This window comes from Streptomyces sp. NPDC059850, assembly GCF_042731515.1.
Lineage (GTDB): Bacteria > Actinomycetota > Actinomycetes > Streptomycetales > Streptomycetaceae > Streptomyces.
Map to the genome: position 1 here is coordinate 1 of NZ_JBHWJI010000004.1, position 111,658 is coordinate 111,658.

General features: G+C 71.4%; 102 protein-coding genes and 8 pseudogenes (1 of these 110 cut by a window edge). 49 read left to right on the plus strand and 61 right to left on the minus strand.

Annotation, left to right across the window (positions count from 1 at the left end; all coding sequences use genetic code 11):
• The 5 genes and pseudogenes from ACFV9T_RS04265 to ACFV9T_RS04285 all read right to left on the minus strand — a co-directional run.
• Positions 1-332: pseudogene (locus tag ACFV9T_RS04265) on the minus strand (electron transfer flavoprotein subunit alpha/FixB family protein); the annotation flags it as partial.
• An 82-nt stretch (positions 333-414) separates the two neighbouring features.
• On the minus strand, positions 415-1,200 hold the full coding sequence (locus ACFV9T_RS04270; protein ID WP_385436555.1) for an electron transfer flavoprotein subunit beta/FixA family protein: 786 nt from the start codon (positions 1,198-1,200) through the stop codon (positions 415-417).
• A gap of 199 nt (positions 1,201-1,399) precedes the next feature.
• A complete protein-coding gene (locus ACFV9T_RS04275) occupies positions 1,400-1,906 on the minus strand; it encodes a flavin reductase family protein (protein WP_385436556.1) in 507 nt (168 codons plus the stop codon).
• 56 nt (positions 1,907-1,962) lie between these two features.
• Positions 1,963-2,103 carry a putative leader peptide gene (locus ACFV9T_RS04280; protein ID WP_385436557.1) on the minus strand — a complete coding sequence of 47 codons (141 nt, stop codon included), beginning with the start codon at positions 2,101-2,103 and terminating at the stop codon, positions 1,963-1,965.
• Positions 2,104-2,140: 37 nt separating this feature from the next.
• Entirely contained in the window at positions 2,141-2,512 is a 372-nt protein-coding gene (locus tag ACFV9T_RS04285; protein WP_385436558.1) for a TlpA family protein disulfide reductase, read from the minus strand.
• A 190-nt stretch (positions 2,513-2,702) separates the two neighbouring features.
• Here ACFV9T_RS04285 and ACFV9T_RS04290 point away from each other — a divergent pair, with 190 nt between their 5' ends.
• Positions 2,703-3,434, plus strand: coding sequence for a lysophospholipid acyltransferase family protein (locus tag ACFV9T_RS04290; RefSeq protein WP_385436559.1), 732 nt, complete (start codon positions 2,703-2,705; stop codon positions 3,432-3,434).
• A 56-nt stretch (positions 3,435-3,490) separates the two neighbouring features.
• Here ACFV9T_RS04290 and ACFV9T_RS04295 read toward each other — a convergent pair whose 3' ends face one another.
• Genes ACFV9T_RS04295 through ACFV9T_RS04305 form a run of 3 tightly spaced genes read right to left on the minus strand, consistent with a single transcriptional unit; the run spans position 3,491 to position 6,779 of the window.
• Positions 3,491-4,552 carry a threonine aldolase family protein gene (locus ACFV9T_RS04295; protein WP_385436560.1) on the minus strand — a complete coding sequence of 354 codons (1,062 nt, stop codon included), beginning with the start codon at positions 4,550-4,552 and terminating at the stop codon, positions 3,491-3,493.
• Positions 4,549-5,334: an SDR family NAD(P)-dependent oxidoreductase gene (locus ACFV9T_RS04300; protein ID WP_385436561.1), complete on the minus strand. Its 786-nt coding sequence runs from the start codon at positions 5,332-5,334 to the stop codon at positions 4,549-4,551. The genes ACFV9T_RS04295 and ACFV9T_RS04300 overlap by 4 nt, the downstream gene beginning before the upstream one ends.
• A 44-nt stretch (positions 5,335-5,378) precedes the next feature.
• Positions 5,379-6,779, minus strand: coding sequence for a DUF6421 family protein (locus tag ACFV9T_RS04305; RefSeq protein ID WP_385436562.1), 1,401 nt, complete (start codon positions 6,777-6,779; stop codon positions 5,379-5,381).
• 264 nt (positions 6,780-7,043) lie between these two features.
• On the opposite strand from ACFV9T_RS04305, the gene ACFV9T_RS04310 reads away from it, so the two are divergent.
• Positions 7,044-7,727, plus strand: a complete 684-nt coding sequence (locus ACFV9T_RS04310; protein ID WP_385436563.1) for a glycerophosphodiester phosphodiesterase — start codon at positions 7,044-7,046, stop codon at positions 7,725-7,727.
• On the opposite strand, the gene ACFV9T_RS04315 is transcribed toward ACFV9T_RS04310, so the two are convergent.
• Entirely contained in the window at positions 7,715-8,272 is a 558-nt protein-coding gene (locus ACFV9T_RS04315) for a GNAT family N-acetyltransferase (protein ID WP_385436804.1), read from the minus strand. The two genes, ACFV9T_RS04310 and ACFV9T_RS04315, sit on opposite strands and share 13 nt — an antisense overlap.
• A gap of 314 nt (positions 8,273-8,586) precedes the next feature.
• Between ACFV9T_RS04315 and ACFV9T_RS04320 the strand changes: the two genes are divergently transcribed.
• Positions 8,587-8,979 carry a VOC family protein gene (locus tag ACFV9T_RS04320; protein ID WP_385436564.1) on the plus strand — a complete coding sequence of 131 codons (393 nt, stop codon included), beginning with the start codon at positions 8,587-8,589 and terminating at the stop codon, positions 8,977-8,979.
• Between the two features lie 8 nt (positions 8,980-8,987).
• On the opposite strand, the gene ACFV9T_RS04325 is transcribed toward ACFV9T_RS04320, so the two are convergent.
• Both ACFV9T_RS04325 and ACFV9T_RS04330 read right to left on the minus strand, forming a co-directional pair.
• Complete coding sequence (locus ACFV9T_RS04325) at positions 8,988-9,311, minus strand: AzlD domain-containing protein (RefSeq protein ID WP_385436565.1); 324 nt, start codon at positions 9,309-9,311, stop codon at positions 8,988-8,990.
• Complete coding sequence (locus ACFV9T_RS04330) at positions 9,296-10,033, minus strand: AzlC family ABC transporter permease (RefSeq protein WP_385436566.1); 738 nt, start codon at positions 10,031-10,033, stop codon at positions 9,296-9,298. The genes ACFV9T_RS04325 and ACFV9T_RS04330 overlap by 16 nt, the downstream gene beginning before the upstream one ends.
• A 66-nt stretch (positions 10,034-10,099) precedes the next feature.
• Between ACFV9T_RS04330 and ACFV9T_RS04335 the strand changes: the two genes are divergently transcribed.
• From ACFV9T_RS04335 to ACFV9T_RS04375, 9 genes and pseudogenes are all read left to right on the plus strand, one after another.
• The gene (locus tag ACFV9T_RS04335; RefSeq protein ID WP_385436567.1) at positions 10,100-10,678 is read left to right on the plus strand and encodes a helix-turn-helix domain-containing protein; all 579 of its coding nucleotides are present in this window, start codon (positions 10,100-10,102) and stop codon (positions 10,676-10,678) included.
• A gap of 120 nt (positions 10,679-10,798) precedes the next feature.
• A complete protein-coding gene (locus ACFV9T_RS04340) occupies positions 10,799-11,335 on the plus strand; it encodes a DUF5134 domain-containing protein (RefSeq protein WP_385436568.1) in 537 nt (178 codons plus the stop codon).
• Between the two features lie 107 nt (positions 11,336-11,442).
• Entirely contained in the window at positions 11,443-12,378 is a 936-nt protein-coding gene (locus tag ACFV9T_RS04345; RefSeq protein WP_385436569.1) for a M56 family metallopeptidase, read from the plus strand.
• Positions 12,379-12,461: 83 nt separating this feature from the next.
• Complete coding sequence (locus tag ACFV9T_RS04350; RefSeq protein ID WP_385436570.1) at positions 12,462-13,151, plus strand: phosphatase PAP2 family protein; 690 nt, start codon at positions 12,462-12,464, stop codon at positions 13,149-13,151.
• 85 nt (positions 13,152-13,236) lie between these two features.
• Positions 13,237-13,419: pseudogene (locus ACFV9T_RS04355) on the plus strand (GNAT family N-acetyltransferase); the annotation flags it as partial.
• 140 nt (positions 13,420-13,559) lie between these two features.
• Positions 13,560-14,237, plus strand: a pseudogene (locus tag ACFV9T_RS04360) (SpoIIE family protein phosphatase); the annotation flags it as partial.
• Positions 14,238-14,357: 120 nt separating this feature from the next.
• Positions 14,358-14,912 carry a GNAT family N-acetyltransferase gene (locus tag ACFV9T_RS04365; protein WP_385436571.1) on the plus strand — a complete coding sequence of 185 codons (555 nt, stop codon included), beginning with the start codon at positions 14,358-14,360 and terminating at the stop codon, positions 14,910-14,912.
• 360 nt (positions 14,913-15,272) lie between these two features.
• A pseudogene (locus ACFV9T_RS04370) lies at positions 15,273-15,577 on the plus strand (zinc-binding dehydrogenase); the annotation flags it as partial.
• Between the two features lie 646 nt (positions 15,578-16,223).
• Positions 16,224-16,958: a hypothetical protein gene (locus ACFV9T_RS04375; protein ID WP_385436572.1), complete on the plus strand. Its 735-nt coding sequence runs from the start codon at positions 16,224-16,226 to the stop codon at positions 16,956-16,958.
• Between the two features lie 708 nt (positions 16,959-17,666).
• On the opposite strand, the gene ACFV9T_RS04380 is transcribed toward ACFV9T_RS04375, so the two are convergent.
• Positions 17,667-18,962: a hypothetical protein gene (locus ACFV9T_RS04380; RefSeq protein WP_385436573.1), complete on the minus strand. Its 1,296-nt coding sequence runs from the start codon at positions 18,960-18,962 to the stop codon at positions 17,667-17,669.
• A 187-nt stretch (positions 18,963-19,149) separates the two neighbouring features.
• Here ACFV9T_RS04380 and ACFV9T_RS04385 point away from each other — a divergent pair.
• The 3 genes and pseudogenes from ACFV9T_RS04385 to ACFV9T_RS04395 form a co-directional block, all read left to right on the plus strand.
• A pseudogene (locus tag ACFV9T_RS04385) lies at positions 19,150-19,308 on the plus strand (pirin family protein); the annotation flags it as partial.
• Between the two features lie 325 nt (positions 19,309-19,633).
• A complete protein-coding gene (locus tag ACFV9T_RS04390; protein WP_385436574.1) occupies positions 19,634-20,440 on the plus strand; it encodes an SDR family oxidoreductase in 807 nt (268 codons plus the stop codon).
• Between the two features lie 27 nt (positions 20,441-20,467).
• On the plus strand, positions 20,468-21,361 hold the full coding sequence (locus ACFV9T_RS04395; protein ID WP_385436575.1) for a helix-turn-helix transcriptional regulator: 894 nt from the start codon (positions 20,468-20,470) through the stop codon (positions 21,359-21,361).
• Between the two features lie 577 nt (positions 21,362-21,938).
• On the opposite strand, the gene ACFV9T_RS04400 is transcribed toward ACFV9T_RS04395, so the two are convergent.
• From ACFV9T_RS04400 to ACFV9T_RS04415, 4 genes are all read right to left on the minus strand, one after another.
• Positions 21,939-22,196 (minus strand): FAD-dependent oxidoreductase, encoded by a 258-nt coding sequence (locus tag ACFV9T_RS04400; RefSeq protein WP_385436576.1) that lies wholly within the window; start codon positions 22,194-22,196, stop codon positions 21,939-21,941.
• The gene (locus tag ACFV9T_RS04405; RefSeq protein ID WP_385436577.1) at positions 22,144-22,476 is read right to left on the minus strand and encodes an FAD-dependent oxidoreductase; all 333 of its coding nucleotides are present in this window, start codon (positions 22,474-22,476) and stop codon (positions 22,144-22,146) included. The genes ACFV9T_RS04400 and ACFV9T_RS04405 overlap by 53 nt, the downstream gene beginning before the upstream one ends.
• Before the next feature lie 75 nt (positions 22,477-22,551).
• A complete protein-coding gene (gene dctA, locus ACFV9T_RS04410; RefSeq protein ID WP_385436578.1) occupies positions 22,552-23,958 on the minus strand; it encodes a C4-dicarboxylate transporter DctA in 1,407 nt (468 codons plus the stop codon).
• Positions 23,955-25,073 (minus strand): PrpF domain-containing protein, encoded by a 1,119-nt coding sequence (locus ACFV9T_RS04415; protein WP_385436579.1) that lies wholly within the window; start codon positions 25,071-25,073, stop codon positions 23,955-23,957. Before ACFV9T_RS04415 ends, dctA begins: the two co-directional genes overlap by 4 nt.
• A 132-nt stretch (positions 25,074-25,205) precedes the next feature.
• Between ACFV9T_RS04415 and ACFV9T_RS04420 the strand changes: the two genes are divergently transcribed.
• The gene (locus ACFV9T_RS04420) at positions 25,206-26,114 is read left to right on the plus strand and encodes a LysR family transcriptional regulator (RefSeq protein WP_385436580.1); all 909 of its coding nucleotides are present in this window, start codon (positions 25,206-25,208) and stop codon (positions 26,112-26,114) included.
• A gap of 260 nt (positions 26,115-26,374) precedes the next feature.
• Positions 26,375-26,947 carry a hypothetical protein gene (locus ACFV9T_RS04425; RefSeq protein ID WP_385436581.1) on the plus strand — a complete coding sequence of 191 codons (573 nt, stop codon included), beginning with the start codon at positions 26,375-26,377 and terminating at the stop codon, positions 26,945-26,947.
• Between the two features lie 323 nt (positions 26,948-27,270).
• Here the strand turns inward: ACFV9T_RS04425 and ACFV9T_RS04430 are convergent, their stop codons facing one another.
• The gene (locus ACFV9T_RS04430; RefSeq protein ID WP_385436582.1) at positions 27,271-27,915 is read right to left on the minus strand and encodes a hypothetical protein; all 645 of its coding nucleotides are present in this window, start codon (positions 27,913-27,915) and stop codon (positions 27,271-27,273) included.
• Between the two features lie 269 nt (positions 27,916-28,184).
• Between ACFV9T_RS04430 and ACFV9T_RS04435 the strand changes: the two genes are divergently transcribed.
• The gene (locus ACFV9T_RS04435) at positions 28,185-28,574 is read left to right on the plus strand and encodes a low affinity iron permease family protein (RefSeq protein ID WP_385436583.1); all 390 of its coding nucleotides are present in this window, start codon (positions 28,185-28,187) and stop codon (positions 28,572-28,574) included.
• A 91-nt stretch (positions 28,575-28,665) separates the two neighbouring features.
• Here the strand turns inward: ACFV9T_RS04435 and ACFV9T_RS04440 are convergent, their stop codons facing one another.
• Entirely contained in the window at positions 28,666-29,814 is a 1,149-nt protein-coding gene (locus ACFV9T_RS04440; RefSeq protein ID WP_385436584.1) for a DUF475 domain-containing protein, read from the minus strand.
• A gap of 226 nt (positions 29,815-30,040) precedes the next feature.
• Between ACFV9T_RS04440 and ACFV9T_RS04445 the strand changes: the two genes are divergently transcribed.
• Positions 30,041-30,340, plus strand: coding sequence for a hypothetical protein (locus ACFV9T_RS04445; RefSeq protein ID WP_385436585.1), 300 nt, complete (start codon positions 30,041-30,043; stop codon positions 30,338-30,340).
• Here ACFV9T_RS04445 and ACFV9T_RS04450 read toward each other — a convergent pair.
• Complete coding sequence (locus tag ACFV9T_RS04450) at positions 30,330-30,743, minus strand: nuclear transport factor 2 family protein (RefSeq protein WP_385436586.1); 414 nt, start codon at positions 30,741-30,743, stop codon at positions 30,330-30,332. The genes ACFV9T_RS04445 and ACFV9T_RS04450 overlap by 11 nt on opposite strands.
• Before the next feature lie 322 nt (positions 30,744-31,065).
• On the opposite strand from ACFV9T_RS04450, the gene ACFV9T_RS04455 reads away from it, so the two are divergent.
• Entirely contained in the window at positions 31,066-31,857 is a 792-nt protein-coding gene (locus tag ACFV9T_RS04455; protein WP_385436587.1) for a hypothetical protein, read from the plus strand.
• Positions 31,858-32,029: 172 nt separating this feature from the next.
• Entirely contained in the window at positions 32,030-32,650 is a 621-nt protein-coding gene (locus tag ACFV9T_RS04460; protein WP_385436588.1) for a LysE family translocator, read from the plus strand.
• Positions 32,651-32,657: 7 nt separating this feature from the next.
• Here the strand turns inward: ACFV9T_RS04460 and ACFV9T_RS04465 are convergent, their stop codons facing one another.
• The 5 genes from ACFV9T_RS04465 to ACFV9T_RS04485 form a co-directional block, all read right to left on the minus strand.
• Positions 32,658-33,344: a response regulator gene (locus ACFV9T_RS04465; RefSeq protein WP_385436589.1), complete on the minus strand. Its 687-nt coding sequence runs from the start codon at positions 33,342-33,344 to the stop codon at positions 32,658-32,660.
• The gene (locus ACFV9T_RS04470; RefSeq protein ID WP_385436590.1) at positions 33,341-34,624 is read right to left on the minus strand and encodes a sensor histidine kinase; all 1,284 of its coding nucleotides are present in this window, start codon (positions 34,622-34,624) and stop codon (positions 33,341-33,343) included. The genes ACFV9T_RS04465 and ACFV9T_RS04470 overlap by 4 nt, the downstream gene beginning before the upstream one ends.
• 119 nt (positions 34,625-34,743) lie before the next feature.
• Entirely contained in the window at positions 34,744-36,993 is a 2,250-nt protein-coding gene (locus ACFV9T_RS04475; protein ID WP_385436591.1) for an MMPL family transporter, read from the minus strand.
• A gap of 169 nt (positions 36,994-37,162) precedes the next feature.
• Positions 37,163-38,272 (minus strand): ABC transporter substrate-binding protein, encoded by a 1,110-nt coding sequence (locus ACFV9T_RS04480; RefSeq protein ID WP_385436592.1) that lies wholly within the window; start codon positions 38,270-38,272, stop codon positions 37,163-37,165.
• On the minus strand, positions 38,269-39,552 hold the full coding sequence (locus ACFV9T_RS04485; RefSeq protein ID WP_385436593.1) for an MFS transporter: 1,284 nt from the start codon (positions 39,550-39,552) through the stop codon (positions 38,269-38,271). Before ACFV9T_RS04485 ends, ACFV9T_RS04480 begins: the two co-directional genes overlap by 4 nt.
• Positions 39,553-39,683: 131 nt before the next feature.
• Here ACFV9T_RS04485 and ACFV9T_RS04490 point away from each other — a divergent pair, with 131 nt between their 5' ends.
• Positions 39,684-40,625, plus strand: coding sequence for a LysR family transcriptional regulator (locus tag ACFV9T_RS04490; RefSeq protein WP_385436594.1), 942 nt, complete (start codon positions 39,684-39,686; stop codon positions 40,623-40,625).
• A 10-nt stretch (positions 40,626-40,635) separates the two neighbouring features.
• Here ACFV9T_RS04490 and ACFV9T_RS04495 read toward each other — a convergent pair whose 3' ends face one another.
• The 4 genes from ACFV9T_RS04495 to ACFV9T_RS04510 form a co-directional block, all read right to left on the minus strand.
• Entirely contained in the window at positions 40,636-41,337 is a 702-nt protein-coding gene (locus ACFV9T_RS04495) for a cation transporter (protein WP_385436595.1), read from the minus strand.
• Between the two features lies 1 nt (position 41,338).
• The gene (locus ACFV9T_RS04500; protein WP_385436596.1) at positions 41,339-41,674 is read right to left on the minus strand and encodes an ArsR/SmtB family transcription factor; all 336 of its coding nucleotides are present in this window, start codon (positions 41,672-41,674) and stop codon (positions 41,339-41,341) included.
• Between the two features lie 91 nt (positions 41,675-41,765).
• On the minus strand, positions 41,766-43,646 hold the full coding sequence (locus ACFV9T_RS04505; RefSeq protein WP_385436597.1) for an APC family permease: 1,881 nt from the start codon (positions 43,644-43,646) through the stop codon (positions 41,766-41,768).
• Positions 43,647-44,087: 441 nt separating this feature from the next.
• The gene (locus tag ACFV9T_RS04510) at positions 44,088-44,846 is read right to left on the minus strand and encodes an IclR family transcriptional regulator (protein ID WP_385436598.1); all 759 of its coding nucleotides are present in this window, start codon (positions 44,844-44,846) and stop codon (positions 44,088-44,090) included.
• A gap of 239 nt (positions 44,847-45,085) precedes the next feature.
• Between ACFV9T_RS04510 and ispH the strand changes: the two genes are divergently transcribed.
• The 4 genes from ispH (at position 45,086) to ACFV9T_RS04530 (ending at position 49,969) form a co-directional block, all read left to right on the plus strand.
• Positions 45,086-46,087, plus strand: a complete 1,002-nt coding sequence (ispH, locus tag ACFV9T_RS04515; protein ID WP_385436599.1) for a 4-hydroxy-3-methylbut-2-enyl diphosphate reductase — start codon at positions 45,086-45,088, stop codon at positions 46,085-46,087.
• A gap of 11 nt (positions 46,088-46,098) precedes the next feature.
• A complete protein-coding gene (locus ACFV9T_RS04520) occupies positions 46,099-47,928 on the plus strand; it encodes a 1-deoxy-D-xylulose-5-phosphate synthase (protein ID WP_385436600.1) in 1,830 nt (609 codons plus the stop codon).
• Complete coding sequence (gene ispG / locus ACFV9T_RS04525; RefSeq protein WP_385436601.1) at positions 47,925-49,100, plus strand: flavodoxin-dependent (E)-4-hydroxy-3-methylbut-2-enyl-diphosphate synthase; 1,176 nt, start codon at positions 47,925-47,927, stop codon at positions 49,098-49,100. The genes ACFV9T_RS04520 and ispG overlap by 4 nt, the downstream gene beginning before the upstream one ends.
• A 425-nt stretch (positions 49,101-49,525) precedes the next feature.
• Entirely contained in the window at positions 49,526-49,969 is a 444-nt protein-coding gene (locus tag ACFV9T_RS04530; RefSeq protein ID WP_385436602.1) for a response regulator transcription factor, read from the plus strand.
• Here the strand turns inward: ACFV9T_RS04530 and ACFV9T_RS04535 are convergent.
• The 11 genes and pseudogenes from ACFV9T_RS04535 to ACFV9T_RS04585 all read right to left on the minus strand — a co-directional run bounded on the left by ACFV9T_RS04535 (position 49,949) and on the right by ACFV9T_RS04585 (position 61,275).
• Entirely contained in the window at positions 49,949-50,677 is a 729-nt protein-coding gene (locus tag ACFV9T_RS04535; protein WP_385436603.1) for a hypothetical protein, read from the minus strand. The genes ACFV9T_RS04530 and ACFV9T_RS04535 overlap by 21 nt on opposite strands.
• 44 nt (positions 50,678-50,721) lie before the next feature.
• On the minus strand, positions 50,722-51,915 hold the full coding sequence (locus ACFV9T_RS04540; protein WP_385436604.1) for a hypothetical protein: 1,194 nt from the start codon (positions 51,913-51,915) through the stop codon (positions 50,722-50,724).
• 2 nt (positions 51,916-51,917) lie between these two features.
• Positions 51,918-52,307, minus strand: a complete 390-nt coding sequence (locus tag ACFV9T_RS04545; RefSeq protein ID WP_385436605.1) for a limonene-1,2-epoxide hydrolase family protein — start codon at positions 52,305-52,307, stop codon at positions 51,918-51,920.
• On the minus strand, positions 52,294-54,102 hold the full coding sequence (locus ACFV9T_RS04550) for an FAD-dependent monooxygenase (protein ID WP_385436606.1): 1,809 nt from the start codon (positions 54,100-54,102) through the stop codon (positions 52,294-52,296). Before ACFV9T_RS04550 ends, ACFV9T_RS04545 begins: the two co-directional genes overlap by 14 nt.
• Positions 54,103-54,145: 43 nt before the next feature.
• Entirely contained in the window at positions 54,146-54,361 is a 216-nt protein-coding gene (locus ACFV9T_RS04555; RefSeq protein ID WP_385436607.1) for a ferredoxin, read from the minus strand.
• A 26-nt stretch (positions 54,362-54,387) separates the two neighbouring features.
• Positions 54,388-55,587 carry a cytochrome P450 gene (locus tag ACFV9T_RS04560; RefSeq protein WP_385436608.1) on the minus strand — a complete coding sequence of 400 codons (1,200 nt, stop codon included), beginning with the start codon at positions 55,585-55,587 and terminating at the stop codon, positions 54,388-54,390.
• Positions 55,588-55,603: 16 nt separating this feature from the next.
• Positions 55,604-57,055: an MFS transporter gene (locus ACFV9T_RS04565; protein ID WP_385436609.1), complete on the minus strand. Its 1,452-nt coding sequence runs from the start codon at positions 57,053-57,055 to the stop codon at positions 55,604-55,606.
• On the minus strand, positions 57,055-58,104 hold the full coding sequence (locus tag ACFV9T_RS04570; protein WP_385436610.1) for a polyprenyl synthetase family protein: 1,050 nt from the start codon (positions 58,102-58,104) through the stop codon (positions 57,055-57,057). The genes ACFV9T_RS04565 and ACFV9T_RS04570 overlap by 1 nt, the downstream gene beginning before the upstream one ends.
• Before the next feature lie 126 nt (positions 58,105-58,230).
• The gene (locus tag ACFV9T_RS04575) at positions 58,231-59,604 is read right to left on the minus strand and encodes an FAD-dependent oxidoreductase (protein WP_385436611.1); all 1,374 of its coding nucleotides are present in this window, start codon (positions 59,602-59,604) and stop codon (positions 58,231-58,233) included.
• A 17-nt stretch (positions 59,605-59,621) separates the two neighbouring features.
• Positions 59,622-60,254, minus strand: a pseudogene (locus tag ACFV9T_RS04580) (tryptophan 2,3-dioxygenase family protein); the annotation flags it as partial.
• Between the two features lie 10 nt (positions 60,255-60,264).
• The gene (locus ACFV9T_RS04585) at positions 60,265-61,275 is read right to left on the minus strand and encodes a polyprenyl synthetase family protein (protein ID WP_385436612.1); all 1,011 of its coding nucleotides are present in this window, start codon (positions 61,273-61,275) and stop codon (positions 60,265-60,267) included.
• 259 nt (positions 61,276-61,534) lie between these two features.
• On the opposite strand from ACFV9T_RS04585, the gene ACFV9T_RS04590 reads away from it, so the two are divergent.
• On the plus strand, positions 61,535-62,878 hold the full coding sequence (locus ACFV9T_RS04590) for a phosphatase PAP2 family protein (RefSeq protein ID WP_385436806.1): 1,344 nt from the start codon (positions 61,535-61,537) through the stop codon (positions 62,876-62,878).
• A gap of 27 nt (positions 62,879-62,905) precedes the next feature.
• Here ACFV9T_RS04590 and ACFV9T_RS04595 read toward each other — a convergent pair whose 3' ends face one another.
• Positions 62,906-63,274 (minus strand): winged helix-turn-helix transcriptional regulator, encoded by a 369-nt coding sequence (locus ACFV9T_RS04595; RefSeq protein WP_385436613.1) that lies wholly within the window; start codon positions 63,272-63,274, stop codon positions 62,906-62,908.
• Between the two features lie 87 nt (positions 63,275-63,361).
• Here ACFV9T_RS04595 and ACFV9T_RS04600 point away from each other — a divergent pair, with 87 nt between their 5' ends.
• A complete protein-coding gene (locus tag ACFV9T_RS04600) occupies positions 63,362-64,270 on the plus strand; it encodes an NAD(P)-dependent oxidoreductase (RefSeq protein ID WP_385436614.1) in 909 nt (302 codons plus the stop codon).
• 22 nt (positions 64,271-64,292) lie between these two features.
• Here ACFV9T_RS04600 and ACFV9T_RS04605 read toward each other — a convergent pair whose 3' ends face one another.
• Positions 64,293-65,258: a DMT family transporter gene (locus ACFV9T_RS04605; RefSeq protein WP_385436615.1), complete on the minus strand. Its 966-nt coding sequence runs from the start codon at positions 65,256-65,258 to the stop codon at positions 64,293-64,295.
• 37 nt (positions 65,259-65,295) lie between these two features.
• Here ACFV9T_RS04605 and ACFV9T_RS04610 point away from each other — a divergent pair.
• Positions 65,296-66,200: pseudogene (locus tag ACFV9T_RS04610) on the plus strand (LysR family transcriptional regulator).
• Here ACFV9T_RS04610 and ACFV9T_RS04615 read toward each other — a convergent pair.
• Complete coding sequence (locus ACFV9T_RS04615) at positions 66,169-67,011, minus strand: VOC family protein (RefSeq protein ID WP_385436616.1); 843 nt, start codon at positions 67,009-67,011, stop codon at positions 66,169-66,171. The pseudogene ACFV9T_RS04610 and the gene ACFV9T_RS04615 sit on opposite strands and share 32 nt — an antisense overlap.
• Here ACFV9T_RS04615 and ACFV9T_RS04620 point away from each other — a divergent pair.
• Both ACFV9T_RS04620 and ACFV9T_RS04625 read left to right on the plus strand, forming a co-directional pair.
• Complete coding sequence (locus ACFV9T_RS04620) at positions 67,010-67,627, plus strand: hypothetical protein (RefSeq protein WP_385436617.1); 618 nt, start codon at positions 67,010-67,012, stop codon at positions 67,625-67,627. The genes ACFV9T_RS04615 and ACFV9T_RS04620 overlap by 2 nt on opposite strands.
• A 168-nt stretch (positions 67,628-67,795) precedes the next feature.
• On the plus strand, positions 67,796-68,431 hold the full coding sequence (locus tag ACFV9T_RS04625; protein ID WP_385436618.1) for a TetR/AcrR family transcriptional regulator: 636 nt from the start codon (positions 67,796-67,798) through the stop codon (positions 68,429-68,431).
• Between the two features lie 16 nt (positions 68,432-68,447).
• Here ACFV9T_RS04625 and ACFV9T_RS04630 read toward each other — a convergent pair whose 3' ends face one another.
• Positions 68,448-69,929: an LVIVD repeat-containing protein gene (locus tag ACFV9T_RS04630; protein WP_385436619.1), complete on the minus strand. Its 1,482-nt coding sequence runs from the start codon at positions 69,927-69,929 to the stop codon at positions 68,448-68,450.
• Between the two features lie 137 nt (positions 69,930-70,066).
• Between ACFV9T_RS04630 and ACFV9T_RS04635 the strand changes: the two genes are divergently transcribed.
• Both ACFV9T_RS04635 and ACFV9T_RS04640 read left to right on the plus strand, forming a co-directional pair.
• Positions 70,067-70,738, plus strand: coding sequence for a DUF305 domain-containing protein (locus tag ACFV9T_RS04635; protein WP_385436620.1), 672 nt, complete (start codon positions 70,067-70,069; stop codon positions 70,736-70,738).
• A 121-nt stretch (positions 70,739-70,859) separates the two neighbouring features.
• On the plus strand, positions 70,860-72,203 hold the full coding sequence (locus tag ACFV9T_RS04640) for an FAD-dependent oxidoreductase (protein WP_385436621.1): 1,344 nt from the start codon (positions 70,860-70,862) through the stop codon (positions 72,201-72,203).
• A gap of 29 nt (positions 72,204-72,232) precedes the next feature.
• Here the strand turns inward: ACFV9T_RS04640 and ACFV9T_RS04645 are convergent, their stop codons facing one another.
• Entirely contained in the window at positions 72,233-72,604 is a 372-nt protein-coding gene (locus tag ACFV9T_RS04645) for an ArsR/SmtB family transcription factor (protein WP_385436622.1), read from the minus strand.
• A gap of 71 nt (positions 72,605-72,675) precedes the next feature.
• Here ACFV9T_RS04645 and ACFV9T_RS04650 point away from each other — a divergent pair.
• From ACFV9T_RS04650 to ACFV9T_RS04675, 6 genes and pseudogenes are all read left to right on the plus strand, one after another.
• Positions 72,676-72,978: pseudogene (locus ACFV9T_RS04650) on the plus strand (MMPL family transporter); the annotation flags it as partial.
• A gap of 175 nt (positions 72,979-73,153) precedes the next feature.
• Complete coding sequence (locus ACFV9T_RS04655) at positions 73,154-74,245, plus strand: WD40/YVTN/BNR-like repeat-containing protein (protein WP_385436623.1); 1,092 nt, start codon at positions 73,154-73,156, stop codon at positions 74,243-74,245.
• A 58-nt stretch (positions 74,246-74,303) separates the two neighbouring features.
• Complete coding sequence (locus tag ACFV9T_RS04660) at positions 74,304-74,981, plus strand: uracil-DNA glycosylase (protein ID WP_385436624.1); 678 nt, start codon at positions 74,304-74,306, stop codon at positions 74,979-74,981.
• A 39-nt stretch (positions 74,982-75,020) separates the two neighbouring features.
• A complete protein-coding gene (locus ACFV9T_RS04665) occupies positions 75,021-75,884 on the plus strand; it encodes a phospholipid scramblase-related protein (RefSeq protein ID WP_385436625.1) in 864 nt (287 codons plus the stop codon).
• Between the two features lie 22 nt (positions 75,885-75,906).
• Entirely contained in the window at positions 75,907-76,935 is a 1,029-nt protein-coding gene (locus ACFV9T_RS04670; protein ID WP_385436808.1) for an N-acetylglucosamine kinase, read from the plus strand.
• Between the two features lie 185 nt (positions 76,936-77,120).
• Positions 77,121-78,122 (plus strand): hypothetical protein, encoded by a 1,002-nt coding sequence (locus tag ACFV9T_RS04675; protein ID WP_385436626.1) that lies wholly within the window; start codon positions 77,121-77,123, stop codon positions 78,120-78,122.
• A 139-nt stretch (positions 78,123-78,261) separates the two neighbouring features.
• On the opposite strand, the gene ACFV9T_RS04680 is transcribed toward ACFV9T_RS04675, so the two are convergent.
• Both ACFV9T_RS04680 and ACFV9T_RS04685 read right to left on the minus strand, forming a co-directional pair.
• Complete coding sequence (locus ACFV9T_RS04680) at positions 78,262-79,302, minus strand: lactonase family protein (RefSeq protein WP_385436627.1); 1,041 nt, start codon at positions 79,300-79,302, stop codon at positions 78,262-78,264.
• A gap of 321 nt (positions 79,303-79,623) precedes the next feature.
• On the minus strand, positions 79,624-81,108 hold the full coding sequence (locus tag ACFV9T_RS04685; RefSeq protein ID WP_385436628.1) for an FUSC family protein: 1,485 nt from the start codon (positions 81,106-81,108) through the stop codon (positions 79,624-79,626).
• Positions 81,109-81,360: 252 nt separating this feature from the next.
• Between ACFV9T_RS04685 and ACFV9T_RS04690 the strand changes: the two genes are divergently transcribed.
• Together ACFV9T_RS04690 and ACFV9T_RS04695 are read left to right on the plus strand one after the other, a co-directional pair.
• Positions 81,361-81,864 (plus strand): Lrp/AsnC family transcriptional regulator, encoded by a 504-nt coding sequence (locus tag ACFV9T_RS04690; RefSeq protein WP_385436629.1) that lies wholly within the window; start codon positions 81,361-81,363, stop codon positions 81,862-81,864.
• 24 nt (positions 81,865-81,888) lie between these two features.
• Positions 81,889-82,578, plus strand: coding sequence for an HAD family hydrolase (locus tag ACFV9T_RS04695; RefSeq protein WP_385436630.1), 690 nt, complete (start codon positions 81,889-81,891; stop codon positions 82,576-82,578).
• A gap of 59 nt (positions 82,579-82,637) precedes the next feature.
• Here the strand turns inward: ACFV9T_RS04695 and ACFV9T_RS04700 are convergent, their stop codons facing one another.
• The 6 genes from ACFV9T_RS04700 to ACFV9T_RS04725 all read right to left on the minus strand — a co-directional run bounded on the left by ACFV9T_RS04700 (position 82,638) and on the right by ACFV9T_RS04725 (position 91,916).
• On the minus strand, positions 82,638-84,854 hold the full coding sequence (locus ACFV9T_RS04700; protein ID WP_385436631.1) for a hydantoinase B/oxoprolinase family protein: 2,217 nt from the start codon (positions 84,852-84,854) through the stop codon (positions 82,638-82,640).
• 24 nt (positions 84,855-84,878) lie between these two features.
• The gene (locus ACFV9T_RS04705; RefSeq protein WP_385436632.1) at positions 84,879-86,987 is read right to left on the minus strand and encodes a hydantoinase/oxoprolinase family protein; all 2,109 of its coding nucleotides are present in this window, start codon (positions 86,985-86,987) and stop codon (positions 84,879-84,881) included.
• 76 nt (positions 86,988-87,063) lie between these two features.
• On the minus strand, positions 87,064-88,203 hold the full coding sequence (locus tag ACFV9T_RS04710; RefSeq protein ID WP_385436633.1) for an XdhC family protein: 1,140 nt from the start codon (positions 88,201-88,203) through the stop codon (positions 87,064-87,066).
• Positions 88,196-90,334 carry a xanthine dehydrogenase family protein molybdopterin-binding subunit gene (locus ACFV9T_RS04715; protein ID WP_385436634.1) on the minus strand — a complete coding sequence of 713 codons (2,139 nt, stop codon included), beginning with the start codon at positions 90,332-90,334 and terminating at the stop codon, positions 88,196-88,198. The genes ACFV9T_RS04710 and ACFV9T_RS04715 overlap by 8 nt, the downstream gene beginning before the upstream one ends.
• Positions 90,331-91,323 (minus strand): FAD binding domain-containing protein, encoded by a 993-nt coding sequence (locus tag ACFV9T_RS04720; RefSeq protein WP_385436635.1) that lies wholly within the window; start codon positions 91,321-91,323, stop codon positions 90,331-90,333. Before ACFV9T_RS04720 ends, ACFV9T_RS04715 begins: the two co-directional genes overlap by 4 nt.
• Positions 91,320-91,916, minus strand: coding sequence for a (2Fe-2S)-binding protein (locus ACFV9T_RS04725; RefSeq protein WP_385436636.1), 597 nt, complete (start codon positions 91,914-91,916; stop codon positions 91,320-91,322). The genes ACFV9T_RS04720 and ACFV9T_RS04725 overlap by 4 nt, the downstream gene beginning before the upstream one ends.
• 270 nt (positions 91,917-92,186) lie before the next feature.
• On the opposite strand from ACFV9T_RS04725, the gene ACFV9T_RS04730 reads away from it, so the two are divergent.
• The gene (locus ACFV9T_RS04730) at positions 92,187-92,771 is read left to right on the plus strand and encodes a TetR/AcrR family transcriptional regulator (protein WP_385436637.1); all 585 of its coding nucleotides are present in this window, start codon (positions 92,187-92,189) and stop codon (positions 92,769-92,771) included.
• Here the strand turns inward: ACFV9T_RS04730 and ACFV9T_RS04735 are convergent.
• A complete protein-coding gene (locus ACFV9T_RS04735; RefSeq protein ID WP_385436638.1) occupies positions 92,768-93,547 on the minus strand; it encodes a LysR substrate-binding domain-containing protein in 780 nt (259 codons plus the stop codon). The two genes, ACFV9T_RS04730 and ACFV9T_RS04735, sit on opposite strands and share 4 nt — an antisense overlap.
• Positions 93,548-93,620: 73 nt before the next feature.
• Between ACFV9T_RS04735 and ACFV9T_RS04740 the strand changes: the two genes are divergently transcribed.
• Positions 93,621-94,034, plus strand: coding sequence for a DUF5997 family protein (locus ACFV9T_RS04740; protein ID WP_385436639.1), 414 nt, complete (start codon positions 93,621-93,623; stop codon positions 94,032-94,034).
• Between the two features lie 21 nt (positions 94,035-94,055).
• On the opposite strand, the gene ACFV9T_RS04745 is transcribed toward ACFV9T_RS04740, so the two are convergent.
• Both ACFV9T_RS04745 and ACFV9T_RS04750 read right to left on the minus strand, forming a co-directional pair.
• Positions 94,056-94,850, minus strand: coding sequence for a class II aldolase/adducin family protein (locus ACFV9T_RS04745; RefSeq protein ID WP_385436640.1), 795 nt, complete (start codon positions 94,848-94,850; stop codon positions 94,056-94,058).
• A 46-nt stretch (positions 94,851-94,896) separates the two neighbouring features.
• Positions 94,897-96,369: a sodium:solute symporter gene (locus tag ACFV9T_RS04750; protein WP_385436641.1), complete on the minus strand. Its 1,473-nt coding sequence runs from the start codon at positions 96,367-96,369 to the stop codon at positions 94,897-94,899.
• A gap of 158 nt (positions 96,370-96,527) precedes the next feature.
• Between ACFV9T_RS04750 and ACFV9T_RS04755 the strand changes: the two genes are divergently transcribed.
• Positions 96,528-98,096, plus strand: coding sequence for a PucR family transcriptional regulator (locus tag ACFV9T_RS04755; protein ID WP_385436642.1), 1,569 nt, complete (start codon positions 96,528-96,530; stop codon positions 98,094-98,096).
• Here ACFV9T_RS04755 and ACFV9T_RS04760 read toward each other — a convergent pair.
• Together ACFV9T_RS04760 and ACFV9T_RS04765 are read right to left on the minus strand one after the other, a co-directional pair.
• Positions 98,093-100,429, minus strand: a complete 2,337-nt coding sequence (locus ACFV9T_RS04760; RefSeq protein WP_385436643.1) for a glycoside hydrolase family 95-like protein — start codon at positions 100,427-100,429, stop codon at positions 98,093-98,095. The two genes, ACFV9T_RS04755 and ACFV9T_RS04760, sit on opposite strands and share 4 nt — an antisense overlap.
• Positions 100,430-100,615: 186 nt before the next feature.
• On the minus strand, positions 100,616-100,924 hold the full coding sequence (locus tag ACFV9T_RS04765; protein WP_385436644.1) for a hypothetical protein: 309 nt from the start codon (positions 100,922-100,924) through the stop codon (positions 100,616-100,618).
• 132 nt (positions 100,925-101,056) lie between these two features.
• Between ACFV9T_RS04765 and ACFV9T_RS04770 the strand changes: the two genes are divergently transcribed.
• Both ACFV9T_RS04770 and ACFV9T_RS04775 read left to right on the plus strand, forming a co-directional pair.
• Positions 101,057-102,364 carry an SGNH/GDSL hydrolase family protein gene (locus ACFV9T_RS04770; RefSeq protein ID WP_385436645.1) on the plus strand — a complete coding sequence of 436 codons (1,308 nt, stop codon included), beginning with the start codon at positions 101,057-101,059 and terminating at the stop codon, positions 102,362-102,364.
• Between the two features lie 53 nt (positions 102,365-102,417).
• Positions 102,418-103,680, plus strand: a complete 1,263-nt coding sequence (locus ACFV9T_RS04775) for a hypothetical protein (protein ID WP_385436646.1) — start codon at positions 102,418-102,420, stop codon at positions 103,678-103,680.
• A 7-nt stretch (positions 103,681-103,687) separates the two neighbouring features.
• On the opposite strand, the gene ACFV9T_RS04780 is transcribed toward ACFV9T_RS04775, so the two are convergent.
• The gene (locus tag ACFV9T_RS04780; protein ID WP_385436647.1) at positions 103,688-104,347 is read right to left on the minus strand and encodes a response regulator; all 660 of its coding nucleotides are present in this window, start codon (positions 104,345-104,347) and stop codon (positions 103,688-103,690) included.
• Positions 104,320-105,609 carry a sensor histidine kinase gene (locus ACFV9T_RS04785; RefSeq protein WP_385436648.1) on the minus strand — a complete coding sequence of 430 codons (1,290 nt, stop codon included), beginning with the start codon at positions 105,607-105,609 and terminating at the stop codon, positions 104,320-104,322. Before ACFV9T_RS04785 ends, ACFV9T_RS04780 begins: the two co-directional genes overlap by 28 nt.
• Before the next feature lie 156 nt (positions 105,610-105,765).
• On the opposite strand from ACFV9T_RS04785, the gene ACFV9T_RS04790 reads away from it, so the two are divergent.
• Both ACFV9T_RS04790 and ACFV9T_RS04795 read left to right on the plus strand, forming a co-directional pair.
• The gene (locus ACFV9T_RS04790) at positions 105,766-106,503 is read left to right on the plus strand and encodes an ABC transporter ATP-binding protein (RefSeq protein WP_385436649.1); all 738 of its coding nucleotides are present in this window, start codon (positions 105,766-105,768) and stop codon (positions 106,501-106,503) included.
• Positions 106,497-109,022 (plus strand): FtsX-like permease family protein, encoded by a 2,526-nt coding sequence (locus tag ACFV9T_RS04795; RefSeq protein WP_385436650.1) that lies wholly within the window; start codon positions 106,497-106,499, stop codon positions 109,020-109,022. Before ACFV9T_RS04790 ends, ACFV9T_RS04795 begins: the two co-directional genes overlap by 7 nt.
• On the opposite strand, the gene ACFV9T_RS04800 is transcribed toward ACFV9T_RS04795, so the two are convergent.
• Entirely contained in the window at positions 108,936-109,538 is a 603-nt protein-coding gene (locus ACFV9T_RS04800) for a TetR/AcrR family transcriptional regulator (protein ID WP_385436810.1), read from the minus strand. The genes ACFV9T_RS04795 and ACFV9T_RS04800 overlap by 87 nt on opposite strands.
• 214 nt (positions 109,539-109,752) lie before the next feature.
• Here ACFV9T_RS04800 and ACFV9T_RS04805 point away from each other — a divergent pair, with 214 nt between their 5' ends.
• Positions 109,753-111,261 (plus strand): MFS transporter, encoded by a 1,509-nt coding sequence (locus tag ACFV9T_RS04805; RefSeq protein ID WP_385436651.1) that lies wholly within the window; start codon positions 109,753-109,755, stop codon positions 111,259-111,261.
• A gap of 5 nt (positions 111,262-111,266) precedes the next feature.
• On the opposite strand, the gene ACFV9T_RS04810 is transcribed toward ACFV9T_RS04805, so the two are convergent.
• Positions 111,267-111,658 carry the end of a sensor histidine kinase gene (locus ACFV9T_RS04810; RefSeq protein ID WP_385436652.1) on the minus strand. The gene runs 1,186 nt beyond the window's last position, so only the last 392 of its 1,578 coding nucleotides appear in the window; the start codon falls outside the window, past its right edge — the gene reads right to left on this strand; its stop codon occupies positions 111,267-111,269.

A 111,658-nucleotide genomic window follows, 5' to 3' on the forward strand; every position in this document is an offset into this window, starting at 1 on the left:
ATGCCCGAGCCGATACGGACCGCGAGGCGGGCCGCGATCTCCTTGCCCTCCGCGGAGGACGGGAGCAGCACGGCGGCCGGACTCACGGCCTGGTACGCGGCCTGGAGCGCGTCCACCTTCGGTACGACGAGGTAGTCGGCGAACTCCGGGGCATCGGCGGTCAGCACCCGCACCGCGCCGTACTCGGCGACGGTGGCGGCGGTGTCCGCGGCACCGGCGCCCAGGGCGACGGCGACGGGCTCGCCGACGCGGCGGGCCAGCGTCAGCAGCTCCAGGGTGGGCTTGCGGACGGCGCCGTCCACGTGGTCGACATAGACGAGGACTTCAGCCATGGGACTTCTTCTCTCCTGCGAGTGCGGGGTGACTAGGGGGCGGCGCGGCTCAGATGAACTTCTGACCGGCCAGGAAGCTCTTTTAGACGAACTTCCGCTCCGCGAGAAAGGCGGCGAGCTGCTTGCCGCCCTCACCCTCGTCCTTGACGATCGTGCCCGCCGTGCGGGCCGGGCGCTCCTCGGCGCCGTCGACCTTCGTCCAGGCACCCTCCAGGCCGACCTCCTCGGCCTCGATGTCGAGGTCGGACAGGTCCCAGGAGGTCACCGGCTTCTTCTTGGCCGCCATGATGCCCTTGAAGGACGGGTAGCGGGCCTCACCGGACTGGTCGGTCACCGACACGACCGCCGGAAGCGACGCCTCCAGGTGCTCGGTCGCGGTGTCGCCGTCGCGGCGGCCCTTGACGGTGCCGTCCTCGACCGAGACCTCCGACAGCAGCGTGACCTGCGGGACGCCCAGGCGCTCGGCGAGGATCGCCGGCAGCACGCCCATCGTGCCGTCCGTGGAGGCCATGCCGCAGACGACCAGGTCATAGCCGGTCTTCTCGACCGCCTTGGCCAGCACCAGCGAGGTGCCCAGCGCATCGGTGCCGTGCAGATCGTCGTCCTCGACGTGCACGGCCTTGTCGGCACCCATCGACAGCGCCTTGCGCAGCGCGTCCTTGGCGTCCTCGGGGCCCACGGTCAGGACCGTGATCTCCGCGTCGTCCGCCTCGTCCGCGATCTGGAGGGCCTGCTCGACCGCGTACTCGTCCAGCTCCGAGAGCAGGCCGTCCACATCGTCACGGTCGAGCGTCAGGTCCTCGGCGAAGTGCCGGTCGCCGGTGGCGTCGGGCACGTACTTCACACAGACAACGATCCTCAAGCTCACGCCGGCTCTCCTACTGCATCGTCTCTTCCGGGCTGCCTTGTGCTGGCAGCATAGGCGCCCTCGGGGGCTCTTCCCGGTCGGTTGGCGGCCGGGGACGGCCCATGCACCGAACGAAATATTACTCGCCAGTACACCCAGGGTGTTACCCGTACGCAACCCGGTTGAACTGTGACCTTGCCAACGGACGATCAGCGGCGGCTCAGTCGCGCAGCGCGTTGAAGCGCCCCTGGTGGTACAGGAGCGGACGGCCCGCTCCCGCCGGGTCGCCCGCGACGACCTCGCCGATCACCACGCGGTGGTCCCCGGCGGGTATCCGGGCCACCACCCGGCACACCAGCCACGCCAGCACCCCGTCCAGCACCGGCACCCCCTCGGGTCCGGTGTGCCAGCCGGTGTCCGGGCCGAAGCGGTCCGCTCCGCTGCGCGCGAACGTCGCGGCCAGCTCCCGCTGGTGCTCGCCCAGGACGTGCACACCGACGTGCTCGGCCTCGGCGATCACCGGCCAGCTGGAGGAGTTCTTGCCGACGCCGAACGACAGCAGCGGCGGCTCGGCGGCGACGGACGCGAGGGACGTCGCGGTGAAGCCGACGGGGTGATCCCCGTGCGCGGTGACCACCGCGACACCGGCGGCGTGCCTGCGGAAGACGGAACGGAAGAGTTCGGGGGCGCTGAGCCGGGGCGTGCCGAGGTCGGGCGAGGCAGTCATGAACCTGTCCTTCTGCGGTGGGATACGAGCGGGGGGAGCCGTGCTGTCGTCGTCGCTCACCCGCCCGGACACCGCGCACTCGCGGTCCGCACGAGATCCACGTGTACGCGTCCGTAGAGAAGAAGAAGTCCAGGCCGCATGACGTCACCCTGACGATTCCCGCAGCGCACCGTCAAGTACGGACCGGTGGAGGGCATTCCGCGACTAGGGCATCCACCGGGATCTCACACCGGATCAGACCGCCTCGCCGAGCGCCGCGATGACGTCCGCCGTCCGCGGCTGTCCGGCCGCGCGGCGCACGATCCGGCCCCGCGCGTCGAGCACCAGCACGGTGGGCGTCCGCACGATGTCCAGCATCCGTACGAGGTCCAGATGCGCCTCGGCGTCGATTTCGAGATGAGCCACGCCATCGACCATGTCGGCCACCTCGGCCAGGACCCGCCGGGTGGCCCGGCAGGGCTGGCAGAAGGCGCTGGAGAACTGGACGAAGGTGGCCCGGGCACCCAGTTCCGCTCCGAGCTGGGCGGCCCCGAGCCGTTCGCCCCCGTCTGCCTCGCTCTGCCCCTGCACGTGTCGCACGCTGTCCTCCGGATTCGACGCCGTCATAGGGTGCAGCGATACGGGCCTTTAGGGGATTCCCCAGAGCCTGACGTGATGAGGATCTCGCGGACTGGCGGGGGCCCGCGCTAGCACAGAGAGATGACATAGGGCACCATCTGCCAGAAGCCGGGAAACCTACGGCTGCGTAACTTCCGCCGGGAGAGCCCTCCCAGGGAAAACGATGAAGGGTCCCTCTATGGCAGAGCTCGTCTACCCGCCGGTGATCGGCGCGGCCCGCACCATGTTCAAGGCGCTGGACCTGCGTATCGACATGAAGGGCATCGAGAATGTCCCTGAGCGGGGTGGCGCGGTTCTGGTGAGCAACCACATCGGCTATCTCGACTTCGTGTTCGCCGGGCTCACCGCACGCCCGGCGAAGCGGCTGGTGCGGTTCATGGCGAAGGAGGCGGTCTTCCGGCACAAGGTGTCCGGGCCGCTGATGCGGGCCATGAAGCACATCCCGGTGGACCGGGCGGCGGGCATGGACGCCTACAAGCACGCCCTCAAGGCCCTGCGCTCCGGCGAGATCATCGGCGTCTTCCCGGAGGCGACGATCTCGCGCTCGTTCACCCTCAAGAACTTCAAGTCGGGCGCGGCCCGGCTGGCCCAGGAGGCGGGCGTCCCCGTGCTGCCGATGGCCCTGTGGGGGACGCAGCGGCTGTGGACCAAGGGCCAGAAGCGCTCGCTGGGCCGCAACCACTTCCCGATCACGATGCGGGTCGGCGAGCCGATGGAGGCCGACCCGACGGAGCCGTCCGACACACTCACCGACCGGGTGCGGGGGCGGGTGCAGGAGCTGCTGGAGGCGGCGCAGCGGGCGTATCCGGTGCGGCCGAAGGACCCGGACGACACCTGGTGGGTCCCGGCCCACCTGGGCGGTACGGCCCCCACCCCGGCGGAGGCCATCGCCCTGGACCGCGGGCGGTAATAGCCGGTGCCCGGCGGCCGTCCCCCGGAGGGAACGGCCACCGGGCAGGGAAACCGCTAGCGCTTCATCTCCTCCTGAAGGGCCGCCACGAAGCCGTCGACGTCCTCTTCCCGGGTATCGAACGAGCACATCCAGCGCACGTCGCCCGCCGCCTCGTCCCAGAAGTAGAAGCGGAACCGCTTCTGGAGGCGTTCGCTCACGTCGTGCGGCAGCCGGGCGAAGACCGCGTTGGCCTGGACGGGGTGCAGGATCGTGACACCGTCGACCGCGCGCACCCCCTCGGCGAGCCGCTGGGCCATCGCGTTGGCGTGGCGCGCGTTGCGCAGCCACAGATCGCGGGCGAGCAGCGCCTCCAGCTGGACGGAGACGAACCGCATCTTGGACGCCAGCTGCATGGACAGCTTGCGCAGATGCTTCATGGCGCGCACCGCGTCCGGGTCGAGGACGACCACGGCCTCGCCGAAGAGCATGCCGTTCTTCGTACCGCCGAAGGACAGCACGTCCACGCCCGGCACATTGGTGAACGAGCGCATCGGCACATCCAGCGCCGCGGCCGCGTTGGCTATCCGGGCCCCGTCGAGGTGGACCTTCATGCCGCGCTCATGGGCGTGCTCGCAGATCGCGCGGATCTCGTCCACCGTGTAGAGGGTGCCCAGCTCGGTGTTCTGCGCGATCGAGACGACCTGCGGCATCGCCCGGTGCTCGTCGTCCCAGCCGTACGCCTCGCGGTCGATCAGCTCGGGGGTGAGCTTGCCGTCCTCGGTGGGCACGGTGAGCAGCTTCAGCCCGCCGACCCGCTCGGGCGCACCGCACTCGTCGACGTTGATGTGCGCGGTGTCGGCGCAGATGACCGCGCCCCAGCGGTCGGTGAGCGCCTGGAGCGCGACGACGTTGGCGCCGGTGCCGTTGAAGACCGGGAACGCCTGCGCGTAGGGGCCGAAGTGGCTGCGCATGACGTGCTGCAGATGCGCGGTGTAGTCGTCCTCGCCGTAGGCCACCTGATGGCCGCCGTTGGCGAGGGCGAGCGCGGCGAGGATCTCCGGGTGGCCGCCCGCGTAGTTGTCGCTGGCGAAGCCGCGTACCTCGGGGTCGTGATGACGGCGCGCGTCGGTGCTCACGGCTTGGGGGTCAGCCACTGGCGGGTTCCGTTCACTTCCCGGGCGGGCCGCTCCCAGACTCCGGTGATGGCCTCGGCCAGCTCCGTGACGTCGGTGAAGCCCGCGAACTTCGCGTTGGGGCGCTCCGCGCGCATGGCGTCGTGCACCAGCGCCTTGACCACCAGGATGACAGCCGCGGCCGCCGGGCCGCCCTCGCCCCCCAGCTTGCGGAAGGAGTCGCCGAGCGCGAGCGTCCACGCCTCGGCGGCGGCCTTGGCGGCGGCGTACGCGGCGTTTCCGGCGGTGGGCTGGGACGCACCCGCCGCGCTGATCATCACGTAGCGGCCGTTGCCGGTGCGCCGCAGGGCGTCGTGGAAGGCGAGCGAGGTGTGCTGGGCGGTGCGGATCAGCAGATTGTGCAGGGTGTCCCAGTCGGCGAGGGGGGCGTCGGCGAAGGTCTTGCTGCCGCGCCAGCCGCCGACGAGGTGGACCAGGCCGTCGACGCGGCCGAACTCCTTCTCGGTCCGGTCGGCCCAGGCGCGGGTGGCGTTCAGGTCGAGCAGGTCGACCGTCTCCCCCGTGACGCGGGCGCCGCCGTGGGCGTAGCGCGCCGCGTCGACGGCCTCGGCCAGCCGCGCGGGGTCGGAGTCGGAGGCGACGACGGTGGCACCGGCCTCGGCGAGGCGGAGCAGCGTGGCGCGGCCCGCCGGGCCCGCCGCACCGGCCACCGCCACCACGGCGCCGTCCAGCGGCGTCCTGCCGCCCGGCTCGTTCGGGCTCGGGCTCGACGTCGGTGTGGTCATGCTCGCTGTCTCCTCTGCTGTGGGACGGTTCGCCGTGTTACGGCTCACGCGGCCGCTCGTATGTCGTCGTCGCCCGCCGTGATGCCCTTGGTCGAGGCGACCACGTCCCGCAGCTTCTTGGCGAGCGCCTCGTAGAACATGCTCAGCGGAAACTCGTCGGGGAGCACGTCGTCCACGAGCTTGCGCGGCGGCTGGGTCAGGTCCAGCGCGTCGGGGCCCTTGGCCCAGACGGAGCCGGGGTGCGGGGCGAGATACGTCGACACCAGCTCGTACGCCTTGAACCAGTGGACGAGCTTGGGCCGGTCGATGCCGTCCCGGTACAGCTTCTCGATCTCACCGCACAGCTGGTTGGTGACCTGCGCGGCGCACGACCAGTCGATGTGCAGGGTGTTGTCCGTCCAGCGTACGACGTCGTGCTGGTGGAGATAGGCGAACAGCAACTGGCCGCCGAGTCCGTCGTAGTTGCGGACCCGCTCACCGGTGACGGGGAACCGGAACATCCGGTCGAAGATCACGGCGTACTGGACGTCCCGGGCCTGGGCCAGCCCCTCCGCGTCGAGCTTCACGGCCTCCTTGAAGGCGGTGAGGTCGCAGCGCAGCTCCTCCAGGCCGTACATCCAGAACGGCTGGCGCTGCTTGATCATGAAGGGGTCGAACGGCAGGTCGCCATGGCTGTGGGTGCGGTCGTGGACCATGTCCCACAGGGCGAACGCCTCCTGGCAGCGCCGCTGGTCGGCGAGCATGTCCCGGATGTCGTCGGGGAGTTCGATGCCCAGCGCCCGGACGGCGGCCTCGCTGACCCGGCGGAAGCGGGCGGCCTCGCGGTCGCAGAAGATGCCGCCCCAGGTGAAGCGCTCGGGGGCCTCGCGCACGGCGATGGTCTCCGGGAAGAGCACCGCCGAGTTGGTGTCGTAGCCGGAGGTGAAGTCCTCGAAGGCGAGACCGAGGTAGAGCGGGTTGTCGAAGCGGGTGCGCTCCAGCTCGGCCAGCCAGTCGGGCCAGACCATGCGCAGGACGACCGCCTCCAGATTGCGGTTCGGGTTGCCGTTCTGCGTGTACATGGGGAAGACGACGAGGTGCTGGAGGCCGTCGGCGCGCGTCTTGGCGGGCTGGAAGGCGAGCAGCGAGTCGAGGAAGTCGGGGACGCCGAAGCCGTCGTCGGCCCAGCGGCGCAGATCGGCGACGAGCGCGCGGTGGTACGCGGCGTCGTGCGGGAGCAGCGGGGCCAGCTCCTCGATGGCCGCGATCACCCTTTCGAGGGTGTCGCGGGCGCGGTGGGCCGGTGGTGCCCCCTCGGCGTCGAAGTCGATGGAACCGTCCTTGGACTGCCAGGGGCGAATCGTTTCTACAGCACCTTTGAGGGATGGCCAGGCCTGGTGTTCGATCACACGCTCCGCAGGCAGAATGCCACCGTCCGCTATGGCGGACGAAAGAATTTCCGTCATGACGACTCCTTCACCGGAGAACCTTCCGTGTAGACACCGTATCCGTGGATGACCTCGCCACTCAAGGGCGGGCAACGGAAATCGTCCTGCGTCACCTCCGTCCCGCCGCTGTTTTTCCTGCCCCATCCGCCCCGGACCATGCCACGGCCGTGCTTGAGCGGCCCTGCCGGAGTCGGCCGTTAGGCTGAGCGCCGGTCCGGACAGCCCGTGACTCCACACACAACCGAAAACCGACACAAAGCCCGACAGAAGAGCGAGATCACGTTGACCTTTCTCACCATCGGACACCGCGGAGTGATGGGCGTCGAGCCGGAGAACACCCTGCGCTCATTCGTCCGGGCCGAGCACGAGGGCCTGGACGTCATCGAACTGGACCTGCACCTCAGCAAGGACGGCGCACTGGTCGTCATGCACGACGCCCACGTCGACCGCACCACCGACGGCAAGGGCCCCATCAGCGACTTCACCCTCGCCGAGCTGCGCGAACTCGACGCCGGGGACGGTGAGCGGATCCCGGTCTTCGAGGAGGTCGTGGACGCGGTGCAGGCGCCGATCCAGGCCGAGATCAAGGACGTGGCCGCCGCCCGGGCCCTGGCCGAGGTGCTGACCAGCCGCGATCTGCTCGGCCGGGTCGACGTGATCTCCTTCCACGACGAGGCCCTCGCCGAGATCCGCACCCTGCTGCCCAGCGCCCGCACCGCCCTGGTGGCCAGCCGCTACGGACTCGACGCCATCGACCGGGCGCACGCCGTCGGCGCCCGGACGCTGGTGCTCAACATCCGCCGGCTGACCCTGGAGCTGGTGGAGCGCGCCCACGCCGCCGACCTCAAGGTCATCGGCTGGACGGTCAACACCCCGGACCATCTGAAGCTGGCCCGCGGCCTCGGCCTCGACGGCGGCACCACCGACTTCCCGGAGATCCGCCGGGCGGTGCGCTACACGGCGTGAGGTTCTAGGGACCAGACCAGCGGCTTGACCAGCAGCTCGAACGCGAGGTCCGGGCGGCGCGGCAGGCCGAAGCGCTCATCGCCGTACGGGAACGGGGTCGTCCGTCCCGTACGGGCGTAGCCGCGCCGCTCGTACCAGGCGATCAACTCCTCGCGGGCGGTGATCACGGTCATATGCATCTCACGGGCGGCCCACTCGGCGGCCGCGAACCGCTCGGCCTCGGCGAGGACCGCCTTCCCGAGGCCGCCGCCCTGCAGGCCGGGGCGGACCGCGAACATGCCGAAGTAGGCGTGCCCGCCGCGGCGCTCCAGCTGGCAGCAGGCGATCAGCTCGCCGTCCCGCTCGACGACCGTCATCCGGCTGTCCGCGCCCCGTACGACGGCCGCCACGCCCTCGGGGTCGGTGCGCTGCCCGCCCAGGATGTCCGCCTCCGTCGTCCAACCGGCCCGGCTGGCGTCCCCGCGGTACGCCGACTCGATCAGCCCGACCAGCGGCCCGACGTCGGCCTCGGTGGCCCCGCGGAAGGTGAGCGCGGAGGTGTCCACGGCGGAGGCCTTCATGGCAGGGGTCTTCATCGCGTGGGTGCTGGGGGCGTTCATGGCTGTGCGTCCTAGCGGCCGGAGATCCGTCGAAAGGACCTTAGGGGATGGCTTCCGGATCATGCCGGGCTCCCGACGCCGCTGTGACATCAGCCGCTGCCGTGGCGGGCGGCACCTCGCGGCCCCGCGCTCGTCGCACTCCGCGCCTCCCCCAGCTACCGCGGGGAGGTGCCCCCTGACGCCGCTTGCTGATCCGGCCTGATCCGAAAGACACCCCCTAGCGCCGCCCCGCCCGGCGCGGGGTGCGTAGGGTCACGCACATGGTGCACGTACTGAGCGGCCGCACGCTGCTGCGGCCGACGGACCCCGAGCGCTCCCGGACCTTCTACGGCGAGGCGCTGGGACTGGCGATCTACCGTGAGTTCGGGACCGGCCCCGAGCGCGGCACGGTCTACTTCCTGGGCGGCGGCTTCCTGGAGGTCTCCGGCCGCTCCGAGACCCCGCCCGCGCCGGGGCTCCAGCTGTGGCTCCAGGTCGCGGACGCGGAGGCGGCCCACGAGGAGCTGGCGGCCAAGGACGTGGAGATCCTGCGGCCGCCGAAGAAGGAGCCGTGGGGGCTGGTCGAGATGTGGATCGCCGACCCCGACGGCGTGCGCATCGCGGTCGTGGAGATCCCCGAGGACCACCCCTTGCGCTACCGACCGGGCCTTTAAGCCGGGCCTTAAGCCACGCCGAGCAGGCGCAGCCCGGCGGCGGTGGCGGCCGCGGCCAGGACGACCACCAGGAACGGCGCCTTGCGCCAGGCGAGCACTCCGGCGACCGCGACCCCGGCGGGGCGGGCGAACCCGGCGGGCCCGTGGCCCTCGGTGAGCGCCGTCGTCGCCACGACCGCCGCCAGCAGCACGATGGCGGCGGTCTCCATCAGCTTCTCCGCCCGGGGCGGCAGCGTGATCCGGCTGCGCAGCAGCGGCCCGGCGAGCCGGAGGGCGAACGTACCGGCCGCGAGCGCGAGGATCGCGGCGGCCAGGGTCAGGGAGCCGGGCACGGGCGCTCCTCCTTGGGGTCGTTCGTCTCGTTCTCGGGGTCGTTCGTCTCGTTCGCCTTCTTCGGTACGGCGGCCAGCGCCACCCCGGCCAGGGCGAGCAGGACGGGCACTCCGGCGGGCAGGAACGGCGTGGTGGCCAGGGCGATGACGACACCCGCCGGGACCGCCAGGCGCTTGTCGCGGTCGCGCAGCGCGGGCAGGACCAGGGCCAGCAGGATGGCCGGGAACATCGCGTCGAGCCCGAACAGATCGGTGTCGTCGATGGCCGTGCCGATCAGCCCGCCGGTCACCGCGCCCAGCGGCCAGCACAGGAGAACGCCCAGGCCACAGGCCCAGTAGGCGGCGCGCTGCCGCGCGATGCCGTCCTGGGCGAGGGCGAAGACGACGCTCTCGTCGTTCATCAGATGGCTGCCGAGGAGACGCCGCCGGCCGTGTCCGAGGACATCGGGCAGGGCCAGTCCGAACGGCAGATGACGTGCGTTGACCACCAGCCCGGCCAGCACCGCCGCGAGGGGGCTGCCGCCTGCGGCGATCAGCCCGACGAACAGGAACTCCGACGCCCCGGCGAGCACCAGCACGCTCAGTCCCGCCGGAACCCACAGCGGAAACCCCGACGCCACGGCGATCGCCCCGTACGACAGGCTGGTGACGCCGATGGCCAGGCAGACCAGCGCGATGTCCCGCAGCAGCACACGATCGAGCGTTCTCCATATCGAATGCATGACGCTTATAATGAACACCACAGGCGGCGTTCGTCAAACCGAACAGAAGACGCATGGAGCGAACGGATGGCACAGGAAGTACCGGCGGCGGCTTCGGCCAAGGTCCCGATGGACTCGATCGCAGCTGTACTGCGACGCGAACGCGGCCGGGCCGGGCTGTCGCTCACCGAGGTGGCCCGGCGCGCCGGAATCGCGAAGTCCACGCTGTCCCAGCTGGAGTCCGGCAGCGGAAACCCGAGCCTGGAGACGCTGTGGGCGCTGTGCGTCACCCTGGACGTGCCACCCTCGCAGCTCCTCGACCCACCGCGCCCTCGCGTCCAGGTGATCCGGGCGGACGAGGGCGCGTCGCTCGCCTCCGCGCAGGCCGAATACAAGGCCGCCCTGCTGTCCGCCAGCCCGCCCGGGGCGCGCCGGGACATCTACCGCCTCAGCGCCGAACCGGGCGCGGTGCGCGCCTCCGATCCGCATATGCCCGGCGTGGTGGAGCACGTCCTGCTGGCCACGGGCCGGGCCCGGGTCGGCCTCGCCGTCGAACCGGTGGAACTGCGCCCCGGTGACTATGTCGCCTATCCGGGCGACCTGCCGCACATCTTCGAGGCGCTCGAACCGTCGACGCGGGCGGTGCTCATCTCCGAGCACAACTGAGCACAACTGACGCGTCCGCGCGCTCCCCCGCTGCGCCAGTGCGCTCCCGTAGCCCGGTCCGCGCGCGGGCAACCTCCCTGCATACGTACGTCCGAGGCGCTCCGGACTGGGAGGTGTACCGTGCACGGACCTCCGCTGATCGGCTGGCTGCTGGTCGCGCTGAGCGCCGCCACCGGCACGTACTGCCTGCTGCGCGTGCGCGGCGAGCCGCCCGGACCGAGCCGCCGGGGTGCGCGCGCCGAGGCGCTCATGGGGTGGGGAATGGCGGCGATGGCCGTGCCGTCCGCCACCCTGGACCCGCGGCCGTGGGGCCCGCCCGTCTTCGCGGCGGTGTTCGGCGTGGCGGCCGTACGGGCGGTGGGGCATCACCATCCGCACCACGCCATAGGGGCGTTGGCCATGGCGTACATGGCGCTCGCGATGATGGCGCGCCCCACGGGCGGCCACAGCCATGACGCCTCCATGACGGCAGGCGGCATACCTCTGCTCACGGGAGTACTGCTCGCCTACTTCGCGGTCTACGCCGTCCGCTCCGGTCTGCGGCTGCTGCCGATGACGGACGGCACGGTGACGGCCATCGGCCCGCCGCCCGAACTGCGGCACGCCTGCCGCCTCACGATGGCGATAGGGACGATCGCGATGCTGCTGACGCTCTGATCCTGCCGAGACGCACGCCGGGTGATGAGGCCCACAAACCGTGGCGTGCGTCACTTCGCCCGCGCGGACATACCCGGGCCGACCGCCACGACCATAGGCTGACGGCCATGATGGTCCCGCTCGCGCTGATGGGCCTCGGCGCACTGGTGGCGGCAATGGCGCCGCGCCTGATGTCCCGTTCCACCTGGGTCGACCGCGAACCCGTACTCGCACTGTGGGTATGGCAATGCGTCGTCGTCGGAGTGCTGCTGTGCTGCGCCTTCACCATGGCGCTCACCGCGGCGGCGGCCTCGGAGGCCGTCCGGGGGAACGTCTTCGCCCCCGCGCCGAGCGGTGTCGTGGAGGCGTACGCGCTGTCCGCGTACGGCCCCTGGGCGGCGCCCGTCGCCCTCGCCTTGGCCTTCGGCGCCGTATGGTCCGCCGTGATGCTCAGCCGCGAGATCGGCCGGGCCCGCGCCTGGCGCAGGCAGCACCGCGCCGAACTCCTCGTCCGCTCCCCCGTCTTGCCTGGTGAGGAGCCCGCCGGGGAGCGGCTCGTCGTCCTGGAGGGCGACAAGCCGGACGCCTGGTGGCTGCCGGGCACCACGCCCCAGCTCGTCATCACGACGGCGGCCCTGCGCCGCCTCAAGGGGCGTCGGCTGGACGCCGTGATCGCCCATGAGCAGGGCCACGCGCGGGCCCGCCACCACTGGCTGCTGCACTGCTCCGGCGCGCTCGCCGGGGGCTTTCCGCAGGTCCCGGTGTTCGCGGCCTTCCGGGACGAGGTCCACCGGCTGGTCGAGCTGGCCGCCGACGACTCCGCGTCACGGCGGTTCGGGCGGACGACGACCGCGCTGGCCCTCGTCGAACTGAACGAGGACCGGGGGGTGTTCGGCCCCTGCCCCAGCGGACTCGCACAGGTCCCGCAGCGGGTGGACCGGCTCCTGGCCCCCGCGGCGCGCTTCACCCCCGTACGCCGACTGCAACTCACCGCCGCGGCCGCGCTGGTCCCCGTCGTCCCCCTGCTGGTGACCCTGGTCCCGGCGCTGCGGGTGCTGGGCTGAGCCTCCGGGGTACGGCCCACCGCCGGCGTACGGCCCACCTGCGTGTTGGCCCCGTACGCCCGGCGTCGGCGATCATCGACACCATGCAGCCGCAGACCCCCCACCCCCGCCCCCTCCGCGTGGCAGCGGTGCTCAGCATCCTGTTCGCCGTGCTGCTCGCGCTCGTCGCCGCCCGCTGGGGGCCGCTGATGGGCACGGACCGGGACCTCATCGTCCCGCTGCACCGCTCCGCGCTCGACCACCCCGGCTGGACCCAGACCAACAGAGTGCTGACGGACTGGATCTGGGACCCCTGGACGATGCGCGCCCTGACAGCCGTGATCGTCCTGTGGCTGCTGCTCCACCGGGAGCGGACGCCCGCCCTGTGGGTCGCCGTCACGGCCGCCGCCGGTACCGCCCTCCAGCAGGGCATCAAGGCGCTCTTGGACCGCCCCCGCCCACACTGGGCGAACCCGGTGGACTCGGCCCACTACGCCGCCTTCCCCTCCGGCCACGCCCTCACCGCGACCGTCACCTTCGGACTGCTGCTGTGGATGCTGAGGCTGCACGGCGCCCCCGCCCTCTGGCAGCGCCTGGCCACCGCCGTGGCCGCCGTCTCCGTGCTCGGCGTCGGATTCACCCGCACGTACCTGGGCGTCCACTGGCCCACCGACATCCTCGGCGGCTGGCTGCTGGGCGCGGCGCTGGTCGCCTGGGCGGTCGCCATGTACCCGTCCACAGTTATCCACAGGGGCGAGCGGAAATCTCCCTCCGATGGGAAAGTTCGTCCATGAGCAATCTCGATCCGCGGCCCGCGGCGACCGTCTGCGGCGGCCGCGCCGACGTCACCGCGCGGCCGGTTCGCGAACTGCTGGCCTCCACGAGTTCGCCCGTGAGCGCGGTGCAGGGCACATCTGGCTGGAAGTCACCAACATCAACGCCCCGGCGATCCACGCCTACCGGCGCATGGGATTCGCCTTCTGCGGACTGGACACGACGCTCTACGCCAGCACACCCTCGTCAGGCGAACAAGCCCTCTACATGAGCATGTCTTGTCCCTGAGTCGCCAGCAGGCGGCTGACAGCGGGAGCCGATACGTCGCCCAGCGCGACCGCTGTCCCCATGGGGAGACGTGACTGCGAGGTGGGGAACTAACTGACGCCGAACCCACTTGAGGTGGGGAATTCCATGACCGTCGACACCCGGACGGCACAGTCGAATTTCCGGACCTGCCCGTGGGCCCGCCGCTGGGCCTGGGCGGGCTGCCGTTCGAGACGGCCGAGCTGGAGCTGCCCGAGGGCAGCCAACTGGTGCTGTACACGGACGGGCTGATCGAGAAGCGCGACCGGGACATCGAAACGGGCCTGGGAACGCTGCGCGACGCCCTGTCCCACCCCAACCGAACCCCGGAGGAGGCGTGTACGGCGGTGCTGGACGCGCTGCTGCCCGAGCGCCCCAGCGACGACATCGAGCTGATCGTCGCCCGTACGAGGGCACTGGAGCCGGACCGGATCGCCGAGTGGAAGGTGCCTTCCGACCCCGCCCAGGTCGCCAAGATACGGGCGGCGGTTGTCCAGCGGCTTACGGAATGGGGACTGGGCGACCTGGCATACAGAACCGAGCTGATCACCAACGCGATCCGCTACGCCACCGGCCCGATCCGGGTACGACTGCTGTGCGACCGCAGCCTGATCTGCGAGGTCTACGACACGAGCAGCACCTCACCGCGTCTGCGGTACGCGGCAGCGACGGACGAGGGCGGCCGCGGGCTGTTCCTGGTCTCGCAGTTCGCCGACCGGTGGGGCACCCGCTACACCTCCGACGGCAAGGTCATCTGGACCGAGCAGGGCCTACGCGGCGAGAGGTGTGTGCCCCTCTGACGGACCGTGCTGCAAGCGTGGCAGGCCAGCTACCACCTACTAGACCAGCCATCCCGAAGTTTGAATCGCCTTGTGAAAGAGAGCCTGTTCCCACTGGGCAGTCGAATTAGCCTTACCGGCATGACGATGAACGCCATCTCCCTTACGCACCACGACGGTGAGGACGCCACGACGCTGTTGGAGGAGTTGTGTGACACGTACGCGGACGCGTACGGGACGGAGCCGGGCGAGGAGAAGACGACCGCGTTCCGGCACCGGGCGGAGAAGCAGTTCACGCGGCCCGGCTTCACCCTGGTGGCCGCGCGGGATGAGGGCCAGCTTGTCGGGTTCGTCTTCGGCTACACCCTGCCAGCTGGGGATACGCACTGGTGGGGAGGAGTTCAGCCGGAGCCGTCGGTGGAGGTCCTGAAGGAGACGGGATCGCGGACGTGGGTGCTGTCGGAGATCGAGGTGCGGCGCGCGTGGCAGAGCCAGGGGGTAGGCCGGACGCTGCATGACGCAGTGCTCGGCGCCCGGAGCGAGGAGCGGGCGACGCTGGCGACGGGACCGGATGCTCCGGCGCAGAAGGTGTACAGCGCCTGGGGGTGGCAGCGGGTCGGCCGGATTCCCGGAAACGAGGGCGACTACTACTCGGCCTACGACTTGTTCGTACTGGAGCTGCCGGTCAAGCCGTAGTGGGTCAGAAGGTCGTTGAGCTTGCGGACAGCCCGGCTGCGCTGCCAGGGCGTGGGGCTCGTACGGAGAGGTCGGCGATGCGCTGGGTGATCCGCGGGGAGCGGTCCCTGAGCTCGGCATACACGGTCAGCACCCGTGGGCGGAGGGCTTCAGGTGAGCTGGTGATGAGGTCGGCGATCACCTGACACTGGGCCATGGCGGTCTGCAAGGCGATCTGCGGGCCAAGGACGTCGCCCTGGCGGCGGTAGTGCTGCAGAACGCGCTGACCAAGGTGAGTAGCTATCGAGTGGCGCAGGTCGCTGCCGCCGGTGGCGCGTTCGAGATCGTCGAGCGGGAGGTGCCGCGGCTCGGCCCTGCCATGTGGGCCACCTAGGGGTGCGGTACGCGGCCGCGATGGGCTTCGAGACCGTGGCCATCGCCCGCGGAGCCACCAAGGCGACCTCGCCAAGCAGCTCGGCGCGCACCACTACATCGACAGCACGGCCGACACCACCGTCGCGGACGCGCTGCGATCCCTCGGCGGCGCCAAAGCCGTCCTGGCCACCGCATCCAACTCCGACGCCATCACCGCGACCGTGGACGGGCTCGCCCCTCATGGCGAGCTGGTGGTCATCGGCGTGGACCCCACCCCGCTGGAAATCAACCCGGCCCAACTGCTGATGGCCTGATCCCTGGGCCAAATCCTCGATCAGGAGTCCCACGCGCCGCGGCTTCAACTCAGGTTTTCACTCAAGTGAGTGATACCTAACCGCGACGCTTCGCTGGGATACTCCTGTCGCGTTCGTGGGTTTGGGTTGCCGGCGCGATCGCGGCCGAGGGTGAACGGAGACCATGGTGCTTCACCTTTCACGAGGATTGACCCTCATGGCCACCGCAGCTTCGGCGGTCTTGGTTATCGGAACGATGCCTGCAGCCGCGAACACCTCTCCGGAGCCTTCGGCGCCTATGACTCAGAGCCGCCACTGCAAGTTCTATCAAGCAGCCGACAAGGTCCACTATAAGGAACGAGAGAATGCCGTATCCGGCCATGGGTGGTGGGTGAACGTCAATTGCCCAAGGGGGGTTAAGGCTGTCGCCACATTGCAACTTCAAGTGAAATTACAGAACAAGTGGAAGAACCGCGGCGCATCGAGGCAGCGCACCCTGAAGTCTGGGCGCAGCAAGAGCACGAACGTGCGCCTCACGTGCCACAGCCACCGTAGAACGGCATGGCGCGGAAGAGTCGATGTTGATCTTATTGGCATGCCCGACACGCCCAAGAAGGGCTATGGCTACTCAACCAAAATTCCCTGCAGACGGTAATGTGGAACTGTGCCCACGAACAACATCCTGAGGATCGATCTGCACGGTCGTCACACAGGTGATAGAGACCCCGATTGGGAGCCATACGGCGCCTTCTCCACTCGGGCCACCGCCATGGGGTGGCTAGCAACCGCTGAAGGCGGCCTGTGGAACACTAGCGAAGCGGAAGATTCACCAGGAGAAGGAATTATCGCTTCCTACGAGGTTTCTCTCTCTTCTCCACTGCCGTCACACGATCCTCTTCCAGTAATTCCCTTCGTGGCATGCGCAGTCGATGCAACTCATCGACTGGGAGGGATGCGCCTTGACGGCGCAGACATCACACTGCCTTTGCATGCCATGCGCAGGCCCGGCGGGAGAAATTCGCCCCGTGAGGGGGCCATCGCATCACTACTGGCAACAGCACAGTGGTATGAAAATCCCTGCGGTGCCGAGAAAGTGTCCGCGACTTATCGCCTCACCATGTCCAACCCTCCAGACAGGGCCGACATCAATCCATGGTTGTCGGAACTGCGACAAAGGGTTGTGGAATTTTATCCCGACCAGGTGCCGCACCGCGAAGGACGATGCACACAGGAAGTGGTCGGCATGTGCGCCCTAACTGACTGGTCTGCGGAGCCTATTGGGTGGATGGCTGCAATTTTCGCCGAAGCCGCACGCGAGAATAGCGAAAGCAAGTACGCCACTTTCGCCATTTACCGAGCGCCTCGTGAAGGCCAGAGCGCATCTCGAAGTGGTGGCTGAGCAGGGGGATGCGCCCGGCTGCCTATGTGCGGGTCAGACCTGTAACCAACAGTGGGGCGGCAGGGACCTACCTGTCCGGAGGGCCATGGCAACGCATCGCTGCCGCCCGTGCCTCCTCACGAGACGACGCCTCCGTGCTCATCTGCGACGAGCCCACGTCCGCTGTCGACCCTCGCGGTGAGGAGGTCGTGTACGAACCCATCCGCGCCCTGGCCGACGACCGGACCGTACTTCTGCTCCACTAGCCTCAGAAACTGGTCTCAGCCGGGCCAGGGCATCCGACCGCGGCCACCCGCTACTCCGCCGGGCGGCAGCTCAGCTCCCGTCAGGATCGTTCACGGTCTTGCTGCCCTTGTTGCTCCGAGATTGACCAACAGATTCCTCTCATGAAGCCGGGCCTTGTTCATACCGTGCGGGATTCGCGGCGGTCAGTGGCTATTGATCCGCGAGATGCGTCCTCCCGCGGGTTGTGGTGAATCCCGGCTCGGCTGTCCGTCTCCCTGGTCTACTGCGCCAGTTGGTCAAGGCACTGGCGTACCCGCTGGGCGTCGTTCACCCCGCGCGCCGGATGGGAGCCCGAACTGCTGCGCGCCGTGGACCGCGCCACCCGCCTCGCCCCGCTGTAGACCCGTTAGACCCAACGCCTCCAAAGACCGTCCTACGCGTGCGCGCGCAACGGCCTCATGCAGCGGGGTGCCGCCCGCTGGCTCAGCTGGCCGCGTCTGCGCCGATCGCGTCGCGTGCTGCGTCGAGGAACGCGATCCGGGCCTGGATGAGTTTCTCCCCGGCGGTGTCGACATTGGCGTTGGCTTGTCGGATGAAGTCCTCAAAGAGTGGATCCAAGAGGGTTTCCACCTGCGGTATCAGCGTATGGAGCTCAGGGAGCTCTTCCCTGGCTCTGGTGCTCAGGGCCGTGAGCTGGGTTGTCCAGGCGGCCCCGGTGAAAAACGCGATCGCGGGATCGGGAGGCGAGGCGGCCAGTTCGTCCCCCAGAGCCAGGTGCTGCTGTATCTCTTGCATGACCTGGAACGGCTTGTCCCATTCAGGCGTCATTGCCGTGAGGAATCCCAGGAGGCCGCTGAGCTCTTGGGGCAACTGGTCGGGATCTACACCGGCGGGCAGAGGATCTTGCAGAAGGTCTCGCAGGCTGGCCAAGACACCCAGCACCGCCGGTACCGCCGCGGAGATGGTCGCCAGCTCCTGGGCGGTGTCGATGTGTTGGCCTTCTTCCTCAGCCCGGACCATTGCCATCAGCTCGATCACGGGCGAGTACGCGAGAAACGGCTCGATGAACGGTCTGAGCTCCGGGTGCTCCGTGCTAGCCCGGCGCAGGTCGTTGAGGGCTGCCGATGCTGCGGGCGGATCCTCAAGGACTGTGGCGAAACGGATGAGGTGGGTGAGAACGGCACTCGTGCTCAAGGTCGCTTCCGCGTGGGCGCTGAACTCCGGTAAACCGATCGGTGCGGCCAGGCGAGCATAGGCAGTGTCCAGGTCGTCCAAAGCGGTCTGGATGCGCTGTTCGGTCCAGCCATCAGACTGAAGAGCGCTGCCGAATACCGAGCGCTGGACGCACTCGGCGTCCAGATGCAGTACCTCACCGGTCATGTCCATCGCCGCGTCGTAAAGGTTCTGGCCGGCCGCCGTCACCTCCTCCGGGCCGTGCAACGCGACGGCGGCCAAGGCGTTGTGCATCTCGCGCAGCGCGGTCTTCAGCGGCTCATACAAGGCCGGATCGAGGCGCTTGCGGGACTCGATGTCGCGCCGACGGGTGTGCGCGTATTCGGGACGTGCCACCGCTTCCCAGGCATGTGAGGCCGATTCGATGAAGGAGGCGGCCGCGTCGGTGAGGCGGATGGAGGCCCCCTGGCGCTGGGTTCGCAGCCACTGGACGTGCTGATCCTCGGCCTGACGACGGGCGACACCGCGTCCCACGGGGTAGGCAATCGCGGCGGCGGCGATGCTTGTGGGCACGCCCACCAGTGCGGCTATCACTCCAAGGTCCATGCGCGAATGCTTCCCCACGAGAGCGGCCCAACTGCCCGAATCCCGCCAAGTACAGCAGAAAGGGGTTCAACCGGAGCCGGCCTCTGATCTTCCCGCATTCCGAGCTGCTGATCAGCCACAGGTAGGGCCCCACCAGAGTCCGATGCGTTCCTGACCTGCACGAAGATGGATATTATGTGATATGTAGTGGAACTTCATCGGCCGCTCCCACGACGACATCGCCCAGGCCCGCGCCGACTGGACGGCGGGCCGCGACTTCGGCCAGGTCCACGGCTACGACGGCCCGCCCCTCCCCGCCCCCGAACTCCCCCCGGTCCCGCTAAAACCGCGCGGACGCACGCGCTGACGCGGACACGCCATTTGTGACTGCCTCAGCGGGGCGGCGATAAGTCTCAGGTTCGGCCGTCTGTGACAGCCTCTGGCAGACCTTAACCGGGAATCAAGCCGGTGGATCCGGGCTGAGTCAGCACACCAGGCAGGGGGGCTCTCACAGTACCTGTATCACCAGGGTCTCCCAGACGCCCCAAACGCCTGTCAACCTGGTTGAGTCGAAAGCGCCGACAACACCCCATGGACACGCACTGCAGCTTTACCCCCATCAGTTCCATTCAGCTGCCCCGAATACGCGACCGTGTCGGCGCATTCTTCCACGACAGAAGAGACGGAGACCAATGGCGGACCGCCAATTCACCACTCACACAGAGCTTTTCGATTTGAGTGGGAAGTACGCCCTTGTCACTGGTGGCACCAGGGGCATTGGGATGATGATTGCGCGCGGCCTTCTCCAGGCGGGCGCCCGCGTCGTCATCAGCTCACGCAAGGCAGACGCGTGCGCGGAGGCACAGCATCTACTGTCCGAATTCGGCGACGTTCAAGCAATCCCCGCCGACCTTTCCCGGCACGACGAGTGTCAGCGCCTCGCTGATCTTGTCAAGGTCGACTCGGAACGCCTGGACATCCTTGTCAACAACGCGGGAGCGATGTGGCGCGAGCCGCTGGCGACGTTCCCGGACGAGGCCTGGGACACAGTGATCGACCTCAACCTCAAGTCGCCGTTCTGGCTGGTGCAGGCGCTGCTCCCCGCACTCCGCAGGGCGGGCACCGCCGATGATCCCGCGCGGGTCATTAACATCGGCAGTATCGGCGCCATCCACGTCGCCCAGTCGCCCAACTACTCGTACGCCAGCAGCAAAGCGGCACTCCATCAACTCACCAGAGTGCTTGCCAGAGAGCTGGGCCCACAGCACGTCACGGTGAACGCGGTAGCACCGGGAGTGTTCCCGTCGCAGATGATGGCGTCCACGCTCGATGCCATCGGCGACACGATCGCGGCGGCGGCCCCTCTGCGCAGGCTCGGCCGCGACGACGACATGGCGGGTATCGCCGTGTTTCTCGCTAGCCGGGCCGGGTCCTACCTCACGGGCACCATCATCCCGGTAGACGGCGGCATCGCGACGACCGCATCGGGTACCCCTTAGACTGCGGGACGGGCTTACGGTGAGGGGATGGCCACGATGGATCTACGCACCGAGATCCGGGCGTTCCTCAGCTCGCGTCGCGCCCGCATCGCACCCGAGCAGGCGGGCCTGCCCGCTTACGGCGGCAACCGTCGGGTCAAAGGTCTGCGCCGCGAGGAGGTAGCGCTACTGGCGGGGGTATCGGTCGACTACTACGTGCGCATGGAACGCGGCAGCCTCGCCGGTGCCTCCGATGGCGTGCTCGACGCGTTGGCCTCTGCCTTGCAACTCGACGAGGCCGAGCGCGACCACCTGTTCCACCTCGCGCGCCAATCCAAGGCGCCCAGCGGCCCACGCCGGCGTAGGCCTGCTGTGACGGTGCGCTCGACGCTGCGGCAGGTGCTCGACGCGATCTCCGATGCGCCGGCCTGGATCGGTAACGGCCGTTATGACGTACTCGCCATGAATCAACTCGCTCGCGCGCTGTATTCACCGGTGCTGGCCGACCCGCGACGCCCCGCGAACACAGCGCGGTTCGTCTATCTCAACCCCGAGGCGGCCAGAGATTTCTTTGTCGACTACGACCAAATTACCGGTGCCGTGGCCGCGAAGCTACGCATGGAAACCGGCCGCAATCCGCACGACGAGGAGCTGATCGCCCTAGTCGGCGAACTGTCAACGTGCAGTGAGCAATTTCGGCAGCGGTGGGCATCTCAGGACGTGCGGCTGCACCGGTCCGGCCGCAAGCGTGTGCGCCATCCGATCGTGGGCCAGCTCGACTTGGACGTCGAATCCCTGGAACTTCCCGCCGAACCCGGCCTGCACCTCAACGTCTTCACCGCACCCGCAGGCACACCGACCGCTGACAATCTAGCGCTCCTGGCGTCGTGGGCGGCCACCCAACAGACGCTGGCGACCGAGCTCGAAGCACACAACGGATAGGCCAACCGGTCGATGAGCGGCTTCTGGTGCCCGGGGGGCGCGGATGGAGCCGCAGCAGCACGACTTCACCTACCGGCGGACGAAATCTCGGCGGGCGAAGTGAGTCTGCGCTCGCAAGCCGATCTGGAGCGGGCCGAGGACTTGATCCTGCGGAGCGTCGCGGCTTCCTGACCACAGCAGACGAAGGGGCGGTCGCATACCCGTATCGAGGGTGCGACCGCTCCTTCGTGCGTTCTGTCCTCTTCCCCCGTGGCCCGCTGCGGCGTCACTCCTCGGGTCCGGCGAGGCCGAAGTCGTCCTGAGTCAGCTCGCGCTCAACAGGTCGTAGCCCCGGCCCCACGGCCCTACTCGACGGGCACGTCCCGCCGCGGAACACCGGGGCGGAGTAGCTGCCGTCGTACAGCACCTGTTGACATGGCCCTCACCACATCCCCCGTCGGTGAGGGCCACATCTCTCACCGCCAGCGGCACTGCCGGTGTCGGCCTTCGTTTGACAGTTCAGGTGGAGGGCGAACTGCCGGTGCTTGTTCTTCCGACTCGGCCGGATCACTGAGCAACGATTGCCGGTCGTTCTCCGTCAGCATTTCCGTGGAAGACTGGCCAGGCGTGTGCTCCAGGCGGCGGCGAGAACCACGGCGCGGGATTCCAGCACGTCTCCGCCAGCGAGCACCACACCGTGGACGGCGCCGTCGGATGCGGTGACCAGGCGGGTGACGGGGGCGTCGAAGCGTACGTGCACTCCATTGCGTTCGGCGGCCGCCAGATGCTGCTCGATCATTCCCTTACCGCCACCGGGGATCCGCGCGAGGTCGGCGTCGGTGCGCCCACGCGTCACCCTGGCCAGGTCGTCGAGGAAATCGTCGTCGGTGTACGGGGCGAGGTCGGTGAGAGGGGAAGCGGTCCTGAGCGGACGGTTCGACGAGATCCTTGAGGTCGGCGAGTCCGCCGTGGCCGGTGCGCATGGCGCCGGCGGTGAAGTAGGAGTTGCCACCGGCCCACTGCCGTGGCGCCTTCTCCAGTACGAGGACTCGAGCCCCCTCCAGTCGGGCGGACTGCCCTGCGCAGAAGCCGGCGTTTCCGCCGCCGACCACGATGACGTCCCAGGGTGCTGTCATGAACGCGGGTGCTCCTGATCACGGGAAGGGGCCGGTCCGGAGCACGGGCTCCGGACCGGCTATGTGTGGGGTATGTCAGCCGGCGGGCACGGGGTCACGGTCCGTTCCGGCCGTTGCCTTCGGGTCGGCGCCCAGAGGCTTCTCGCCAGGGGTGGGCTCGGCCTCGGGAGCGGAGGTGTACGGGATTTCGCCGCGGAGGACGGCCTTGGCGCGGTCCTCGTCGAGCTGTCCCTCCCATTTGGCCACCGCCAGGGTGGCGACGCCGTTGCCGACCAGGCTGGTCAGGGCGCGGGCCTCGGACATGAAGCGGTCGATGCCGAAGATGAGCGCCAGGGCGGCGACGGGTACGTGCGGAACGGCGCTGAGGGTGGCGGCCAGGGCGATGAAGCCGGAGCCGGTGACCCCGGCGGCGCCTTTGGAGGTCAGGAGCATGACGGCGAGCATCGACAGCTGCTGGGGGAGGCTGAGGTCGATGCCGAGTGCCTGGGCGAGGAAGACCGAGCCCATGGTCAGGTAGATCGCGGTGCCGTCGAGGTTGAAGGAGTACCCGGCGGGCAGCGTGATGCCGACGACCGGCTTGGAGGCACCCACGTGCTGCAGCTTGCCCATCATGCGGGGCAGCACCGGCTCGGTGGACGAGGTGCCCAGGACGATCAGCAGCTCTTCCCTGATGTAGCGGAGGAAGGGCAGCAGGCGCAGGCCGTTGATGCGCATGACCGCGCCCAGCACGACCAGGACGAAGAACAGGGCGGTGAGCCAGAAGGAGCCGACCAGCAGGAAGAGGTGGCGCAGGGTGTCCAGCCCGTAGTTGCCGATGGTGAAGGCCATGGAGCCGAAGGCGCCGAGCGGGGCCAGTCGCATGATCCAGCGGATGAGCGTGAACAGGACCTTGGACAGCTTCTCGATGCCCTGGGCGATCCCCAGACCCGCTTCCCCACTGGCGTGCAGGCCGAAGCCGAACAGCACCGATATCACCAGCACGGGCAGGATCTCGTGGCCGGTCAGCGCGCTGAGCAGGGTGTCCGGAATCATGGCGAGGGCGAAGGCGGAGAAGCTTTCATGACTCGCGGTCGCCTCCGGCGGCAGGCCCTCGGTGGAGAGGGTGGAGGTGTCGACGTGCAGTCCGCCGCCGGGCTGGACGACGTTGACGACGACCAGACCGATCACCATGGCGACGGTGGTCAGCACCTCGAAGTAGACCAGCGCCTTGACGCTGACCCGGCCGACGGCGCGCGCGTTGCCCATGGAAGCGATGCCATGGACGACGGTACAGAAGATGATCGGCGCGATCATCATGCGCACCAGCGCGATGAAGCCGTCTCCGAGGGGCCCCAGATCGGCTCCGAAGGACGGCCACAGCCAGCCGACGGCGGCCCCGGCGAGTACCCCGATCAGGCACTGGACGTAGAGCAGGGACAGCAGCCGGCGGAGGCGGCGCGGTGGAGCGGTGACGGTACCCGGGGCGGCATCGTTGCGGCTCATGCGGGGCGTCCTTCCAGGACGGGAACGAGAAGTTCGGCTCGGGCGATGCGTCGGGCGGCGCGATGCAGCAGCACCGTGGGGGACCCGCCGTCCGGCGCGGGGACGGCTTGGGCGGTGATGACACCCGCCGGGGTGCCAAGCCGCACCGTGCCGTCGGCGGTCTGCCGGGCGACGCGGTGGGCGAGGGTGCCGGGGATGGCGGCAGCGGTGGCCAGCGCGACGGCCGAGGTGAGACCGATCGCCGGGTGGGGCGTGTGCATGGAGACCATGCGCACGGCCAGGTCGTACTCGTCCTGACCGACCAGAGTGCCATGAGTGGTGCGATACGGGGCAGACCTGGCGACGACGCCGACCTTCGGCACGGCGTGGCTGACCGGGTCGCTCCGGTCGGCCACGCCCATGGCCAGGGCGGCCTCACGGCGCAGCACGGTGAGCGCGGGCACCACCGCCGCGAACTCGGTGAGGGACTCGGTGCCGTCGAGGCCGAACGCCTTGGCCTCGAACAGTGCGGCCGGGGCACCGGCGTCGACCAGGGACGCCTCGACCGGACCGGTGGGCCCGGTCAGGGTGTCCAGGGCACGTCCGGTCGGCAGGGCGCGGCCCGTGCTCGTACCGGCGGGGTCCTCGAAGCCGAGCAGGACCGGCACACCGAGCGCCACGGTGCCCGGCACCGCGGCCGTGCCCTCGTCGGGGGCCGTGCTGCCCGGGGTGGGGATGGTGCCGGTGAGACGGGCCCGGGTGTTGATGTTGAGCATCCGCACCGTGGTGGAGTCCGAGGTGATCGGCACCAGGCTGTTGTGGACGGCGTACAGGGCGACGGCGGTGGCACAGTTGCCGCAGTTGCTGGTCCACTCCACGCGCTCGTCACCGATACCGACCTGCGCGAAGGCGTATTCGACGTCGATGCCCGGCTCGACCGACGGCTGGACGATCGCGGCCTTGGAGGTGGTGGAGGAGGCGCCTCCGACGCCGTCGATCTGGCGGGGGTCGGCGGCGTTGTAGGCGGCGAGCAGCACGGTGTCGGCGTCCACACCGGTCGCCACCACATCGCGACGGTCAAAGATCCAGCACTTGCTGGTTCCTCCGCGGATCATCTCGCCCTGCAGACGCAACACAACAGACTCCTCATGGCCACCCCGACGGCACCTCCGTGCGTGGTGTGATCCACGGTGAGCGCGAAGAGCGTGAAGTACAATCTCGGAAATCTGCACGGGTATTAAGTTGGAGTTAACTCTGGAGGTGGCGCGATGCTCGACGTACGGCGCATCCTGCTCTTCACCGAGGTCGCCCGCCGCGGCTCGGTCACCGCCACCGCGCGGGCGCTCAACTACACACCCTCAGCGGTGTCCCAGCAGGTCAGCCGACTGGAGACGGAGGCCGGACAACCGCTGCTGGAGCGCCACGCGCGGGGCGTCACGCTCACCGACGCGGGACGCGCCCTGGCAATACGCGGGGAGCGGATCGAGCGGGAGCTGACAGCCGCGGAGAACGAACTCGCCGACTTCGCGGGGCTGCGCGCGGGCACCCTCCGCATCGGCACCTTCCCCACCGTCGGCGCCTCCCTCCTCCCCCGGGCCGTGATCGCCTTCCGGGAAACACACCCCGACGTACGGCTGACCGTGCGCAGCGCCCGCATCGCTGGCCTGTGGGCGATGCTGGAGAACCGGGAAATCGAGATGTCCCTGATGTGGGACTACGACTGGAACCGCATCGACCGCGAGGACATCGTCGTCACCTCACTCGCCGACGACCCCCCGGCCCTCCTCGTCAGCGAGGACCACCCCCTCGCCGGCCGCGCCCTGGCCGCCCTCGCCGACTTCGCGAACGACCCCTGGATCACCCGCGCCGAGAACCACCCGGTGGCCGAGGCCCTCGCCCGCAGTTGCCACACAGCCGGTTTCGAACCGCAGATCGCCTACGAGGCCCACGACTACCAGGAGGCCCAGGCCATGGTCGCCGCCGGCATCGGCGTCGCCCTCGCCCCCACCCTGGCCCTGGAAGGCATCCGAGACGGCGTCAGCGTCCTGCCGCTGCAACCCCCCGCCCCGGTGCGCCGCATCCTCCTCGTCCGCATGAGCGACCACGCCCTCACCCCCGCCGCCCAGGCCTTCGCGGGCTTCCTGCGCGACAGCGCCACGTCCGGCACACCGTCATGACATAGGCGGAAACCGGCCGGTCAGAACACCCGCGATCCGTCGCGGAGAGACCGCTCCCGTGCCGCACGAACTCACGTGTCTTCTCGCTCAGTGTGATGTCACGTCACCGTACTCATCTGCTACGAGCCCACGTCCGCTCGCGCCCCCTCGATGTGGCGTATCCAAGTGAAAACCTGCGACGCACTCGCCTCATGCGGGACACTGCCCCAAAGCAGCATCAACTTAGACTATTTGCTCCCAACAGTCGCAGGGGAAGCGCCATGTGGCAGACCACCGAGTTCGGCTCGTCTCATGAGGGCAAGCCCTCAGCGGTTCTGGCGGACGGCAGCGAGCCCAAGCCGGTGTACTACGACGTCGGCAGCTCCGGTTCCGTGCCGTCCCTGAGTGAGTGGTGGATTTACGACGGCACGCTGCGCGCGCCCAAGGCGGCGCATCTGCGCGGCTCGTGCGCGTGCGGCTGGCGTGGCGAGAGCCTGTATCCGATCGACTGGGACGAGGTGGTCGATGCCCGGCTCGACCTCGAGGTCTCGGGCCCTCACGACGACTGGAAGCAGCACGTCGAGGAGGTCCGGGCGCGGTCAGTGCCCCTGCCGACAGGGCTGGAAACGCTTCTGACCCAGGTGGAGGAGCAGCTGGACGCGCTGACGGTAGACACCCCGGTGGCCGCGCTGAAGTGTGTGGCGATCCTGGAGCGCATCACCCAGCGCATCGGCCGCGAGGCGGCGTATGGCGCGGAGGCCGACGAGGTGTCCTGGGAGACGATCGGCCAGGCGCTGGGGCTCGACGAGAAGACCGCCCAGTCCCGCCTTCTCCACTACAGCCTCAGAAGCTGATCCCAACCGGGCCAGGGCATCCGACCGCGGCCACCCGCAACTCTGCCGAGCCGTTCGACGCAACACTCAGCCGTCATATCGTGGGCCATGCGACTTCCTCTTCAGCCTGCGGCAGAGTGCGCGGTCGTGCCGCAGCAAGCCCGTGGCCAGCGTACGAACGGCTCGTCCAGACTCGCGAAGGCCCGCTGCGAGGTGCGTACTGATACGCGGGCTAGTGGTGCCTCTCCGGTCAACCGGAGAGGCACCATTCCGTTGGGGCGCTTGGCACACTTTTTCCGCGCCTCGTACGTACAACACCCAACGGTGTCCCCGGACTTGGCTGGTCAGGCGCTGACGGTGCGAAGGAAGTGGTCGGCGTCCTCGGGTTCGGCCAGCCGTCCTACCTCCAGCCAGGAGCCGTCGGCGAAGCGCAGCCGGAACGTGGCGAATCCGCGCGGCTGGCCCGCCTCGCCTTCGACGTGGGCCTGGTCGAGGGGAAACTCCGCGACGGTCCGGAAGTCGTCGGCCTTGGTGGGCGACAGTCGACGGCGAGGAGACGTGGCGATGCAGACGCGATCGCGCCCCAGCATGACCAGGCGTTTGGGGTTGGGCGAATGCCCGTACCAGTGCAGCAGAAGCTGACCTGCGGTCAGGTTCCAGTCTCCATCGAAGACACCGTTGGTCGGGTCCTGTCGGCGATTATCCGGCTCTGCGGCCCGTGGTCGGCGGTCCCGTCGCGACCGGCGCGGCCAGTCGAAGGGGTCGCTCAGCTTGTCGATCAGCATCATCGGGATGACGACGAAGAAGAACACCACGGCCCCGACATACAGCAGCCAGTGGTGGCCGGGCTTGAGCCGTCCCTTGCCCGCGGCGCGGTGCACGTCTTTAGGCGGCGTGGGGATGCGCGTGCGGATCTCGCACCAGACCAGGGCCACGGGCTCCTCACCCAGGATCTTCCGGGCCCGCCGATGTACCGCGCGCTTCGCCATGCGGAAGATCGTAGAACAAGCCCTGCCGTCCCGGTATGTCGGCCGGTTCACACAGGTGCATGCTCGGCGGAAGGCGGGGTAGGCACGGCCATATCAGCTCGAATTCACAGGTTTGGTCGGGTCCCGCATGGGGGCCGACCGTTGGAGGAACGTAGTGCCGACCATGGGGAGAACGTAGTGTCGACGGCCACCGGAGCGGAGGACCCTGCTGATCGCATGGCACGCCTGGAGCGGGCGGGGTCGCAGGCCCCTGCCCACCGGGGGGCGTCGTGAGGACGGCTGGAGACCTCATCGCGCCTCAGCATCCCGCGCACCGTGACGGCGACCGGCCGGGCTGGTTCACGCGCCTGGCGGAACACGCTTCGAACTTCACCAGCTCCCCCGGCTTCTTCGGCGTGTGCCTCGTTCTGGTCGCCGGTGCGATCACCGCGCATGCCCTGAAGCTGCCCACGCCGTGGCTGCTGCTGGTGGGCGAGGCGATGTCCGCCGTGTCGCTGCTGCTTCTGGCACTGCTGAAGAACTCCGAACGGCGCGCAGAACACGCCATCCAGCGCAAGCTCGACGCCATCGCCGCCGCTCTGCTGGAGAACCAGCGGCACGAACCGGGAGCGGCGAGCGAGGAACTCCGCCAGGCCATCAGCTTGGACAAGCAGAGCTGACCACGCGCGGGATGGCCACCGCACCTGGAGTGGCGCCAGGGGCTGGTTCGACGGCCTGGCGCCACTCCTGCCGTCCGCCTGACGGCCCGGCTCAGACGCCGGAGGAGACCTCAGCCTTTTCGCCGGCCCCCGTGTCCTTCCCCTCGGCCGCCGCCAGCCTGCGGTTGCGCTGGACCGAGGAGAAGAAGGACCAGGCGATCAGGACGACGCCGACGAGGCCCGTGATGACCTCGTGGATCTCGTACTGGATGGTGACGAGCAGGATCACGGCGAGGGCGCCGATCGCGTAGTGCGCGCCGTGCTCCAGGTACGCGTAGTCGTCGAGGGTGCCCTGGCGGACCAGGTAGACCGTGAGCGAGCGGACATACATCGCGCCGATGGCGAGGCCGAGTGCCATCAGGACGATGTCGTTGGTGATCGCGAAGGCGCCGATGACGCCGTCGAAGGAGAAGGACGCGTCCAGGACCTCCAGGTAGAGGAACATGAAGAACGCGGCCTTGCCCGCCATCACGACCGCCGGGACCTGCTTGCCGCTCTTCTTGGCCTCTTCCTCGGCCTCGTGCTCGCGCTCCTCCTCTTCCTCGAGCTTGTTCTCGAAGTAGCCGGAGAGGCCGCCGACGATCATGTAGGTGATCAAGCCCGCGATACCGGCGATCAGGACGGTCTCCGCCTTGTCCACATGGATGCCGCCGTGCTGGTGGGCGTTGGTGGCGAAGGTCATCGCGGTGACGAGCAGCACGATGAGCGCGATGCAGGCCGAGAGCATGTCGACCTTGCCGAGCTTGGCGAGCGGACGCTCCAGCCAGCCGAGCCACTTGATCTCCCGGTCCTCGAAGATGAAGTCGAGGAAGATCATCAGCAGGAACATGCCACCGAAGGCGGCGATCGACGGGTGGGCGTCGGTCACCAGCTGCTGGTACTTGTCCTTGTCGTCGAGCGCGAGCCGCACCGCTTCGATCGGACCGATCTGGGCGCTGACGGCGACGATCACGACCGGGAAGACCAGGCGCATGCCGAAGACCGCGATCAGGATGCCGATGGTGAGGAAGATCTTCTGCCAGAAGGCGTTCATCTTCTTCAGGATCCCGGCGTTGACCACGGCGTTGTCGAAGGACACCGAGATCTCGAGGATGGACAGGATCGCCACGATCCCGAAGCCGGTCCACCCCCCGTAGAACACCGCCGCCACCAAGCCGAGCGCGGTGACCGCGAACGACCAGCCGAACGTTTTCAGAAGCACTGGCTACCCAATCGTTTTGTACGGGGCTCCCCCGCGCCGTACCTGGTTTTTACGAAACATTGACCCCGAAGTCTAGCCTCCCCGCACCCCCGTTGGGTTCGTCGGGCCCGCCGTCCACGGGCGGGCGGCTTCCTGGCCGGGGCGACCGCGGCGGTATCGATGAGGACGCGCCCGGCTGATGGCGAGTCATCCCGCAGTTCCCGAACCGTCGCAGGAGGAACGTCATGTGGCACACCACGGAGACGACGGCACGCTGGGCGCGCCGAAGGCGGCGCAGCCGCGCGGCTCGTGTGCCTGCGGCTGGCGAGGCGAGAGCGTGCAGCAGCTGAACGCCTTAGCGTTTGAGGCGCCGTTGGCCGCGCTGAAGGGTGTGGCGGTCCTGGAGCGCGTCACCCGGCGCATCGGGCGCGAGGCGGCGTACGGCGCGGAGGCCGACGAGGTGTCCTGGGAGGAGATCGGGCAGGCACTGGGGCTGGACGAGAAGACCGCCCGTTCCCGTCTGCTCCACTACAGCCTCAGAAGCTGATCATGCGGTGTCCGCGGGCGGTATCCATGTACTCGCGGACCCGGTGGATGAGGCCGTCCCGGAGTTCGAAGACGAGGCAGTAGTCGTTGGCGTAGTGGTTGCCGTCGGCCAGAGTCGCCGTCATGGTTTCCTCCACGATCACCCGATCTCCGTCGACGTGGAAGCCGTGGAAGGTGACCGCGACGTCGCGCACGAACAGCCGGGGGAAGTCGTCGGCGAGGAAGCGTGTGATCGCGTGCTTGCCGACCATGTGGCTCGGGGCGTCCAGGGCGATCGCCGTGGCGTTTCCCGGCGGAGCGAGCCATTCGGCGTCCTCGGTGAAGACCGCGGATATCTGATCGGCGTCATGAGTGGCGAACGCCTGCCATGCGGCCTCGACGATGGTGCGACTGTCCTGTGACATGCCGCGACAGTAGGCGGGGCGGTGGGGCAGGGCTGGCGGGTTTCCGTCATCATCGCCGACCCACCCACCAGTTGGCCACGGCCACGCCACGGTCCACCTTGCGGCAGGTGTAGGCAACGGTCGCCGGCCGGTCCGCGTCTCTATCCGAGTCGGAGTGATGCGCGATGTGGCAGGTGTGGGCGGCAACGCCTTCGGAGAGGACGATCCCATGGTTCGGTTCAGCAGACGCGGCGCCCTGACGGGCCTGGCGGCGCTGGGTGCTACGGCGGTGATGGGCGGCACGGCGCGAGCACGCGCGCCCCACGGCCCACACGTTCCTGCGTTGGACATCGTCACCGGAGAGGACGGCTTCTCGGCTCCCGCAGCGGCCCGCTCGGGCGCCGTCGCCTTCCGGTTACGGACCACCAGCCACCGGACGGGCGCCGTTGGCCTCGCCCGGCTGCGGCGCGGCGTGAGCGAGGCGGAGTTCCGTACCCGGTTGCGGAGCGTCTTCGCGACCGAGGGCCGGGAGAACATCGAGGCGGCCAAGGCCCTGATGGCCGCCGCCGAGCTGTACGGGGGCGGCTTCACCCACGTCGGCACGGACACCGGCTTCACCATCGGGCTGGAGCCCGGCCGTTATCTGATCCTGGAATTCCTGGACTTCGAGGGCGACCGGGGCCGCGACCCCGCGCCGGGGCAGGAGTACGTCCGCACGCTCACGGTCCGCCCACCGCGCGACCAGGCCCCGGCCGCCGCCCCCGCGGCCACCGTCACGGCCCGGGAGGCCCCCGGCCTGGGACCCCGCTTCGACCTGTGCGGCCAGCTCAGGCCCGGCCGCCCCCTCCGGTACGTCAACCGCATGCGAGGCCAGGTCAACGAACTGGTCCTCTACCCCATCGCCGACGACACCGTCACCGAGGACGACATCCAAGCGTTCTTCGACCACACCGCGCCCCCGCCCTTCGACATCACCCGCTGGCTGGGCACCCCGCCGCTCTCCCCTGGCCGGGCCGTCACCCTCGCCCCGCCGCTCTCCCCCGGCCGGTACGCCGCCGTCACCTGGGTCACCAGCATCCACGACGCCGAGCCCCTGGCCGCCCACGGCCAGCACCGCATCCTCACCGTGTCCTAGCCCGCATCGCCGAACGCCCCTGACCTGCTGATTAGCAAGAATCTTCCGGGCTGTGGCCGCTATGAGAGAGATCCTGCCTCGCTGGAGGCCATTCCGGGGTAAGAACGCAAACACATTCGGGCCGATTCCGCCTAGCCTCCCTCTCAGAGCAAGAAATGAGAGGGATCGAACGATGGCACTGACGACGCTGGCGGCCTTTTTGGCAGTGGACCTGCTGCTGGTGTTCACCCCGGGGGCCGACTGGGCCTACGCGATCTCGGCCGGGCTGCGGGACCGGTCGGTCGTTCCGGCGGTCGCCGGGCTGATCGCCGGGTACGTCGGGTACACGCTGCTCGCCGTCGCGGGCCTGGTGGTGATCGTGGCGAGTTCGGCGACCGTGCTCACCGCGCTGACCGTCGCCGGGGCCGGGTATCTGGTGTGGCTGGGCTGCGGTGTGCTGCGGCAGCCCGCCACGCTGACGGCCTCGGAGGAGGCCATGGGGTCCTCCCGCTTGCAGATCATGCTCAAGGGGGTCGGGATCAGCGGTCTGAACCCCAAGGCGCTGCTGCTGTACTTCTCGCTGTTCCCGCAGTTCATCGACCCCGCCCACGGCTGGCCGGTCGCCGCGCAGACCGGTCTGCTCGGCACGCTCCACATGACGGCCTGCGCGCTGGTGTACCTCGGCGTCGGTGTGCTCGCCCGTACGGTCCTCAAGACGCGGCCGGGGGCGGCCCGGGCGGTGACTCGCGTCTCCGGGGCGATGATGATCGCCATCGGGGTGTTCCTGCTGGTGGAACGGATCGTCGGCGGGTGAGCCCCCGTCACCCGGGCGGCAGTGGCGGGGGCGCCTGGGCCAGGCCCGTCTGGTAGGCGATGACGACCAGTTGGGCACGGTCGCGGGCGCCCAGCTTCGTCATCGCGCGGTGGACGTGGGTGCGCACGGTCAGCGGGCTCACCGTGAGGATCTCGGCGATCTCGGTGTTGGATTTGCCCTCGGCGGCCAGGCCCATCACCTCGCGTTCGCGGACGGTGAGTTCCGACAGGCGCTGCGGGGGCGCGAGGTGGGTGTCGGGGGCGGGGGACATGAGGAAGTTCGTGATGAGGGTGCGGGTCGCGGCGGGTGACAGCAGCGCCTCGCCGGAGGCCACCGTACGCAGACCTGCCAGCAGGGTGTCGGCGGTGACGTCCTTGCCGAGGAAGCCGCTGGCACCGCCGCGCAGCGCCTGGGCGACGTAGTCCTCGGTCTCGAACGTCGTCAGGATGAGCACGCGGGTGGCGGCCAGTTCCGGGTCGGCGCAGATCGCGGAGGTGGCGGCGAGACCGTCGGTGCCCGGCATCCGGATGTCCATGAGGACGATGTCGGGGTGGTGGGCGCGGGTCAGCTCCAGCGCCTCCGCGCCGTCCGAGGCCTCGCCGACCACCGTCATGTCCGCACAGGAGTCGATCAGGATCCGGAAGGTGGCCCGCAACAAGGCCTGGTCGTCGGCGAGCAGCACCTTGATGGTCATGACTCTTCTCCTCCTGAGGGAAAATCGGTGGCGGCCGCGGCCGGTTCGGGTGCCGAAGGCTGGAGCGGCAGCGCGGTGGTGACCTCGAAGCCGCCCTCCGGGCGGGGTCCGGCGCGGAGTTCGCCGCCGATGGTGTGGGCGCGCTCGCGCATGCCCATGAGGCCGAAGCCCCGGCCCCGTACGGCCTCCAAGCAATCGTTGGTGCCCGTGGCGCCGGGGGTGTCCGGGCCGTCGTTGCTGACCGTGATCAGCAGGCGCGAACCGGCGTAGGCGAGGCGTACGTGGGCGGAGTCCGCGGCGGCGTGCTTGGTGACGTTGGTGAGCGCCTCCTGCACGATCCGGAACGCGGTCAGGTCCACCCCGGGCGAGAGCGGGCGCGGCTCCCCTGTCGTGGTGACCGTGACGGCGAGTCCCGCGGACGCGCACGCCGAGACCAGTTCGGGCAGGCGGGCGAGGCCGGGGGACGGCTCCAGCGCTCCGGTGGCCGGATCGTCGCTCTGGCGCAGCAGTCCCAGCGTGGCCTTCAGCTCGCGCAGCGCGGAGGACGTGGTGCCGGTCAGGTCGGTGAGGATCGCTTGCGTCTGCCGCGGGTTGCTGAGTACGAGGTGGGCGGCCGTACCGGCCTGCGCGTTGGCCAGGGCCAGGTGGTGGGCCACGACGTCGTGCAGCTCGCGGGCGATGCGCATGCGCTCCTCGGTGACGCGCAGCCGTGCCTCCTCCTCCCGGGTGTGCTCGGCGTGTTCGGCGCGGGCCTGCACCGACTCCAGGTAGGCGCGCCGCAGCCGGGTCATGGTGCCCGCGGCGAGCGGCAGCAGCAGCCAGAAGAGGGGGCCGATCATCCTGAGCACCAGGGAGAGGCGGTCCATGGAGTCGGAGACCGCTGACGCGACCATCAGCGCCGCCATGGTGGTGAAGCCGAAGGCGCGGGTGGTCCTGCGGTCGGAGAGCGTGGCCAGCCAGTACAGCGCCGCCATGACGGGGCCCAGCAGCAGCGGGGTGAGCAGATACCCCAGCGCGATCACCACCACCGTGCAGACCGCGGTCACGACGACGGCGGTACGCGGGTGGCTGCGGTACCTCAGCAGGGCGAGGCAGGACACGCCCATGAGGACCATGGCGGTCCTGTCCTGGTCGGGCGGGTCGGCGCCGGGCAGGGTGAGATTGCTGCCGAGGGCCGCGCACCCCATCAGGGCCAGGACGACCGCCACGTCCACGATGCGGGGGTGGCGGTCGGCGTACTGCTCGAAACGGTCCGTATAACGCTCAAGGCTGGTGCTCATCGGGTTCTCCGGTCGGTGCTCTGGGACCATCGTGGCCCGTTTCCCGCGCGGACGGCTGCCGGGGCCGCCCGTGTCGTGCGCCACGGGCGGCCCCGGCGGGGGTGGGTCGGGCGGCCGTATCAGATGCGGGCCACTTCCCGGCCGGGCCTCTCGGCCGCTTCGGGATCCGCTTCCGCGCGCGGGGGTTCCGGGCGGCGGCTCAGCGCCTCGCCCTCCACATCGACGTTGGGCAGCAGCCGGTCCAGCCACTTCGGCAGCCACCAGGCCTTGTCGCCGAGCAGCGCGAGCACGGCGGGCACGATCGCCATCCGTACGACGAAGGCGTCGAACAGGACGGCGGCGGCGAGTCCGAACCCGATCATCTTGATCATGGAGTCGCTCTCGCCGACGAACCCGGCGAACACCGCGATCATGATCAGTGCGGCGGCCACCACCACGCGGGCGCTGTGCCGGAAGCCGGACGTGACCGCCTGGCCGGGCCGCTCGCCGTGGACGTACGCCTCCCGCATCCGCGAGACGAGGAACACCTCGTAGTCCATGGCCAGGCCGAAGACGATGCCCACCAGGAAGATCGGCATCAGGCTCATGATCGGGCCGGTCTGTTCCACGCCGAGGAGTTCGGCGCCGTGGCCCTGCTGGAAGACCAGGACGACCACGCCGAGGGAGGCCAGCACCGACAGCAGGAAGCCGAGGGCCGCCTTCAGCGGGACCAGCAGGGACCGGAAGACCACCAGCAGGAGCACGATCGCGAGGCCCACGACGACGACCAGGTAGGGGATCAGCGCGGACTGCACCTTGTCGGAGATGTCGATGTTCAGCGCGGTGGTGCCGGTGACCTCGAAGGTCGCCCCGGTCCTGGCCTCGGCCGCGGGCCGCTCGTTCCGGATGGTCGTGACCAGGTCCTTGGTCTTCTCGTCGGTCGGCGCCGTGGACGGTACGACCTGGAAGACGGCCGTGTCACCGGCTTCGTTGAAGCGGGCCGGGGAGACGGAGACGACGCCCTCGGTGCCGCCGATCTCCTTCGCGACCATCGCGGCGGCGCCCTTCGGGTCGGCGTTCCCCTTCGCGTCTCCCTTCTCATCCCCCTTCGTGTCCACGACGACGGTCAGCGGCCCGTTGAAGCCCGGCCCGAACCCCTCGGCGAGCGCGTCGTAAGCCCGGCGCTCGGTGGTGGAGGTCGACTTGGCCTCGTCACCCGGCATGCCGAGCTGCAAATTGGTCATCGGCACCGCGAGGGCCCCGAGGCCCACCACACCGAGCAGCAGCACGGGCAGCGGACGCCGCAGCACGAACCGCGCCCAGCGGGTGCCGCCGTTGTTCTCGCTCTCCTCCTCGATACGGCCGCTCTTGCGGGCCCGGCGCCGGAGCACGGCGTTCGGCCAGAAGCCGAGGAATGCCGGGACCAGCGTCAGCGCGATCAGTACGGCCACCACGACCGCGCCCGCCGCGGCCAGGCCCATCTTGGTGAGCATCGGGATGCCGACCACCGCGAGTCCGGCCAGCGCGATGACGACGGTGAGCCCGGCGAACACGACCGCGGAACCGGCCGTGCCGACCGCCAGACCGACCGCCTCCTGCGGTGCGTGGCCCTTGGCGCGCTCCTCGCGGTAGCGGGAGACGACGAACAGGGCGTAGTCGATGCCGACCGCGAGGCCCAGCATCATCGCCAGGGTGCCGGTCGTCGCGGACAGGCCCAGCGCCGAGGAGAGGGTCAGGATGGTGGCCATGCTCACGCCCACGCCGATGATGGCGGTCAGCAATGGCAGTCCGGCGGCGGCCAGCGAGCCGAAGGTGACCAGCAGTACGACGGCGGCTATCGCGACGCCGACCACCTCGGCCACACCGCCGGGCCCGCCACCGTCGTTCATCGCGCTTCCGCCCGCCTCGACGGTCAGCCCGGAGTCCCGGGCCGTGTCGATGGCCCGCTCCAGCCGCGTCGTGCTGGCGTCGGTGAGGTCGGCGGCCGCGACCTTATACGTGACGGACGCGTACGCCGTCGTGCCGTCCTTGCTGACGGCCTTCGCCCGGAACGGGTCGACGGCGCTCGCGACCTGGGGGCCGTCGGCCAGGTCGGCCACGGCCTTCTCGACGGTCCGCTTGTTCTCGGCGGCGGTGACCTTCTCACCGCCCGGCGCGACGAACACGACCCTGGCTGTCGCGCCGTCTGCGGTGACGCCGGGGAAGCGCTGTTCCATGAGGTCGAACGCCTTCTGGGCCTCGATGCCCGGCATGGAGAACTCCTCGTCGGAAGCCCCCGGAGCCTTGAGGGCGCCCAGCCCGACGGCGGCCAGGACGGCCGCCCAGACCAGGGCGACGTACCAGCGTCGCCGGAAGGCCAGACGGCCCACTTGGTAAAGGAATGTAGCCACGGCAGGAGGTCTCCACATCTGGTGCCGACTGTCCGCCCAGACTCCCCGGGAGCGGGCCGTCCTGTCGTCGTGCGCCTGCCGACACTTCCCGCTACTGAGAACGCAGTACGACCGGGCCGGGCGGATCCGCCGCTGGTACGACGGACCTGCACTGCTGCGATGGATACGGCTACGACGGCACGTGAAGGATCCGGAAGCGTTCGGGGTGCGCCGGATCCCGGTCGACGACTTGGAGGGGCGCCCCGGTCCATTGCCACACGCTGATGCCCGGCGTGCGGGAGAACCGGATCTGCCCGCGGGTGCCTTCGACCGCCACGCGCGGCCAGGATGCGGCGGTGCGCGCCCGGTCCGCGCCGTACGAGCGCAGCACATCGGCGAGGACGGCGACCGTGTCGTAGCCCTCGAAGGCGACGAAGGAGGGGGCTTCGCCCAGCCGCTCGCGCAGGGCCGTCCCGACGCGTACGCCGAGGGGGCCGAGGCGCTCGGGCAGGTAGCGCAGGAACGGGATCCCGGCGCCGTCCTCGCCCAGCGACGCCGCCCATTCGGCGAACTCCGGTTGCCCGGCCGGGGCGCCGATCATGACCTCGGCGAGGCGCTGGTCGCCGCGGACGGCCTTGACGATCGGCACCGCCGGTTCCGGGTGACCGACCAGGAGGAGGAGGGCTGTCGCGCGCTGGCCGACGAGTGCGTCGCACACGGCCTCCGGGGCAAGCATGTCGAGTTCGATGACGGTGCCGCCGCGTGCCGCGAGCTGGTCCCGCAGGATGCGGGTCCCGGCGGCCCAGTAGACGCTCGGCTGGGCCGCTACGGCGACGCGGCTGTGGCCCGCGCCGAGGAGGAAGTCCGCGTAGACCTGCCAGCCACGGGACTGCGGCGGGGAGAGGCGCGCGACCCATTCCGTCGGCTGTTCGGTGAGCGCGTCGAGCACCGCCGACGAGCAGAGGTACGGCAGGCCGAGGGCGTCGGCCCTGGTGGCAGCGGCGCGCGCGACGACACTGTGGTACTCCCCCGCCACGGCGGCCACGCCCAGGCGGGCCAGTTCGTCGATGGCCGCCGTGGCCCTCTGCGGATCGGCCGAGGTGTCCCGGACCACCAGCTCCAGTGGTCTTCCGGCGATCCCGCCGGTCTCATTGACCTCGGATACGGCCAGTTCGAGTCCGGCGAGCAGGTGGTGGCCCGCCTCGGCCCAGCCAGGGCGGGTCAGCGGAACGAGCGCGCCGATCCGGACGGATGTCCCGTCGGTCCGCTCGGCCTCAAGGGGTGCTGGTGGCGTCGTCATGCGGCAGTAGATCCAGCGCCGTCGCCGCCGGGCAACCGATTATCTGTCCGCTCAGTGGCGGACCGGCGGCGGGGCAGCAGCAGCGGGGTCGCCAGCAGGAGCACGCCCGCCAGGCCGATGGCGGTACGCGCGCCGAGCAGGCTGCCCAGCACGCCCCAGACGGCCGTCAGGAGCGCGGTCGTGGCCCTGACCGTCACCGTCCAGGCGGACAGGGTGCGGGCGACCCGACCGGTCGCGGTGCGTTCGAGGCGGTAGGTGGCGGAGACGGGGTTGAAGACGCCGCAGCAGAAGATGAGCCCGAGTTCGACGCCGATCACCAGCAGCAGCCCTCCGGTGCCCGGCCCCAGGAAGGCCAGGCCGACGGGCCAGAGCGCGCGCAGCGCCCCGGACACGACGAGGACCCGGTGCTGTCCGAACCGGGTGACGAGCGGCCGGGCCAGCCGTGAACCGAGCAGCCCGCCGATCGAGGGCGCGGCGAAGGCGAGGCCGTACTGCCACGGTGCGAACCCGAGGTGGCCGAGCATCAGGACGGCCAGCAGCGGCTGGGTGGCCATCACCAGGGCATTGAACAGGGCGGTGTTGAAGAACAGTGGCCGCAGCGCCGCGTCGGCGAGGATGTACCGCCAGCCGTCGAGCAGGTCCCCGGCCCGCATTCGCGCGGCCTCCCGGCGCTCGGGCGGCGGCTCGTGCCCGCCCATCGCGCGGAGCCCCAGGGCCGAGAGCAGGTAGCTGACCGCGTCGGCCACCACCGTCGCCACCGGGCCGAGGAGCCCGGTCGCCGCGCCGCCCAGCGGCGGGCCGATGATCGTGGTCGTCCAGGCCGTGGACTCGAACCGGGCGTTGGCGACGAGCAGGTGCTCGGCCGGGAGCAGCGTCTTCAGGTACGCGCCGGAGGCGGCGCGGAAGGTGATGTCGGCCGCCGCGACGACGACCGAGACCAGCAGGAGCTGGAGGTACGTGAGGACGCCGAGCGCGAACGCGGCGGGGATCGTCAGCAGCGCCGCGCACCGCACCAGGTCCGTCGCGATCAGCACCGGCCCCTTGCGGCGGAACTCCATCCACGGGCCGAGCGGCACCGCCACGGCCGCGCCCACGGCGGCCCCCACCGAGGCGAGCGCGGCGACCTCGGCCGGTCCTGCGTGCAGCACCTCGATGGCGATCAGCGGGAACGCGCCGAAGGCGAGCCACGTGCCGAGCGCGCTGGACGCGTACGCACCCCAGAACCACCCGAACCGCCGCCCCAGCCGCTGTCCGCTCCCCCTGCCCCACATGCCCGACATGCCCGACGCCCGCCCCTCACTCCGCACAACCGATCAGCGATCGGAAGCATCAAAGCGAGCGCCGCGACCAGGGATCAAACAACGGCGGAGCCGTCGGCCACAACCGATGGTTGTGGCCGTAGGGTGTCGGCGTGGATCTCGACACCGTCCGGACCTTCGTCGCCGCCGCCGACGCGGGGCAGTTCCAGGAGGCCGCCGCCGAGCTGGCGGTCACCCAGCAGGCCGTCTCCAAGCGCATCGCCGCGCTGGAGCGCGACCTCGGCGTGCGGCTGTTCACCCGCACCGCGCGCGGCGCCGGGCTCACCATCGACGGGCAGGCGTTCCTGCCCCACGCGCGCGAGCTGCTGCGCGCCGCCGAGCGCGCGGTCGCGTCCGTACGCCCCGGCAGCCGTCCGCTGCGCGTCGACGTGATCGCCTCGCGCGTCGCGCCATCGGGCCTGATGCGCGGCTTCCACCGCGCGCACCCCGAGATCGACCTCGACGTGGTGATGCTGTTCGACGTCGAGACGGCCGTCGCCGCCATCCGGTCCGGCGCGATCGACGCGTCCTTCCGCGCCGTCGCCATGCCCGGCCGTCCCCTGCCCGAGGACATCGAGTCCGTCCGGGTGCTCGACGAACCGCTCCAGCTCCTCACCGGCCCCGGCCACGCCCTGGCGGGCGCCCGGTCGGTGACCGTCGCTCAGCTCGCCGATGACGGGCACCGGATCTGGATGCCCGGCATCGTCCCCGGCACCGAGTGGGCGGCCTACTACGACGACCTCGTCGCCGAGTTCGGCCTCACCATCGAGGCGACCGGCCCCAACTTCGGCTCCGACGCGCTCCTCGACACCGTCGCCGACACCCCGGCCCTGGCCACCTTCATGAGCGAGCACACTCGTCTCGTCTGGCCCTCGGGCCACGGCCTGCGCCGCATCCCGGTGACCGACCCGGTACCCGTCTACCCGCACTCCCTGCTCTGGCACCGCGACAACCCCCACCCGGCACTACCCGCCCTCCGCGCCCACCTCACCGACACCCCGACCGACCACGACGCCGCCGGGACGTGGGCCCCGGACTGGGTTCTTCCGCGCTGAGCCCTCGCCCTCACTTCGGCGACGGTTCGCAGCAGCCACAGGCGTCGGCCGCAGATGTCGGCGCGGCCGGGGGCGCGCAGCAGCCCTTGCCCTGCCAGGCGTCGCGGCCCTCCCTGACCGCGATGGCGGCGATGACGAGGGCGGCGACGGGGTCGGCCCAGGACCAGCCGAGAGTGGCGTTGAGGACCAGGCCGACGAGAAGGACGGCGGAGAGGTAGGTGCACAGCAGCGTCTGCTTCGAGTCGGCGACCGCGCTGGCGGAGCCGATCTCGCGGCCCGCCGTGCGCTGGGCGGCGGACAGGAAGGGCATCACGGCCAGGGACAGCGCGGCGATGACGATGCCGGGGGCGGAGCGTTCGGCCTCCCCGGTGCCGGTCAGCGCCCGGACCGCGTCGGCGGCGACGTACGCGGCTAGGGCGAAGAACGAGACGGCGATCAGCCGCAGCGTCGTCTTCTCCCTCGCCTCACGCACGGCGTGCTCGCGAGCGGAGAACTGCCAGGCGACCGCGGCGGCGGAGGACACCTCGATGACGGAGTCCAAGCCGAAGCCGATCAGCGCGGTGGAGGAGGCGAGCGTCCCGGCGGTGATCGCGACGATCGCCTCGATGACGTTGTAGGTGATGGTGGCCGCGACCAGCAGCCGTATGCGCTTCGCCAGTGCCTCGCGGCGGACCGGGGACGGGCCTGTGCCGACGGATGTCTCCGCGCTCATCTCAGCAGCAGCCCTTCGCCCCCGCGTCCGGGCAGGTCTTGTCCGCCGCGACGGCCACCACGGCGGTGCGCAGGTCGTCCAGCGCGTGCCCGAGGCGTTCGTCGGCGAGTTCGTAGCGGATACGACGGCCGACCGGCACCGCGACGACCAGGCCGCAGTCGCGCAGACACGTCAGATGGTTCGACAGCCGGGTCCGGGAGATCTCCAGGGCGTCGGCGAGATCGGCGGGATGCGCCGGAGCCTCGCGCAGGGCGAGCAGGATCCGGCAGCGGATCGGGTCCGCCAGGGCGCGGCCGAACCGCGCCAGCACCTCGATGTCAGCGGCGAGAGTCAGCACACCGATGAGAATACACAAATTGCTGAATCCATGGAATCGTGAATCATCTGGCGGCGCGGAGTGCCACCCGGAGTGTGAGCGGCGGAGGCCGTCAGTCCATCGGCAGCCGGAAGCGCAGGCGGCAGATCGCCGCGTCGGTGTCGCGGCGCAGGGCGTGGGCGAGGACGGCGCCGCGCTGGTTCTGCAACAGCCTCTGCCATAGATGGGCAGGCTCGGTTTCGGGGATGAGGACGGTGATCCGGGACTCGGGGTGGCGGGCGGTCAGCTCGCGTACGTAACAGGCGATCGGACGGCCCAGGGAGCGGGTGGCGGAGGGAACGTCGATCAGGTCGGTGCCGGGGTTCCACAGCTCCCAGTCGCGGCGCAGCATCTCGGCGACGCGCCTGTCCTCCGGGTCGGGGTGGACGACGGTGACGGCGTGGACCTGGTCGCCGAGGGAGGCGGCGGCGCCCAGCGCCTCGCGGGTGAGCCGGGACAGTCCGGCGACGGGGACGACGACCAGGGAGTGGCCGGGGTGGGGTGGGTCGGGGATACGGCCGAGTTCCAGGGCATGGCCGATGCGGTCGTACGCGCGGTGGACGCGTCCGAAGGTGAGGACGAGGAGCGGCAGGGCGAGGACGACGAGCCACGCGCCCCCGGTGAACTTGGTGGCGGTGACGACGATCGCCGCGACGCCGCTGAGCAGGGCGCCGAAGCCGTTGAGTGTCGCTTTGGCACGCCAGCCGGGGGTGCGTTCGGCGCGCCAGTGGCGGACCATGCCGGTCTGGCAGAGCGTGAAGCCGACGAAGACGCCGATGGCGAAGAGCGGGACGAGGGTGTTGGTGTCCCCGCCGGAGACGATCAGCAGGGCGGCGGAGGTGGCGGCGAGGGCGAGCACACCGTGGCGGTGGACCTGGCGGTCGGCCTTGAGGGCGAACACATGCGGCAGGTGGTTGTCCCGGGCGAGGAGGCTCATCAGGACCGGAAGCCCGCCGAAGGAGGTGTTGGCGGCCAGCGCGAGCAGCACCATGGTGGCGAACTGAACCACGTAGAAGGCCCAGTTGTGGCCGAGGGAGGCATCCGCGAGCTGGGCGAGGACGGTCACGCCCTCGACCGGCTGGAGGTGGAAGCGGCCGATCAGCACCGACAGCCCGATCAGCATGACGCCCAGCAGCGCGCCGAGGGCCACTTCGGTGCGCTGGGCGCGGCGGGCGGCCGGGGCGCGGAAGGACGGTACGGCGTTGGCGACGGCCTCGACTCCGGTCAGCGCCGAACAGCCGGACGCGAACGCCTTCAGCAGGAGCAGCGCGCCGACCGTCGTCGCACCGTGGCCGAGCGCGGTGGCGTGTCCTTCGGCGGTGGCGGTGCTGACCGGTGCGGAGCGGAACAACCCGACAATGATGATGGCGAGGATGGAGCCCACGAAGACGACGGTGGGGACGATGAAGGCGCGCGCGGACTCGACGACGCCGCGCAGATTGACGGCCGTCACCAGCGCGAGCACGGCCAGGCAGATCCCCACCCGGTCCGTGTACAGGGCCGGGAACGCGGAGGTGAGCGCGGCGACCCCGGCGGTCACGGACACGGCCACGTTGAGGACGTAGTCCAGAATCAGCGACGCGGCGGCGACGAGCGCGGGCCGTCTGCCCAGGTGGGCCTTGGCCACGGCGTACGCCCCGCCGCCGTTCGGGAAGGCGGCGATGACCTGCCGGTACGAGGCGACCAGGACCGCCAGCAGCCCGGCGATGGCGAGCGTGACCGGCAGCGTGAAGCCGAGCCCGTGCGCCCCCGCCGCGGCCAGCACCAGGACGATGGCCTCCGGCCCGTACGCCACGGACGCCATCGCGTCCAGCGACAGCGCCGCCAGGCCCTGGGTGGCGGTGAGCCGGTGCCGCTCGCCGGGGCCATCGGGACGTACGCCGGTATCAGGCGGTTCCTCGCCGGCCCCGCTCACGGCCGCGGCCGGGTCCTCGCCACGGAACACCTTCGTCATGTCGTCGCGCCTCCAGACCGGCGTCGGAACACATCGGGTGCTCAGCTTCGGGCGGCGCACCGGGCGGGGCCGAGCCCCCTTATCGGATCCCTGGCACCGCAGGCCGCGGTTTTGACGCCCCTCTGACGCCACCCCTGACCCCCGTCAGGACCACGTCAATCCGCGGCGGCGCGGCGTCAGGAGCGCGACAACGGCCGTGGCCCCGGGGCCGACGCGGTGCCACAGTGAGATCTCGCGGCGGAGAGAGCCGCGGAACGACCGCTCAGCGGTGCGTGGGGGTACAGCGCGATGGCCAGCACCGTCGCCCGCTGACACCGCGGTCCGGCGTGCTCGCGGTGCCCGGCACCGCTACCTGAGTGCGCGCCGGTCCCCGTGGGGCACCGCGTTCCGCCCTCCCCGCTCTCTCCGCCGCACGCCACGGACTCCCAGGACGGAGGGGCGTCAGCAGGCCCCGGCCAGGTTCTGTTCGATGACGCCGACGGTCCGCAGCAGTACGCGCCCCACGCTGCGCAGGTCCATGTTGTTCACCGTGTCGCCCACCACGATCGCCGCCACCTGGCCGGACTTGCCGAGGTGGACCGGGGCAGCCACCTCGACCAGGCCGGGGATGTGCTCGCTCCTGGCGTAGGACAGTCCGGTGCGCCGGATCTGCTCGAACTCGCGCCGCATCGTGTCCGTCCCGGTGACGGTCCACCGCGTGTCCGCGACCAGCGCGGTGCCGCCGACGTCGGCCGGGTTCCGGGTGCTCTTGGCGATCAGGAGTCTGCCCGCCGCCGAGCAGTGCGCCGGGAAGGGGTGGCGCAGCGCCATCGCGAGGCGGGCGTGTTCCTGGCGGTAGAGGGTCCCGACATGGTGGACGTTCGTACCCGACAGCATGCCCACGCTGACGATCTTGTGGGTGAGCTGGAACAGCTCGATGAGGAAGGGGGTGATCGGGTAGCTGAGACTCTGCGCCCGGGCCGCGCCGCTCGTGGCGGCCATCTGGGACAGGTAGTCCCCGACCTCGTAGTACTTCGATTCCCTGCGGACGGCGAGACGGAGATCGGTGAGCACCCGCATGGTGCGGTGCAGGGTCGACTTCGGCTGGCCGACCAGCCGGGCCAGCTCCGACAGGGTGAGTGGCCGCGACGCCCCGGCCAGGGCTTCGAGGACGGCGAGCGCCTTCCGCAGCGGGCCTCCCGCGGATCCGGTCGCGTCCATCTCAACCACCTCATCCGCGGCTGTTCCACGGGCCAGCGTCCGAGAATTCCGTCCAGCGTTCACGGTTCATGGCTACCTGCGCCCGGGCGGTCAACTCAAGATCACCGGAGGCTGTTGTCCCGTGGGGCCATGCGATCGGGCCCTTTGTGACAGGCCGGATCGCACCCGCCGCAGCGACCGTTCGGGAAAGTGGAATCGCGCGTTGATCGGAGGACATCGCCTTCCTAGTCTCCGGAAACATGGCTTACGTAAGCTCGGACGAGCATGTGGAGAACGGCGGCGCACGTCGCGTCCTGCTGGCCGGCCCTCGGTCCTTCTGCGCCGGTGTCGAGCGGGCCATCGAGATCGTCGAGGAAGCTCTGGAGTCGCGCGGCGCTCCGGTCTACGTCCGCAAGGAGATCGTGCACAACGTGTCCGTCGTCGGCGATCTCGCGGGGCGGGGCGCGGTGTTCGTGGACGAACTGGACCAGGTGCCCGACGGCGCGACGGTGGTGTTCTCCGCGCACGGGGTGTCCCCCGCCGTGCGCGAGGAGGCGGATCGCCGCGCCCTCGACGTCATCGACGGAACCTGCCCGCTGGTCGCCAAGGTCCACGCCAAGGCCCGCCGTTTCGCGGGGCGCGGCGACACCGTCGTGCTCGTCGGCCACGCCGGGCACGAGGAGGTCGAGGGCACCCTCGGGGAGGCGCCGGAGTCCACGGTGCTGGTCGAGACGGTCGAGGACGTGCGAAACCTGTCACCGGCCGATGCGCGGCAGATCTCCTACCTCACCCAGACCACGCTCTCGGTCGACGAGACCGCCGAGGTCGTCGGCGCCCTGCGGGAGCGGTTCCCGCTGCTGCACGAACCGGCGTCCGAAGACATCTGCTACGCCACCACGAACCGCCAGAAGGCGCTCAACGCGATCATCGGGGAGTCCGACCTCGCCCTGGTCGTCGGCTCGACGAACTCCTCCAACTCGGTCCGCCTGGTGGAACTATCCCGCCGCCAGGGCACCCCGGCCCATCTGATCGACAGTGCCGCCGACATCCGGCCCGAATGGCTGGAGGGAGTGCGCACGATCGCGCTCACCGCCGGTGCTTCGGCCCCGCACCACCTGGTCACCGAGGTCGTGACCGCGCTGGGCGAGTTCGGCCCGGTGTCCGTCGAGGAACGTGAGATCACCCGCGAGACCGTGCGCTTCGAACTGCCGTCCGCGCTGCGCGGCGATACGGATCCATCGGCGGACGGGTCTACGAGCTGAACGGGGGAGCCATGTCGTCCACTTCTGCGTCCACCACATCCACTGTGCTCAGCAGTGTCCTCGGACCCCGGCAGCTCAAGGAGTTGCCCCCGGATCAACTCCCGGTGCTGGCGAGCGAGATCAGGGATTTCCTCGTCGAACGTGTCGCCGCCACCGGCGGACACCTCGGCCCGAACCTCGGCGTGGTCGAGCTGACCATCGCCCTGCACCGCGTCTTCGACTCGCCGACCGACCGCATCGTCTTCGACACCGGTCACCAGTCCTACGTCCACAAGATCCTCACCGGCAGGCAGGACGCCTTCACCACGCTCCGCGCGGCGGGCGGGCTGTCCGGCTACCCGATGCGCGCCGAATCGCCGCACGACCACGTGGAGAACTCGCACGCCGCCACGGCCCTGAGTTACGCGGACGGCCTGGCCAAGGCCCAGCGGCTGGCCGGTGAGGCGCACCGCCGCGTGGTCGCGGTGATCGGCGACGGCGCGCTGACCGGGGGCCTGGCCTGGGAGTCCCTGAACAACCTCGGCCAGAGCGAGGACCGGGTGGTGGCGGTCCTCAACGACAACGGCCGCTCGTACGACCCCACGGTCGGCGGCCTGGCCGACCATCTGGCCGCGCTGCGCGAAGGCCGCCACGAAGGCCGGAACCTGTTCGAGAACCTCGGTCTCGCCTACCTCGGCCCGGTGGACGGACACGACATCGCCGCGCTGGAGGCGGCCTACCGCCGCGCGGCGGAGCTGGACCGCCCGGTCGTGGTCCACTGCGTCACCCGGAAGGGGCTCGGCTACGCCCCCGCCGAGCAGGACGAGGCGGACCGCATGCACGGCATCGGGGTCATCGACCCCGCGACGGGGCGCCCGCGCTCCAGCGGCTCGCCCAGCTGGACCGGGGTGTTCGGCGAGGAGCTGGCGAGCGTCGCCGCCGGACGGCCCGACATCGTCGCGCTGACCGCCGCGATGCTGCGCCCGGTCGGCCTCCACCGGTTCTCCCAGCGGTTCCCGGACCGCGTCTTCGACGTGGGCATCGCCGAGCAGCACGCGGTCACCAGCGCGGCAGGGCTGGCGATGGGCGGACGGCACCCGGTGGTCTGCCTGTACGCCACGTTCCTGGGCCGGGCCGCCGACCAGCTGATGATGGACGTGGGCCTGCACGGACTGCCGGTGACCTTCGTCCTGGACCGCGCGGGCGTCACCGGCCCCGACGGCGCCAGCCACCACGGCATGTGGGATCTCGCGCTGCTCGGCGGGGTACCGGGCATGCGGGTCGCGTCACCACGTGACACCGCCCAGCTGGCCGAGCTGCTGCGCGAGGCGGTGGACGTCCACGACGGCCCTACGGCGCTGCGGTTCCCGAAGGGCGGCGCGGGCCCCGAGATCCCCGCCCTCACCCGCATGGACGGGCTGGACGTGCTGCACCGCAGCCGGTCCCAGCCGCTCGATGTCCTGCTCGTCTCGGCCGGAGTCCTCGCCTCCCCCGCCCTCCGCGCGGCGGAGCTGCTGGCCGAACACGGCATCGGGACGACCGTGGTGGACCCGCGCTGGCTGCTGCCGGTCAACCCGACCCTGACGCATCTGGCGTCCCGTCACCGGCTGGTGCTCTCCATCGAGGACGGCACGCGCGCCGGGGGTGTGGGCACGGCGCTGGCGCAGGCGTGCGCCGACGCCCACGTCTGGACACCGGTGCACACCCTGGGGCTGCCCCATGAGTTCCTGAGCCACGGCGAGCGGCCGGCCATCCTCGCCGAGCACGGTCTCACCGGGGAGTCCATCGCCGACACCGCGCTCACGCTGCACAGTGCCCTGGCGACACGGCACGCCAACCACGTGGAAAGGACACCGCGGTGACCCAGGTCGCGCTCGGTATACCCGCACTGCCGCCTCCGGTGCTCGGAGAGCGCCGCAAGACCCGCCAGCTGCAGGTCGGCCCGGTCGGGGTCGGCAGTGACCACCCCGTCTCGGTGCAGTCGATGACCACGACCGTCACCGCCGACATCAACGCCACCCTGCAGCAGATCGCCGAACTCACCGCGGCGGGCTGCGACATCGTCCGCGTGGCCTGCCCGAGCGCGGACGATGCCGAGGCGCTGCCCGCGATCGCCAGGAAGTCCCAGATCCCGGTCATCGCCGACATCCACTTCCAGCCCAAGTACGTGTTCGCCGCCATCGAGGCCGGATGCGCCGCGGTCCGGGTGAACCCCGGCAACATCAAGAAGTTCGACGACCGGGTCGCCGACATCGCCCGCGCCGCCAAGGACCACGGCACCCCGATCCGGATCGGGGTCAACGCGGGGTCGCTGGACAAGCGCCTGATGGAGAAGTACGGCAAGGCCACGCCCGAGGCGCTGGCCGAGTCGGCGCTGTGGGAGGCCTCGCTCTTCGCCGAGCACGACTTCCACGACCTCAAGATCTCGGTGAAGCACAACGACCCCGTGGTCATGGTGCGCGCGTACGAGATCCTGGCCGAAGCTTGCGACTACCCGCTGCACCTGGGCGTCACCGAGGCGGGTCCGGCGTTCCAGGGCACCGTCAAGTCGGCCGTCGCGTTCGGCGCGCTGCTGCGCCAGGGCATCGGCGACACGATCCGGGTGTCCCTGTCGGCGCCTCCGGTGGAGGAGGTCAAGGTCGGTGTGCAGATCCTGCAGTCGCTGAATCTGCGGCCCCGCAAGCTGGAGATCGTGTCCTGCCCCTCGTGCGGGCGCGCCCAGGTGGATGTCTACAAGCTCGCCGACGAGGTCACCGCGGGGCTGGAAGGCATGGAGGTGCCGCTGCGGGTCGCCGTGATGGGGTGCGTGGTGAACGGCCCCGGCGAGGCGCGCGAGGCCGACCTCGGCGTGGCGTCCGGCAACGGCAAGGGCCAGATCTTCGTCAAGGGCGAGGTCGTCAAGACCGTTCCCGAGCACCGGATCGTGGAGACCCTCATCGAGGAGGCCCTGCGCATCGCCGAGGACATGGAGCCCGTGGACGACGCCGCGCCGACGGTCCAGGTCCTGAACGGGGCAGGGGCGCCCGGGAACTGAGCCAGCGGGGCGAACCCGCGCTCCCGTAAGAGCCTTGAGGACGGCCGCAGCACATCGATGCGGCCGTCTTCAAGGCTTTCGGCACCCGGCCGAGGGTTTTCCCCTGTTTAAAACCAGAACATCCGCAAGTCATCGACTCTGCGAACTCGGCCCCTGTATGGTCCTTGAAGTCGTTCCGGATCGCAAAGAACCTGGGTGAGCATACGGTGAATTCTTTGGGAGCGGTCGTGGGCAATAGGACTACGGCAAACCTGATTCGAGCGCTGGTGCGGGCACCGGATCCTCTGACGTACAGGGCAGTCAGCAGCCATCTCGACGCGACTGCGCACATCGAAGTCGTCTCGGGCGAGCACCGTGCATCAGCCGATGTCGCCGTGTTCGTCGCGGAGAAGATTACCGTGGAAACGGCGTCGGCATTGCGCACCATGAAGGAAACTCTGGACGTACCAGTGGTTCTGATCGCCTGTGAGGTCGACCGGGCCGATCTGCTCACCGTGGTGGAGTGCAACGTCGTCGCGGTGCTGCTGCGCGTGGGCGCCACCAGTGAGCGTATCGAGGAGGCGGTACGGACCGCCGCGTCCGGCGGGGGCGTGCTGCCCTCGCAGATGCTCGGCGAGCTGCTGCGCCAGGTCGAGCGGGTCCAGCGGGAGGTGCTGTCGCCACGCGGTCTGCACCTGTCCGGGCTGACCCCGCGCGAGATCGACGTCCTGCGGCTCATGTCGGAGGGCCTGAACACCGCCGAGATCGCCGCGAAGCTGTGTTTCTCGGAACGGGCGGTGAAGCGGGTCGTCTTCGAGGTCACCAGGCGTCTCAATCTGCGCAACCGGCCCCACGCCGTGGCGTACGCGCTACGCAGTGGCGTGATCTGACCGTGGGGCGCCGCGTCCGGGCAGGGCGCCATGGCGCCTCGCCCACAGGGGCCGTCCCTCCGCGCGCATCGTCCTGCGCAGCATCACCAGGTAGGCGATGTCCAGGCCGACATAGGTCGGGACCAGCACCAGGAACAGCAGGTGGGACGGGTAGACGATAAAGGCGGTCAGCCCGGCGAACACGGATCCGGTGAACTTCGCGACGGCGATGTACATGGACTGTCCCACACTGGACCCGCGCCGTTTGAGCATCAGGAGGAATGAGGCGCTCAGCGGCACCTGGATGATCATTCCGGTGTACATTCCATCGCGGTCGTGGAACTCATTCGCGCCCGCCATCACGATCAGCGCCGCCCATATCAGCACGCCGGCGAGCGTCCAGGTAAAGGTACGCGGCGACAGCTCGGGATGGTCGCGTCGCCCGTACCGGAACGCCTGATACAGCAGGATGACGTTGAAGACGACCCAGAAAAGGTTGATCTGCCGCTGTGTCGGTGTCTGCTCCAGCAGGAATCCCAGGCTGAATTCCCAGGCGAAGTTCACCGCCACCAGGTAGGCGGGAATGCCCACCCGGCCGTCCCTGAAGGCCTGCCGGATGGCCAGGATGTAGGTCAGTGTCCAGCCCACCGCCGTCGGCCCGGCGACCGACCAGAAAAGCCAGTCGGGGACGTCGGCCTGCCCCACCGTCACCGGCGCGACCTCTGACATCTGAAGAAGGTAAGGGGGAAGCCAGCTCATGGGATTCCTCGCGGTCAGAGGCTGGGGACGATGGGGTCCAGGCCGAAGAACGCCCCGCCGTAGAGTTCATGGCCGACGTGGACGTTGAGCATCGCGTGCCGGGCCGCGGTGTTGGCGTCCCGCCAGTACTGCTGCATCGGATTCGACTGGGCGAACGCGGCCGCGCCATGGGCCCACATCAGCTCGTCCAGCGCGACGGTCACCAGATTCACCGCCTGCCCGACCTCACCCCGGATGCGCAGGAGTTCCCTGTCGGGAAGCGCGGTGGCCGAGGCGGCGGCCGCGTCGATCGCGTCGGCGGCCCGGTTCACATGCAGTTCGGCCGCGTCGATCTGGAGTGCCGTCTTGCCGAGTGCGGACACGAAGGTGGGTGAGTCCGGCTGGCTCGCGAAGCCGGTGGGCGCGATGCCCCGGCCCGGCGCCCGCTCGACCACGAAGGCGCGCGCTGCCTGGCCGACGCCGATCACCACCGAGGCGCAGATGGTGGCCATGGCCGCGATCGCGGCCGTCCGGAACAGCGGCGCCAGCGTGGTGTCGGTGGCGTTCTCCCGCCCCCGCTGCAGCGCGGCCGGAATCACCCGGTGCTCGGGGACGAACACCTCCGTGGCCACCGCGGTGTGGCTGCCGGTGGCGCGCATGCCCACGGTGTGCCAGGTGTCCTCGACCGTCAGGTCCGCGGTGGGCACCAGGATGGAGAGCCCGCCCACCGGTGCCCCGTCCGCGCCCAGTTCTTTCGCGATCAGGATCGCCCAGTCGGCGTGGAGAATGCCGGTGCCGTACGGCCAGGCGCCGGTGAGCAGATAGCCACCCGTGGTCCGGACCGCCGTGCCCTGGGCCGCGAAGATCGAGGCCAGCTTGGCGCCGGGGTTGGTCCCGAACACCTCGTCCCGGGCCGCCTGGGGGAACTTCGCGGCGAGCAGGTTCGACCCGTTGATGTTGTTGACCACCCACGAGGTGGACGGGCAGTAGTGGGAGAGGGCCTTGGTGACCTCGCTCAGCGTCCGCACGTCGGTTTCGAGCCCGCCGTAGGCGCGCGCGGTCCAGCACCTGCTGACCTGCGAGTCGTCGATGGCCCGAACGCTGCTCTCGGGCAGCCTCCGCTCCCGCTCCCCCTCGGCGACACCGTCCGCGAAGACGGGCCCGAACTTGTGGACCCTGTCGACAAGTTCCGTTCGCAGTTCCATCGGATCCGTTCGGGTATTCGTCATGGCTACCATTCCGGGTGCTCGGACAGGAGGTTGGTGCTGTCGTAGTAGTCCCGCCAGGCGCTGATACGGCCGTCCCGCAGCTCGAACGCCGCCATCACCCTGAGGTTCCGCGCGATGAAGGTGCCGTCGGTGCGGAACATGTTCTCGATCCGCTCGGCCAGGACGGTGTCGGCGGTCGTGGCCAGGTGGCGGAACCTGACCTCCAGCCGTGCGAAGTCGGCGGGCATGAGGGCGAGGATCTCCCCCTTGCCCCGGCACACCGGGGCTCCGGGGTTCTCCCATACGCAGTCGTCGGTCAGGAAGCGGTCCACCGCGGCGCGGACGTCCGCGGGCGTCGGGCCCATCGCGGCCAGGAACTCCCGGACGATCAGCTGGTGCTTATCGGCGGTCATCGGCCCGGCTCCCCTCGGCCGCCGGTACGGGGCGTACGAGCAGCGCGCGGAACACCGCGTCCAGGTCCTCGTCGGGGTGTTCGCTCGCGGTGGCGCCGCGCCACGCCACGTGGTTGTCCGGGCGTACGAGGATGGCGCCGCCGTCGTCGATCTGGCGCACCGAGGCCCAGGTGCCCTCCGCGTCCCAGTGGCCCGACTCGTCGGGTCGGCTCCCGATGGGCACCACGGTGAGCGCCACGCCGTGGGTGTCCGCGGCCTTCTTGGCCGCGACCGCCCAGCTCTCGCCCAGCACCCCGGTGATCAGCACGAAGCCGCCGCTGTTGCCGACCAGGTCGTGGGTGGACACCCGGGTGTCGCCGTGCCGCAGCCACGCGTGCGGCAGCCGGTGCCCCGGCCGGGTGAGCGGATGGTACGTGGCGCCCATCGCGTCCCGGGGCGGTGGCGGGGTGCCGTCCGGGATCACCGCGCCGGTCTCGTAGCGGTGGCCGAGTTCGATGTCGTGCGCCTGGTACTCGATCCGCTGGGTGCCGAACACCTCGCGGACCACGGCCCGCCGGGTCTCCCCCATCGGGGTGTCGGAGAGCAGCTCGCAGAAGCTCGCCCGGGTGGCCTCGGGCTGCCCGGGCTGCACACCGAGGCTCCCGAACAGGACCCCGTAGTTGCGCAGGCTGAACATCGCCCATCCCACGTTGCGCGTGGCGACGGGCAGCCGTTCCGCCTCGTAGGAGTCGAGCAGCGCGTCGTCGGCCTGGCCGCCGAGCACGGCGCCGAGCTTCCAGGCGATGTTGTGGGCGTCCTGGATGGCCGTGTTCAGGCCGCCGCCGTTCGCGGGCGGCTGCCGGTGGGCTGCGTCCCCGGCGAGGAAGACCCGGCCGGAGCGGAAGGACCGGGCCACGACGGCCTCCGGCCGGTACTCGCTCACATGGTGGACCCGCAGGCTCAGGTCCTCGGGCAGCTTCAGCAGTTCCCGCACCCGCGTGGCGATGGCCTCCGGGCCGAGGTCGGCGTCGGCTCCCGGTGGCATCCGGAAGTGCAGCGCCCATTCGTCGGACGCCAGGCCCCAGTCGGGTCCGGCCGCGACGACGACGGACACCTCGCCCTCGGGGCTGATGATGTGGGTCATCAGCACCGAGTCGCCGCTCCACCAGCGGGAGAGGTCCGCGCTGAAGTGGACCGAGAGGATGGTGAATCCGCCACCTGCGCCGTCCATGGGCACGCCCAGCGCGGCGCCGACGCTCCGGCCGCCGTCGGCGCCCAGCAGATAGCGGGCGCGCACGGTTTTCGTCTCGCCGGTCGACCGGTCGGTGATCCGCGCGGTCACCCCGTCCGCGTCCTGGGTGAACTCCTCCATCACATGGTGGAAGAGCAGGCTGGACGGCGCCCGCTCCTCGGCGTGGCGGCGCAGCAGCGGCTCCAGCCGGTGCTGCGGCAGGTTCGTGGAGGGGCCGGGGCTGTCGGCCGCGTACGGACCGGCGGTGCTGCCGCCGCCGAAGGCGTCCATCCGGTGCAGTTCCCGCGCGTCCACGGGGTCGTCACCGGCCAGCGAGGTGCGCCAGACGACCTCGCTCATGTTGGCCAGCGGGGCGCTGATCCGGTAGACGTCGTCGGCGATGCCGTGCTGCCGGAACATCTCCATGGTGCGCTGGTTCAGATAGTGCGCCCTGGGGAGGACCGAGGTCGATTCGCGGCGCTCCACCAGCAGGTGGCGCACGCCCGCGTCGGACAGGAAGACCGACGCGCTGAGTCCGCAGCCGCCGCCACCGACAACGAGAACGGGTACCTCTATGTCATGCATGGGTTTTTCCCCTGGGGTTGGGCGAACTCTCGGCAGGGTGTGGTCACTTGCCGCGATCCGATGGGTTCTCGTGCAGGACGATGGCGGCGGCCGGGCACCTCGGGTGGGCCTCCCGGACCCGCTCGTACTCGCTCTCCGGCGGAGCCGGGTCGAGCAGGATCACCGTGCCGTCGTCGTCGCGCTGGTCGAAGACCGCGGGGGCGAACGCGGCGCAGTTTCCGGCCGCGACGCATCTGCTCTCGTCGACCTCGACGTTCATGGGTCAGCTCCGCTTCCGGTCGTGGGTCACCAGGTGACCGGCAGGGTGTTCACGCCGAAGACCAGCGCGTTCGTGCGGTAGTCCAGCTCGTCGTGCGGGACGGCCGACTTGAGCGTGGGGAACCGGGTGAACAGCGCCGGGAGCGCGACCCGCAGCTCCATGCGCGCCAGCTGCTGGCCGAGGCACTGGTGCGGGCCGAAGCCGAAGGTGAGGTGGCGGTGCGGAGGGCGCCGTACGTCCAGCCGGTCCAGGTCCTGGCCGCTGCCCTGGCCTTGTTCCTCGTCCTGGCCGGTGGCCGAGGGGTCCCGGTTGGCGGCCAGGACGGACGCCACGACCCGTTCGCCCTCCTTGATCTCCTGATCGCGTACGCACATGGTCCCGGCCGCCTGGCGCGGCAGGACGGCGGCCGGTGCGGTGTACCGCAGCAGTTCCTCGACGGCGCCGTCGGTCGCCGAGGGGTCGTCCCGTACCACCGCGAGCTGATCGGGGTGCTGGAGCAGCAGGGCGATGCTGGCGGAGAGGGTGCTGGCGATCGTCTCGTGCCCGGCGATGAGCAGCATGTTGCCGATGCCCGCCAGTTCGCTGTCGGTGAGCTGGTCGCCGTATTCGCGCACCACCCGGCCCAGCACGTTCTCGCCCGGGTGCTCCCGGTGGCGCGCCACGAGCCCGGCCATGTAGGCCTCCATCTCGGCGGCCTTCTCCATCTGCACCTCGCGGCTGACGCTGAAGTCCAGCGCGACCTTGGTGCGGCGCTGGAAGTCCTCGCGGTCGCCGTAGGGCACACCCAGCAGTTCACAGATGACCAGCGTCGGGATGGGGTTGCAGAAGACCTCCACCAGGTCCGCGCCAGGACCGGCCGCCGCCAGCGCGTCCAGCGCGGACCCCACGACGCCCTCGATCGCCGGACGGAGTTCCCGCGCCCGCTTGGTCGTGAACGACCCGGTCAGCATGCGCCGCAGCCGGGTGTGGTCGGCGCCGTCGTAGCTCAGCAGGTTGCCCGCCTGGTACGGCATGGACCCGCCCATCCGCAACTGGTCGTTGGCGAGGGCGCTCTTGACGTCGTCGTACCGGGTGACGAGCACCGCGTCGAAGTCGCCGAGCAGCGGGTTGGGCAGCGTGACGCGGGGCAGTTCGTCGAGCTTCTGCGCCGCGTACAGCTCGGGGGCGGGCGCGAACGGGCATCCGGCGGCCCGTCCCGCGCTGGAGGTCGCCTGGGTTTCGGTCATGACATGGCCTCTCTGCTCATGAGGTGGAAGATTCGTGCGGCCGGCCGGGGATCGCGGCGCCGATGGCCAGGGCGAACACCGCTCCGGCCATGCCGACCACCGCGATGAGCACGAAGGCTCCCCGCAGCGGGACGGAGGTTCCGCCGAGCGGCATGCTCCGCCCGGCGAAGATCGCGCCGATGACGGCGCCGGACAGCGACGTGCCGATGGACCGCATGAGCGTGTTGAACCCGTTGGCGACGCCGGTCTCGCTGGGCGAGACGGCCGTCATGATCAGCGCGGGTATCGCTCCGTAGGCGACTCCGACGCCGCCGTTGGACACCACGGTGCCGATGATCAGCATCGTGATCGAGCCCATCTGGGCCAGGCAGACCGCGTAGCCCAGGCCGATCAGCGCGGTGCCCAGCAGCAGCGAGAACTTGGGGCCGCGGGCCGCGGAGATCCTGGCGCCGACCGCCGACGCGGCCATCATCGCGAGCCCGGCGGGCAGCATCAGCAGTCCGGCCCGCACGGTCGACAGGCCGAAGCCGTAGCCCGTGCGCTCCGGGAGTTCCAGCAGCTGAGGCACCATCAGAATCTGTGCGTACAGGGCGAAACCGACGACGACGGAGGTGATGTTCACCAGCAGCACCGGACGCCGTGCCGTGGTGACCAGATCGATCAGCGGATCGGCCGCCCGGCGCTCCCATACGCCCCACAGCCCCAGCACCACCACGGACGCGACGGCCAGGCCCAGGGTGGGGGTGCTGAGCCAGCCCCATTCGCCGCCGTACGAGATCGCCAGGAGCAGCGCGGTCAGCCCGGCGCTCAGGCCCAGCGCCCCGACGCCGTCGAAGCGGCCGCTGGCCAGCCCCGGGGGCGCCGGGACCAGCCGGGCCACCAGCACACCGAACACCGTCGTCAGCACGGCCATCACCCAGAACATCAGGTGCCAGTCGGCGAACTGCGCCGCCGCGGCGGCCAGCGGCAGTCCGACCGCCGCGCCGACCCCCAGGACGGACGAGGTCAGCGCGATCGCCGGGCCGAGCTGGCGCGGGGACAGCACATCGCGCAGCAGGCTGATGCCGAGCGGTGCGAGCCCCATGCCGACGCCCTGCAGCCCGCGCCCGATGACCATGGGGGCGAGTGAGCCGGCCGTCGCGCACAGCAGCGAGCCCAGCGTCACCAGCCCGAGCACGATCAGCATCAGCCGCCGCTTGCCGTAGAGGTCGCCGAGGCGGCCGACGACCGGGCTGGTGACCGCGCCGCCCAGCGACGCCGCGGTGACGACCCACGAGGTGCCCGCCACGCCCGCGTCCAGCAGCCTCGGCAACTCGCCCAGCAGCGGCACCACCATGGTCTGGGTCATCGCGGCCACGCCCACGGTGAAGGCGACGACCACGACGGTCCCGCGTCGGGTGTCGAGGGCATCCGGCACGCCGGTCTTTCCGGGCTCGGTCGGCGGCGGCGCCATGACCCGTCGCCGCATCAGAACCGCCTGCCGACGATGAACCCGGCGACCTCCTGGAACTCGTGGCGCACCCCGTCCGGGAGCCCCGCGGCGGCGAGGCATTCCTCCGCCGAGGCGACCTGGCGGGCCGCCTCGTCCCGGGCCCAGTCCCGTCCTCCGAAGCGCTCCACCAGGTCCGCGACGTGCCGCACGTCCGGCTCGCTCAGTGGCTCGGGACTGAGGTAGAGGGCGGCCAGCTCCTCCGAGCCGTCCGCGCACAGGGCGGCCACCACGGGCAGCGACTTCTTGCGCACCCGCAGGTCGGCCCCCACCTGCTTGCCGGTCTGCCGCTCCTCGCCCCAGATCCCGAGCAGGTCGTCGACGAGCTGGAAGGCGAGGCCGACGTGCTCACCGAAGGCGGCGAGCCGCTTGACCAGTCCCGGGTCCGCGCCGACGAGGTCCGCACCGAGCGAGCAGGCACACGCGAGCAGCGCTCCCGTCTTGTCGCCCGCCATCCGCACGCACTCGGCCAGGGTCACATCGCCGCGCCGTTCGAAGCCGACGTCGGCTCCCTGGCCGCTGATCATGCGCTGGGTGGCGGTCATCAGCGACGTGGCGGCCGAGGCGGCGCCCTTGCCGTCGGCGTCGAGCAGGACAGACCCGGCCGCGGCCACCAGCGCGTCCCCGGCGAGGATGGCGCCGGGCACGCCGAACACCTTCCAGGCGGTCGCCCGGCCGCGACGGGAGGTGTCGCCGTCCATGATGTCGTCGTGCAGCAGCGAGAAGTTGTGCACCAGCTCGATGGCCACCGCGGCCGGAATGCCGTCCGTGGCCGTGCCGTTCGCCGCCCGCGCCGACAGCAGCGCCAGGGTGGGGCGGACCAGCTTGCCGCCCCAGGTGCTGGTCGGCCGTCCGTCGGCGTCCGCCCATCCGATGTGGTACTGGGCGATCTGCCCCAGCTCCGGGCTCAGCCGGGTCCGGACGGCGTCGCGCAGGGCCGGTTCGAGTGCCGCCCGGCTGGTGGCGAGGACCGAGGAGAGCAGGTCGGCCTGGGTCGTGGTGGTCATGGCCGGTGTCGTGGTGGTCATGGCCGTCACCGCCCGCTCGCGAGGTGCGCGCACACGCGGCGGGTCGTCCGAGGTCGGTCCGCCCGTGGCGGGACGGGCACGCTGGGGTGTCGCATGGTGTGGCCCTTCACTGTCGCTCGGGGGTGGTCACTGCGTGGGCAGGTCGCGTGGTGTCGGCACCACGGGACGCAGCAGGGATCGGCGGAGAACCTGAGGGGAGGTGAGCAGGGAGCGGGGCGGGGCGAGCAGGAACAGGACGTCCCGGTTGGCGGTGCACACGACTGGATCGCCCGGTGTGCGGTCGCGTACGCGGTCCAGGTACCGCATCAGCAGCCGGTTGGCCGGGCCGCTGCGTACCGCGTTGCCGACGACTTCCGGCATGGTGCTGTCCACGCCCGTCGCCACGTCCCAGGCGTCGCGGGACGATCGCAGGACCGCTCGTTGCAGGGCGTGCGGCGACGGCGGGCGTTCGGCGGCCAGCGCCCGGGTGAGCGCGACCGCGTTCAGGGCCGCGACGGACAGGCCCTGCCCGTAGACGGGGTTGAGGGCGCACGCCGCGTCCCCGACGACGAGCAGTCCCCGGCGAGCGCGCCCCATACGGTCGTAGTGGCGGCGCCGGTTGGTGGTGTGCCGGTATCCCACGGGACGGCCGACGGGATGCGCCGCGCTGAGCCACTTGTGGGGGGCGGTGTGCGGGAGCCGGTCGAGGAACGCGGTGAATCCGGCCGGGTCGGTGGGCGGCGCGTGGTCCCGGGGCCCGGACAGGGTGACCATCCAGCGGTCGTCCTCGGTGGGCAGGATGATCGCGCCGAACGGCTGCCCGGCGTCGGGAACGATGTAGAAGCCCTGGAGGTCCTCGGGCGGGCCGTCGCCACGGAAGACGGCCGTGGCGTACGCCCGCCCGGTCTCCACCACGTCCTCACGGGGCGGTGAGCCCCCGAGGCCGGTGAGCCACTGGGGCGTACGGCTGGCCCGCCCGGTGGCGTCCACCACGAGGTCGGCCGTGAGTTCCTGCCGGACGTGGTGATCGGACCCCCGGCCACGGATCAGGACGCCGGTGATGTGATCGGGGCGGCCGAGCAGGCCCGCCGCCTCGGTCGCCGTCCGGACCGAGATCCGGGGATCGGCCAGGACACGCCGGCGGACGCGGTGTTCCAGGAAGGGGCGCGACGGGGTCATGATCGGGCGGGACGGATTGCGGCGGGATATCCACTGACCTGCCTGCCACACGCCCACGTCCCCCGGGACGGCGGGGCAGGGCGCGCCCGCTTTCCTCAGCTCGGACACCAGGCCGGGGAGCAGTGCGTCCAGCGCGTGCATGCCGCTGGTCAGCAGCACATGGGTGTGGCGTGACTGCGGCACACCCGCGCGGGGTTCGGGTCTCTCCTCGTACTGGTCGCGTTCGAGGACCGTCACCCGCTCCGCGTGGCGCGCGAACACCTGGGCGGTGAGCAGACCGGCCACGCTGCCGCCCATCACCACCACGTGTCCCAGCGACGGCCCTGGGGGTGTTGCGCGCATGTGCTGCCTCTCGTGTGTCACGAACGCGCCCGCTTCCCCGCGACGACGGCGCGGTGGCCGTCCTCGTCGCGTGGCGTCCCGTTCAACCGGCTGGCCAGATAGCGGACACCGGAGGTCTTCGCCGTGCCCGGCAGGTTGCCGATCATGTACTCGACGAGTTCCAGATGCGTACGGCGCCACCGCCACACGGCGGCGCTCAGCTCGTCGCGCTGGCGGGGTTCCACCGGGAGGAGGTGACCGGCGCCTCCCGGCATCAGGCACTCGGTCAGCGCGAACAGCTCGTGGAACTGCTCGGACTGCAGACCGCTCGCCGTGCCGACCCGGTCCCGGAACCGCAGGAAGTCCTCCGGCTTCAGCGTGTGGCGCATCAGCGTCAACTGCCCCTCCAGGGCGTCGATCAGCCGGGTCGCCCGTTCCGCCCGATGGGCGAAGCACCGCTGTCCGCACTCGTTCGCCGCGATGTGGCGCAGGTCGACGAGGACTTGGCTGAGCAGGGTCTCGGACGACTGGTGCACGACGATGAAGAGCCGTTCGTCGTCGCGCTCGTCCTGCAGCGTCACCGGCGTGAGCGGATGCTGCAGTGACAGCAGTTCGTCGAGGTGCAGATAGGTCGCATAGGTCATGCCGGTCATGAGAGCCACCTCCTCGGGTGAGTCCGCGCTACACCAGGCGGCCGGGCACGGTGAGTTCCGCGAGGGCGTTCCGGTGCTCGGTGGGCGGCAGGCATTCCAGCGCCTCCTCGGCCGAGCGCACGTGCCGGTGCGACACCTCCCGTGCCGCCTGGACCCCGTCGAAGGCGTTGACCAGCTCGGACATGGCCTCGTACCGCTCTTCGACGGACGACGCGGTGTCCGCGAGCAGGCGCTCGATCCGCCGCTGCTGCTCGCGCGGCGCGCGCTCGTGCGCGAGCAGCACGGGCAGGGTGGGCCTGCCGTTGCGCACGTCGGAGACGTTCGGCTTGCCCGCTCTCGTTCCGTCGTACGCCATCAGGTCGTCACGGATCTGGTACGCGATGCCCAGCTGGTCGCTGTACCGGCTGAGCGCGTTGAAGGCGGTGTCGTCCGCACCGCCGAGGGTGGCACCCACACCGCATGCCATCCACAGCAGGGCGCCGCTCTTGTCCCTGATCATGTCGAGGTACGTCTCGACGGAACAGACACTGCGGCTCATCCGGATTTCCTGAAGGGCCGCGCTTCCGATGCGCAGACCGGCCCGGGACAGCACGGCCAGGGCCCGTGCGACCCGTGCGGCGGGCGCCCCGGCTTCCTCGCACTCGGACAGCGCGGCGAAGCCGTGGAAGAAGAGCCCGTCCCCGCCCACGATCGCGGTGGGTTCCCCGAACACCGTGTGCGCGGCGGTCTTGCTGCGCCGCTCTCCGTCCCGGTCGATGATGTCGTCGTGCATCATCGCGCCGACCTGCACACATTCCAGGGCCACCGCAGCGGGCAGGGCGGGCGCCAGATCACCCCCCACCGCGAGGCTGGACCGGATCACCAGCCAGGGACCCATCATCTTGCCGAAGGGCACCAATCCGTAGCGCACCACTTCGTCGAGGCCCGAGACACCGTTGGGCCATCGGTACTCCACCTCGGCCCGTACCAGAGCGGCTACTTCGGCATCAGCGACCTGAGGCACATCGATGTCCGCTATGAAGTCGACGTTGTCCGTCATGCCGCTGACGCTAGGAGCGCCGTACCCCCGATGTCTTCAGCGCCGGGCGACCTCGGCCCGAGTGGACACACGGACTGGCATCTTCGTGCTCCCGCGCCCGGCCGCGACCCGACGACAGCGACATATGGGAAGAAAGCGGTCACATCGTGACGAGAGGCGACGCACACCGCTCCGATATCATGATCGAACTCAAGATCAATGAACACCTCACAAAACGGCCAAGTAATTGATACCAAAACCTTCGCGGGCGCTTTCCCGAATACCCCGCAAAGACGCGTTCGCCGCGTGGCTCCGGCCACGGGCATTGCTGTGGACCACGGCGGTGGTGGCGGCTCTCGGATTCATCGTCGCGCTGGAGATCGCCTCGCGCCGCTATGGCCAGCCGGGGCCGCTCACCAATCAGGTGCGCGAGGTGATATTCGCCCCCAAATCGGGGTTCATGCTGTACGCGGGCATGGCGTTGATGATGGTGGTGCTCACCCGGCGGGAACGGCTCATCGCGACCGGTGCCGCCATCGGCATCGACGCCGTCTTCTTCCTGGTGCGGTGGGCGGCGGGCATCGAGACGACCGATGGCCACCCCTTCGGCAATGGCGCGCTCTGGGTGATCCTGGCCTGCGCGGTCATCGCCGTCACCCGCCGCGAGGGCCAGGAACGGGTCCTGCTGCTGAAGGGCGTCGGGCTGGGGCTGCTGCTGGTGGCGGGCCGTAAGACGGGCGATGCCTGGCTGCTGATCACCTCGAAGACCCGCCCGATGGTGCTCGATCAGTACGTGTCCGTCGCCGATCACGCGCTGGGCAACCCGTCGTGGCTGGCGGGCCGGATCCTCGAAGCCACCGGCCCGGTCGGCACCAAGGTGCTCGACGGGGTCTACGTCCAGCTCGCGGTGGCCGCGGCCATCGTCGCCGCCTATCAGCTGCGGAACGTGGCGGCCGAGCGCCGCTTCCCGGGCCATCACCTGGTCCGCACCTTCCTGGTGATCGGCCTCGTCGGACCGGCCATCTACATGATCTTCCCCGTCGTCGGGCCGGTCTTCGCCTACGGCAGCGGCGCCTTCGGCACCGGCGGCGAGCACTGGGCGATCGCCGATCTGTGGCCGCACACGTCCACGCCGGTCGCCACTCCGCATCCGGTGCTCTACGACGCGGAAACGCCACGCAACTGCATGCCCAGCCTGCATACGGCATGGGCTACCGCGATCTTCATTCATTCCCGCACCGGGCCACGGATTCTGCGGTTCGCGGGCACGTTCTGGCTGGTCGCCACGCTCTGCGCGACGCTGGGATTCGGCTACCACTACGGCGTGGACCTCATTGCCGGAGTGGTGTTCACGATCACGATCGAGGCGACCCTGCGCGCGCTCGACCGAGGCTGGGACCGGTCGGCCATCCAACTGGTCGGCTATGGCACGGCGGTCTTCGCCGCGCTCCTGGTGGCCTATCGCTATCTGCCGATGGAGATGGCCCACCACCCGTGGGTGTTCGGCCCGCTTCTCCTGCTCGCGATGGCCTCGGTGATCCACGGCTATATACGGACCACCAGAGGGTGGGAACCGAAGGCCGCGGCCGTGCGGCCACCGGAACCACAACCCGAACCGGCGTGAGTCACGGCGCGCCGGACAGCGGGCCGCTCAGTGCGCGGCCCCGTGCACATCGACCACTTCGGAGCGTTCGCGGCGGATCCGCTCCAGGCCCCAGGCGCCGAGCGGACCGAGCGCCTGGTTGAGCGTGTGCCCGTGCTCGGTCAGGGAGTACTCCACGCGGGGCGGCACCTCGGCGTAGACCTTCCGGTGCACGAGGCCGTCCTCCTCCATCTCGCGCAGGTGCTGGGTCAGCATCTTCTCGCTCACGCCCGGCAGTCCACGGCGCAGCTCGGCGAAGCGGCGTACCCCATAGTTGTCCAGCTCCCAGAGGATCAGGCCCTTCCACTTACCGCTGACGACATCGAGCGCGGCATCGACGCCACAGATGTAGGGCCCGCATCGCGGCGTCTTGGCCATCGCTGAGCTTCTCCCTTACAAAAAGGTAAGTACCGCAGTATTTAGTGGGTACTTCCGAGAATAGCGGCGCCCTCCGAGCATGGAGGGGTGAACGAACAACACACCTCATTCCCACGGCAGGACAGCCCTGTCACCGTCATCGGCCTCGGTCCCATGGGCCAGGCCATGGCCCGTACCCTCCTCACCGCCGGACACCCGGTCACCGTCTGGAACCGCACCGCGAGCCGCGCGGACGGCGTCGTCGCCGACGGGGCGAAGCTCGCGGCCACACCGGCCGAGGCGGTCCGGGCGAGCGAGCTGGTCATCCTCAGCCTCACCGACTACCAGGCGATGTACGACATCCTGGGCGGCGCCACCGGATCGCTCACCGGCCGGACGCTCGTCAATCTGAGTTCGGACACTCCCGAGCGGACCCGCGCGGCGGCCACATGGGCGGCGGGCCACGACGCCACGTTCCTCACCGGCGGCGTCATGGCCCCGGCGCCGATGGTCGGCACGGAGGCGTCGTACGTCTACTACAGCGGACCCGGCGAGGTGATGGAGCGTCACCGGGCGGCGCTGGCGCTGCTCGGCGCGCCGAAGTATCTGGGCGAGGATCCGGGCCTCGCCCAGATGATGTACCAAGCCGCGCTCGCGGTGTTCCTCACCACCCTGTCCGGGATGATGCACGCGACCGCGATGCTGGGCAGTGCGGGGCTGGGGGCCCGGGAGGCCCTGCCGGAGTTGCTCTCCCTCGCCGACTCGGTCGGAGAGATCATGCGGGCGGGCGAGGAGACGCCCGGCGCCGCGCTGGACGCCGGGGAGCATCCGGGCGACCTCAGCACCGTCACGATGATGGGCGCGACGGCCGACCACATCGTGGAGACCAGCGCCGCGCTCGGCCTCGGGCTCGCCCTCCCCGAAGCCGTCCAGGCCCACTACCGCCGCGCGATCGACGACGGCCACGGTGGCGACAACTGGACCCGCATCATCGACGGCATCCGCGACCCGCGCTGACCCGACAGGCCGCGCTGGTCCATCAGCTCGACGCCACCCCGCGAGCCTCGCCCGTACGCCGCGTGCCCGTACGCCGCGTGCCCGTACGCCGCGTGCCCGTACGCACCGCGCCCGCGCTCGCCGCGACCACCATCGCGATCGCTGCGCACTGCGGCAGCGTCAGGCCCTGGTCGAGCACCAGATAGCCCGCCAGCGCGGCGACGGCCGGGGCCAGGCTCGTCAGCACCGCGAAGGTCGCCGCGGGCAGCCTCCGCAGGGCGAGCAGTTCCAGGGTGTACGGCACCCCGGAACTCATCACCGCGATCGCCAGGCCCAGACCGAGGGCCGCCGGTTCCAGCAGCGCCCCGCCCGAGGCCCCGACCCCCAGCGGCAGGCTGAGCAGCGCGGCGACGGACATCGCGATCGTCAGACCGTCCAGCCGGGGGAAGCGGGCCCCGGCGCGGGCGTTGAGCACGATGTACGCCGCCCACATCACCCCGGCGCTGAGCGCGAAGGCCACGCCCGAGGCGCCCAGTTGGTCGAATCCGCCGTACCCCAGCAGGTACACCCCGGCCAGGGCGAGTCCGGCCCACAGCAGGCTGGCGGCGCGGCGCGAGGCGACGACCGACAGCAGCAGCGGTCCGAGGACTTCGAGGGTGACCGCCGCCCCCAGCGGGATACGGGCGATGGCCTGGTAGAAGAGGAGGTTCATGCCGCCGAGGGCCAGCCCGAACCCGCAGACCACGGCCCAGTCGGCGCGCGCGTAGCCGCGCAGCCGGGGCCGGGTGATGACCAGCAGCAGCAACGCGGCGATCGTCACCCGCAGCGCGACCGTGCCGAGCGCCCCGGCCCGGGGAAACAGCAGCGCGGCGAAGGCCGACCCGAACTGCACGGACAGGGTGCCCGCCAGCACCAGGCCGACGCCGCCGAGCGTGCCACGGCCGGGGGCGTGGCGGAGGAGGACAGGAGCGGTCGTCGTCGCGGAGGAGCCGCGCGCCGTGGATTTCATGGGCCCCACGCTAGGAACCCGGCCCACGCCCTGTGAAATGCGGAGTTCCCTGCGGTTATGCTTCTCGGGCATGACCATCGAGCTGCGGCATCTGCGCGCCTTCCTCGCCATCGCCGAGGAGGGCAACGTCACGCGTGCCGCCGCCCGTCTCCACCTGAGCCAGCCCGCGCTCTCGCGCACGCTGCGCCAGCTGGAGGGGCACTTCGGCGCCCGGCTCGTCGACCGCTCGACGCACCATCTGGAGCTGACCGCGGAGGGCCATACGTTCCGCGACAAGGCCCGCGCCGCCGTGACCGCCGCCGAGACCGCCCTCGACCCCCGGGGCCTGCGGAGCTGGCCCCTGCGGCTGGGCCATCCCTGGGCGGCTCTCGGCGACCACACCATCCCGCTGCTGCGCCGCTGGGACGAGGCCCACCCCGGCACTCCGCTGGAGCTGCTGCGCATCGACGACCGCACGGCGGGCCTCACCCAGGGGAAGGTCGACGCGGCGCTGCTGCGGGGCGAGGTCACTCGGGCCGGGATCCGCACGGAGTCGCTGATGTCGGAGGAGCGGGTGGTGGTCATGCCAGCGGACAGCCCGCTGGCGGCGCTCCCCCGCGTCACCCTGGCCGACCTCACCGCCCATCCGATCGCCCTCAACACCGTCTCCGGCACGACGACGATGGGCCTGTGGCCGCCGACGGCCCGGCCCGTCGCGACCATCGAGGTGACCAACACCGACGAGTGGCTGATCGCCATCGCGGCGGGCCGGGCCGTGGGCGTCTCCACATCGGCCACCCCGAGCCATCACACCCCCCCTCGCTGGTCTACCGCCCGCTCGCGGACGCCCCGGCCATTCCCGTCGTCCTGGCCTGGCGCGAGGGTCTCGGCCACCCGGCCATCCCGGACCTGGTGGCACTGGCCCACCAGGTCATCGCGGCCGACCGGACCGGAGCGCCCTGAGGCCGTCCGGACGGCGGACGCGCACGGTCAGCCCCTCCGGGCCGGTCAACCGCGCCTCGCGGCCGCCGGTCTCGTCCAGCCAGGTGGCGGCGCCCGGGGCGAGGTCCCGGGCGAGGACACCGTCCACGTCGTCCACGGCGACGACGAGTTCCCACCGCGGGGCGGTGGCGAGGGGTGGTCCGGTGACGAAGTCGGCGCCGACAAGGCGTCCGCCCGTCGCCTCGCGGTAGAAGTCCCGTACCCGGTCCGGCTGTTCGCAGGCCAGGACCATGCGGTACGGGGCGCCCGCGAGGCCGGGCGGAAACCCCCAGCCGGTGAACCGATACGGCTGCCACAGGGAGAAGGCGGCGCCCACCGGATCGGTCAAGGTCGCCATGCGGCCCTGATCGCCCGCGTCGAAGGGCGGGACGACGAGGCGGGCGCCGTGCGCCACCGCCGCTTCGGCGCGGCGGTCGACGTCGTCGACCGTGAGGTAGTAGGCGATGTGGGCGGGGGTGTCCGGTGGGTAGACCGGATCGGCGAGGTCGCTCACACCGCCGATCCGGTGACCGCCGACGGCTATCTTCGTGGCCCGGCGCCAGTCCTCCTCGTCCACCGCGAAGTGCCAGCCCAGTGCCGTCGAGAAGAAGGCCGTGGTGCCGGGCAGATCGCGGGCCTTGAGGTCCATCCAGCAGAACGTTCCCTGATGATCCGTCATGGCAACATCCTGCCAGCGTGGATCTTCGCTCCGCGCGGAGCGCAACCCCGCGCGGGGGCGGTGGGTCATGTAAGCGCGTAAGCGCCCACCCCGGCTTTCCTGAGAGGAATCCATGAAGCTTCGCCGCGCCCTGTCGGCAGCCGCCGCCGTCGCCGCCCTCGGCTCCGCGTCCCTGCTCGCCGTCCCCACCGCACACGCGACGGGGAACGCGCCCTCGGCCACCGCCGAGCCGTCGCCGTCCCCGACGTACACCCGCCCGGCCTTCTGCTCCGGCATTCCCGATGAGGAACGGGGAAAGACGGGGCTGCGCGGGCTGCCCGGCACCATCGTCGCCGGGTCCGGATGGCACGAGTTCACCTATCGCGTCACCAACGTCTCCACCGTCACGGTGATGGAGACGGTCATCAGCCTCTACCCCGGCACCGCCGACCCGGACCTCGACGACATCGCCGAACTCGGCATGACGGTCGAGTGGTTCAACCCGGAGGCCGGCACGTGGAAGCCCATCGAGGGTGAGGGCGCGGAGCCGCTCGACAACGACGACTTCGCCACGCTGGGCATGGTCAAGCCGGGCGAGCACACGGACGCCGCGATGCGCATCAAGATCGCCAAGACCGCCAAGGCGGGCACCGGTTACTTCTTCACCCACGGGTACTCGTACGGCGAGGACGACCAGTGCGGCTTCGACGAGATCAGCCAGTTCGACTTCACCGTCGTGTCGGCGCGCTGACGTTCGTACAGTTCGCGCTGTTCGTAAGGAACTGAAACCGCCGGTTCGGACGATCCCCCGCGTCGCCCGAACCGGCGGAGGTTACAAGCCATCCTCGAAAGATCGCCGGACGGCATCCTGCCGCCTGAGTATATTGGCTCGCAGCCAGCCAACGCAGGAGTTAACAGCATGTCCCCCCGCAGCCCGTCGGTCAATGAGGAGTTGCGCCGCCGGTCCCAGGCCCGTCTGTTAGAGGCGACGGTCGAACTGGTCGGTGAGCGCGGCTACGAGGCGACGACGCTCGCCGATATCGCCGACCGGGCGGGGGCGGCCCGCGGGCTGGTCTCGTACTACTTCCCGGGCAAGCGTCAGCTGCTGCAGACCGCCGTGCACCGGCTGATGCACGTGGAGCTGGCCACGGCCCTGGAGCGCGAGCCGCGCCCGGAGGGCGAGGACGCCGGGCGCGAGCTGCTGGCGCGCGCGATCGACGCGATCCTGGGGCTCGCCCGGGAGCGACCGCGGCTGATGCGTACGCACATGGCGGGGATCCTCACGGCGGAGGGGTTCATCCAGTGCCCGGAGCAGCAGCGGCTGGCCGCCCTGCTGCGCGACACGGTGACCCGCTACGGCTCGCCGGACCCCGAGGCCGACTACCGGCTGCTGCGGGCGCTGCTGATGGGCGCGGTGGTCGCGGTGCTGCTGCCGGGGGCACCGATGGAGCCCGAGCGGCTGCGGGCGGAGCTGTTCCAGCGCTATGGGCTGGGCTGGGGCCTGGGGGTCCCGCCGGGCGGTGAGCCGCCCGGCGGGGTCCCTCAGCGTGCGTGAACGAACGGGCGGGCCGTCAGCGGTAGTCGGGCTGCGTCTGGACGTTCAGCTCGCGCAGCCGCACCGACCGGGCGCTGTCGGTGCGCCGGTCGTCGATCTTCAGGACGTCGAAGCCCTTGGCCATGTCGTTCGAGTAGATGTAGCCGTTGTAGTAGTACGCGGACCAGGAGCCGCCGCCGACCAGCGTGTCGGCCGAGATCGGGCCGCGTTCGAAGTAGCCGATCTCCTTCGGGCGGGCGGAGTCGGTGAAGTCCCAGATGGACACGCCGCCCTGGTACCACGCCTGGACCATGATGTCGCGGCCCTTGGCGGGGATCAGCGAGCCGTTGTGGGCGACGCAGTTCTCGGTGGCGGCCTGGTGGCGCGGGATCTTGTAGTAGCTCTTGAACACCAGCTTCCGCTTGTCGCCCTTGCCGACGATGTCGTAGATGCCGTCGGCACCGCGCTTCGGGCCGGTCGCCTCGTTGCAGGTCGCGGCACCGCCGCCGCCCAGCTCGTCGGTGAACACGACCTTGTTTCCGCGCTCGTTGAAGGTCGCCGAGTGCCAGAAGGCGAAGTTGACGTTGTCCTCGACGCGGTCGATGACCCGTGGCTTCGCCGGGTCGGCGATGTCCAGCAGGAGGCCGTCGCCCATGCACGCGCCCGCCGCCAGCTTCAGCTTCGGGAACGTGGTGAGGTCATGGCAGCCGGTGGTCTGAGTGACGCCCGGGTTGCTGGGGCCGCCGGGGTTGCCGCCGTCCGGGAAGAGCACGGGGAAGTCGATGACCGCGGCCTTCTCGGGCGCCTTGCGGGGCACCTTGATGACGGAGATGCCGTCGTGCGGAGGCTGGCAGTCCGGGAACGTCTCGCTGGGGAAGTACGAGGAGACGTAGACGTACACGTTCTTGCGGTCGGGCGCCAGGGTGTGGGTGTGCGAACCGCATGAGGTCTCGACGGCGGCGACGTAGCGCGGGTTGCGCTTGTCGCTGATGTCGAAGACCTTCATGCCCTCCCAGGAGGACTTCTCGGTGGCGGGCTGCGTGGTGCTGGTGCAGGAGTTGTCGCTGCGCGAGGAGTCGGTGGAGAGAAAGAGCAGGTCCCCGGAGACCGATACGTCGTTCTGCGCACCGGGGCAGAGCACCTGGCTGACGACCTTCGGGCGCTTCGGACGGCTGACGTCGTAGATGACGAAGCCGTCGTAGTTGCCCGCGAAGGCGTACTTGCCCTGGAAGGCGAGGTCCGTGTTGGTTCCGTTGAGGTCCTGCTTGGGGATGTTGGTGAGGTGACTGACGTTGTCGCTGTGAACGATCTCGTCCACCCCGGGGATCTCGCCGTTCTCGATGGCGGCCCTGGTGTCGGATGCCTGACCCTTCGTCACCCGCTCGCCGCGCGGAGCGTCACCGGGATCCGGTGTCGCGACGGCGGGGCTCGCCGCCAGCAACGAGGCCACCAGCCCGAAGGCGGCCACGGCCGCACCGAGGTATCTGCGCCGCTGCGGGGATCTTTCCCACGGCTTCACTGCGTCCTCCCTATGTCCCGCACCCGCTCGGAGTTGAACGGTTCCTGGGACGTGGGCAGTATCGCGCCTCTCATGTACACCACAACAGGCGGCAACATAGTCGTCATACAAAATCCTGACTTCCCCTGGAGGTAACGGTGTTGCACCGGCGTACGAGGCTTCACGCCGCATCCCTCGCGTTCGCGGCCGCGGCCACCGCCGCGATGCTCGCCCTCACCGGCTGTGAGCCGGACGGCGGCAGGCAGGACACCGGGAAGGGGACGGACGGGAAGCCCGCGGTGATCGCCCCGGGGCGGCCGGGTGAGGCGGCGCGGACGCTGTCGGCCGAGGAGGCGGCGAAGGCGGGCGACGACGACTCCCCCAACGCGGCCGACAGCGCGTACATCACGATGATGATCGAACACCATCAGCAGGCCCTGGTCATGACCGACCTCGCACCGGACCGCGCGAGATCGGCCGACGTCAGACGGCTCGCCGCGCGCATCGCGGCGGCGCAGGGGCCGGAGATCGACGCGATGCGGGGCTGGCAGCAGACCACCAGCGGCGCGACGAGCGGAGAGCACCACCACGGCGGGACGGCGAAGATGCCCGGCATGGCCACGCCGAAGCAGCTGGCCGCGCTGCGCGCCGCCGAGGGCGCCGACTTCGACGCGCTCTTCCTCAAGCTGATGATCGCCCACCACCGGGGCGCGCTCTCGATGGCCACGGATGTGCTGGGCCGGGGCAACAACGTCCGGGTGGAGGAGATGGCCAACGATGTGATCGCGCAGCAGAACAGCGAGATCCGCCGGATGCGCAAGCTGGCGTAAGGGTCTGGCGTGAGGGGGCTGGCGTAAGGAGCTGAGAGGGGCGGCGCGCCTGAGCGCCGGGTCGGAGCGCCCGGGCCCGCCGGGTGCGATGCTGGAGACAGCCTGCGGAAGGAGTTCCTCCGTGCTTCGCGTCGCCGTCGTGGGATCCGGGCCGAGCGGCGTCTACGCCGCCCAGGCGCTCGTCCAGCAGGAGTCCGTACCCGAGGTGTCGGTGCATGTGCTGGACCGGCTGCCGTGCCCGTACGGGCTGGTGCGCTACGGCGTCGCCCCCGACCACGAGAAGATCAAGTCGCTGCAGAACACCCTGCGCGCGGTCCTGGAGCACCCACGGGTCAGCTTCCTCGGCAATGTGCATGTGGGTCCCCCGCCGCTGGTACCGCAGCGGCTGCTGGGGCTCTACCACGCGGTGGTCTACTGCGTGGGCGCGGCGACCGACCGGCGGCTCGGCGTGCCCGGCGAGGAGCTGCCCGGCAGCTACTCCGCCACCGAGTTCGTCTCCTGGTACAGCGCCCATCCGGACGCCCCCGGCGACGCCTTCGCGCTCGGCGCGCGCTCCGCCGTCGTCATCGGGGTCGGCAATGTCGCGCTGGACGTGGCGCGCATCCTGGCCCGCGGGGCGGAGGAGCTACGGCCCACCGACGTCCCCCATCTCGCCCTCGGCGCGCTCGCCGACAGCCGGGTCGCCGATGTCCATGTGGTCGGCCGCCGAGGCCCGTCGCAGGCGAAGTTCACCACCAAGGAGCTGCGCGAGCTGGGCTCGCTGACCGGTGCCGATGTCCTCGTACGCCCCGAGGAGCTGGCGCTCGACCCGGCGTACGGCGACCCCTCGGAGCTGCCCGCGGCAGGGCGCCGCAACGTCGAGGTGCTGCGCGACTGGTCGCGCCGCGCGCCCATGGGCCGTCCGCGCCGCGTCCGGCTGCGCTTCTTCCTGCGGCCCGCGGCGCTGCTCGGCGAGGGCGCGGTGCGCGCGGTGCGGTTCGAGCGGACCGCGCCGGACGGGCGGGGCGGGGTGGCGGGCACGGGCGTCTTTGAGGACATCGAGGCGCAGCTGGTGCTGCGGTCGGTGGGCTACCGGGGCGTACCGCTGCCGGGGCTGCCGTTCGACGAGGGTCGGGGCACCGTGCCGAACGCGGCGGGGCGGGTGCTGCGCGGCGGGGTGCCCGCGCCCGGCGAGTACGTGGCGGGGTGGATCAAGCGCGGGCCGACCGGGGTGATCGGCACCAACCGTCCGTGCGCCAAGGAGACGGTCGCCTCGCTGCTCGCCGACGCGGACGCGCTGGCGGCGCGGCCGGTGGCCGAGGACCCCCGCGCCGCGCTGCGCGCGGCGGGTGTGGAGCCGGTCGAGTGGACCGGCTGGCTGCGGATCGAGGCGGCGGAGGCGACGCTCGGGGAGGCGCTGGGCCGTACGAAGGTGAAGATCCCGGACTGGACGGGGCTGCTGGGCGCGGCGCGCGCGGAGGACTGAACCCGCGCTGAACCGAACCCCGTGCTGAATCAGCCGGGCCCGCCCGCCCGGTCGTCCTGGCGGACGACGGCGGCGATGACGCTGTCGAGCAGCCCGGGGAACAGCGCGTCCAGGTCCTCGCGGCGCAGGGCGTTGATCTTGGCGGTGCCCCGGTAGATCTGGTGGATCACCCCGCATTCGCGCAGCACCCGGAAGTGGTGGGTGCTGGTGGACTTGCTGACGGGCAGGTCGATCACCGAACAGGACAGGTCGCAGCTCTCCTCGGCCAGGGTCCGCACCACCCGCAGCCGCATGGGGTCGGACAGCGCGTGCAGCACGCCCTCCAGCCGGATGTCCTCGCGGCGCGGATGCTCCAGCGAGCGGCCCGCTCCCCGCTCCTGAGGTGTGGTCTGCCTCTGCACGACTGCCGCTCCTCGTCGCGTCGTTCCGGGGCCCACCATGGTACGAAGCTTCTCGTACTTTCACATCCGCCGTACTTGATAGTTACCGCGAGGAGCGGGCCCGGGGGTACGACGCCCGGGAGGCGGCCGGGATGGCGGCGGGCACCGCCGGTTCGGCGGTCGTCTTCGCCGGGCTCACCGTGGTCATCGCGCTGGCCGGGCTGTCGGTGATCGGCGTGCCGATGCTGACCACGATGGGCCTGGGCGCGGCGGGGGCCGTCCTGACGGGCGTACTGATCGCGCTGACCATGGTCCCGGCGCTGCTCGGCTTCTGGCCGGACGCCGTGCTCGCGCGCCGTGTCCGCAAGGGCAACGCCCGCGTCCGTCAGGGCAGGACTCTTTTCCGTCCGGAACCTGACCTCCAGCGGAGACACCCGCGCCGACCTGCGGGAAGACGCTTCCACGGGCCGTTGTCAGTGGTGGGGTGCAGACTCTGTGATGTCGGACACATCCCTCATCGAGTTTCTTCACCCCCTCACCTCTCCCTACGCCCCAAGGAGTGAGTCCGTCATGGACGATGTTCTGCTCGCCGTCGGCACCCGCAAGGGTCTCTTCCTCGGCCGCCGCCGCACCGGCCCCAACTGGGACTTCACCGGTCCGCACTTCCCCATGCAGGCGGTGTACTCCGTCGGCATCGACACCCGCCGCTCCGGCGCGCCACGGCTGCTGGCCGGTGCGGACAGCTCGCACTGGGGCCCGTCGGTCTTCCGCTCCGACGACCTCGGGGAGAGCTGGCATGAACCCGCGCGGCCCGCGGTGCGGTTCCCGGAGGGGACGGACACCTCGCTGGAGCGGGTGTGGCAGCTGCACCCGGCCGGGCCCGCCGCGCCCGAGGTGGTCTACGCGGGCACCCAGCCGGGCGCCCTGTTCCGATCCGAGGACGGCGGGGAGACCTTCGAGTTCGTACGGAGCCTGTGGGACCACCCGCAGCGGCCCGAGTGGGGCGCCGGGTTCGGCGGCCAGGCGGTGCACACGGTGGTCACCGACCCCCGGGACGCCGAGGCGGTGACGGTGGCCGTCTCGTCGGGCGGGGTGTACCGGTCGACGGACGGCGGGGCGAGCTGGGCGCCGTCGAACAGCGGGCTGAGGGCGGAGTTCCTGCCCGATCAGTATCCGGAGTTCGGGCAGTGCGTACACAAGATCGCTCAGGACGCGGAGGACCCCGACCGGCTGTATCTGCAGAACCACGGCGGGGTGTACCGCAGCGACGACCGCGGAGCGCACTGGTCGGAGATCGGCGAGGGGCTGCCCGCCGACTTCGGGTTCGCGATCTCCGCCCACCCCCGGCGCGGCGGAGTCGCCTATCTCTTCCCCGCGTCCGACGGCTCGGACCGCTATCCGCCCGGCTACCGCTGCCGGGTCTACCGCACCCAGGACGCGGGCGCGTCCTGGGAGGAGCGGTCCGCCGGGCTGCCGGGCGAACCGCACTACGGGGTGGTGCTGCGGGACGCGCTCCGTACGGACGACGCGGACCCGGTCGGGGTGTACTTCGGCAATCGCAACGGCGAGGTGTTCGCGAGCGCGGACGAGGGCGAGAGTTGGCAGCAGATCGCCCAGCACCTTCCTGATGTGCTCTGTGTGCGAGCGGCGGTGACCGGATGAGACCGTGACCGGGTCATACGGCACGCGGCCAGGGGCTGAGCCACTAGAGTGACGCGGTGTGGCTGCACGACCGTTGAATGAAATTGTGGAACCGGGCTGGGCCAAGGCACTTGAGCCCGTGGAAGAGCGCATCGCGTCGATGGGCGACTTCCTGCGGGCCGAGGTCGCGGCGGGCCGCACCTATCTGCCCTCCGGACCGAATGTGCTGCGCGCGTTCCAGCAGCCCTTCGACGAGGTGAAGATCCTCATCGTGGGCCAGGACCCGTATCCGACGCCCGGTCACGCGGTGGGGCTGAGCTTCTCGGTGGCGCCGGAGGTGCGGCCACTGCCCGGCAGCCTGGAGAACATCTACCGCGAGCTGCACAGCGACCTCGGGCTGCCGCGCCCGTCCAACGGCGATCTGACGCCCTGGACCCAGCAGGGCGTGCTGCTGCTCAACAAGGCGCTCACCACCGCGCCGCGCCGCCCCGCCGCACACCGTGGCAAGGGGTGGGAGGAGGTCACCGAGCAGGCGATCCGGGCGCTCGCCGCGCGCGGGCGCCCGCTGGTGTCCATCCTGTGGGGCCGCGACGCGCGCAATGTCCGGCCGCTGCTGGGGCCGCTTCCCTCGGTCGAGTCCGCGCACCCCTCCCCCATGTCGGCCGACCGGGGCTTCTTCGGTTCGCGCCCGTTCAGCCGGGCCAACGACCTGCTCGTACAGCAGGGAGCGCAACCCGTCGACTGGCGCCTTCCCTGAGCACTTCTTTCCAGGTGGGCGAGGGGTAGTCTGCCCGCCATGACGACACATCCGAACACCCCTGCGGGCTGGTACGCCGACCCGCAGGGCACCCCCAACCAGCTGCGCTGGTGGGACGGCGCCCAGTGGACCGAGCACACCCACCCGGGCCAGCAGCCGGGGCATGCGGCCCAGCCCGGACACGCCCCGCAGCAGGGGTACGCCGCCCAGCCGGGGCAGCCCGCCCAGCCGCACCCCAACCCGGCCAAGGTCCAGCACCAGGTGCAGCAGCAGGCGCACGTCGCCCCGGCCATGGGCGGCGGCGGCTCGCTCTTCACCGAGCCGGTGCTGGTGGTGAACCAGAAGGCCAAGCTGATCGAGCTGACCAACGAGTACAGCGTCTTCGACCAGCACGGCCAGACCATCGGGTCGGTGGTCCAGGTCGGTCAGAGCACGCTCAAGAAGGTCGCGCGGTTCGTGTCGAGCCTCGACCAGTTCATGACGCACAAGCTGGAGATCCGGGACGCGGCCGGGCAGCCGCATCTGGTGCTCACCCGCCCGGCCAAGTTCATCAAGTCCAAGGTGCTGGTGGAGCGCCCGGACGGCCAGCCGGTCGGCGAGATCGTCCAGCAGAACGCCATCGGCAAGATCAACTTCGGGATACAGGTCAACGGCCAGCAGATCGGCGCCATCAAGGCGGAGAACTGGCGCGCCTGGAACTTCTCCATCGTCGACCACACCGAGACCGAGATCGCCCGGATCACCAAGACCTGGGAAGGTCTGGCGAAGACCATGTTCACGACGGCGGACAACTACGTCCTGCAGATCCACCGTCAGCTCCCCGACCCGCTGCTGAGCCTCGTGGTCGCCACCGCCCTGACCGTGGACACCGCGCTCAAGCAGGACGCGCGCGGGTTCGGCTGAGCCGGTGGACCATACGGCACATGTGCTCGGGATCGACTCGGGCGGATCGGGCGTACGGGTGGCCGTGGCGCGCGCCGGGGCCCAGCTCAGCGGTGGCGCGGAGGCGCCGCTGACCTGGTCCTCGGCCACCCCCGCCAAGGTCGGCGACCGGGGCATCGACGCGGCCGGGCTGCTGGCGCGGGTGCTGCCCGCCGCCCGTGACCTGCTGCGCCGGGCCGGGGCGCGGCGTCCGGCCGCCGTCTGCGTGGGCGCCGCGGGGATGGCCTCGCTCGGCGACGATCTGCGGGCGACGCTGCCGGGCGCGCTCGCGGAGGAGTTCGGCGTGCGCCGCCTCGCGCTCGCGGCGGACGCGGTGACCGGCTACGCCGGGGCGCTCGGCCAGCGGCCCGGCGCGGTGGTCGCCGCGGGCACGGGCCTGATCGCGCTGGGCGCGGTGCCGGTCCCCTTGGACAGCGGTGCGCCGGGTCGTGACGACGGCTCGGGCGACGCCGCGCCCGGGTGGCGGCGGGCCGACGGCTGGGGGCATCTGCTGGGCGACTGCGGCGGCGGGGCGTGGATCGGGCGGGCCGGTCTGGAGGCCGCGATGCGCGCGTACGACGGGCGCGAGGGCGGCTCACGGCCGCTGCTGGCCCGGCTGGAGGCGGTCTTCGGCCCGGCCGGTGGGCTGCCGGGACAGCTGTACCCGCGCCCCGACCGGCCCGCCGTCCTGGCCTCCTTCGCGCCGGAGGTCGGCCGCTGCGCCGCCCGGGCCGATCCCGTCGCGGAGGCGATCCTGCGGGACGCCGCCCGCCACATCGCCGGGGCCGCGGCGGCGGTCTGCCCCCGCCCGGCGGCCGGTGAGGTCGCGCTGACCGGTGGCCTCTTCCGCATGGGCGCGCCCCTGCTGACACCCCTGCGCGCCGAGTTGGCCGCACGGCTGCCGGGGGTTCCGGTCACCGAGGCGGCCGGGGATCCGCTGGAGGGCGCCCTGCGCATCGCGGCGGCGCTCGCCGCCGGTGAGCTGCGGCTGCCGCTCGACGCGGGACTGCTGAGCGTCATCACCGAGGGGTGAACGACGACCACGACCGATAGCCGGGGCGGCCGTTACGGATTACGGACACCCTATCGGTTATGCGAGCAGCTCCGTTCGCCCACCGCACAGCATCGAACAGCAAGGCTCGGCAAAAGGGGACAGAAAACGCCCAGTCGCACCCCTCCCGAACAGCCAACCCTATAGAGCGACTAACATGCGGCGCCATGAGCTCCCCCACAGGGCCCGCGTCCGGCCTGCCAGTACGAATGCCGCGTCCCCGCCAAGCCGGACGGCACCGCCGCCCGGAGCCCGCGGCCGCACCCGTGGGCGCACCGCCGCTGGTGCTGGCCGTTCCGGGGACGCCGGAAGCCGCCACCCGGGGCCTGGCCGAGGAGATCGTGAGCATCGCCCGCTCCGAGCTGCCCGGCCTCGACGCCCAGGTCGGCTATGTGGACGTGGAAGGCGGGAACGAAGAGTTCCCGCAGTTGGAGACCGTGCTCGCGCGCGCTGTCCAGGACCGCACCGAGCGGCTGCGCCAGGCGCGGGAGGCCGCCAAGGCCACCGCCGCCGCCACCGCGGAGGCGATCGCCGCGGCCGAGGCCGCGGGCGAGGAGATCCCGGAGATGCCTCCGCCGCCCGCCGTCCCGACCGACGGCCCGTCGGCCGTGGTGGTCCCGCTGCTCGCGGGCCCGGACAACGCGCTGCTGCGCCGGATACGCCAGTCGATCATGAGCAGCGGCTCCGCCGCCGAACTCACCGACGTCCTCGGCCCGCACCCGCTGCTCGCGGAGGGTCTGCACGTCCGGCTGTCGGAAGCGGGCCTCGCCCGCGCCGACCGGGCGCGCCTCTTCACGGTGGCGACCGCGGCGGACGGCATCATCCTGGCCACCGTGGGCGGCGGCGAGGCGGCCGACGCCGGTGGGATCACCGGCATGCTGCTCTCCGCGCGCCTCGCCGTGCCGGTGATGGCCGCCGCGCTGGACGAGGACGGGGCCGTGGTCCGCGTCGCCGAGCAGCTGCGCTCCGCCGGTTCGGCCCGGCTCGCGCTCGCGCCGTACCTGATCGGTCCGGAGGTCTCGTCCGAGCTGATCCGGGCCGCGTCCCAGGAGGCGGGCTGCGCCGCGGCCGACGCGCTCGGCGCGTACCCGGCCGTGGGCAAGCTGGTGCTGTCGAAGTACGCGGCGGCGCTGGGCATCACGCTGCCGGCGTCCTCGGGGCTGCGCTGACCGGGGCTGTACTGATCGGGACTGTGCTGATCGGGACTGTGCTGAATCGTCCCTCCAGCCGCGAGAGGCCGTGTGCCGCGGGGGGGGTACCGCCCCGCGCACGGCCCACGCCCGGTCTGCCTCACGGCGTGCCATGCGGTCAGCCGAAGATCACGCAGGACGCGGCCGGGGCCTCGATCGAACCGCCGCGCCCCGGCACCCCGGTGGTGGGATCGAGGCCGAACCAGGCCACCTCGCCCGAGCGTTCGTTCGCGACGTAGAGCCGGGTTCCCGAGGGGTCGAGGGCCAGGTCGCGCGGCCAGTGGCCGCCGCAGGGCGTGGTGGTGACCAGCTCCATGCGGTCGCCCGGGGTGTCGAGGGCGAGCGTCGCGACGCTGTCGTGGCCTCGGTTGGCGACCCAGACGAAACGGCCGTCCGGGGAGACCGCCGCCTCGGAGGGGAAGGTGGCGGTGTCCGTCCCCGGCGGGACGACCCGAGTCTCGCCGAGCGGTTCCAGGGCGCCGGACGCCGCGTCCCAGCGGCACACCGTGACCGTCGGCTCCAGCTCGTTGACGACGTACGCGCGGTCGCCGCGCGGGTGGAACGCGAGATGACGCGGCCCGCTCCCCGCCCGGAGCCGGACCTTCCGGTGCGCCCGGGGCCCGGCGGGCTCGTACACCCACACCGCGTCGGCGCCGAGGTCGACGCTCAGCAGCCAGCCGCCGGACGGGTCGGGCAGCACCTGATGGGCGTGCGGCTCGCTCTGCCGCTCGCGGACCGGGCCGCCGCCCTCGTGCCGCAGCACGGCCGTCGGCTCCCCGAGCCCGCCGTCCTCGCGGACGGGCAGCGCGCTGACGCTGCCGGAGCCGTAGTTGGCGGTGAGCAGATGCCCGGCGGCGAGCGCGAGATGGGTGGGCGCCGCGCCGTGGACGGGAACCGGGGCGCCGAGGAGGGTGAGCGGGCGGCCCGGCCCGCCGGTCCGGAAGGCGGCGGCCGCGCCGTCGTCCGTCTCGCTCACCGCGTAGAGGACATCGCCGCCGGATGAGAGCGCGAGATACGAGGGGTTGGCCACCTCGTCCGTGATGGAGCGCGGGGTGAGTGCCCCCGTGTCAGGGTCGACGTCCGCGACGGTGATCCCGGCTCCGCCCGCCTCGGTGAACGACCCGATGTAGGCGCTGTACGTCCGTTGCTCCGTGCTCACCGTGCTGCCTCTCCAGCGGTTTCGCTTGTGGCCGACGCTAACAGCCCGGTCCGGACCAGGACTCTGGAATGGACGATTCCGTGCGTGACGCGCCCTCAGCGCGCCCCGGTTGGCGGACAGCGCCCCGGCGGGCGGAACGGCCGGAGGAGCCCGCTCAGGCCTGCTCAGCCCCTGCCTGCGGCAACGCGCCGTGTCATCACGCTGTCAGCCGTCCGCGGCACCGTCGTGGCTGGTCGCGCAGTTCCCCGCGCCCCTTCGGGGCCCACCCGGCCCTCCCGCAATCCGCCGCGCCGCTGCGGCAACGCGCTGAGGCCCGCTGGCTCAGGCCCGCACGGGGGCGCGCAGCGGGTCGGCGAGGCCCGTCAGGGCGGCCTCCAGGTCGTGGAGATGGGCCAGGGCGCGGTCCGTGGCCGGATGGGGCGGCAAACCGGCGGCGGGCGCGGGAGCGGCGGCTGACGGGCCGACGGGGGCGGTCAGACGGCTCACCGCCGCCTCGACCCGCGCGCACGCCGCGGTCAGCCGGACGTCGTGGGAGGCGACCGGGTCGGCCGCCAGCGCGGCGAGGCCGCGCGCCTGGCGGGCGCAGTCGTCGAGCGCCAGCATGACCTGCCGGGCGCGGGCCCGGCGGGCGCGCAGCGGGCTGAGCGGGTGCAGCAGCGGGGCGATCGACATCCGCAGCCCCCGCAGCGCCTCCTCCAGCTCGGCGACGTGCGGCGCGGGGTCCGCGGCCGGGTCGCCCGCGAGCCGCCGCGCGGCGTCGGCGGCGCAGTGCCGTACGGACTCCAGGGCGCGCCGGATCCACCCGTCCGTAGCGGCGTGGGTGGTCACCGGGAGCACGAGCGCCACGGCCAGGCCCGCCGCGACCGCGCCGACGGCGGTCTGCTCCAGGCGCAGCGCGAGCAGCCCGGGGTGGAGCACGCCGAGCAGGCCGTAGAGCAGCCCGGCCATCAGCGTCACGAAGAACACCATCCAGCTGTAGGACAGCGGCGCGGTGTAGAAGATCCCGAAGACGCAGGCGGCGACGAGGACGGCGGTGGGCGCCGGGGCCCCGTCCAGCGGTACGGCGACGGCGAGTCCGGCCGCGATGCCGCTGACGGTGCCGACGACCCGGCGGAAGCCGCGTACCAGCGTCTCACCGCGCGAGGCGGTGTTGACGAAGATCCACCAGGTGGTGCCGACGGCCCAGTACCACCGCTCCCCGGAGAGCGCCTGGCCGACGGCGAGCGCGACGGCACAAGCGGCGGCCGCCTGGAACGCCTGCCGGGTGGCGGGCCGCGCCAGTCCCCGCCCACCGGGCGGCACGGTGGCGGGCGCCCCGGGCGCGCGCCGCTCGAGGCACCACACGCCGAACCGGACGAACGCGGCCACCGCCACGCCCAGCGGCACCGCCACCGCCAGCACGGGCAGCTCCCGCCACCCGGCCTCCAGGAACTGGGCCGCGAAGAACATCATGAACGCGAAGATGCCGAGGGCGTTGCCGCGCGGCCCCCACCGCCGGGCCGCGACCCCGCAGAAGACCACCGCGAGGAAGGCGGCGTCGCGCCCGAGCGGCACCCGGTGCAGTACGGCGGCCAGCGCCAGCACCGGGAGGCCGGTGGCCGGGAGCAGCGCGGTGGTGACGGCCTGCCGCCGCACCGTCGGGTCCGCCACCGTGAAGAGCGCGAGGAGCGCCGCGAGGCCGCCCACGACGGCCGCCGTCAGGGGCAGCCCGGCCCAGGCCACGGCGGCCACCGCGGAGCCGACGCCGAGCGCGCCCCGCGCCGAGATCCGCAGCCGCCGCAACCCCGGATCCGGGGCCGCGAACATCGTCGCGCACGCCCTCACCACCGTCTGAAACCCGCGCAGCACCGCTGTGACCTGTCCCTTTCGCCTCCGGGCATGACAAAGGCGCTGCGGGGACCCGGATGCGGCTTCCTTGCCGTCCGGCGCAGCCCAGCGCAACGCCATCTGCCCCCAAGAGAAGCACCCCGCCACCATCGGCTCAAGCGATCACCGTTTCGCTGGGCCATTGGTACAGTCGCCGCTCGGACGAACCGACCACGAGGGAGCCGATGGCCCATGCCCGCACCGGTGGGCGCGGTGGACGCGCTCGACGCGAAGATCCTGCGGCTGCTGCTGGAGCAGCCGCGCACCAGCGTGCGCGAGTACGCCCGGCTGCTGGGCGTCGCGCGCGGCACCGTGCAGGCGCGGCTGGACCGGCTGGAGCGGGACGGCGTGATCACCGGCTACGGCCCGTCGCTCTCCCCCGCCGCGCTCGGCCACCCGGTGCTGGCCTTCGTGCACATCGAGGTCACCCAGGGCCATCTGGACGACGTGGGCGACGCGTTGGCCACCGTCCCGGAGATCATCGAGGTGTTCTCGACCACGGGCGCGGGTGATCTGCTGACCCGGGTGGTGGCCCGGGACAACGAGCATCTGGAGGACGTCGTGCAGCGGCTGATCCAGCAGCCGGGAGTGGTCCGCACCCGCACCGAGATGGTGCTCAGGGAGCGGGTGCGCCACCGGATGCTGCCGCTGGTCGACGCGGTGGGGCAGACCGCGGGAACCCGCCGTCGGCCCTGATCACGTCCTTGGCATGCTGTCCGTATGAGCTTCCGGCGGACCCCTTCCGTGATCTTCGACCTCGACGGCACGCTCGTGGACAGCGAGCCCAACTACTACGAGGCGGGCAAGCGCACCCTCGCGCAATACGGCGTCACCGGCTTCACCTGGGAGGAGCACACCCAGTTCATCGGGATCGGCACCCGCGAGACCCTGGAGACCCTGCGCACGCGGTACGCGATCGACGCGCCGGTGGACGAGCTGCTCGCCGTCAAGAACGGCCACTACCTGGAGCTGGTCCGCACCTCCACCGCCGTCTTCCCCGAGATGCGGGCGTTCGCCGAGCGGCTGCGCGACGCCGGGCATCCGCTCGCCGTGGCGTCCGGCTCCTCCCGGTCCGCGATCGAGGCCGCGCTCGCCGCCACCGGTCTGGACACGCTGCTGCCGCTGTACGTCTCGGCGGAGGACACCGGCCGGGGCAAGCCGGAACCGGATGTCTTCCTGGCGGCCGCGCGGCTGCTGGCCACCGATCCGGCCGACTGTGTGGTGGTCGAGGACGCCGGGCCCGGGGTGGAGGCGGCGCGGCGGGCCGGGATGCGCTGCGTCGCCGTCCCGTACGACGAGCACGCGGCCGGTAGCGGTTCGGCGTACGACCACGCGGGGCTGATCTTCCGGGGCGGGCAGGGCGAGTTCGACGCGGGGGCGGCGTACGACTGGGTGACGTCCGGCAGTTGATCCGTACGTGTGCCCCGGCCGGAATCCGGACCGGGGCACACAGACGCCGTAAACGCCGCTCAGACGCGCGGGGCGAAGTCCCGCCAGGGCTTGCCCGCGACCGGCTCCGTGTCGACCCACAGGGACGTCACGCAGTGCGGGCACACATAGGCGACGACGGTGAGCGCGTCGTGGACGCGGACGTCCCGGCCCAGGTCATCCGGGCCGAGCGTGACCCGGCCCGCGAGGGCTTCCCAGCCGTCCGCCAGCGTGCCGAGCCCGGCTCCGCAGTGGCGGCAGGCGGCGGCCTGCCGCCCGTCCGGGCCGGGGAAGGTGGCCAGGGCGCTGCCCCAGATCCCGGTGGGCTCCCCCGTAGCGGCGGGGGCCCCGGCGGCCGGGGCCGTCATGCGGGCGCGGCGGTCCTCGCGGATCCGCTGGCGGTGGGCCTCGGTCGCGGGCTCGTCCACGCCGCCGTCCGGGGTCAGGGCGACCCCGTACAGCCGGGTGGCGGATTCCGGGGTCACCGCGTGGCGCTCCACGTCGGCGGCGACCCTGGCGGGGTCGCGCAGCAGCGGGTCGCCGTAGCCGCCGCCGTTCTGGACGGTGCACTCGAAGACGTCGCCGTGGGCGATGCGGGCCGCCGGGGAAACGCCGGGCAGCGTCTCGTGGCTGCCGCCGAGGTCGGCGATCCGGGTGATGGCCTGACCGGATGCCAGCCGGTCCAGCGGGGCCGCGGAGGTGACGCGCTCGAAGCGGGCGCACGAGCCGGGCAGACCGCCGAAGAGGCCGGTGCGGTTCGGCAGCGACACCCCGTGGGTGCCGAGGACGCCGGTCACCTCCGGGGTGTCGATCGGGGTGAGGGCGAACTGGATGCCGTTGCCGCCCCGGTAGGTGCCCGCGCCGCCGGAGTCGGCGACCTGACGGCGCCACAGGTACATCAGCGGATGCCGCATCTCCTGCTGTTCGACGTCGGTCGCGCCGCCTCCGAGGATGACCATGGCACCGCCCGCGTCCACGCCGTCGCGGAAGGAGAAGGCGGGCCCGCCCCACATCAGCGAGTCCATGTACATCGAGGCGAACGGCTGCCCGTGCTGGTCGGCGCCGCCGAACTGGCTCAGCTGCCACGACCCGTCGCTCGGGCCGAAGGCGAAGCTCTCGTACGTCTCGGAGAAGCTGAGCATCTTCGCGATGGCGCCGCCCGCCGAGCAGGTCGCCGTCCAGTTCGCGCCCGCCGCGCCGCCGCTGACCGGCATCGGCTCGACGGCGGTCACGCACAGCCCGTCGGGCGCCTTGACCTCGACGGGGCGCATGATGCCGTGGTTCCAGTGGATCTCCGCGCCGAACGTGCACAGCATGAGCGTGGCCACGGCGCCGAGCAGCCCGCCGCGCGTGGTCATGCCGTACGCGGGGCTCTGCGGACTGGAGTCGGAGAAGTCGAAGACCAGCCGGTCACCGGTCTTCTCCATCCGGCAGGGGACCTCCAGCAGTTCGATGCCCTGGTCACCGTCGTTCCCCGAGCCGTCCGGGCGGTCGAGGTACGAGGTGTGCTCGTACACCCCGTCCGGCAGCTCCTCCAGCATGGCCCGCAGCTGGGCCTCGCTGTGGTCGAGGGTGCGCTCCATCGTGGTGCGGACCTGGCCGGTGCCGTAGCGGTCGCACAGCTCGTGGAAGCGCCGCTCGGCGACGCGCAGTCCGGCGAGGAAGGCCCGGAAGTCGTTGGCGACCGTGCCCGCCATCCGGGAGTTGGCGACGATGGTGTCCCACAGCTCCTGGTTGACGGTCCCCTTGCGGACGATCCGGCCCGGCGGGATCCGGATGCCCTCCTGGTAGACGTCGGTGGCGGTGGTGCACCAGCTGCCGGGGTCCATGCCGCCGAGGTCGACCTGGTGGGCCATGCAGCCGAGCCAGGCGACGAGTTCGCCGTCCCGGAAGACCGGGCTGCAGAACTGCACGTCGTTCTGGTGCATCGCGGCGATGTACGGGTCGTTGATGATGAAGACGTCCCCGGGCTCGATGTCGTCGTACCGGCGCTGGAACTCCTCGATCGCCATCGCGCCCGTGTAGACCGGGGTCAGCAGGTACGTGCCGATGACGGCCATCTCGCCGGAGGCCGTGTAGATGCCGAAGTTGTAGTCGGTGGCGTGCACGACCGGGGAGCCGGAGACGTGCTCGACGGTGGTGGCACCCTCGGCGTTGATGGACCAGAGCTTGTGCCGGATGACCTCGTGAGTAACGGGGTTGACGGAGTCGGCCGTCCCGTTCGCGGCGGCCGGGGGTGTGGGGGCAGCGGTGTTCATCGTTGCTCCGTATGTGGGGGGGATTCAGGGGCGGTTGTGGATCACGATGCCGCCGAGCCGGTCGACGACGGCCTCCTGGCCGGTGCCGATCACGACGGTGGTGTCCGGCATCTCCACGATGGCCAGGCCCTCGATGCGCAAGCCCTCGTGCAGGTGGTCGGCGCGGTAGACGGTGGCGTCCGTCCACGCGCCGCCGCTGAACACCCGCCGGGTGCCCGGCCCGTCCACCTCCGCGGTGCCCCGCGTACGTACGGCGTCGAGTTCGGCGCGGGGCACCGGGCTCGCCGCGACGACCCGGAAGGTGGTGATCTCCACACCGCCCTCGGGGAACGCCGAGCCCTTGCCGAACCGGCCCTCGTAGGTGTCGATGAACCGCTCGACCATGGCGTTCACCTCGGCGGCGGTGATCGGGCCGTCCCCGAAGCCGACGGTCAGCACATGGATCTGGGCCCGGAACCGGATCTCCACGGACCGGGCGAAGGTCACCGTCTCCCGGTCGGCGCCTGCCTCGACGAGCCCCTTCACGGCCCGCTCCCGCAGCGCGCCGAACGCCGCCTCGATCTCCTCCGGCGGCAGCGCGGCCCCGTAGTCGGTGGTGCCGGGCGGCGACTGGAGCGGCTTGGACAGCTCCTCGACCATGGTCAGGTCCGAACTGCCGATGCCGAACGCGGAGTGGACCGAGGCGGTCAGCGGCACGACGATCCGTGGACAGCCCAGCTCGGCGCCGTAGCTGAAGGCGTGCAGCGGGCCCGCGCCGCCGTACGCGAACACCGAGAAGTCGGCCGGGTCGTAGCCCTGTTCCACGGTCACCTGGCGCACCAGGTCGGCCATCCGCGCGTCCACGATGGTCTTGATGCCCTCCGCGGCCTGTTCGACGCTCAAGCCGGTGGGCCGGGCGATGTGCTCCTCGATGGCGGTACGGGCGCGTTCGACGTCGAGGGTGAGCCGCCCGCCGAGGAAGTTGTCCGGGTTGAGGTAGCCGAGCACCAGGTCCGCGTCGGCGACCGTGGGGCGCTCGCCGCCGCGCCCGTAACAGGCCGGGCCGGGGTGGGCGCCCGCGCTCTCGGGCCCGACGGTCAGCACCCCGCCCCGTACGGAGGCGATGGAACCGGCTCCGGCGCCGATCGCCCGCACCGCCACGGACGGCAGGGCGAGCCGGTCGCGGCCGATGAGGGTGGTGTTGGACATGACGGGACGCTCGTCCAGCACCAGCCCGACGTCGAAGCTGGTGCCGCCCATGTCGGTGGTGACGATGTTGCGGTGCTCGCCCCGGCTGCCCAGGTACTGGGAGGCCACCACGCCGCCGACCGGCCCGGACATCACGGCCGCCGCCGCGCGCTTCTCCGCCTCCGCGAAGGTGGCCAGCCCGCCGCCGGACTGCATGAGCAGCGGGCCGGTGCGCAGACCCGCCTTGGCCAGGGTGGATTCGAAACTGTCCAGCGACGCCCCGAGCAGCGGGCGCAGGCCCGCGTTGACCGCGGTGGTCAGGGTGCGCTCGTACTCGCCGATCCGTGGCAGGAATTCCCTGGAGAGGGTCACGCTCGCGCCGGGCGCTTCCTCGGCCACGATCTCGCCGACCCGGCGCTCGTGCGCGTCGTTGGCGAAGGACCAGAGGAGCGAGACGGCGAACACCTCGGCCCCGGCGTCCCGCAGCCGCGCCACGGCGCGCCGCACGTCGTCCTCGTCTAGTGGGCAGACGACCCGGCCCGCGTAGTCGACGCGCTCGGTGACCTCCTCGGTCAGCGAACGGGGCACGGCCGCAGGCTGTTTCACCAGCGTGCGGAACCGCTTGATCTCCTCCTCTTCGAGGCCGGTCCCCTTGAACCCGCGCATGGTCGTCAGGGTGTCCCCGAAGCCACGGGTCTGGATCAGGCCGACCTTCTTGGTGCGGCCTTCGAGCATGGCGTTGGTGGCGATCGTGGTGCCATGCGCGAACATCTCGACGTCCGCGAGCAGTTCGGCCAGGCCGACGCCGCGCTCTTCGGCGGCGTCGACCAGGGTGTTCAGCACCCCTTCGGCCGGGTTCGCGGGAACGGTGGAGGACTTGTACCGGCCGACCCGTCCGGTGTCATCGATCACGACAGTGTCGGTGAAGGTGCCACCGATGTCGGAAGCCACGTAGTACGAAGGCATCCGGGCTGGATCAACTCCTTGGGTCTTCAGTCTGATGCACGACATGAACGAGCCTTTCCGCCATGCCGGATCGCTGTCAACCAGAGATGATCTTCGTCAATTGTCCGTTGGTCTCGCGGTGGATCGGTGTCTTCGAGCCGGTCAACGGCACGCCCGTGCCGCCCCGTTTGGCCGCGACGATCTCCGCCGCGATGGACAGCGCGGTCTCCTCGGGCGTACGGGCGCCGAGGTCGAGGCCGATCGGCGAGCGCAGCCGGGCCAGTTCGCGGTCGGTGAGACCGGCCTCGCGCAGCTTGCGGGTGCGGTCGTCGTGGGTACGGCGCGAGCCCATGGCGCCGACGAACGCGACGGGCAGCCGCAGGGCCTCCTCCAGCAGCGGCACATCGAACTTGGCGTCATGGGTGAGCACGCACAGCACCGTTCGGGCGTCGGTGGCCGTGTCGCGCAGATAGCGGTGCGGCCAGTCGACCACGATCTCGTCGGCGTCGGGGAAGCGGTCCCGGGTGGCGAAGACCGGGCGGGCGTCGCACACGGTCACGTGGTAGCCGAGGAACTTGCCGGTGCGCGCCAGGGCCGAGGCGAAGTCCACGGCGCCGAAGACGATCATCCGGGGCGGCGGCACGCTCGACTCGACGAAGACGGTGAGGCCACCGGCCCCACCGGCCTCGGGGAGAGTGAACGCGCCGGTGCGGCCCGAGGCGAGCAGCGCGCCCGCCTCGTCCGCCGCCGTACGGTCCAGCTCCGGGCTGCTCCCGAGGCCGCCCTCGTACGAGCCGTCCGGGCGGACCAGGAGCGCCCGGCCGAGGAGGTCGGCCGGGCCCCGGGAGACCCGGGCGACCGCGGCCGTCTCCCCACGGGCGGCGGCCGACAGGGCCGCCGCGAACACCGCCCGGACCGGCGCGTCCGCGCGCACCGGCGTGACCAGGACCTCCAGCTCACCGCCGCAGGTCAGCCCCACCGCGAACGCGTCCTCGTCGCTGTACCCGAACCGCTCCAGGAAGGTCGTGCCGTCCTGGAGCGCCTGGAGGCAGCGCTCGTAGACCGCCCCCTCCACGCAGCCGCCGGAGACCGAGCCGATGGCCGTGCCCCCGGCGTCGACGGCGAGGGCGGCGCCGGGACCACGCGGCGCGCTGCCACCGACGGCCACGACGGTGGCGACGGCGAAGTCCCGGCCCTCCTCGGCCCACCGGTTCAGCTCGGTGGCGATATCAAGCATCCCCGTCCCCACCTGGCGCGGTGCCCGCCAGCAGAACGCGGTCGGGGCGGATCGGCAGGTGGCGGTGGCGCACACCGGTCGCGTGCCAGACGGCGTTGGCGATGGCCGCCGCCGCTCCGACGATGCCGACCTCGCCGATGCCCTTGATGCCGACCGGGTCGTCCGGGTCCGGGTCGTCCACCCAGCCCACCTCGATCGGCGGCACATCGGCGTGCGCGGCGACGTGATAGCCCGCGAGGTCGGGGCCGACGTGGCTGCCGAAGGCCTCGTCCCGGATGGCCTCCTCGTGCAGCGCCATGGACAGGCCCCAGGTCATGCCGCCGATGAACTGGCTGCGCGCGGTCAGCGGGTTGACGATGCGGCCCGCGGCGAAGATGCCGAGCATGCGCCGCACCCGGACCTCGCCCGTGGCGGCGTCCACGGCGACCTCGGCGAACTGCGCTCCGTAGGAGTGCCGTTCCTTCTTGGCGAGCGCGAAGACGGCCTCGGAGGTGTCCGACCGGGCGGTGATGCCCTCCTCCGGGATGGTGCCGCCGAGGGCCAGCTTCTCGCGCAGCTCCTTCGCCGCGGAGGTGACGGCCCAGGCCCAGGAGCGGGTGCCCATGGAGCCACCGGCGATCATCGCCTGCCCGAAGTCGCTGTCCGCGATCCGCATGTGGATGCGGCTCGGCGTCACCTCCAGCGCGTCCGCGGCGATCTGGGTCAGCGCGGTCCTGGCTCCGGTGCCGATGTCGGCCGCGGTGATCCGCACCGTGAACGTGCCGTCCGACTCGGCGGTCACGGCCGCGGTGGACGGGGCGACACCCGAGGGGAAGGTGGCCGCCGCCGTGCCGGTGCCGAGCAGCCAGCGGCCCTCGCGGCGCAGCCCGGGACGCGCGTCGCGGTCCGCCCAGCCGAACCTGCGGGCGCCCTCCGCGAAGCAGTCGTTCAGCCTGCGGGTGCTGAACGGCAGCCCGGACACCGGGCCCGCCTCGGGTTCGTTGCGGGCCCGCAGCGCGATCGGGTCGAGGCCGCACTTCTCGGCGAGTTCGTCGATCGCGGACTCCAGCGCGAACGAGCCGGGTGCCTCGCCCGGCGCGCGCACGAAGGTCGGTGTCGGCACATCGAGCTTCACCAGGCGGTTGACGGTGTGGTGCGCGTCGGCGTCGTACATCGCGCGCCCGTAGTCGGCGCTGCGCTCGATGAACTCGTGCACCGTCGACGTGAGGCTCTGGGCCTGGTGGTCGAAGACGCTCAGCCGCCCGTCCGCGTCGGCGCCGAGCCTGATCCGCTGCGCGGTGGGGCTGCGGTAGCCGGTGATGGCGAACATCTGGCGGCGCGTCAGGACGACCCGGACCGGGCGGTGGAGGGTGGTCGTGGCCATCACGGCGGCCACCTGGTGCGGGCGCAGCCCCTTGGAGCCGAAGCCGCCGCCGACGTGTTCGGAGCGCACCCGGACCGAGGCCGGGTCGAGGGAGAACATCTTCGCCAGCTCGTCGGCCACCCACATGCTGCCCTGGTTGGAGTCGACGACCTCCAGCCGTCCGCTGTCCCAGCGGGCGGTGGCCGCGTGCGGCTCCATCATGGCGTGGTGCTCTTCCGGAGTGGTGTACTCCGCGTCCACGACGAAGGCCGCCTCGGCGAGTCCGGCCTCGATGTCGCCCTTCTCGGTCTCCGCCTGCTGCTCCTCCGGTACGTACGTACCGGTGCGCCCGGCGGAGAACGCCACGTCGTGCGGCTCCTCCTCGTACCGGACCTCCAGCGCCTCGGCGGCTTCCCGGGCCTGCTCCGGCGTCTGCGCCACGACCAGCGCCACGGGCCAGCCCGCGAACGGCACCCGGTCGTTCTGGAAGAGCGTGATGGTCGGGTCGGGCTTGCCCAGCAGGCCGACGTAGTCGCCGTCGACGCGCGGGGCGTTGCCGTGGTGCAGGACGGCGAGGACGCCGGGCATCGCCTCGACGGGCGCGGTCTCCACCGAGCTGATGCGGCCGCGGGCGATGGTGGACACCACCAGCCAGCCGTGGGCCAGATCGGCGAAGGGGATCTCACCGGCGTAGCGGGCCGCGCCGGTGACCTTCTCGCGGCCCTCCACGCGGGTGCGCGCGGCTCCGACGGACGGGGTGACGGCGGCGGTTCCGGTCGTCGTGGTCATCGGGCGGCCTCCTCGGCGAGTTCGGACAGCATGGCCACGACGAGGTTGCGCATCAGCGTCACCTTGTATCCGTTGTGCGGCAGTGTCTTTGCGGCCGCCAGTTCGGCGTCGGCTGCGGCGGCGAACGCCTCGGCGCTCACCGGGCCCCCGGTCAGCACCCGCTCGGCCTCCCGGGCCCGCCACGGCCGGGACGCCACCGCCCCGAAGGCCAGGCGCACTTCGTGGACGACGCCGTCGCGGACGTCGAGGGCGGCGGCGATCGAGCCGATCGCGAACGCGTAGGAGGCGCGCTCACGCACCTTCCGGTAGCGCGAGACGGTGGCGACCGGGGCGGGCGGCAGGGTGATGCCGGTGATCAGCGCGCCGGACGGCAGGGCGGTCTCCAGGTGCGGGGTGTCCCCCACCGGCAGATACAACGACGCGAACGGCAACTCGCCCGGCCCATCGGCCGTTTCGTAGTGCACGACGGCGTCGAAGGCGGCCAGCGCCACCCCCATGTCCGAGGGGTGGGTGGCCACGCAGTGCTCGGAGGCGCCGAGGATCGCGTGGTTGTGGTGCTCGCCCTCGATGGCGGGACAACCGCTGCCGGGGACCCGCTTGTTGCAGGGCTTGGCGGTGTCGGTGAAGTAGCCGCAGCGGGTGCGCTGGAGCAGGTTGCCGCCGACCGTGGCCATGTTGCGCAGCTGCCCGGAGGCTCCGGCCAGCACGGCCTGGGCCAGCGCCGGGTAGCGGGTGCGCACCTCGGGGTGGGCGGCGAGGTCGCTGTTGGTGACGGTCGCGCCGATGCGCAATCCGCCGTCCTCCGTGGCCTCGATCTGGTCGAGGGGGAGGTCGCGCACGTCGACGAGGCGCGCGGGCCGCTCCACCCCGGTCTTCATCAGGTCGACCAGGTTGGTGCCACCGCCGAGGTAGCGCGCGTCGGGGTCGGCGCCCAGCAGGGCCACGGCCCCGGAGACGTCGTGCACCCGCTCGTACCCGAATTCCCTCATACCGCTGCCTCCGCTTCCGTCGCGCCGATACCGTCACCCGAGCCACCCGCTGGTGGCTGTGCGGCCTCCGCCGCCCGTGCGACCGCCTCGACGATCGACACATACGCGCCGCAGCGGCACAGGTTGCCGCTCATCCGCTCCCGGATCTCCTCGGCGGTCAGCGGCTGGACTCCCGCGTCCGGCCGTACGTCCTGGGTCGCGGCGCTCGGCCAGCCCGCCGCGTGTTCCTCGATCACGGCGATGGCCGAGCAGATCTGCCCGGGGGTGCAGTAGCCGCACTGGTAGCCGTCGAGGTCGAGGAAGGCCTGCTGCACCGGGTGCAGGTCCTCGCCGTCGGCCACGCCTTCGATGGTGACGATCTCGCGCCCCTCGGCGGCCACCGCGAGCTGGAGACACGAGACGGCCCGGCGGCCGTCGAGCAGTACGGTGCAGGCGCCGCACTGACCCTGGTCGCACCCCTTCTTCGTGCCGGTCAGATCGAGACGTTCGCGCAGGGCGTCGAGCAGGGTGGTGCGGTGGTCGACGGGCAGGGTGTGCTTCTCGCCGTTGATGTTCAGCGTGATGGCGCTGGACGTCGGGGAGGTTGGAGCCATGATCAGTCTTCTTTCGCGTAGCTGGTGCGCGTCGAGCGAAATGATCCGGGCAGACGGGGGGCGGGAGTGGTCCGGGCGGGCCCGGGAAGAGTCTGGAAGGGTGAGCGGGCTGGTGGCGACCGGCACCGGCCGCTCGCACCGGGCGTTCGCACTGGCCGGATCTGCCGGTAAGGTAGACCTAAGTGGACAGTTGTCCGGCTGCTATGAACTTATCGGACAGTTGTCCGGTTAGCAAGGGCGGCCCGTTGGCGATTCCGGAAAGGAGGACGAGTGCCCGAGAAGAAGGACACCCCACTGCGCTCGGACGCGCAACGGAATCGCGAGCGCATCCTCGCAGTGGCCCTGGCGGAGCTGACGTGCTCGGCGGACGCCCCGCTGAGCGCGATCGCGAAGAAGGCGGGCGTCGGGCAGGGAACGTTCTACCGGAATTTCCCCAACCGTGAGGCGCTGGTCCTGGAGGTCTACCGCTACGAGGTGCAGCAGGTCGCCGACGCCGCGGCCCAGCTGCTCCGCACCCGCGCCCCGGAACAGGCACTGCGGGAGTGGATGGACCGGCTCGCCCAGTACGCCATGACCAAGGCGGGGCTGGCCGGTGCGCTGCTCAAGGCCACCACGCACGGTGGCCTGGTCCAGCTGGCACGCGGTTCGCTGACCTCGGCCGTCGCGCTCCTCCTGACAGCGAACGAGGAGGCGGGCACGATCCGCCCGGGGGTCACCCCGGACGACTTCATGCTCGCCATCGCCGGGCTCTGGCAGATCGACCCCTGCGGGGACTGGCAGGGGTGCGCCGGGCGGCTCCTGGACCTGGTGATGGACGGGCTGCGGGCCGGGGCGCCCGGGACCGCCTCTCGCTAGGAGCGGCGGCGGGGTTTGCCGCGCTTGGCGCCGCCCTTGCCGCCGCCCTTGCCGCCGCCCTTGGGGGCCGCGGAACGGCCTCGCGGGCTCTTCCCCGGCCCGGGCGTCTTGCCGGACGCCGCCTTGCCCGCCGTGGGCTTGCGCTTCGGCTGCTCCGGGGGCTGGGCGCGGCCCCGGGTGCTGTTGACCGTACGTCCGCGAACGATCCCGATGAAGTCCTCCACCTGGTCGGTGGTCGCGTCCTCCGGCCAGGACAGCGCGACGCTCGACTGGGGCGCGTCCGTGACCGGCCGGTACGTGAGGTCCCTGCGGTGGTGCAGCCGGGCCAGCGACTGCGGCACGACCAGCACGCCCACTCCGGCCGCCACCAGCTCGATGGCGTCCGCCGTCGTGGCGGGGCGCTCGATGGCGGGCCGCCCCGGCAGCCGCTCCCAGCCGATCACGTCGTCCAGGGGGTGCAGCACGATGTCCTCGGCCAGGTCGTCGGCGGTCACCTCTTCGACCGCCGCCACGATGTGGTCCTTCGGCACCACGACCACCGACGTCTCGGTGTAGAGGGGGATCGCGCTGAACACCGTACGGTCCACCGGCAGCCGCACCAGACCCGCGTCGGCGTCGCCGCCCCGCAGCACCTCGGGCGCTTCGGCGGCGGACACCGGGATGAGGGTCAGGGGGACGTCGGGCAGGCGCTCGTTCCAGATCCGCACCCACTTGGCGGGCGTCGCCCCCGGGACATACGCGAGCCGGAACGTAGGGGATGCTTCCGAGCCTGTCACCCCGCCAGGCTACCGGTCGCGCCGGACCGGGCCGTGGTCCGGGGCCGCCCGCGCGCTCGATACCCTTGACTCCATGAAGTCGCACCAGACCACCCAGACGATGAAGCCCGCCACCGCGGCGAAGAAGCTGGGTGTGTACCTCCAGGCCACCCCCGCCGAGTTCCAGGAGGGCGTCGTCTCACGGGCCGAACTCAACGCCCTCCAGACCGATCCGCCCGAGTGGCTGCGGGAACTGCGCCGCAACGGCCCGCACCCCCGGCCGGTGGTCGCGGCGAAGCTGGGCACCTCCATCGCGGGCCTGGCGCGCGGCGGGATCACCGAGGCCCTCACCACCGAGCAGATCGACGCCCTGAAGGCGGAGCAGCCCGAGTGGCTGGAGAAGGAGCGCGCCACCCAGGCCGAGGTGCGGAAGGAAGCCGTGCGGATCAAGGAGAAGAAGGCCGAGCAGGCGGAGCGCGACGCCCAGACCGGCCCGTCGCACTCCTGACCCCCGCCCGTTCAGCCCTTTTCAGTCCTTGTAGTCGGGAGCGACGCGCTCCACGAGCCGCAGCAGCGCCGCCCAGGCCAGGTCGTACGCCTGGTCGTCCTGCAAGTCGGAGCCGTCGTCCTCGCCATCGAGCTGACGGGCCGTCAACTCACAGATGTCCGGAGGCGGCGTGACGAGCTTCGCGCCCCCGGCCGTCGCCGCGATCTGGATCTCGCACGCCTTGTCCAGGTAGTACATGCGCAGAAAGGCCTGGGCCGGGGTTTCCCCGACGGTCAGCAGGCCGTGGTTGCGCAGGATCATCGCCGGGTGACCCGCGAGATCGGCGACGAGCCGCCGCTGTTCGGCGAGGTTGAGTGCGACGCCCTCGTAGTCGTGGTAGCCGAGCCTGCCGTAGAACTCCAGGGAGATCTGGTTGAGCGGCAGCAGCCCGTCCGCCTGGGCGGCGACGGCGCAGCCCGCCTTGGTGTGGGTGTGCAGGACGCAGTGGGCGTCGGGCCGGGAGGCGTGGACGGCGCTGTGGATGACGAACCCGGCGGGGTTGACCGGATGCGGGGTCTCCTCGACGGGACGGCCGGACAGATCGACCTTGACGAGGTTCGACGCGGTGATCTCCTCGAAGAGGAGACCGTACGGGTTGATCAGGAAGTGGTGTTCGGGGCCGGGGACGCGGGCGCTGATGTGGGTGAAGATCAGGTCGGTCATCCGGAAGTGCGCCACCAGGCGGTAGACCGCGGCGAGTTCGCGGCGCAGCCGCGCCTCCTCGGCGGAGGTGTCCGGGGCGGCCGGATCGGTGTGGTGGGGGGTCGAAGCGGTCACGGGGTGAGTCCTCGGGTCGTGGGGGTGACGGTGGATTCGCTCCGGCTCAGACGGTCACGGGTGCGGGTGCGGGTTCGGGCGCGGTGGCCGGTTCGCCCGCCACGCGGCGGCGCCAGGCGTCGACCGCGGCCTCCTCGGTCGGCTTGGTGGCGAGGCTGACGGCCACGTAGGCGACCAGGGCGGCGAGCAGGCCGAAGTAGATCGGCTCGTTGGCGAGCAGCCCCTCGACCACCATGAGCGTGATCACCGTGAGGCCACCCGCGATCATCGCGGCCAGGGCACCGGGCAGGTTGCCGCGCTTCCACACCAGCCCGCCGAGGATGGGCACCAGCAGGCCGCCGACCAGGAGGTTGTAGGCGACGGTGAGCGCGGCGAGGACATCGCCCAGGACGCACGCGATGACGATGGCGGTCACACCGAGGACGACGATGGCCAGCCGGTTCGAGCGGATCTCGTCGCGATCGTCCGGGCCGTCCGTGGCCTCGGTGGTGCGGCGTCGCAGCCGGGCCCAGATGTCGTTGTTGGCGACCGTGGCCGAGGCGATCAGGGCGCCGCTGGCGGTGGACATCATCGCCGACAGGGCGGCGGCGAGGACGAGCCCCCTGACACCGGTGGGCAGGGTGTGCTGGACGATGGTGGCGAACGCCTGGTCGGCACTGGCCAGATGCGGGTACAGCGCCTTGGTCGCCATGCCTATGACGGCTCCGGCCAGGGCGTAGACGAGACAGTAGATCCCGGCGGCGGTACCGCCCCAGGTGGCCACCCGGTCGTTGCGGGCGGTGAAGACCCGCTGCCAGATGTCCTGCCCGATGAGCATGCCGAACGTGTAGATCAGCACATAGGTGAAGAGGGTCTGCCCGCCGATGGAGGCCGGGGAGAAGTAGTCGTGCGGCAGCCGGTCCGCCATCGCGGAGAATCCCCCGGCCTTGATCACCGCGATGGGCAGCAGCAGGACGAGCACGCCGATGCTCTTGATCACGAACTGCACCATGTCGGTGAGCGTGATGGACCACATGCCGCCGAGCGCCGAGTAGCCCACGACGATGGTTCCGCCGATGACGACCGCGGCCCAGCGCGGCACGTCGAAGAGCACATCGAAGACGCTGGCGTACGCGATCGTCGAGGTCACGGCCAGCATCAGGGTGTAGACCCACATCACCAGGCCGGAGATCACGCTCGCGGCGTCGCCGTAGCGCAGGGAGAGCATTTCGGCGACGGTGTAGACGCGCAGCCGGGCGATCCGGGCGGAGAAGAACACGCTGAGGGCCAGCAGCCCGAGACCGATGGCGAACACCATCGCGGCGCCGGAGACACCGTAGGTGTAGCCCAGGCGTACCCCGCCGATGGTGGAGGCGCCGCCGAGGACGACGGCGGCCATCGTGCCCGTGTACATCAGCGGGCCCAGCCGCCGCCCGGCGACCAGGAAGTCGCTCTTGGATGAGGCGAGTCTCTTGCCCCACCAGCCGACACCCACGATGGCCAGCAGATATCCGAGCATGACGAGGTAGTCGACGGCCATCAGGTCCTCCGAAGCAGTACGGCGTGGGGGGGGTGATGCGTGACCTTATCCACGGTGCACACTGGCGCTGAACCCGCGGATTCGCCTCATGTGAAACCGCGCGTTGGACGAATCCGACACCCCGGCGCGGTGCCGCGGGATGAGAGGATCCCTGCCTTGTGACCGAGCACGATCCACTGTCCGTCCCCCTCGGCGTGCTGCTCGCCGACTCCTCGCTGGGCCTGCGCCAAGTCGCCGGGCCCGCCGGGGAGCGGCGCATCGGCACGGTCGGCACCACCGAGATCGAGGACCCCACGCCCTATCTCGTGGGCGGCGAACTCCTCCTCACCGCCGGAGTGCGGCTGCCGCCCGACGCGGACGGCATCGACACCTATGTGGCGCGCGTGGTGGCGGCCGGGGTCGCCGCCCTCGGCTTCGGCGTGGCCCCGGTGCACGAGGACGTACCGGCCGAGCTGATCGCCGCGTGCGACCGCCATGGGCTGCCGCTGCTGCGGCTGCCGCCGCACACTCCGTTCGTGGCCGTCGGCCGGGCCACGTACGCCGCCATCGCCGAGGCCCGCAACCGCGACCTGAAGAAGGTCTCGCAGGCGCAGTCGGCCCTCGCCTCGGCCGCCGCCCGTCCGGACGCGCTGCAGGCCGTACTCACCCAGCTCAGCGCCCACACCGGCACCTGGTCGGTGCTCTTCGACGGCCGGGGCAACGAACTGTTCCGTGCGGGCAGGCGTCCCCCGGAGCCGGTGCCCGCTCTGCTGCGCGACCTCGCCGTCCGTACGACATCCCGCCCCGCCACCGGCCGGGCCGCGGGCGGGCAGCCACCGCCCGCGGCGGCTGCCCACCACCACGACGGTGTGCATCTGACCGTGCACACGCTGCCCGGCGCCGCCGGCACCACGACGCTGGCGCTCGGCCAGGCCGCCACCACCGCCACCCTGCCGCTGGTCCACCGGCAGGTGACCAGCACGGCCACCGTCCTGCTGTCCCTGCTCACCAGCCCGCGGCATGCCCTGAACACCGGCAGCCACAGCGCCGGAGCGCTCGTGCGGCTCCTGCTCGGCGCCACCCCGGCGGAGGTCGCGCCCGCCCTCGTACCCTCCGAACATCCGGCGCACGACCACTGGGTCGTGGTCCACGGACGGCAGGATCCCCACCGGTCGCGGCAGGGGCAGGACCCGGCGCAGCTCGCCACCCTCGGTACGGCGCTCGGCACTCCGTACGTGCACATCGACGGTCCGGCGCTGCGGGCGCTCGTCCCCTGCGCGCCGGACACCCGTCCGCGCGTCCCCGCGCAGGCCGCCGCCCTCGGGTGGACCCTCGGCTTCAGCGCCCCCTCCCCCGCGGCCGACCTGCCGCGCGCCGACGCCCGGGCCGGGCGGGCGCTGCGGCGTGCGATCGCCGCCGAGGTGGCGGCCCTGGTGCACGAGGACACGGCACCGGCCGTGCACTCCCTCGTCTCGCCCGCCGACGCCCGGGAGTTCGCCCGGGCCCGCTTCGCCGCGCTCGGCGGGGCCGGTCCGCCGGGCGCCGCCGTACTGCTCGGCACCCTGCGGACCTGGCTGACGTTCCACGGCAGTTGGGACCGTACGGCCGCCGAGCTGCGGGTCCACCGCAACACCGTGCGCCACCGCTTGACCCGGGTCGCCGGGCTCCTCGGCGCCGACCTCCAGGACGCGGCGGTGCGGATGGACCTCTGGTTCGCCCTGGAGTGGCTTCCGGACAACGATCCCTAGTCCGGCAGCCCCCACGGCTTGGCGTCGCCGATGGCCGGTACGTCGCGCGGGGCCGGGTCGGGGCGGGTGCCGCGCGGGGCGACGAGGGCCGTCTCGTCCCGGCGGAGCGGGATCTCGATGCGGCCGGGTCCCGTCTCCCGGTACCGCAGCGCCCGGCCGCGCTCGTCCCGTACGTCGACGGCGCCACGGATGCCGTGGTCCAGCACCAGGGGCGCGCCCGCCTCGCTGTGCACGCGCACCCACCGGGTACGGCCGCCCGAGCGGTCCGCGTCGATCAGGAACGCGCCCTGGGCGCGCAGGGACTGGACCGAGAAGTCGGGCCAGCGCCGCGATACGGAGGGGAAGACCCGCACCACGCCGCCATGGCTCTGCACGGCCATGTCCAGCACCGACTGGGTCGCCGTCAGGGGGCTCTCGATGCCGAGGTTTCCGCCCTCGACGTACATGGTGTTCTCGGTCATCCAGGCGTTGTTGATGACGTTGCCGCCGGTGAAGAAGGTGAGGAAGTCGAGGGCCTCCTCGGGGCGGTCCATCCGCGAGGTCATCGACGAGGCGGCGGCGTAGCTGTAACCGGCCCACAGGGCGCGGTCCTTGACCCAGTGGTCGAAGGTGGTCCGCATGATGTCCCGGTCGCCAGGCCGGTCCCAGTCCAGCTCGTGCAGCGGGAACAGCCACAGCATGTGGGAGAAGTGGCGGTGGGATTCGGTGAGCGGCTTGCCCGCACCGATCATGACGCCGGTCGCGTCGCGCGGGTAGGCCACCAGGCGCTTCAGGATCTCGCGCCAGCGCGCGGCGCGCGGATGGTCCGTACGGAGGATCCGCAGGCAGTCGAGGAGCGTGGCGCAGCCCCAGCGGAGCAGGGAGAGGTCGTAGACGCAGTCCTCGGCGTCCGCCCACTCGGGTGAGCGGGTGAGCGGGAGGTGCAGCTTGCCGTCACCGCCCTCGTACAGGAAGTGGTCGTAGAAGTTCACCGCCTTGACCAGGATCGGGTAGAGGACGTCGCGCACGATGCGGGTGTCCATGGTGTGGCGGTAGCTGAGCCAGACGTTGTGCATGGCCCAGATGAGGTTGCCGTTGTTGTCGGTCTTGGTGGAGGTGCCGGGGATACCGACGGTCTTGGCGCCGGGGCGCAGCTTCCAGTCGGAGGGGTGGGCGAGGGCGTAGGTCTGCCCGTCCTGGTACTGCGGCGGGACCGAGAGCGGCAGGTACTGCTCGAAGTCCTTGAAGGTGGAGGTGACGGAGTCGAGTTCGAGGTGGTTGGAGCCCTGGATCAGCCAGGTGGCGATCTGCACGTTGAGGTTCCACCACACGGCGGTCCAGCTGCCGCCGGTCTCCGGATACCAGGGGCCCCACTCGGACATCGAGGGGCCGCCCGCCCGGGTGGCGCAGGCCGCCTTGTAGAGCTGGATCCAGTAGAAGTCCTGGAGGCGCTTGTCGGGTACGGACAGCAGGCTGCGCCGGTAGAAGCGGTGCCACCAGGCGCGGTGTTCACTCACCAGGTCGTCCGGGTCCGCGGCCAGGGTGCGGGCCACTTCGGCGACGGCCAGCTCCGTGGTGCGCGACAGGTCTTCGGGGTAGCGGTAGACGATGTGCGCGGCGAGCAGTCTGCCGGTGCCGACGCGGCGTTCGCGCCACGCGGTGGTCCAGCCGCCGCCCGCGATGAGCGGCTGCTCGACGTAGCCGGTGGCACCCGCGGTGCCGGTGCGGGGGTCGGGGTTGCCCGTGTAGTCGGCGGGCTTGTCCTTGGTGCGCGGCGAGGCGGCGGGCAGCCAGGTGAACGACCAGGCCGCCGCCGCCTCGCCCGCGCTGGGGCGGGTGGAGATCAGCAGCGCGGTACGGGCGTTGTGCACGAGCATCGAGAAGCGGACGCTGCCCCGGGTGGTGGTGACGGTGCCGCGCAGCTCGGCGTCCCACAGGTCGAGGGTCCAGTCGATGCCGGTCACCTCCCCGGCCAGGGTGAGGTCGAAGTGGCCGATGGGCAGCCGTGAGAAGCCGTACGGGGCGCGCCACTGGGGCCGCTGGTCCTGCACCTGGCTGTGGCTGACCATGACTTTCACGGAGTTGGGGGTCGCGCCCCGGTAGACCTGCGCGCCGAGCAGTCCGTTGGCGAGGAAGGGGCCGTCCTTCCAGTCGCCGGGCAGCCGGCGCCACCGCAGGGCCGCGGCCCTGACCACGCGTTCGGTCAGGTTTCCCGCCCGGCCCGCGTCCGGCGGGGGCGTGGCCCAGGCGGTGCCGGATCCGGTCAGCCAGCCCGCGGTGCCGACGGTGCCGATCGCGGCCGCCGAGCCGATCACACCTCTTCGAGAGATCCCGTTCCCTGTTGTCGGGGTCACGTATGTGCCTCCCATACCTGGTGATGAACTACCCGGCATGGTGCAGGCCGTGGGGAACCATGGGAAGACCTCCGACGTATCGGAAATCAACCCGGTTCATCGCCGCAGGTGGGTGAGGTGTACGGGATGGCGGCAGCGGCGGCAGGGGCGCCAGCCAACCGATCTCTCAGCCGCTGACCATGAAGATCAGACGCTGACCATGAAGAGGAGAGCGACCACACCCACGAAGCCGAGACCGCCGAGAACGGTTCCGGCGACGGCCATCCCCAGACGGCCCGCACCACGGCGGGCGTGGTGGACGCCCATGGCGCCGAGGACGACGGCGAGGCCCCCGGCGATGGGCACCAGCGGGAGGGTGAAGGCCAACAGCACGGACGGCAGTACGCCGACGATGGCGAGGACACCGACGACGGAGAAGAGACCGAGGACCACGGCGGTGGGGCCCAGCGCGACGGCGGGTGTGTCGGTGCGGTGGGCCATGGTCGGTGCGGGCACGAGTATCCCCCTTGCGAAGCCCCCGGAGCGGGCTCATGTGACGTGCCGATCGTAGCGGGGGTTCCCCGGCGCTCCGGTGGGCAGGGTGGGTGCGTCAAGTCCCCCTGCTGGAGAGGACGTTCCATGCGAGGCATGCTTCGAAGACTTGGTCCGCTGGTGGCGGTTCTCCTCGTCGTGGCGCTGGTGTCCGTGGCCCAGGGAGCCGAGCGGAGCCGGGCGCGCACCGCACCGGCCGAGGAGGGCAAGCCGCGTCCGGGCAGCCACTGGGTGGGCACCTGGACGTCCATGCCCCAGCTGACCGAGCCGGGCAACATGCCGCCCCCGCCGTACACCGGGGACGGCGCGGTCCTCACCGACAGCACCCTGCGGCAGACCGTGCACGTGTCGGTGGGCGGCCGCCAGCTGCGGCTCCGCTTCTCCAACGCCTTCGGCGGCGCGCCGCTGCCCATCACCCGCGTCTCCGTGGCCCGTCCCGTGGACGGCCGGGCGGGGGCGAGCGCGATCGAACCGGGCACCTCCCGGCCCGTCACCTTCGACGGCCGCGCCGCCACGACGGTGCCGATGGGCGCGCTGGTGGTGTCCGACCCGCTGGACTTCCGGCTGCCGCCGGGCTCGAACCTCACCGTGACCATGCACCTGGCCACCGGGCAGCAGTCGACCGCCATCACCTCCCACCCCGGCTCGCGCACCGCCTCCCATCTGCTGCGCGGCGACCACGTGGAGGCCGCCGACCTGAAGGGGGCGACCCCGGTCGAGCACTGGTACTTCCTGAGCGGCGTCGAGGTGTGGTCGACGGCGCGCACCAGGGCCACCGCCGTACTGGGCGACTCGCTCACCGACGGCAGGGGCTCCACCACCAACCACAACGACCGCTGGACGGACCAGCTGACGGCCCGTCTGCGCGCGGACCACCGGACGGCCGACGCCGCGGTGCTGAACCAGGCGGCGGGCGGCAACCGGCTCCTCCAGGACGGGCTGGGCCCGAACGGCCTCGCCCGCCTGGACCGTGACGTGCTGGCGCAGAGCGGCGTCACCTCCCTGGTCGTCTTCGAAGGCATCAACGACATCGGCACCGCCCCCGCCACCCCCGGCGGACAGCAGGACATCGCGGACCGGCTCATCTCCGCCTACGGCCAGATCATCGTGCGCGCCCACGCGCAGGGCATCCGCGTCTACGGCGCCACCCTCACCCCGTTCGGCGGCAGCACCCCGTACGACGACGCGGCGGGCCACCGCGAGGCGGCGCGGCAGCGGGTCAACGACTGGATACGGACCAGCGGCCGCTTCGACGCCGTCGTGGACCTGGACCGGGCGACCCGGGACCAGGACGCTCCGCGGCGGCTGCGCCCGGACCTCGACACGGGCGATCACCTGCACCTCAACCCGGCGGGCTACCGCGCGATCGCCGACGCCTTTCCGCTGCGTCTCTTCCACCGCTGACGGCTGCCCTGCCCACGTTGCCGAATTGCCTTCCCCATCCGTAGGAATGGAGGATGCGAATTCGGAACGAGCGCGAGCCGATGTCGCGCCGGGGGTTCCTGGGTGCCTCCGGCGCGGCCCTCCTCACCACGGGCTGTCAGGACACCGGCGGGAAGACCGGGAGCGGCGAGAACACGAGCGAGAACACATCCGGGAAGCGGGCCGTCGCCCCGAGCGGCGTGCTGGGGGCCAACTTCAACGAGGACCCCTCCACGATGGACTCGTCCATGCTGGAGGGCCTCTCCGCGGGCTGGCTCCGCGGGTTCGTGCCGATGCCGGAGATCGACAAGACCCCCGCCCGGCAACAGGCCGCCGTCAAGGCGCTCCTGAGCGGGCACGACAAGGGGTACGGCACGGTTCTGTCGCTGAAGTTCCCGTACAACCACCGCGCGATGCCCTCGGTGGACAGCGCGGAGATGGACGCCGAACTGGCGCGGGTGGACAAGGTGCTGGACGCCGCCATGGGCAAGGCCGACATCCTGGCGATGGCCAACGAGCCGTTCATCGAGAGCCTGAAGAAGGACCACGACGACGGGACGCTGAACGCCTTCTACGAGAAGGTCGCGCGGCACATCATCGCGTACCGCAAGAAGCGCTTCGGAGAGCGCTGCCGGACACGGCTGTACATGGGATCCCTCAACCACCTCGACCGGCCCGACTGGCGTACGCGGGCGACCGAGCGCTGGATGACGTTCACCCGGGAGACCCCGGAGATCGAGGGCGTGGACATCCACCCGCACGTGGCGTCCCTCGGGGACTCGCAGACGTACCTGGACTACATCCTTCCCAAGCTCCGCCGCGACCAGAAGTTTCTGGTCACCGAGTTCTCCCTGGTCCTGCTGTGGGAGCGGCACCTGCGCGACACCATCCCCGCCGAGTTCGCCCGGCGCTACCAGCTGCCCTCGGGCACCAAGGTGTGGCAGGTGATCAAGCAGGCGACCGAGCACCCCTTCCCGCAACACAAGTGGCACGACTTCCTGTCCATGAGCCCGTGGTTCGAGACCCACAAGCATTACCTGCGCAACCAGGTCCAGAAGTTCCGTGACACGGGACAGCTCGCCGTGGCCACCTACGGCGTGGCGCAGGCTCCGGCGATGGTGAAGGACTTCGGGCCGAAGAAGCAGCCGTGGCTGCTGAACAGCCTGTACTCCAACCTGACCGTCCAGGACGGCGAGGGCGGAGCGCCCGCGCGGAGCTACGGCTTCTTCGAGGACTTCCGCGCCCTGCAACGTGCCGAGGACCGCCGCCCGGTGCGCACGGCCGAAACGGCGACGTGACGACCTGTCACGCCCGCAGATACGCGAGCACGGCCAGCACCCTGCGGTGGGTCGCGTCGGTGAGGGGGAGGTCCAGCTTGCCGAGGATGTTGCCGATGTGCTTGCCCACGGCCGCCTCGGACACCACCAGGTGGCGGGCGATCGCACCGTTCGACTTGCCCTCCGCCACCAGGGCGAGCACCTCCCGCTCGCGCGCGGTGAGCCGCTCCAGCGGGTCGCGGCGGCGGCGCAGCAGCTGTCGTACGACCTCGGGGTCGACGACCGTGCCGCCGTCCGCCACCTCGCACAGGGCGTCCACGAACTCCGCCACCTTGCCGACGCGTTCCTTCAGCAGATAGCCGACGCCCGTGCCATCGCCGGAGTCCAGCAGCTCCGAGGCGTACGTGCGCTGCACATACTGGCTGAGCACCAGGATGGGCAGGGTGGGCCGTAGCTCGCGCAGCCGCACCGCCGCGTGCAGTCCCTCGTCCTGGAAGCCGGGTGGCATGCGTACGTCGGTGAGGACGATGTCGGGGGCGTGCTCCTCGACGGCGGCCAGCAGCGCGGGGGCGTCGCCGACGGCGGCCACCACCGCGTGGCCGCAGCGGCCGAGCAGGCCGATGAGCCCTTCCCGCAGCAGCACGCTGTCCTCGGCCAGAACTACGCGCAGGGATCGGTCTGTTCGCAAGGGAACTCCACACGCAACAGGGTCGGTCCGCCCGGCGGGCTGGACAGGGAGAGTCTGCCACCCAGCGCCGACACCCGGTCCCCGAGCCCGGTCAGCCCGCTTCCCGCGCGGGCGTCCGCGCCGCCCCGGCCGTCGTCGCGCACCTGGAGGACCAGGCGTCCGCCGTGGTGTCCGCCGCTGACCTCCGCGCGGTGCGCCCCGCTGTGCCGGGCGACGTTGGTGAGGGCTTCGCGGACCACGAAGTACGCGGCGGCCTCGACCGCCTGGGGCAGCCGCCCGGTCAGCTCCAGGCCGATGTCCACGGGGACCGGGGAGCGGTCCGCCGCGTCGGCGACCGCCGCCGGGAGGCCGTAGTCGGCGAGGACCTTGGGGTGGATGCCGTGGATGAGTTCGCGCAGCTCGGCGAGTACCTGGTCGGCCTCGTCGTGGGCGGTGGCGAGCTGGTCGGCGAGCGGCCCCGGGGGTACGTCCAGGCGGGCGAGGCCGAGCGTCATCGTGAGCGCCACGAGCCGCTGCTGCGCCCCGTCGTGCAGATCGCGTTCGATGCGCCGCCGTTCCGTCTCGAAGGCGTCCACCAACCGGAGCCGGGAGCGGGCGAGTTCGGTGACCTCCGCCGCCAGATCGCCCCCGCGCGGGGCGATCAGCAGCCGCGTCAGTTCGGCGCGGGCCCCGGCCACGACCCCCAGCAGGTAGGCGCACAGGCCCAGGAGCAGCAGTCCGAGGATGGCGACGGCGAAGGCCACCGGCCAGGAGGTGACCATCCACTGCTTGAGCACCTTCGCCTCCTGGCCGCCGCCGACCGTGGCCATCAGCAGCGGAGTGGCCACCATGGACAGCGGGAGGAGCAGGGCGACCGCGCAGGCGAGCGCGTCGAGAGGCCACAACACCACCGCGAACAGCAGGGCGTACCCGAGTTCCCGCCAGGTCGTCCGCTCCCTCACCCGGGTCGTCAGCCAGGCCCACAGGCCGTACGCGGTGGGCGCCCGGTGCTGGTCGGCGGCCGGGTCCCGGTCGATCAGGCGCAGCCGCCGCCGTTCCACCCAGGCCACCGGGATTCCGGCGAGCGCGGCGAGGACGAGCAGCGGCAGCCCCACCAGGACGACGGCGAGGATGCCACCGGCCGCGACCGTGACCGCGATCCCCACGAGGGCGGCCGCGCCGGTCACCGCGCCGGTGAGCAGGTATCCGGCCGAACGCCACGGCCACGACGAGAGCAGGAAACCCGGCCCGGACATGGCTTGCCACACATTCCGAGGGTGCATGGAGGTCACCGTAGAAGCCCCGCCCGGCCGGTGCCATCGGCCCAGAGGGTGTGCCGGGGGTATGCCTGGCCCTACCCCAAGTCTCGGTTCTGCCGTACTGCGTGGCGGCGTCCGCGCACGGTTTCGTGGCGTTCGACACCGGACGAGTGGGGACAGATGAACAACGACGCGATCCAATTACGCTCTCTCAGCAGGCATTACGGTTCCGGCGACGGCGCGGTGACAGCGCTCGACCGGGTCTCGCTGACGTTCCCCACGGGGACGTTCACCGCCGTCATGGGCCCCTCCGGCTCGGGCAAGTCGACGCTGCTGCAGTGCGCCGCGGGGCTGGACCGCCCCACGTCGGGGTCGGTCACCGTGGGCGGCACCGAACTGACGGCGCTGAGCGAACGGGGGCTGACCCTGCTGCGGCGCCGCCGCATCGGCTTCGTCTTCCAGGCGTTCAACCTGCTGCCGTCGCTGACCGCCGAGCAGAACGTGGCGCTGCCCCTGCGGCTCGCGGGCCGCCGCCCCTCCGCGAACCGGGTGCGGGACGCGCTCCGGCAGGTGGGGCTCGGCGAACGGGCGCGGCACCGGCCCTCGGAGCTGTCCGGCGGCCAGCAGCAGCGGGTCGCCCTGGCCCGCGCCCTGATCACCCGCCCCGCGGTGCTCTTCGGCGACGAGCCGACCGGCGCCCTCGACACCCGGACCAGCCGCGAGGTGCTGGCCCTGCTGCGCGGCATGGTCGACGGCGAGGGCCAGACGGTCATCATGGTCACGCACGACCCGGTGGCGGCCTCCTCTGCCGACCGGGTGGTCTTCCTCGTCGACGGACGGGCGGGCGGCGAGCTGGCCGGGGCGGGCGCCGACGCCATCGCCGCGCGCATGACCACCCTGGAGGGCGTGCCGTGCTGACCGTCGCCCTGAGCACCCTGCGCACCCGCTGGACCACCTTCACCGGCAGTTTCGTCGCCCTCGCGCTGGGCGTCGCGCTGATCGCCGTCATGGGGCTGGCCCTCGCCTCGTCGCTGGACGCGCCCGACCGGAAACCCGAACGGTTCGCCGCCGCGCCGGTGGTGGTCAAGGGGGCCGACACGCTGCGGGTGGACACCCCGCGCGGCAGCCGGGTCCAGCCGCTCGCCCATCCGCGCGCCGTACCCGAGCGGGCCGTCGCGGCGCTGCGGAAGCTCGGCTCCGTGGTCGAGGACCGGTCGTTCGCCGTACGGGCCCGGGGCGGGCCGGGCGACCTGGTGGGCCACCCCTGGTCCACCGCCGCCTTCGCCCGGTACGAGATCGGGGCGGGACGCGCGCCACGGGCGGCCGACGAGGTCGTCATCAGCGGGAGTTGGGCGAAGCCGGGCGAGCGCGTACGGACCGGTGGCGGCACCGTACGGGTCGTCGGCACATTACGGGTCGCCGGAACCGTGGCCGGGCGCGGCTTCGAGAACGCCGTCTTCTACACCGACGAGCGCGCCGCCCGCCTCTCGCCGCGCAGCGTCCAGCTCGTCGTGGACGCCGACGTGGCGGCCGTACACGAGGCGGTACGCGGCAGCGCGGGGGTGCGGGTCCTCACCGGGGACGGGCGCCGCCACGCCGACCCCGGCCCGGACCGGGACCGCGAAGCCCTCACGGCGATGAACGCCCTGTTCGGCACGGCCGGTGGCGTCACCACCTTCGTGTCGGTGTTCGTGGTGGCCTCCACCTTCGCGTTCGCGGTCGCCCAGCGGCGCCGGGAGTTCGGGCTGCTGCGCACGGCCGGGGCGACCCCGGGGCAGCTTCGCCGGATGGTGTTCGCCGAGGCCCTGATGGTTGGCGTGCTCGCCTCGGCCACCGGGTGTCTGCTCGGCGCGTACGGCGCGCCACGGCTGGCCCGGTGGGTGGTGGACCGTGGTCTCGCACCCGGATGGTTCGCCATCGGTGACCACATGTGGCCGTACCAGCTGGCCTTCTGGACGGGGCTGTCGGTCGCCCTGTGCGGGGTGGCGGCCGCGTCCTGGCGGGCGGGCCGCACCGGTCCCGCCCAGGCGCTGCGCGAGGCCTCCGTGGACACCGGGACGATGACCCGGGGGCGGTGGCTGTGCGGTCTGGCCCTCCTGGCGGCCGCCGCCGTCACCCTGGCCCTGGCCCTGGCCACCGACCCGGGCGAGCTGCTGCGCCGGAAGACCTATGTGACCCGGCCGATGCTGCTCATCATCTCGGTCGCGCTGCTCGCGCCGGTCGTGGTGGGCCCGCTGACCCGGCTGATCGCGTGGCCCGCTGCCCAACTCCCGGGCGCAGCGGGCATGCTGGTGCGGGAGAACGCCGCCGCCGGGGTGCGCCGCACCGCCGCGATCGCGGCGCCCGTACTGGTCACGGTCGCCCTCACCGGCTCCCTGCTGGGCGCCACCGCGACGCTGAACGAGGCGAAGGCCGCCGAAATCCGCGCGCACACGGCGGCCGACTTCGTGCTCACCCCGGCCGACGGCGCGGGCTTCGACGCGGCGGCCCTGCGCCGTCTGCGCGCCGTACCCGGCGCCGAGGTGTCCGCGACCGCGTCGAGCGCCGTCTACGTCCTGGAGGACGGCGTGTCCCTTCAGAAGTCCGAGGCCCGCGCCGCCGAGCCCGGCCCGCTCGCCGCCACCACCCGGCTGCCGGTCGAGGCCGGGAGGGCGAGCGATCTCGACGACGACTCGATCATCGTCAACGGGGAGTGGCAGCGGCACACCGTGGGCCAGCGCGTGCGGGTGTGGCTCGGCGACGGTACGAGCAAGCGGCTGCGCATCGCCGCGGTGCTGGCCACCGGCACCGGAAGCAACGGCGCCTACGTCACCCCGCGCAACGCACCCGGCGCGACCGTCAACCGGGTCGACGTCACCCTCACCGGTGGCGCCGACGCGAACACCGTGGCCACCGGGCTGCGGGAGGCGGCGCACGCCACGGGCGGGCGGCTGCTCACCAAGGACCAGTGGATCAGGGCGAGTTACCCCGCGACGAACAGCACGACCCGGCTCGGCCTCCTGCTGATCCTCGGCATCGCCCTCCTCTACACCGGCCTCTCCGTGGCCAGCACGATGGCCATGGCGACCTCCGACCGCGTCCGCGACCTCCGCGTGCTGCGGCTGGCCGGAGCCACCACGGGGCAGGTGCTGCGGCTGGTGGGCGCCGAGGCGCTGATGGTGGTCGTGGTCGGGGCGGTGCTGGGTGTCGTGGTCGCCGGGCTCAATCTGGCGGGCATGGGGAGCGCGCTGGCGCTGCTGTCGGTGCGGGCCACGGTCGCGGTTCCCTGGGCGGCCATCGGCGCGGCCATGGGCGGGTGCGCGGTGCTGGCCGTGGTCTCGTCCGTCGTCCCGGCCGCGCTCGCCCTGCGCTCAGCGGCTCCCCGGCCCCGTCGCGAGCAGTCCGCCCACCACGAGCGCGGCCAGCGATTCGGCCGTGGCCGTCAGCTGTTCCGGTGAGGCGGGCTCGGCCCGGCCCAGCCGTCGCGCCAGCGGCACGTCCACCATGCCCGAGACGGGCGGGACGACGGCGAAGAACAGCACGTCCATCGGGACCGGCGCCATGCGTCCGGCGGCCACGAGCCGTTCGATGCTCGCCGTCAGGGTCCGCAGGGTCGGGGCGATGTACTCCTCGTACAGATAGTCCAGCCGCTCGCTGTCCTGGTTGAGTTCGTTGACGAAGAGCCGCCCGATCAGCGGCGCGTCGGCCGCGGTCAGGTAGAAGCCGGTGATGGTCCGCCGCAGGCACTCGGCGTCGTCGGCCGAGGGTTCCGGCTGCGGCAGCCGCGCCAGCTGGGCTCCCAGGGCCGAGTCCACCACCGCGCGCCAGAACGCCGCCTTGGATCCGTACCGGTCGTTGATGAAGTTGTGGCTGACGCCCAGGCGCCGGGCCAGCTCGCGCGCGGAGGCCCGCTCGTAGCCCAGTTCCGCGAAGGCTTCGAGCCCGCGCTGGAGGATGTTCTCCTCCTCGGGCAGGGCGGGAGTGCCCGCGCCGGGGCGCCCCGGCCGTCGAGCGGATTCGGCTCGTACTCCCACCGTCGTCTCCCTTGCCACGTGCGCACTGCTTGCCATGGACATCCTAGGGACCTCCGTCCCGATTATTTGACACCTGTCAGATTCACTCTAATCTGACAGGTGTCAGAGGAGTCAACCGACTCGCCGAGCAGCGCTTCTTCCGGAGATATCCCTCATGACCCGAACCACCTCCGACACGTCTGTCGGCACGGTCGGCGCGCCCCTCGCGGCTCCCGACGCGCCCCCTCGCCATCGCTGGTGGATCCTCGCCGTCATCGGCCTGGCCCAGCTCATGGTGGTCCTGGACGCGACCATCGTGAACATCGCCCTGCCCTCCGCGCAGAAGGACCTGGGGTTCTCCGACGGGGACCGGCAGTGGATCGTCACCGCCTACGCCCTCGCCTTCGGCAGCCTGCTGCTGCTCGGCGGCCGCATAGCCGACCTGTTCGGGCGCAAGATGACCTTCCTGGTCGGGCTGGTCGGCTTCGCCGGTGCCTCCGCCCTGGGCGGCGCGGCGGGCAGCTTCGAGGTGCTCGTCGCGGCCCGTGCCATTCAGGGCCTGTTCGGCGCCCTGCTCGCTCCGGCGGCGCTGTCCCTGCTGACCACGACGTTCACCGACGCCAAGGAGCGCGGCAAGGCCTTCGGCGTCTACGGCGCCATCGCGGGCGCCGGTGGCGCCATCGGGCTGCTCCTCGGCGGTGTACTGACCGAACACCTCGACTGGCGCTGGACCCTCTACGTCAACCTCGCCTTCGCCGCCGTCGCCTTCCTCGGCGGCGCCCTCCTGCTCAGCCGCACCAGCCGCGACAAGACCGCCACCATCGACATCCCCGGCGCCGTCCTGGTCTCCGCCGGTCTGTTCGGCCTGGTCTACGGCTTCTCCAACGCCGAAAGCCACGCCTGGAGCTCCCCGGCCACCTGGGGCTTCCTGGTGGCCGGAGCGGTCCTGCTCGCCGTGTTCACCGGGTGGCAGACGCGCGCCGCCCACCCGCTGCTGCCACTGCGGGTCCTGCTCGACCGCAACCGCGGGGCGTCGTTCATCTCCGTGCTGATCAGCGGCGCCGGGATGTTCGGCGTCTTCCTGTTCCTCACGTACTACCTGCAGCAGAGCCTGGGCTACACCCCCATCAGGACCGGGCTGGCGTTCCTGCCCATGGTGGCGGCGCTCATGGTCACCTCGACCCTCGCCTCCACCGTGCTGATCCCCCGCCTGGGCCCCAAGCCGGTGGTGCCGCTGGGCATGGGCACGGCCGCCGCGGGCATGGCCTGGCTGACCGCTCTCGACCTGCACAGCGGCTACGCGACGGACATCCTGCCCCCGCTGGTCGTGGCCGGACTCGGCCTCGGGCTGGTGATGGCCCCGGCCATGAGCCTGGCCACCGCCGGGGTGGCCGCCGAGGACGCCGGTGTCGCCTCCGCCGCCGTCAACACCATGCAGCAGGTCGGCGGCTCCCTGGGCACCGCCCTGCTGAACACTCTGTCCACCAGCGCCGCCACCGACTACCTGACCGGCAAGAACCCGAAGGACCCCGCCGTCCTCGCCCAGGCCGGTCTGGAGGCCTACTCCACCGCGTACTGGTGGTCGGCCCTCTTCTTCGGCGCGGGCGTGGTCATCAGCGTGCTCCTCTACCGGCGCGGCGCGCCCGCCCCTGACGCCCAGGCGGCTCCCGTGGTGCACATGTGAATCGCTCAGTGGCTCCCGGGACCGGCGGCGGGCAGGACGAGCCGGAAGACGCTTCCGCGTCCGGTGGCGGTTTCGAGTTCCAGCCTGCCGCCGTGTCCCTGTGCGATCGCGCTCGCGATGGCCAGGCCGAGGCCGGAACCGCCGTGCTGGTGGGAGCGGGACGGGTCGGCCCGGTAGAAGCGCTCGAAGACCCGGTCGGCCGCTTCCGGGGGCAGACCGGGGCCCTGGTCGGCCACTTCGAGCACACAGATCCGGGCCCCTTCCCGCAGCGGTGGCGAGGGGCTCGTACGGCCCGGGCGGTCCGTGCCACCGGTCGTGGGACCGGCCCGCCCGGCCCCGACCCGTACGTCCACCCGCGTACCGGGCGGGGTGTGGCGGAGCGCGTTGGACAGGAGGT

What these genes read in the sequence shown, in the direction of transcription:
- ACFV9T_RS04575 (WP_385436611.1), bottom strand. Translation starts at nt 59,604, where the DNA reads ATGCGCGCAACACCCCCAGGGCCGTCGCTGGGACACGTGGTGGTGATG.
- ACFV9T_RS04685 (WP_385436628.1), bottom strand. Translation starts at nt 81,108, where the DNA reads ATGTTCGCGGCCCCGGATCCGGGGTTGCGGCGGCTGCGGATCTCGGCG.
- ACFV9T_RS04420 (WP_385436580.1), top strand. Translation starts at nt 25,206, where the DNA reads ATGCTCGACGTACGGCGCATCCTGCTCTTCACCGAGGTCGCCCGCCGC.
- ACFV9T_RS04350 (WP_385436570.1), top strand. Translation starts at nt 12,462, where the DNA reads ATGCAGCCGCAGACCCCCCACCCCCGCCCCCTCCGCGTGGCAGCGGTG.
- ACFV9T_RS04380 (WP_385436573.1), bottom strand. Translation starts at nt 18,962, where the DNA reads ATGGACCTTGGAGTGATAGCCGCACTGGTGGGCGTGCCCACAAGCATC.
- ACFV9T_RS04520 (WP_385436600.1), top strand. Translation starts at nt 46,099, where the DNA reads ATGTCGTCCACTTCTGCGTCCACCACATCCACTGTGCTCAGCAGTGTC.
- ACFV9T_RS04425 (WP_385436581.1), top strand. Translation starts at nt 26,375, where the DNA reads ATGTGGCAGACCACCGAGTTCGGCTCGTCTCATGAGGGCAAGCCCTCA.
- ACFV9T_RS04390 (WP_385436574.1), top strand. Translation starts at nt 19,634, where the DNA reads ATGGCGGACCGCCAATTCACCACTCACACAGAGCTTTTCGATTTGAGT.
- ACFV9T_RS04560 (WP_385436608.1), bottom strand. Translation starts at nt 55,587, where the DNA reads ATGACCGAAACCCAGGCGACCTCCAGCGCGGGACGGGCCGCCGGATGC.
- ACFV9T_RS04625 (WP_385436618.1), top strand. Translation starts at nt 67,796, where the DNA reads ATGTCCCCCCGCAGCCCGTCGGTCAATGAGGAGTTGCGCCGCCGGTCC.
- ACFV9T_RS04700 (WP_385436631.1), bottom strand. Translation starts at nt 84,854, where the DNA reads ATGAACACCGCTGCCCCCACACCCCCGGCCGCCGCGAACGGGACGGCC.
- ACFV9T_RS04675 (WP_385436626.1), top strand. Translation starts at nt 77,121, where the DNA reads ATGAGCTCCCCCACAGGGCCCGCGTCCGGCCTGCCAGTACGAATGCCG.
- ACFV9T_RS04540 (WP_385436604.1), bottom strand. Translation starts at nt 51,915, where the DNA reads ATGACGAATACCCGAACGGATCCGATGGAACTGCGAACGGAACTTGTC.
- ACFV9T_RS04695 (WP_385436630.1), top strand. Translation starts at nt 81,889, where the DNA reads ATGAGCTTCCGGCGGACCCCTTCCGTGATCTTCGACCTCGACGGCACG.
- ACFV9T_RS04345 (WP_385436569.1), top strand. Translation starts at nt 11,443, where the DNA reads ATGATGGTCCCGCTCGCGCTGATGGGCCTCGGCGCACTGGTGGCGGCA.
- ACFV9T_RS04805 (WP_385436651.1), top strand. Translation starts at nt 109,753, where the DNA reads ATGACCCGAACCACCTCCGACACGTCTGTCGGCACGGTCGGCGCGCCC.
- ACFV9T_RS04290 (WP_385436559.1), top strand. Translation starts at nt 2,703, where the DNA reads ATGGCAGAGCTCGTCTACCCGCCGGTGATCGGCGCGGCCCGCACCATG.
- ACFV9T_RS04480 (WP_385436592.1), bottom strand. Translation starts at nt 38,272, where the DNA reads ATGACGACGCCACCAGCACCCCTTGAGGCCGAGCGGACCGACGGGACA.
- ACFV9T_RS04530 (WP_385436602.1), top strand. Translation starts at nt 49,526, where the DNA reads ATGAAGGAAACTCTGGACGTACCAGTGGTTCTGATCGCCTGTGAGGTC.
- ACFV9T_RS04320 (WP_385436564.1), top strand. Translation starts at nt 8,587, where the DNA reads ATGGTGCACGTACTGAGCGGCCGCACGCTGCTGCGGCCGACGGACCCC.
- ACFV9T_RS04545 (WP_385436605.1), bottom strand. Translation starts at nt 52,307, where the DNA reads ATGACCGCCGATAAGCACCAGCTGATCGTCCGGGAGTTCCTGGCCGCG.
- ACFV9T_RS04405 (WP_385436577.1), bottom strand. Translation starts at nt 22,476, where the DNA reads ATGACAGCACCCTGGGACGTCATCGTGGTCGGCGGCGGAAACGCCGGC.
- ACFV9T_RS04485 (WP_385436593.1), bottom strand. Translation starts at nt 39,552, where the DNA reads ATGTCGGGCATGTGGGGCAGGGGGAGCGGACAGCGGCTGGGGCGGCGG.
- ACFV9T_RS04775 (WP_385436646.1), top strand. Translation starts at nt 102,418, where the DNA reads ATGCGAATTCGGAACGAGCGCGAGCCGATGTCGCGCCGGGGGTTCCTG.
- ACFV9T_RS04305 (WP_385436562.1), bottom strand. Translation starts at nt 6,779, where the DNA reads ATGACGGAAATTCTTTCGTCCGCCATAGCGGACGGTGGCATTCTGCCT.
- ACFV9T_RS04470 (WP_385436590.1), bottom strand. Translation starts at nt 34,624, where the DNA reads ATGAGCACCAGCCTTGAGCGTTATACGGACCGTTTCGAGCAGTACGCC.
- ACFV9T_RS04655 (WP_385436623.1), top strand. Translation starts at nt 73,154, where the DNA reads ATGGACGATGTTCTGCTCGCCGTCGGCACCCGCAAGGGTCTCTTCCTC.
- ACFV9T_RS04330 (WP_385436566.1), bottom strand. Translation starts at nt 10,033, where the DNA reads ATGCATTCGATATGGAGAACGCTCGATCGTGTGCTGCTGCGGGACATC.
- ACFV9T_RS04460 (WP_385436588.1), top strand. Translation starts at nt 32,030, where the DNA reads ATGGCACTGACGACGCTGGCGGCCTTTTTGGCAGTGGACCTGCTGCTG.
- ACFV9T_RS04705 (WP_385436632.1), bottom strand. Translation starts at nt 86,987, where the DNA reads ATGCCTTCGTACTACGTGGCTTCCGACATCGGTGGCACCTTCACCGAC.
- ACFV9T_RS04535 (WP_385436603.1), bottom strand. Translation starts at nt 50,677, where the DNA reads ATGTCAGAGGTCGCGCCGGTGACGGTGGGGCAGGCCGACGTCCCCGAC.
- ACFV9T_RS04750 (WP_385436641.1), bottom strand. Translation starts at nt 96,369, where the DNA reads ATGGCCGTCGACTACCTCGTCATGCTCGGATATCTGCTGGCCATCGTG.
- ACFV9T_RS04450 (WP_385436586.1), bottom strand. Translation starts at nt 30,743, where the DNA reads ATGTCACAGGACAGTCGCACCATCGTCGAGGCCGCATGGCAGGCGTTC.
- ACFV9T_RS04615 (WP_385436616.1), bottom strand. Translation starts at nt 67,011, where the DNA reads ATGGATTCCTCTCAGGAAAGCCGGGGTGGGCGCTTACGCGCTTACATG.
- ACFV9T_RS04505 (WP_385436597.1), bottom strand. Translation starts at nt 43,646, where the DNA reads ATGACGAAGGTGTTCCGTGGCGAGGACCCGGCCGCGGCCGTGAGCGGG.
- ACFV9T_RS04770 (WP_385436645.1), top strand. Translation starts at nt 101,057, where the DNA reads ATGCTTCGAAGACTTGGTCCGCTGGTGGCGGTTCTCCTCGTCGTGGCG.
- ACFV9T_RS04365 (WP_385436571.1), top strand. Translation starts at nt 14,358, where the DNA reads ATGACGATGAACGCCATCTCCCTTACGCACCACGACGGTGAGGACGCC.
- ACFV9T_RS04785 (WP_385436648.1), bottom strand. Translation starts at nt 105,609, where the DNA reads ATGCACCCTCGGAATGTGTGGCAAGCCATGTCCGGGCCGGGTTTCCTG.
- ACFV9T_RS04300 (WP_385436561.1), bottom strand. Translation starts at nt 5,334, where the DNA reads ATGACCACACCGACGTCGAGCCCGAGCCCGAACGAGCCGGGCGGCAGG.
- ACFV9T_RS04690 (WP_385436629.1), top strand. Translation starts at nt 81,361, where the DNA reads ATGCCCGCACCGGTGGGCGCGGTGGACGCGCTCGACGCGAAGATCCTG.
- ACFV9T_RS04275 (WP_385436556.1), bottom strand. Translation starts at nt 1,906, where the DNA reads ATGACTGCCTCGCCCGACCTCGGCACGCCCCGGCTCAGCGCCCCCGAA.
- ACFV9T_RS04285 (WP_385436558.1), bottom strand. Translation starts at nt 2,512, where the DNA reads ATGACGGCGTCGAATCCGGAGGACAGCGTGCGACACGTGCAGGGGCAG.
- ACFV9T_RS04465 (WP_385436589.1), bottom strand. Translation starts at nt 33,344, where the DNA reads ATGACCATCAAGGTGCTGCTCGCCGACGACCAGGCCTTGTTGCGGGCC.
- ACFV9T_RS04605 (WP_385436615.1), bottom strand. Translation starts at nt 65,258, where the DNA reads ATGAAATCCACGGCGCGCGGCTCCTCCGCGACGACGACCGCTCCTGTC.
- ACFV9T_RS04585 (WP_385436612.1), bottom strand. Translation starts at nt 61,275, where the DNA reads ATGACGGACAACGTCGACTTCATAGCGGACATCGATGTGCCTCAGGTC.
- ACFV9T_RS04550 (WP_385436606.1), bottom strand. Translation starts at nt 54,102, where the DNA reads ATGCATGACATAGAGGTACCCGTTCTCGTTGTCGGTGGCGGCGGCTGC.
- ACFV9T_RS04570 (WP_385436610.1), bottom strand. Translation starts at nt 58,104, where the DNA reads ATGACCACCACGACACCGGCCATGACCACCACGACCCAGGCCGACCTG.
- ACFV9T_RS04620 (WP_385436617.1), top strand. Translation starts at nt 67,010, where the DNA reads ATGAAGCTTCGCCGCGCCCTGTCGGCAGCCGCCGCCGTCGCCGCCCTC.
- ACFV9T_RS04740 (WP_385436639.1), top strand. Translation starts at nt 93,621, where the DNA reads ATGAAGTCGCACCAGACCACCCAGACGATGAAGCCCGCCACCGCGGCG.
- dctA (WP_385436578.1), bottom strand. Translation starts at nt 23,958, where the DNA reads ATGAGCCGCAACGATGCCGCCCCGGGTACCGTCACCGCTCCACCGCGC.
- ACFV9T_RS04665 (WP_385436625.1), top strand. Translation starts at nt 75,021, where the DNA reads ATGACGACACATCCGAACACCCCTGCGGGCTGGTACGCCGACCCGCAG.
- ACFV9T_RS04565 (WP_385436609.1), bottom strand. Translation starts at nt 57,055, where the DNA reads ATGCGGCGACGGGTCATGGCGCCGCCGCCGACCGAGCCCGGAAAGACC.
- ACFV9T_RS04280 (WP_385436557.1), bottom strand. Translation starts at nt 2,103, where the DNA reads ATGCCCTCCACCGGTCCGTACTTGACGGTGCGCTGCGGGAATCGTCAG.
- ACFV9T_RS04595 (WP_385436613.1), bottom strand. Translation starts at nt 63,274, where the DNA reads ATGGCCAAGACGCCGCGATGCGGGCCCTACATCTGTGGCGTCGATGCC.
- ACFV9T_RS04715 (WP_385436634.1), bottom strand. Translation starts at nt 90,334, where the DNA reads ATGACCACGACGACCGGAACCGCCGCCGTCACCCCGTCCGTCGGAGCC.
- ACFV9T_RS04335 (WP_385436567.1), top strand. Translation starts at nt 10,100, where the DNA reads ATGGCACAGGAAGTACCGGCGGCGGCTTCGGCCAAGGTCCCGATGGAC.
- ACFV9T_RS04510 (WP_385436598.1), bottom strand. Translation starts at nt 44,846, where the DNA reads ATGGACGCGACCGGATCCGCGGGAGGCCCGCTGCGGAAGGCGCTCGCC.
- ACFV9T_RS04395 (WP_385436575.1), top strand. Translation starts at nt 20,468, where the DNA reads ATGGCCACGATGGATCTACGCACCGAGATCCGGGCGTTCCTCAGCTCG.
- ACFV9T_RS04495 (WP_385436595.1), bottom strand. Translation starts at nt 41,337, where the DNA reads ATGAGCGCGGAGACATCCGTCGGCACAGGCCCGTCCCCGGTCCGCCGC.
- ACFV9T_RS04710 (WP_385436633.1), bottom strand. Translation starts at nt 88,203, where the DNA reads ATGCTTGATATCGCCACCGAGCTGAACCGGTGGGCCGAGGAGGGCCGG.
- ACFV9T_RS04555 (WP_385436607.1), bottom strand. Translation starts at nt 54,361, where the DNA reads ATGAACGTCGAGGTCGACGAGAGCAGATGCGTCGCGGCCGGAAACTGC.
- ACFV9T_RS04720 (WP_385436635.1), bottom strand. Translation starts at nt 91,323, where the DNA reads ATGAGGGAATTCGGGTACGAGCGGGTGCACGACGTCTCCGGGGCCGTG.
- ACFV9T_RS04430 (WP_385436582.1), bottom strand. Translation starts at nt 27,915, where the DNA reads ATGGCGAAGCGCGCGGTACATCGGCGGGCCCGGAAGATCCTGGGTGAG.
- ACFV9T_RS04790 (WP_385436649.1), top strand. Translation starts at nt 105,766, where the DNA reads ATGAACAACGACGCGATCCAATTACGCTCTCTCAGCAGGCATTACGGT.
- ACFV9T_RS04725 (WP_385436636.1), bottom strand. Translation starts at nt 91,916, where the DNA reads ATGGCTCCAACCTCCCCGACGTCCAGCGCCATCACGCTGAACATCAAC.
- ispH (WP_385436599.1), top strand. Translation starts at nt 45,086, where the DNA reads ATGGCTTACGTAAGCTCGGACGAGCATGTGGAGAACGGCGGCGCACGT.